This window comes from Actinocorallia herbida (assembly GCF_003751225.1).
In the GTDB taxonomy this organism is placed as follows: Bacteria; Actinomycetota; Actinomycetes; order Streptosporangiales; family Streptosporangiaceae; genus Actinocorallia; species Actinocorallia herbida.
In genome coordinates this window covers 161454-274840 of record NZ_RJKE01000001.1, presented here as the reverse complement: position 1 = coordinate 274840, position 113387 = coordinate 161454, and the positions used below count along the sequence as shown (strand labels likewise).

Annotated in this window: 106 protein-coding genes (2 of these 106 cut by a window edge); 55 read left to right on the top strand and 51 right to left on the bottom strand. The window is 71.6% G+C overall.

The features are described 5' to 3' along the window. Positions 1-534, top strand: partial view of an FtsX-like permease family protein gene (locus tag EDD29_RS01535; RefSeq protein WP_123661802.1) — the end only. Its footprint begins 798 nt before the window's first position; only the last 534 of its 1332 coding nucleotides appear in the window; the start codon falls outside the window, past its left edge; its stop codon occupies positions 532-534. A gap of 188 nt (positions 535-722) precedes the next feature. On the opposite strand, the gene ychF is transcribed toward EDD29_RS01535, so the two are convergent. Together ychF and EDD29_RS01525 are read right to left on the bottom strand one after the other, a co-directional pair. Further along, entirely contained in the window at positions 723-1802 is a 1080-nt protein-coding gene (ychF, locus tag EDD29_RS01530; protein ID WP_123661801.1) for a redox-regulated ATPase YchF, read from the bottom strand. Between the two features lie 18 nt (positions 1803-1820). After that, entirely contained in the window at positions 1821-2762 is a 942-nt protein-coding gene (locus EDD29_RS01525) for an alpha/beta hydrolase fold domain-containing protein (protein WP_123661800.1), read from the bottom strand. A 136-nt stretch (positions 2763-2898) separates the two neighbouring features. On the opposite strand from EDD29_RS01525, the gene EDD29_RS01520 reads away from it, so the two are divergent. Further along, positions 2899-4149 (top strand): DNA recombination protein RmuC, encoded by a 1251-nt coding sequence (locus tag EDD29_RS01520; RefSeq protein ID WP_123661799.1) that lies wholly within the window; start codon positions 2899-2901, stop codon positions 4147-4149. Further along, positions 4146-4700: a DUF6542 domain-containing protein gene (locus EDD29_RS01515; protein WP_123661798.1), complete on the top strand. Its 555-nt coding sequence runs from the start codon at positions 4146-4148 to the stop codon at positions 4698-4700. The genes EDD29_RS01520 and EDD29_RS01515 overlap by 4 nt, the downstream gene beginning before the upstream one ends. Positions 4701-4702: 2 nt before the next feature. On the opposite strand, the gene EDD29_RS01510 is transcribed toward EDD29_RS01515, so the two are convergent. After that, a complete protein-coding gene (locus EDD29_RS01510) occupies positions 4703-5692 on the bottom strand; it encodes a 4-hydroxy-3-methylbut-2-enyl diphosphate reductase (RefSeq protein ID WP_123661797.1) in 990 nt (329 codons plus the stop codon). Positions 5693-5887: 195 nt separating this feature from the next. Here EDD29_RS01510 and EDD29_RS01505 point away from each other — a divergent pair, with 195 nt between their 5' ends. Both EDD29_RS01505 and EDD29_RS01500 read left to right on the top strand, forming a co-directional pair. Continuing rightward, positions 5888-6589: a hypothetical protein gene (locus tag EDD29_RS01505; RefSeq protein ID WP_123661796.1), complete on the top strand. Its 702-nt coding sequence runs from the start codon at positions 5888-5890 to the stop codon at positions 6587-6589. Positions 6590-6653: 64 nt separating this feature from the next. Next, complete coding sequence (locus tag EDD29_RS01500) at positions 6654-7262, top strand: DUF1707 SHOCT-like domain-containing protein (RefSeq protein ID WP_123661795.1); 609 nt, start codon at positions 6654-6656, stop codon at positions 7260-7262. A 117-nt stretch (positions 7263-7379) separates the two neighbouring features. Here EDD29_RS01500 and glpX read toward each other — a convergent pair whose 3' ends face one another. Further along, positions 7380-8402: a class II fructose-bisphosphatase gene (gene glpX, locus EDD29_RS01495; protein ID WP_123661794.1), complete on the bottom strand. Its 1023-nt coding sequence runs from the start codon at positions 8400-8402 to the stop codon at positions 7380-7382. Between the two features lie 130 nt (positions 8403-8532). Between glpX and EDD29_RS01490 the strand changes: the two genes are divergently transcribed. Both EDD29_RS01490 and EDD29_RS01485 read left to right on the top strand, forming a co-directional pair. Beyond that, complete coding sequence (locus EDD29_RS01490) at positions 8533-9141, top strand: TetR/AcrR family transcriptional regulator (RefSeq protein WP_123661793.1); 609 nt, start codon at positions 8533-8535, stop codon at positions 9139-9141. Beyond that, positions 9138-9758 carry a DUF4245 domain-containing protein gene (locus tag EDD29_RS01485; protein ID WP_123661792.1) on the top strand — a complete coding sequence of 207 codons (621 nt, stop codon included), beginning with the start codon at positions 9138-9140 and terminating at the stop codon, positions 9756-9758. The genes EDD29_RS01490 and EDD29_RS01485 overlap by 4 nt, the downstream gene beginning before the upstream one ends. Positions 9759-9765: 7 nt before the next feature. Here the strand turns inward: EDD29_RS01485 and EDD29_RS01480 are convergent, their stop codons facing one another. Further along, positions 9766-9984 (bottom strand): exodeoxyribonuclease VII small subunit, encoded by a 219-nt coding sequence (locus EDD29_RS01480; protein WP_123661791.1) that lies wholly within the window; start codon positions 9982-9984, stop codon positions 9766-9768. A 54-nt stretch (positions 9985-10038) separates the two neighbouring features. On the opposite strand from EDD29_RS01480, the gene xseA reads away from it, so the two are divergent. Both xseA and EDD29_RS01470 read left to right on the top strand, forming a co-directional pair. Next, on the top strand, positions 10039-11259 hold the full coding sequence (gene xseA, locus EDD29_RS01475; RefSeq protein WP_123661790.1) for an exodeoxyribonuclease VII large subunit: 1221 nt from the start codon (positions 10039-10041) through the stop codon (positions 11257-11259). A 39-nt stretch (positions 11260-11298) separates the two neighbouring features. Next, positions 11299-12492 carry an MFS transporter gene (locus EDD29_RS01470; protein ID WP_123661789.1) on the top strand — a complete coding sequence of 398 codons (1194 nt, stop codon included), beginning with the start codon at positions 11299-11301 and terminating at the stop codon, positions 12490-12492. A gap of 9 nt (positions 12493-12501) precedes the next feature. Here the strand turns inward: EDD29_RS01470 and pdxR are convergent, their stop codons facing one another. Beyond that, complete coding sequence (pdxR, locus tag EDD29_RS01465) at positions 12502-13827, bottom strand: MocR-like pyridoxine biosynthesis transcription factor PdxR (protein ID WP_123661788.1); 1326 nt, start codon at positions 13825-13827, stop codon at positions 12502-12504. A 97-nt stretch (positions 13828-13924) separates the two neighbouring features. On the opposite strand from pdxR, the gene EDD29_RS01460 reads away from it, so the two are divergent. The 5 genes from EDD29_RS01460 (at position 13925) to EDD29_RS01440 (ending at position 20852) form a co-directional block, all read left to right on the top strand. Next, positions 13925-14902, top strand: coding sequence for a DMT family transporter (locus tag EDD29_RS01460; RefSeq protein WP_123661787.1), 978 nt, complete (start codon positions 13925-13927; stop codon positions 14900-14902). After that, positions 14833-16476, top strand: a complete 1644-nt coding sequence (locus EDD29_RS01455) for a fumarate hydratase (protein ID WP_123661786.1) — start codon at positions 14833-14835, stop codon at positions 16474-16476. Before EDD29_RS01460 ends, EDD29_RS01455 begins: the two co-directional genes overlap by 70 nt. A gap of 188 nt (positions 16477-16664) precedes the next feature. Beyond that, positions 16665-17987: a serine/threonine-protein kinase gene (locus EDD29_RS01450; protein ID WP_170201249.1), complete on the top strand. Its 1323-nt coding sequence runs from the start codon at positions 16665-16667 to the stop codon at positions 17985-17987. Positions 17988-18118: 131 nt separating this feature from the next. Continuing rightward, the gene (locus EDD29_RS01445) at positions 18119-19510 is read left to right on the top strand and encodes a class II fumarate hydratase (RefSeq protein WP_123661784.1); all 1392 of its coding nucleotides are present in this window, start codon (positions 18119-18121) and stop codon (positions 19508-19510) included. A gap of 301 nt (positions 19511-19811) precedes the next feature. Further along, the gene (locus EDD29_RS01440) at positions 19812-20852 is read left to right on the top strand and encodes a hypothetical protein (RefSeq protein ID WP_148085835.1); all 1041 of its coding nucleotides are present in this window, start codon (positions 19812-19814) and stop codon (positions 20850-20852) included. A gap of 727 nt (positions 20853-21579) precedes the next feature. Here the strand turns inward: EDD29_RS01440 and EDD29_RS01435 are convergent. The 5 genes from EDD29_RS01435 to EDD29_RS01415 all read right to left on the bottom strand — a co-directional run bounded on the left by EDD29_RS01435 (position 21580) and on the right by EDD29_RS01415 (position 26233). Further along, on the bottom strand, positions 21580-22101 hold the full coding sequence (locus tag EDD29_RS01435; RefSeq protein ID WP_123661782.1) for an aggregation-promoting factor C-terminal-like domain-containing protein: 522 nt from the start codon (positions 22099-22101) through the stop codon (positions 21580-21582). Between the two features lie 248 nt (positions 22102-22349). Beyond that, positions 22350-23102 (bottom strand): aggregation-promoting factor C-terminal-like domain-containing protein, encoded by a 753-nt coding sequence (locus EDD29_RS01430; RefSeq protein WP_123661781.1) that lies wholly within the window; start codon positions 23100-23102, stop codon positions 22350-22352. A gap of 310 nt (positions 23103-23412) precedes the next feature. After that, complete coding sequence (gene phoH2 / locus EDD29_RS01425) at positions 23413-24732, bottom strand: RNA 5'-3' helicase PhoH2 (RefSeq protein WP_246052450.1); 1320 nt, start codon at positions 24730-24732, stop codon at positions 23413-23415. Between the two features lie 150 nt (positions 24733-24882). After that, positions 24883-25695 carry an isoprenyl transferase gene (locus EDD29_RS01420; RefSeq protein WP_211359519.1) on the bottom strand — a complete coding sequence of 271 codons (813 nt, stop codon included), beginning with the start codon at positions 25693-25695 and terminating at the stop codon, positions 24883-24885. Positions 25696-25750: 55 nt separating this feature from the next. Further along, positions 25751-26233, bottom strand: coding sequence for a hypothetical protein (locus EDD29_RS01415; RefSeq protein ID WP_211359518.1), 483 nt, complete (start codon positions 26231-26233; stop codon positions 25751-25753). Positions 26234-26421: 188 nt separating this feature from the next. Here EDD29_RS01415 and EDD29_RS01410 point away from each other — a divergent pair, with 188 nt between their 5' ends. Both EDD29_RS01410 and EDD29_RS01405 read left to right on the top strand, forming a co-directional pair. Then, positions 26422-27846, top strand: a complete 1425-nt coding sequence (locus tag EDD29_RS01410) for an MFS transporter (protein WP_123661779.1) — start codon at positions 26422-26424, stop codon at positions 27844-27846. Further along, positions 27824-28444 carry an acyl-CoA-like ligand-binding transcription factor gene (locus EDD29_RS01405; RefSeq protein ID WP_123661778.1) on the top strand — a complete coding sequence of 207 codons (621 nt, stop codon included), beginning with the start codon at positions 27824-27826 and terminating at the stop codon, positions 28442-28444. The genes EDD29_RS01410 and EDD29_RS01405 overlap by 23 nt, the downstream gene beginning before the upstream one ends. Here EDD29_RS01405 and EDD29_RS01400 read toward each other — a convergent pair. The 5 genes from EDD29_RS01400 to mca all read right to left on the bottom strand — a co-directional run bounded on the left by EDD29_RS01400 (position 28428) and on the right by mca (position 33954). Further along, positions 28428-29597: a C40 family peptidase gene (locus EDD29_RS01400; protein WP_123661777.1), complete on the bottom strand. Its 1170-nt coding sequence runs from the start codon at positions 29595-29597 to the stop codon at positions 28428-28430. The two genes, EDD29_RS01405 and EDD29_RS01400, sit on opposite strands and share 17 nt — an antisense overlap. Positions 29598-29866: 269 nt before the next feature. After that, entirely contained in the window at positions 29867-31828 is a 1962-nt protein-coding gene (locus tag EDD29_RS01395; protein WP_123661776.1) for a thioredoxin domain-containing protein, read from the bottom strand. Between the two features lie 134 nt (positions 31829-31962). Next, the gene (locus tag EDD29_RS01390; protein ID WP_123661775.1) at positions 31963-32793 is read right to left on the bottom strand and encodes a glycoside hydrolase family 16 protein; all 831 of its coding nucleotides are present in this window, start codon (positions 32791-32793) and stop codon (positions 31963-31965) included. Between the two features lie 64 nt (positions 32794-32857). Further along, positions 32858-33073 (bottom strand): hypothetical protein, encoded by a 216-nt coding sequence (locus EDD29_RS01385; protein WP_123661774.1) that lies wholly within the window; start codon positions 33071-33073, stop codon positions 32858-32860. Continuing rightward, positions 33073-33954, bottom strand: a complete 882-nt coding sequence (gene mca, locus EDD29_RS01380; protein WP_123661773.1) for a mycothiol conjugate amidase Mca — start codon at positions 33952-33954, stop codon at positions 33073-33075. Before mca ends, EDD29_RS01385 begins: the two co-directional genes overlap by 1 nt. A gap of 131 nt (positions 33955-34085) precedes the next feature. Here mca and EDD29_RS01375 point away from each other — a divergent pair, with 131 nt between their 5' ends. From EDD29_RS01375 to EDD29_RS01345, 7 genes are all read left to right on the top strand, one after another. Next, positions 34086-34457, top strand: a complete 372-nt coding sequence (locus tag EDD29_RS01375) for a DUF4307 domain-containing protein (RefSeq protein ID WP_170201247.1) — start codon at positions 34086-34088, stop codon at positions 34455-34457. A gap of 137 nt (positions 34458-34594) precedes the next feature. Next, the gene (gene greA, locus EDD29_RS01370; protein ID WP_123661771.1) at positions 34595-35098 is read left to right on the top strand and encodes a transcription elongation factor GreA; all 504 of its coding nucleotides are present in this window, start codon (positions 34595-34597) and stop codon (positions 35096-35098) included. A 123-nt stretch (positions 35099-35221) separates the two neighbouring features. Next, complete coding sequence (locus tag EDD29_RS01365; RefSeq protein ID WP_170201246.1) at positions 35222-35545, top strand: DUF4190 domain-containing protein; 324 nt, start codon at positions 35222-35224, stop codon at positions 35543-35545. A gap of 90 nt (positions 35546-35635) precedes the next feature. Beyond that, positions 35636-36676 (top strand): RDD family protein, encoded by a 1041-nt coding sequence (locus EDD29_RS01360; RefSeq protein ID WP_123661769.1) that lies wholly within the window; start codon positions 35636-35638, stop codon positions 36674-36676. Positions 36677-36736: 60 nt separating this feature from the next. Continuing rightward, a complete protein-coding gene (locus tag EDD29_RS01355; protein ID WP_246052449.1) occupies positions 36737-38224 on the top strand; it encodes a M1 family metallopeptidase in 1488 nt (495 codons plus the stop codon). Between the two features lie 88 nt (positions 38225-38312). Beyond that, on the top strand, positions 38313-39692 hold the full coding sequence (locus EDD29_RS01350; protein ID WP_246052448.1) for a M1 family metallopeptidase: 1380 nt from the start codon (positions 38313-38315) through the stop codon (positions 39690-39692). Between the two features lie 67 nt (positions 39693-39759). Further along, positions 39760-41157, top strand: a complete 1398-nt coding sequence (locus tag EDD29_RS01345) for a M1 family metallopeptidase (RefSeq protein ID WP_123661768.1) — start codon at positions 39760-39762, stop codon at positions 41155-41157. 4 nt (positions 41158-41161) lie between these two features. On the opposite strand, the gene ilvA is transcribed toward EDD29_RS01345, so the two are convergent. The 3 genes from ilvA to EDD29_RS01330 form a co-directional block, all read right to left on the bottom strand. Beyond that, positions 41162-42373, bottom strand: a complete 1212-nt coding sequence (gene ilvA / locus EDD29_RS01340) for a threonine ammonia-lyase (protein WP_123661767.1) — start codon at positions 42371-42373, stop codon at positions 41162-41164. A 24-nt stretch (positions 42374-42397) separates the two neighbouring features. Next, positions 42398-42880, bottom strand: coding sequence for a hypothetical protein (locus EDD29_RS01335; protein WP_123661766.1), 483 nt, complete (start codon positions 42878-42880; stop codon positions 42398-42400). A gap of 119 nt (positions 42881-42999) precedes the next feature. Beyond that, positions 43000-43536, bottom strand: a complete 537-nt coding sequence (locus EDD29_RS01330) for a Dps family protein (protein ID WP_246053349.1) — start codon at positions 43534-43536, stop codon at positions 43000-43002. 334 nt (positions 43537-43870) lie between these two features. Between EDD29_RS01330 and EDD29_RS01325 the strand changes: the two genes are divergently transcribed. The 5 genes from EDD29_RS01325 to EDD29_RS01305 are packed head-to-tail and all read left to right on the top strand — an operon-like array spanning position 43871 to position 47503. Next, positions 43871-44368 (top strand): hypothetical protein, encoded by a 498-nt coding sequence (locus EDD29_RS01325; RefSeq protein ID WP_123661765.1) that lies wholly within the window; start codon positions 43871-43873, stop codon positions 44366-44368. A gap of 37 nt (positions 44369-44405) precedes the next feature. Next, positions 44406-45857, top strand: a complete 1452-nt coding sequence (locus tag EDD29_RS01320; protein WP_123661764.1) for a catalase — start codon at positions 44406-44408, stop codon at positions 45855-45857. A gap of 4 nt (positions 45858-45861) precedes the next feature. After that, the gene (locus tag EDD29_RS01315) at positions 45862-46473 is read left to right on the top strand and encodes a sulfite oxidase-like oxidoreductase (RefSeq protein ID WP_123661763.1); all 612 of its coding nucleotides are present in this window, start codon (positions 45862-45864) and stop codon (positions 46471-46473) included. Next, the gene (locus EDD29_RS01310; RefSeq protein ID WP_123661762.1) at positions 46473-47231 is read left to right on the top strand and encodes an FAD-binding oxidoreductase; all 759 of its coding nucleotides are present in this window, start codon (positions 46473-46475) and stop codon (positions 47229-47231) included. The genes EDD29_RS01315 and EDD29_RS01310 overlap by 1 nt, the downstream gene beginning before the upstream one ends. A 2-nt stretch (positions 47232-47233) precedes the next feature. Next, positions 47234-47503: a DUF6510 family protein gene (locus EDD29_RS01305; RefSeq protein WP_123661761.1), complete on the top strand. Its 270-nt coding sequence runs from the start codon at positions 47234-47236 to the stop codon at positions 47501-47503. A gap of 4 nt (positions 47504-47507) precedes the next feature. Here EDD29_RS01305 and EDD29_RS01300 read toward each other — a convergent pair whose 3' ends face one another. From EDD29_RS01300 to EDD29_RS01285, 4 genes are all read right to left on the bottom strand, one after another. Continuing rightward, positions 47508-49454: a vWA domain-containing protein gene (locus EDD29_RS01300; protein WP_123661760.1), complete on the bottom strand. Its 1947-nt coding sequence runs from the start codon at positions 49452-49454 to the stop codon at positions 47508-47510. An 8-nt stretch (positions 49455-49462) separates the two neighbouring features. Further along, complete coding sequence (gene tnpB / locus EDD29_RS01295) at positions 49463-50851, bottom strand: IS607 family element RNA-guided endonuclease TnpB (protein ID WP_123661759.1); 1389 nt, start codon at positions 50849-50851, stop codon at positions 49463-49465. Next, positions 50848-51426: an IS607 family transposase gene (locus tag EDD29_RS01290; protein ID WP_123661758.1), complete on the bottom strand. Its 579-nt coding sequence runs from the start codon at positions 51424-51426 to the stop codon at positions 50848-50850. Before EDD29_RS01290 ends, tnpB begins: the two co-directional genes overlap by 4 nt. A 115-nt stretch (positions 51427-51541) precedes the next feature. Further along, positions 51542-52930 carry a sigma 54-interacting transcriptional regulator gene (locus tag EDD29_RS01285; protein WP_123661757.1) on the bottom strand — a complete coding sequence of 463 codons (1389 nt, stop codon included), beginning with the start codon at positions 52928-52930 and terminating at the stop codon, positions 51542-51544. Between the two features lie 88 nt (positions 52931-53018). Between EDD29_RS01285 and EDD29_RS01280 the strand changes: the two genes are divergently transcribed. Beyond that, positions 53019-54209, top strand: a complete 1191-nt coding sequence (locus EDD29_RS01280; protein ID WP_123661756.1) for an FIST signal transduction protein — start codon at positions 53019-53021, stop codon at positions 54207-54209. 18 nt (positions 54210-54227) lie between these two features. Next, positions 54228-55163 (top strand): ROK family protein, encoded by a 936-nt coding sequence (locus EDD29_RS01275; protein WP_123661755.1) that lies wholly within the window; start codon positions 54228-54230, stop codon positions 55161-55163. A 445-nt stretch (positions 55164-55608) separates the two neighbouring features. Here the strand turns inward: EDD29_RS01275 and EDD29_RS01270 are convergent, their stop codons facing one another. Next, entirely contained in the window at positions 55609-56760 is a 1152-nt protein-coding gene (locus EDD29_RS01270) for a cystathionine gamma-synthase (protein ID WP_123661754.1), read from the bottom strand. 262 nt (positions 56761-57022) lie between these two features. On the opposite strand from EDD29_RS01270, the gene EDD29_RS01265 reads away from it, so the two are divergent. Further along, positions 57023-59173 (top strand): MMPL family transporter, encoded by a 2151-nt coding sequence (locus tag EDD29_RS01265; protein WP_123661753.1) that lies wholly within the window; start codon positions 57023-57025, stop codon positions 59171-59173. A gap of 99 nt (positions 59174-59272) precedes the next feature. On the opposite strand, the gene EDD29_RS01260 is transcribed toward EDD29_RS01265, so the two are convergent. Beyond that, entirely contained in the window at positions 59273-59710 is a 438-nt protein-coding gene (locus EDD29_RS01260; RefSeq protein WP_123661752.1) for an NUDIX domain-containing protein, read from the bottom strand. Between the two features lie 78 nt (positions 59711-59788). Beyond that, on the bottom strand, positions 59789-61156 hold the full coding sequence (locus tag EDD29_RS01255; protein ID WP_123661751.1) for a cystathionine beta-synthase: 1368 nt from the start codon (positions 61154-61156) through the stop codon (positions 59789-59791). A gap of 193 nt (positions 61157-61349) precedes the next feature. Here EDD29_RS01255 and EDD29_RS01250 point away from each other — a divergent pair, with 193 nt between their 5' ends. The 3 genes from EDD29_RS01250 (at position 61350) to EDD29_RS01240 (ending at position 65125) form a co-directional block, all read left to right on the top strand. Next, positions 61350-62342 carry an SGNH/GDSL hydrolase family protein gene (locus EDD29_RS01250; protein WP_123661750.1) on the top strand — a complete coding sequence of 331 codons (993 nt, stop codon included), beginning with the start codon at positions 61350-61352 and terminating at the stop codon, positions 62340-62342. Between the two features lie 38 nt (positions 62343-62380). Beyond that, on the top strand, positions 62381-63781 hold the full coding sequence (locus EDD29_RS01245; RefSeq protein ID WP_123661749.1) for an outer membrane protein assembly factor BamB family protein: 1401 nt from the start codon (positions 62381-62383) through the stop codon (positions 63779-63781). 126 nt (positions 63782-63907) lie between these two features. Further along, complete coding sequence (locus EDD29_RS01240) at positions 63908-65125, top strand: acetyl-CoA C-acetyltransferase (protein WP_123661748.1); 1218 nt, start codon at positions 63908-63910, stop codon at positions 65123-65125. Positions 65126-65198: 73 nt separating this feature from the next. Here the strand turns inward: EDD29_RS01240 and EDD29_RS01235 are convergent, their stop codons facing one another. The 7 genes from EDD29_RS01235 to eno all read right to left on the bottom strand — a co-directional run bounded on the left by EDD29_RS01235 (position 65199) and on the right by eno (position 71426). Next, positions 65199-65975: a Bax inhibitor-1/YccA family protein gene (locus EDD29_RS01235; RefSeq protein ID WP_123661747.1), complete on the bottom strand. Its 777-nt coding sequence runs from the start codon at positions 65973-65975 to the stop codon at positions 65199-65201. A 92-nt stretch (positions 65976-66067) separates the two neighbouring features. Further along, on the bottom strand, positions 66068-67177 hold the full coding sequence (locus EDD29_RS01230) for a class I SAM-dependent methyltransferase (protein ID WP_123661746.1): 1110 nt from the start codon (positions 67175-67177) through the stop codon (positions 66068-66070). 252 nt (positions 67178-67429) lie between these two features. After that, positions 67430-68125: a uracil-DNA glycosylase gene (locus EDD29_RS01225; RefSeq protein WP_246052447.1), complete on the bottom strand. Its 696-nt coding sequence runs from the start codon at positions 68123-68125 to the stop codon at positions 67430-67432. Positions 68126-68220: 95 nt separating this feature from the next. Further along, complete coding sequence (locus EDD29_RS01220) at positions 68221-69138, bottom strand: Ppx/GppA phosphatase family protein (RefSeq protein ID WP_123661745.1); 918 nt, start codon at positions 69136-69138, stop codon at positions 68221-68223. A 30-nt stretch (positions 69139-69168) separates the two neighbouring features. Next, positions 69169-69684: a DUF501 domain-containing protein gene (locus tag EDD29_RS01215; protein ID WP_123661744.1), complete on the bottom strand. Its 516-nt coding sequence runs from the start codon at positions 69682-69684 to the stop codon at positions 69169-69171. A 32-nt stretch (positions 69685-69716) separates the two neighbouring features. Next, positions 69717-70052: an FtsB family cell division protein gene (locus tag EDD29_RS01210; RefSeq protein WP_246052446.1), complete on the bottom strand. Its 336-nt coding sequence runs from the start codon at positions 70050-70052 to the stop codon at positions 69717-69719. Between the two features lie 90 nt (positions 70053-70142). Further along, positions 70143-71426: a phosphopyruvate hydratase gene (eno, locus tag EDD29_RS01205; RefSeq protein WP_123661742.1), complete on the bottom strand. Its 1284-nt coding sequence runs from the start codon at positions 71424-71426 to the stop codon at positions 70143-70145. Between the two features lie 235 nt (positions 71427-71661). Here eno and EDD29_RS01200 point away from each other — a divergent pair, with 235 nt between their 5' ends. The 4 genes from EDD29_RS01200 to EDD29_RS01185 all read left to right on the top strand — a co-directional run bounded on the left by EDD29_RS01200 (position 71662) and on the right by EDD29_RS01185 (position 74899). Continuing rightward, positions 71662-72735 (top strand): ABC transporter substrate-binding protein, encoded by a 1074-nt coding sequence (locus EDD29_RS01200; protein ID WP_246052445.1) that lies wholly within the window; start codon positions 71662-71664, stop codon positions 72733-72735. Continuing rightward, positions 72732-73532, top strand: a complete 801-nt coding sequence (locus tag EDD29_RS01195; protein ID WP_123661740.1) for an ABC transporter ATP-binding protein — start codon at positions 72732-72734, stop codon at positions 73530-73532. Before EDD29_RS01200 ends, EDD29_RS01195 begins: the two co-directional genes overlap by 4 nt. After that, positions 73522-74406, top strand: coding sequence for an ABC transporter permease (locus tag EDD29_RS01190; RefSeq protein WP_123661739.1), 885 nt, complete (start codon positions 73522-73524; stop codon positions 74404-74406). The genes EDD29_RS01195 and EDD29_RS01190 overlap by 11 nt, the downstream gene beginning before the upstream one ends. Before the next feature lie 82 nt (positions 74407-74488). Further along, positions 74489-74899 carry an Rrf2 family transcriptional regulator gene (locus tag EDD29_RS01185; protein ID WP_170201245.1) on the top strand — a complete coding sequence of 137 codons (411 nt, stop codon included), beginning with the start codon at positions 74489-74491 and terminating at the stop codon, positions 74897-74899. Positions 74900-74920: 21 nt separating this feature from the next. On the opposite strand, the gene EDD29_RS01180 is transcribed toward EDD29_RS01185, so the two are convergent. The 4 genes from EDD29_RS01180 to mfd all read right to left on the bottom strand — a co-directional run bounded on the left by EDD29_RS01180 (position 74921) and on the right by mfd (position 82372). After that, positions 74921-77290 (bottom strand): transglycosylase domain-containing protein, encoded by a 2370-nt coding sequence (locus EDD29_RS01180; RefSeq protein WP_123661737.1) that lies wholly within the window; start codon positions 77288-77290, stop codon positions 74921-74923. A gap of 67 nt (positions 77291-77357) precedes the next feature. Further along, positions 77358-78260, bottom strand: a complete 903-nt coding sequence (locus tag EDD29_RS01175) for a nucleoside triphosphate pyrophosphohydrolase (RefSeq protein WP_123661736.1) — start codon at positions 78258-78260, stop codon at positions 77358-77360. Beyond that, on the bottom strand, positions 78257-78862 hold the full coding sequence (locus EDD29_RS01170) for a SurA N-terminal domain-containing protein (protein WP_123661735.1): 606 nt from the start codon (positions 78860-78862) through the stop codon (positions 78257-78259). Before EDD29_RS01170 ends, EDD29_RS01175 begins: the two co-directional genes overlap by 4 nt. Before the next feature lie 18 nt (positions 78863-78880). Further along, the gene (gene mfd, locus EDD29_RS01165) at positions 78881-82372 is read right to left on the bottom strand and encodes a transcription-repair coupling factor (protein WP_123670198.1); all 3492 of its coding nucleotides are present in this window, start codon (positions 82370-82372) and stop codon (positions 78881-78883) included. Positions 82373-82542: 170 nt separating this feature from the next. Here mfd and EDD29_RS01160 point away from each other — a divergent pair, with 170 nt between their 5' ends. From EDD29_RS01160 to EDD29_RS01135, 6 genes are all read left to right on the top strand, one after another. Then, positions 82543-83280 (top strand): class I SAM-dependent methyltransferase, encoded by a 738-nt coding sequence (locus tag EDD29_RS01160; protein ID WP_123661734.1) that lies wholly within the window; start codon positions 82543-82545, stop codon positions 83278-83280. 61 nt (positions 83281-83341) lie between these two features. Beyond that, complete coding sequence (gene cysC / locus EDD29_RS01155; protein ID WP_123661733.1) at positions 83342-84817, top strand: adenylyl-sulfate kinase; 1476 nt, start codon at positions 83342-83344, stop codon at positions 84815-84817. 152 nt (positions 84818-84969) lie between these two features. Then, positions 84970-85902, top strand: a complete 933-nt coding sequence (locus EDD29_RS01150; protein WP_123661732.1) for a sulfite exporter TauE/SafE family protein — start codon at positions 84970-84972, stop codon at positions 85900-85902. Between the two features lie 123 nt (positions 85903-86025). Beyond that, positions 86026-86241: a hypothetical protein gene (locus EDD29_RS01145; RefSeq protein WP_123661731.1), complete on the top strand. Its 216-nt coding sequence runs from the start codon at positions 86026-86028 to the stop codon at positions 86239-86241. Between the two features lie 11 nt (positions 86242-86252). Beyond that, the gene (gene rfbD / locus EDD29_RS01140; protein WP_123661730.1) at positions 86253-87092 is read left to right on the top strand and encodes a dTDP-4-dehydrorhamnose reductase; all 840 of its coding nucleotides are present in this window, start codon (positions 86253-86255) and stop codon (positions 87090-87092) included. 77 nt (positions 87093-87169) lie between these two features. Continuing rightward, positions 87170-87757 carry a class I SAM-dependent methyltransferase gene (locus EDD29_RS01135; RefSeq protein WP_123661729.1) on the top strand — a complete coding sequence of 196 codons (588 nt, stop codon included), beginning with the start codon at positions 87170-87172 and terminating at the stop codon, positions 87755-87757. Between the two features lie 12 nt (positions 87758-87769). Here the strand turns inward: EDD29_RS01135 and EDD29_RS01130 are convergent, their stop codons facing one another. Both EDD29_RS01130 and EDD29_RS01120 read right to left on the bottom strand, forming a co-directional pair. Next, positions 87770-88822 (bottom strand): hypothetical protein, encoded by a 1053-nt coding sequence (locus tag EDD29_RS01130; protein WP_148085833.1) that lies wholly within the window; start codon positions 88820-88822, stop codon positions 87770-87772. A 2-nt stretch (positions 88823-88824) separates the two neighbouring features. After that, positions 88825-90279 (bottom strand): sugar transferase, encoded by a 1455-nt coding sequence (locus tag EDD29_RS01120; RefSeq protein WP_123661726.1) that lies wholly within the window; start codon positions 90277-90279, stop codon positions 88825-88827. 377 nt (positions 90280-90656) lie between these two features. Here EDD29_RS01120 and EDD29_RS01115 point away from each other — a divergent pair, with 377 nt between their 5' ends. The 5 genes from EDD29_RS01115 to EDD29_RS01095 are packed head-to-tail and all read left to right on the top strand — an operon-like array spanning position 90657 to position 95818. After that, positions 90657-91328 carry a polysaccharide deacetylase family protein gene (locus EDD29_RS01115; RefSeq protein WP_246052444.1) on the top strand — a complete coding sequence of 224 codons (672 nt, stop codon included), beginning with the start codon at positions 90657-90659 and terminating at the stop codon, positions 91326-91328. After that, positions 91325-92248, top strand: a complete 924-nt coding sequence (locus EDD29_RS01110) for a glycosyltransferase family 2 protein (protein WP_123661725.1) — start codon at positions 91325-91327, stop codon at positions 92246-92248. Before EDD29_RS01115 ends, EDD29_RS01110 begins: the two co-directional genes overlap by 4 nt. Further along, a complete protein-coding gene (locus EDD29_RS01105) occupies positions 92245-93270 on the top strand; it encodes a GNAT family N-acetyltransferase (protein WP_123661724.1) in 1026 nt (341 codons plus the stop codon). Before EDD29_RS01110 ends, EDD29_RS01105 begins: the two co-directional genes overlap by 4 nt. 2 nt (positions 93271-93272) lie before the next feature. Next, entirely contained in the window at positions 93273-94592 is a 1320-nt protein-coding gene (locus tag EDD29_RS01100) for a nucleotide sugar dehydrogenase (protein WP_123661723.1), read from the top strand. Continuing rightward, positions 94589-95818 carry a glycosyltransferase family 4 protein gene (locus EDD29_RS01095; protein WP_211359517.1) on the top strand — a complete coding sequence of 410 codons (1230 nt, stop codon included), beginning with the start codon at positions 94589-94591 and terminating at the stop codon, positions 95816-95818. The genes EDD29_RS01100 and EDD29_RS01095 overlap by 4 nt, the downstream gene beginning before the upstream one ends. On the opposite strand, the gene EDD29_RS01090 is transcribed toward EDD29_RS01095, so the two are convergent. Further along, complete coding sequence (locus EDD29_RS01090; protein ID WP_170201243.1) at positions 95761-96579, bottom strand: glycosyltransferase; 819 nt, start codon at positions 96577-96579, stop codon at positions 95761-95763. The two genes, EDD29_RS01095 and EDD29_RS01090, sit on opposite strands and share 58 nt — an antisense overlap. A gap of 20 nt (positions 96580-96599) precedes the next feature. Here EDD29_RS01090 and EDD29_RS01085 point away from each other — a divergent pair, with 20 nt between their 5' ends. Next, a complete protein-coding gene (locus tag EDD29_RS01085) occupies positions 96600-97142 on the top strand; it encodes a dTDP-4-dehydrorhamnose 3,5-epimerase family protein (RefSeq protein WP_123661721.1) in 543 nt (180 codons plus the stop codon). Here EDD29_RS01085 and EDD29_RS01080 read toward each other — a convergent pair. After that, complete coding sequence (locus tag EDD29_RS01080) at positions 97084-98028, bottom strand: phosphatase PAP2 family protein (protein ID WP_123661720.1); 945 nt, start codon at positions 98026-98028, stop codon at positions 97084-97086. The genes EDD29_RS01085 and EDD29_RS01080 overlap by 59 nt on opposite strands. Positions 98029-98145: 117 nt before the next feature. Between EDD29_RS01080 and EDD29_RS01075 the strand changes: the two genes are divergently transcribed. Genes EDD29_RS01075 through EDD29_RS01065 form a run of 4 tightly spaced genes read left to right on the top strand, consistent with a single transcriptional unit; the run spans position 98146 to position 102399 of the window. Beyond that, the gene (locus tag EDD29_RS01075) at positions 98146-99135 is read left to right on the top strand and encodes a hypothetical protein (RefSeq protein ID WP_123661719.1); all 990 of its coding nucleotides are present in this window, start codon (positions 98146-98148) and stop codon (positions 99133-99135) included. A 17-nt stretch (positions 99136-99152) separates the two neighbouring features. Further along, complete coding sequence (locus tag EDD29_RS45215; RefSeq protein ID WP_170201242.1) at positions 99153-99806, top strand: YveK family protein; 654 nt, start codon at positions 99153-99155, stop codon at positions 99804-99806. Next, positions 99803-101176: an O-antigen ligase family protein gene (locus tag EDD29_RS01070; protein WP_170201241.1), complete on the top strand. Its 1374-nt coding sequence runs from the start codon at positions 99803-99805 to the stop codon at positions 101174-101176. The genes EDD29_RS45215 and EDD29_RS01070 overlap by 4 nt, the downstream gene beginning before the upstream one ends. Continuing rightward, positions 101173-102399, top strand: coding sequence for an acyltransferase family protein (locus EDD29_RS01065; protein WP_211359516.1), 1227 nt, complete (start codon positions 101173-101175; stop codon positions 102397-102399). The genes EDD29_RS01070 and EDD29_RS01065 overlap by 4 nt, the downstream gene beginning before the upstream one ends. Here the strand turns inward: EDD29_RS01065 and EDD29_RS01060 are convergent. From EDD29_RS01060 to EDD29_RS01015, 10 genes are all read right to left on the bottom strand, one after another. Then, complete coding sequence (locus tag EDD29_RS01060) at positions 102334-103194, bottom strand: glycosyltransferase family 2 protein (RefSeq protein ID WP_123661717.1); 861 nt, start codon at positions 103192-103194, stop codon at positions 102334-102336. The two genes, EDD29_RS01065 and EDD29_RS01060, sit on opposite strands and share 66 nt — an antisense overlap. Next, on the bottom strand, positions 103191-104648 hold the full coding sequence (locus EDD29_RS01055; RefSeq protein WP_123661716.1) for an oligosaccharide flippase family protein: 1458 nt from the start codon (positions 104646-104648) through the stop codon (positions 103191-103193). Before EDD29_RS01055 ends, EDD29_RS01060 begins: the two co-directional genes overlap by 4 nt. Beyond that, on the bottom strand, positions 104635-105606 hold the full coding sequence (locus EDD29_RS01050) for a hypothetical protein (protein ID WP_123661715.1): 972 nt from the start codon (positions 105604-105606) through the stop codon (positions 104635-104637). Before EDD29_RS01050 ends, EDD29_RS01055 begins: the two co-directional genes overlap by 14 nt. Next, positions 105603-106850 carry a DUF4910 domain-containing protein gene (locus EDD29_RS01045; RefSeq protein WP_246052443.1) on the bottom strand — a complete coding sequence of 416 codons (1248 nt, stop codon included), beginning with the start codon at positions 106848-106850 and terminating at the stop codon, positions 105603-105605. The genes EDD29_RS01050 and EDD29_RS01045 overlap by 4 nt, the downstream gene beginning before the upstream one ends. Continuing rightward, positions 106847-107857 carry an NAD-dependent epimerase/dehydratase family protein gene (locus tag EDD29_RS01040; protein ID WP_246053347.1) on the bottom strand — a complete coding sequence of 337 codons (1011 nt, stop codon included), beginning with the start codon at positions 107855-107857 and terminating at the stop codon, positions 106847-106849. The genes EDD29_RS01045 and EDD29_RS01040 overlap by 4 nt, the downstream gene beginning before the upstream one ends. A gap of 35 nt (positions 107858-107892) precedes the next feature. After that, positions 107893-108501: a PIG-L deacetylase family protein gene (locus EDD29_RS01035; RefSeq protein WP_281281012.1), complete on the bottom strand. Its 609-nt coding sequence runs from the start codon at positions 108499-108501 to the stop codon at positions 107893-107895. 168 nt (positions 108502-108669) lie between these two features. Next, the gene (locus EDD29_RS01030; protein WP_123661712.1) at positions 108670-109545 is read right to left on the bottom strand and encodes a phytanoyl-CoA dioxygenase family protein; all 876 of its coding nucleotides are present in this window, start codon (positions 109543-109545) and stop codon (positions 108670-108672) included. Positions 109546-109683: 138 nt separating this feature from the next. Continuing rightward, complete coding sequence (locus tag EDD29_RS01025) at positions 109684-110460, bottom strand: SDR family NAD(P)-dependent oxidoreductase (protein ID WP_123661711.1); 777 nt, start codon at positions 110458-110460, stop codon at positions 109684-109686. Positions 110461-110510: 50 nt separating this feature from the next. Then, positions 110511-111284 carry a sugar phosphate nucleotidyltransferase gene (locus EDD29_RS01020; RefSeq protein WP_123661710.1) on the bottom strand — a complete coding sequence of 258 codons (774 nt, stop codon included), beginning with the start codon at positions 111282-111284 and terminating at the stop codon, positions 110511-110513. Next, a complete protein-coding gene (locus EDD29_RS01015; protein ID WP_123661709.1) occupies positions 111281-112483 on the bottom strand; it encodes a class I SAM-dependent methyltransferase in 1203 nt (400 codons plus the stop codon). The genes EDD29_RS01020 and EDD29_RS01015 overlap by 4 nt, the downstream gene beginning before the upstream one ends. A 252-nt stretch (positions 112484-112735) precedes the next feature. Between EDD29_RS01015 and EDD29_RS01010 the strand changes: the two genes are divergently transcribed. Then, a protein-coding gene (locus EDD29_RS01010; protein WP_123661708.1) for a glucose-1-phosphate thymidylyltransferase crosses the window boundary here: on the top strand, positions 112736-113387 show its 5' portion. Its footprint extends 413 nt past the window's final position; the window shows 652 of its 1065 coding nt (coding positions 1-652); the start codon lies at positions 112736-112738; the stop codon falls past the right edge of the window.

The window sequence follows — 113387 nt, the reverse complement described above, 5'->3', positions numbered from 1 at the left end:
GGCAACCTGCGGGCCCGCTCCGGCCACCTCTCCTCGGCGCTCGCCCCGGTCGTGCTGTTCCTCGGCATGGCCGTCGGCACCCTGGTCCTCCAGGACGTCGACGCGAGGTTCCACGCGGGCATGCTCCCCGAGGAGGGCGCGGAACTGGTCAAGACGCTCAACTACGTCATCACCGGCATGGTCGGCGCCTTCCTCTGCATCCTGCTCGTCAACACCCTCGCCACCTCCACCGCCGCCCGCCGCCGCGAGTTCGCCATGCTCCGCCTGGCCGGCGCCACCCCCGGACAGCTCCTCCGCATGGTCGCCCTGGAGTCCTCGGCCCTCGCCCTCGCCGGAACCGCCCTGGGCCTCCTGGCCGCCTCCGCGACCGTCCTCCCCTTCTCCTACGCCCGCACCGACACCTGGCTCCCCCACTTCTCCCCCGCCTTCCCCCTCCTCGCCACAGCCCTCACCCTCACCGTCACCCTCGCCACCCCCCTCCTCATCACCCGCCACCTCCTCCGCCGGCCCCCCATCACCGCCACCTCCCTCTGACCCCGCCGCCGCCACACCCACCCGGCCCCTGACACCGAAGCCCGGGGCCACGACCATCCCCGAAACCCGAGCAGATCAGCCCGAACCTGCACGAAGCCAGCACCACAGAACGCAGAACGGCCCGGATCGCTCCGAAGAGCGTCCGGGCCGAAAGCGCACCGCCCTGCGCATACGCAGCTCGCGGGCGGTCAGACGTTGAAGCGGAATTCGACCACGTCGCCGTCTTGCATGATGTAGTCCTTGCCCTCCATGCGGGCTTTGCCCGCGGCGCGGGCGGCGGGGATGGAGCCTTCGGTGATGAGGTCGGCGAAGGAGACGATCTCGGCCTTGATGAAGCCGCGCTGGAAGTCGGTGTGGATGACGCCGGCGGCTTCGGGGGCGGTGGCGCCCTTCTTGATGGTCCAGGCGCGGGTCTCCTTGGGGCCTGCCGTGAGGTAGGTCTGGAGGCCCAGGGTGTCGAAGCCGACGCGGACGAGCTGGGCGAGGCCGGACTCTTCCTGGCCCATGGACTGGAGGAGTTCCAGGGCTTCGTCGTCGGGGAGTTCGATCAGCTCGGACTCGATCTTGGCGCTGAGGAAGATGGCCTCGGCGGGGGCGACCATGCCGCTGAGCTTGTCCTTGAGCGAGTCGTCGCCGAGCTCGTCGTCATCGAGGTTGAAGACGTAGAGGAAGGGCTTGGCCGTCAGCAGGTGCAGCTCGCGCAGGAGGGCGCGGTCGACGCCGGAGGCGAAGGCGGTGACGCCCTCGTTCAGCTTGGCCTCGACGGCCTTGACGGCCTCCAGGACGACCGGGGCGTCCTTGTCCTTCTTGAGCTTGACCTCCTTCTCGAGCCGGGGCAGCGCCCGCTCGATGGTCTGGAGGTCGGCGATGATCAGCTCGGTGTTGATCGTCTCGATGTCGCGCAGCGGGTTGGTGTCGCCGTCGACGTGCGTGACGTCGGGGTCGTTGAAGGCCCGGATCACCTGGCAGATCGCGTCGGTGTCGCGGATGTTGGCCAGGAACTTGTTGCCCAGGCCCTGCCCCTCCGACGCGCCCTTGACGATGCCGGCGATGTCGACGAACTCGATGGTCGCAGGAAGGATCTTGGCGGAGCCGAAGACCTCGGCGAGCTTGCCGAGCCGGGAGTCGGGCACGCCGACGACGCCCACGTTCGGCTCGATGGTGGCGAACGGATAGTTCGCGGCCAGCGCGTCGTTCTTGGTCAGGGCGTTGAACAGCGTGGACTTGCCGACGTTGGGCAGTCCGACGATCCCGATCGAAAGGCTCACATCGCGAAAGTCTAGTGCTCAGCGCGACCGCAGGAACTCGCCGATGTCCGCGATGGCCGCCTTGCCCTCCGGGATGTAATCGGCGAAGACGGGGAAGACATGGGCCTGGCCGGTCCACTCCCGGTGCACGACCTCGACCCCTGCCTCCTTGGCCCGGGACGCGACGGTGTGGGCGTCATCACGCAGGATCTCGGTCGTGCTGGAGATCAGCAGCAGGGGCGGGAAGCCCGTGTAGTCCCCGTGAACGGGGTCGAAGAGCGGGTCGCCCGAGGCCGCGGCCTCGCAGAACCGCTCGCCCAGCCACTTGAGCTTGACGGCCGGGATGACGTGGTCGCTGGCGGCGTTGGCCGTGTGCGAGTCCGCGGTGCACAGCAGGTCCACCCACGGCGAGATCGCCACGACGGTCCCGGGCAGCTCGCTCCCGCGGCGCTTGAGCGCGTGCAGCAGGGAGAGCGCAAGGTGACCTCCCGCCGAGTCCCCTCCTACCGTGACGTCTTGGGGCGCGTGGCCCATCGCGATGAGGGCGTCGTAAGCGGTGAGGGCGTCTTCGAGCGCGTCCGACGGGGTGTGCTCCGGCGCGAGCCTGTAGTCGAGCACCAGCACGGGGCGCTTCGCGGCCGCGGAGAGCCGCCAGGAGAGGCCCCGGTACATGGTGGGCCCGCCGAAGAAGTACCCGCCTCCATGGAGGTAGAGGACGACCTTGCTCTCGTCGACCTCCCCGGCCCGCACCCACTCCGCGGAGAAGGCGGGGAACTCATGGGGGCTGATCCGGACCCCCTTCGGGGCCCGCGTGCGCAGCGCCGAGTTGATCTTCCGGAAGCGGATCAGGCCGGCGTCCGTCGAGGCCGACGCGGCCCACAGGCGCCGCCCCGAGTTGCGGATGATCGTGTTGAAGATCCGCGCCTGACGGCTCGGAGGCGCGTCGGGGCTCAGCGCGAGGTCGTGCCGAAAGGTGGTCATGTCCGGATTCTTACGGTGGATGCGCCGGGCCACAACCGTCCGGGACGCATCCGGGGCGGGCGCACAGCCGACACCCGGGGGAACTCGCCCTGCGTCGTGGAGAACGATTCGCCCGCGTCCGTGCAACGATCAGGTCATGAGTGCGGGACTCCTGGCCGGGCTGGTGATCGGCGTCATCGTGGGCTTCGCGCTCGCCACCGCCCGTCAGGCCGCGCTGATCGCCCGCGCCAAGGTCGCCGAGGACAAGCTCGACTACGCGGAGCGCGGTATGGCCGAGCGCTTCGAGGCCCTGTCGGCCCGCGCCCTGGACGCCTCCAACCAGCGTTTCCTGGAGCTCGCCGACACCCGCCTGCGGGCCGCCGGCGTGGAGGCCGCGGGCGAGCTGGAGCGGCGCAAGCAGGCCGTGGAGCATCTCGTGGCGCCGCTGCGCGAGACGCTGGGCCGGGTCCAGGAGCAGCTGACCGAGCTCGAGGCGAGCCGCCGCGAGTCGCACGCGATGCTGGCCAAGCAGGTCGACTTCGTGCGCCAGACGTCCGAGCAGCTGCGCGGCGAGACCCGGACGCTCGTGCGGGCGCTCCAGCGGCCCGAGGCGCGCGGCAGATGGGGCGAGCTGCAGCTGCGCCGGGTGGTGGAGCTGGCCGGGATGACGCCGCACTGCGACTTCTCCGAGCAGGCCTCCGCGACGACCGCCGACGGGACGGTCCGGCCCGACCTCGTCGTCAGGCTCACCGGGGAGCGGACGATCATCGTCGACTCCAAGGTCTCCCTCGCCGCCTACCTCGAGGCCGCCGAGGGCAAGGAGAACCGCCTCGACGCCCACGCGAGGCACCTCAAGGACCATGTGGACCGTCTTTCGGCGAAGGCGTACTGGCAGGCCTTCTCGCCGACGCCCGAGTTCGTCGTCTTGTTCGTCCCCGGCGAGGCGTTCCTTGCGCCCGCTCTGGACCGCGACCCCTCGCTGCTGGAGTACGCGATGGCCCGCCGGGTCCACATCGCCACCCCGACGACCCTGATCAGCATGCTCCGCACCGCCGCCTACACCTGGCAGCAGGCCGCCCTCTCCCGCAACGCGCGCCAGGTCTTCGACCTCGGCCGGGAGCTGTACGAGCGGCTGGGCACCCTCGGCGGCCACCTCGACGAGCTGGGCCGCGGCCTCACCGGAGCGGTGCGCGCCTACAACAGGACGGTCGGCTCGCTGGAGAACAGGGTCCTGGTCAGCGCCCGCAAGCTGAACGATCTCGGCGTCACCGACGCCGTCCTGGACGGGCCGAGGCCCGTCGAGGAGTCCCCCCGCGCGCTGTCGGCCGCCGAGCTGCTGCCCGAGGCCGTGCCGCATGTCCCCGATCCCGTCCACCACGCCGGTTCGCGTCCGGAGGATGCCCGATGAGCAGCACGGAGACCCAGAAGAACCCGGAGACCCGGGAGAAGAAGCCGGGCGGGAAGAACCGGCGCAAGCCGGACGCGGCCCGCCCCGCGCCGGGCAAACGGCAAGGCCCCGCGGTCTCGCTGACCGCGCGCGGAGCCGTCGCGGTGGTCCTCGCGGGAACGTTCGCGGGCGCGCTCGCGGACTGGTCGATCCTGCCGGGCGCGGTGTTCGTGGCGGTGTGCGCGCTGGCGGCGCTGACGGTCCGGCCGGACGACCTGCCGGTCATGGTCGTCGCGCCACCGGTGCTCTACCTGCTCGGCACGCTGCTCGCCGAGGCGGTGGCCATGTTCGGCGGGCGCTCGTTCGTGCAGAGCCTGCTGGTGGCGCTGCCGCTCGACCTCGCCGTCCGGGCGCCCTGGCTGCTGGCGGGCACGCTGCTCACCGCGATGATCGCGGTGCGCCGCGGCCTGCTGACGGCCTGGCGGGAGCTGTCGCTCAAGGCGGACGGCTTCCGGCTGACCCGGGAGCGCTACGCGGAGGAGGACCCGGTCCGGTGGGACGAGCGGACGTGAGGTCAGGCGCGCAGGTCCTTGCGCAGCTCATGAGGCAGCGCGAAGACCATGTGCTCCTTGACCGACTCGATCTCCTCGACGTCGTCGTAGCCGTGCGCGGCGAGGAAGTCCAGGACGCCGCGGACCAGGATGTCCGGGGCCGACGCGCCGCTGGAGACGCCGACGGTCTCGACGCCCTCCAGCCAGGCCGGGTCGATCTCCTCGGCGTAGTCGACGAGGCGGCCGTCCTTCGCGCCGTAGTCCTTGGCGACCTCGACGAGCCGGACGGAGTTGGAGGAGTTGCGCGATCCGACGACGATCACCAGGTCGGCGCGGGCCGCGATCTCCCGGATCGCGGTCTGCCGGTTCTGGGTGGCGTAGCAGATGTCGTCCGACGGGGGGCTCTGGAGCGAGGGGAACCGCTCGCGGAGCGCGTCGACCGTCTCGTTGGTCTCGTCGACCGACAGGGTGGTCTGGGAGAGCCAGACGATCTTGTCGGGGTCGCGGACCGTGACGTTGGAGACGTCGGCGGGGCCGTCGACGAGCTGGATGTGGGCGGGGGCCTCGCCGGAGGTGCCGATCACCTCGGGGTGGCCCTGGTGCCCGATGAGCAGGATGTCGAAGTCGTCCTTCGCGAAGCGGACCGCCTCGCGGTGCACCTTGGTGACCAGCGGGCAGGTCGCGTCGATCGTCTTGAGGTTCCGCTCGGCCGCCTTGTCGTGGACGACCGGGGCGACGCCGTGCGCGGAGAAGATCACGATCGCGCCTTCCGGCACGTCGTCGGTCTCGTCGACGAAGATCGCGCCGAGCCCTTCGAGGGTCTTCACGACGTGCTTGTTGTGCACGATCTGCTTGCGCACGTAGACGGGGGCGCCGTAGAGCTCCAGCGCCTTCTCCACCGTCTGGACCGCGCGGTCGACCCCCGCGCAGTATCCGCGGGGCTTGGCGAGGAGGACCTTGCCTCCCTTGGCCGTGCCCTGCTCGCCCGTCTCACGCGTGCCTGTAGCGGTCATGCCCACACTTTACGTTCCGCGACCCCGCGACCGATACCCGCGCGAGGCATGTGACCCAATGCACGCACCGCCCCGCGATATTTCCGTTTACCGGTGGTGACCGGAAACCCACGATTACGGCACAGTTGGACAGAACACTTCCCCCGTAGTGCCCAAAATACGGTGTGTTCTCGGATGAGCAGGGAGCAGAGAAAGATGTCGCGTAACCCGCGAGAAGTCGGCAAGCAGGTACAGGATTCCCTGAACGAGCAGGTCAGGGACCTGCCGATCCACGCGGCACGGCTCGCCATGTTCGGTGTGGGCCGCGCCCTCCTGCTCACCGACCGGGTCACCAAGGATGTCCGGAGCGTCCGGGAACGTGACTTCGGTCCCGTCCTGGACAGGCTGCTCGCGGACGCCGAGAAGCTGACCGCCAGGCTGGAGGGCACGCCGGTCGGCAAGGTCCTCGAATTCGTCGTCCCCAAGCCCGCGCCCGTGCCCGCCGAGGAATCGGCGCCGACCCCGGTGGCCACGCCGCCGTCGGAGATCTCCGTGGGCAAGCCCGCCGCCAAGCCCGCCAAGGCGCCCGTCCACCTGGAAGAGGAACTCGATCACGTCCCGGGCGTCGAGGCCGGGCCGGCGTCGGAGACCGTCGAACTGGACGAGGTCGAGAACGCGCCGGACGAGGCCGTGGAGGGGCTGTCCGCCACGATCGCCGAGGCCGCCACGGTCACCATGACCGACCTTCCGGTCCCCGACTACGACGCCCTCACTCACGCCTCACTCCGCGCCCGCCTGCGCAAGCTGACGGCCGCCGAGGTGGCGCTCCTGCTGGACTACGAGGCCGCGCACGAGGCGCGCCCGGAGATCGTCAAGATGTACGAGAACAGGCTGGCCAAGCTGGCCGCCCAGCCCTGACGGCCCCGAGCAGAAGACCCCGTCGCGAGGTTCCGCGGCGGGGTCTTTGGCTTAGGGTCGAGGTGTGGACTCCGACCGCTCAGTTCCGGCACGTGACCTGCGCGCCTCCGACGCCGACCGCGACAGGGTGGCCGATCTGCTGCGGGACGCCGTCGAGGACGGCAGGCTGACGCCGGACGAGCACGCCGAGCGCGTCGAGGGCGTGTTCGCCGCCCGCACGCTGGGCGAGCTGACGATGTTCACCAAGGATCTGCTGCCCCAGAACGAGCAGCCCTTCCAGGTGGACGCGCGGCAGATGGTCGCCCTGTTCGGGTCGCACCGCCAGGACGGCCGGTGGGTGGTGCCCGCCCGCCTCCCGGTCGCCGCGGTGTTCGGCAAGGTCGAGATCGACCTCCGGGAGGCGATCCTGCGGCACCGGCACGTGGTGCTCGACCTCAGCTCGCTGTTCGGCCGGATCCGCCTGCACGTGCCGGGCGAGGTCGTGGTGCGGTTCACCGGCCGCTCGATGGCGGGCTCGGTGAAGGAGGCCGTGCCGGCCTGGCCCCCCACCGACGGCGAGGCCCCGGTCGTCGAGCTGACCGGGACCCTTCTGCTCGGCGCCGTCGAAGTGATCAGACCCAAGCGCCCGAAACCCCCCAGGCGTTCTTTCTGGGCCGGCCGGTCGGGCGCTTGAGAACCCGGCTCCGCCGGGGCGCCCGACCACCCGACCGATGCCGCAGGCGCTCCTTCTGGGCCGGCCGGTCGGGCGCCTGAGAACCCGGCTCCGCCGGGGCACCCGACCATCCTGTCGCTAGGCGGGCGCGTCGAAGTTGATCGCCGAGTAGGCGCGCAGCTTGTTCAGGCGGTGCTCTCCGTCGACGCGGCGGACGGTGCCGCTGCGGCCTCGCATGACCAGGGAGTGGGTGGTCGCCACGCCCTTGACGTACCGGACGCCCTTGACGAGCTCGCCGTCGGTGATGCCGGTGGCGGCGAAGAAGACGTCGTCGGAGCTGACGAGGTCGTCGGTGGTGAGGACCCGGCCGAGGTCGTGGCCCGCGTCGATCGCGCGCCGGCGCTCCGCCTCGTCCTGCGGCCACAGCCGGGACTGGATGACGCCGCCGAGGCACTTCATCGCACAGGCGGCGATGATGCCCTCGGGGGTGCCGCCGATGCCGAGCAGCAGGTCGACGCCGGTGCCCTCGCGGGCCGCCATGATCGCGCCCGCCACGTCGCCGTCGCGGATGAACTGGATGCGGGCGCCCGCCTCGCGGATCTCCTTGACGATCGCCTCGTGCCGCGGCCGGTCGAGGATCACCACGGTGACGTCCTCGGGCGTGGAGCCCTTGGCGCGGGCGACGGCGCGGATGTTGTCGCCGATGGGCCGTTCGATGTCGACGACGTCGGCGGCCTCGGCGCCGGTGACCAGCTTCTCCATGTAGAACACCGCGGACGGGTCGTACATGGAGTGGCGGGGCGCGACCGCGATGACGGCGATGGCGTTGGGCATGCCGAGCGCGTTCAGCGTGGTGCCGTCGATCGGGTCCACGGCCACGTCGCATTCCGCGCCGGTGCCGTCACCCACTTCCTCGCCGTTGAAGAGCATCGGGGCGTTGTCCTTCTCCCCTTCGCCGATCACCACCACGCCCTGCATGGAGACGGTGTTGATCAGCTGACGCATGGCGTTGACGGCGGCACCGTCGGCGCCCAGCTTGTCGCCCCGGCCCACCCAGCGGGCGGCGGCGAGCGCAGCGGCCTCGGTGACCCGGACGAGTTCCAGGGCGAGGTTGCGGTCGGGCGCCTCCGGCGCGGCGGCCAAAGGTGAGGTTTCAGACATTGCGGACCCTTCGGTCGAAGACGGGTTCCCAGTGATTCTCTGATTTCGCAAGCCGTTCTCACAAATTGGACCAGACCAGGGAGCCGGGCCGAGAACCGACCTGCCCTACGGTGGCGTAATCTCAGTGCCCATGAGCAGCGAGATCGAGGAGACCTCCACCAGGGTCTCCGAGCGGGGCCAGGCCACCCGGGGCGCCCTCCTTCGGGCCGCCCGCGAGGTGTTCTCCCAGGAGGGCTTCGCCCAGGCCGCCGTCACCGACATCGTGGCCAAGGCCGGGGCGAGCGTCGGCAGCCTTTACCACCACTTCAACGGCAAGGCCGACCTCTACCTCACGCTGTTCGAGGAGTTCCAGGCACGCCAGCAGGACCGCACCCGGGAGGCGATCTACCGCGCCCGCGACGAGGGCGAGCGCGACCCGCAGCGGTTGTTCCTCGCGGGCGCCGCCGCCTACCTCGCCGGTTCGGTCGAGGAGCAGAAGCTGTCCCGGCTGTTCCTGTCCGGGGACGGTCCGCCCGGATTCGACCGGATCATGCGCGAACGCCTGCGCAAGTGGGCCCGCCGCAACGCGGCCCTGTTCCAGGCCGAGGACAGCCGCTTCAACGAGCCGCTGGCGATCGTGCTCACCGGCTCGATGCTGGGCGCGGTGTCCGAGGTCTCCTTCGTCGACGACAAGGAGCGGGCGGCCCAGCTGTCGGCGTCCATCATCCGCGTCCTCGAGACCGTCAAGGGCGACCAGTGAGCGCACCGACGCCGCGCACCGAGACGCGGGTGGTCTCCGAAGGCTTCCTCAAGCGCTACCTGGCGGGTCCCGGCCAGTTCTGGATCGCGATCGTCGCGTGCTTCGCCTTCGCCTCGGCCGCGTTCCTGCTCACCCCCGGTGACGCCGACGACGCCGAGCCGAGGACCGTCGAGTACTCCTTCGACGCCAAGGGCTTCGCGCGCGAGGCCGACTTCGCCGCCTATGTCCCGGAGGGCCTGCCCGCCGGATGGCACGCCACCGCGAGCCGGGTCACCGGTCTGGGCGAGAAGGACAAGGACCTCACCTGGCACCTCGGCTTCGCCACCCCCGCGGGGGCGCACGCCGCGGTCGTGCAGAGCGACGAGAAGCCCGACGGCGACAAGGGCTTCGTGCGCCGGATGACCAACGTGCCGAGGTCCGGGCCCGACCAGGCCACCGGCACCCGTGACATCGGCGGGATCGCGTGGGCCGAGTACTTCCAGAAGGACAAGAGGCAGAGCTCGCTCGTGCTGCGGCTGCCCGCGAGCACGGTCGTGGTGACGGGCACCGCGTCCTTCGCCGAGCTCGCCGTCCTCGCCGGCTCCCTGAAGGCCCAGCCCATCGGCGGCGAAGGCTGACCCGCCGTTAGAAGGGGGCGTCCTCGTCGGCCTTCGGCACCATCGCCGCGGCGAGCCTTGCGCGGGCGCCTTCCAGCCACTCCTCGCACACCGAGGCGAGCCGTTCCCCCCGCTCCCACAGCGCCAGGGACTCCTCCAGGGTGAGGCCCCCGGTCTCCAGGCGCTTCACCACCTCCGCGAGCTCGTCGCGGGCCTTCTCATACGAGAGCGTCTCCTCCTGGGCCATGCGACCAGCCTAGCCCTCGCCCCTGACGGGGGTGCCGCCCTCTAGGCTCCCCTCATGGCTCTGGATACCTCCGCGGACAACCCGATCCCCGTCAGGACGGTGCTCAACCTCGTCGGCGGGTGGATCGGACGGCTCGGCCGCGTCTGGGTCGAGGGCCAGATCACCGAGCTGAACCGGCGCGGCGGCACCGTCTTCCTGACGCTGCGGGACCCTGCGGCGAACATCTCCGTCCGGGTCGTGGGGGCGCGCGGGATCTTCGAGAACCCCGCGGTCGTCGACGGCGCCCGGGTCGTCATCCACGCCAAGCCGGACTTCTACGTGAACCGCGGGTCGTTCTCGCTCACCGCGATCGAGGTGCGCGCGGTCGGCGTCGGGGAACTGCTCGCCCGGCTGGAGCAGCTCAAGCGGGTGCTCTCCGCCGAAGGGCTGTTCCGGCCCGAGCGCAAGCGCCCGCTGCCGTTCCTGCCCGGCACGATCGGCCTGGTCTGCGGCCGGGACTCCGCGGCCGAGCGCGACGTGCTGGAGAACGCCCGCAGGCGCTGGCCCGCGGTCGCGTTCCGGGTCGAGACCGTCGCCGTGCAGGGCTCGCACGCGGTCGGCGAGGTGGTGGAGGCGCTGCGGAGACTCGACGCCGACCCCGCCGTCGAGGTGATCATCATCACCCGGGGCGGTGGCTCCCTGGAAGACCTGCTGCCGTTCTCCGACGAGACCATGGTCCGCGCGGTCGCGGCGGCGCGCACGCCCGTCGTCTCGGCGATCGGCCATGAGCAGGACGCGCCGCTGCTCGACCTCGTCGCCGACCACCGGGCGTCCACCCCGACCGACGCCGCCAAACGGGTCGTGCCCGACGTGCGCGAGCAGCAGGCGATGATCCGGCAGCTCAGGGACCGGGGCCGCCGGTCGGTGACGGGCCGGATCGAACGCGAGCTGACCTGGCTGAACGGGGTGCGGTCGCGGCCCGCGCTGGCCGATCCGGTCCGGGAGGTCGAGCGCAAGCACGAGCAGGTGCTCGCCACCCGTGACAGGGCGCGCAGGGCGCTCGCGGTGGCGCTCGACAGGGCCGAGGACAGGCTGACGCATACGCGTGCCCGCCTTACCGCGCTGTCCCCGGCGGCCACCTTGGCCCGCGGGTACGCGATCGTCCAGCGGCCCGACGGGACCGTGCTGCGCGCGGCGGAGGACCTGGAGACCGGGGAGACGCTCTGGGTCCGGCTGCCCGATGGCCGCAGGTCCGTGACCGTCGACCCACTTGACCCGGATTCAGGCGGTCTCTAGCCTTTCCCGAACTTATCTCACCTTTTCGGGGGGCGTCCGATGCGGGACCGCCAGGCCAGACTCGCCACCTTCGGCGCGTTCGGCATCCAAGGACTGTGCTTCGCCTCACTGGTCACGCGGGTGCCCCAGATCCAGGACGCGCACGGGCTCAGCGACGCCGACCTGGCGATCGTGCTCCTGCTCGTCCCGGTGATCGCCGGAGTCGGCAGCACCCTGTCGGGCCTGCTCTTCACCCGCTACGGCAGCGCCGTCGTCCTGCGCGTCGCCCAGCCCGCGGTGTGCGTCGCCGCGGTCCTCATCGGGCTCACCGGCGGCGAACTCCTCCCGCTGTACGGGGCGGTCGCGCTGTTCGGCCTCTTCGTCGGCGCGGTCGACGCCTCGATGAACGCCCAGGCCGTCGCCGTCGAACGGCACGAGCAGCGGAGCGTCATCTCCGGCTTCTACGCCGTGTGGAGCGTCGCGGGCATCGCGGGCGGGCTGTGGGCGTCGTTCGCCAACAGCCAGGACATGTCGCTGTTCACGGGCTTCGTCATCCCCTCGGCCCTCGGCGTCGCCGGGGCGCTCGCCCTCGGGCCGTTCCTCTACCGGCGTCGGGAAGAGGCCGGAGGCCCCTCGGCGGAGGAGATCAAGGCGGCGGCCAAGCGGGTGCCGTGGCGGCCGATCCTCCTCGTGGGCATCGCGATGGGCTCCTTCTACATCGCCGACGCGGCGATCTCGAACTACAGCGCCAAGTACCTCGAAGACGAACTCGCCGCCAGCGCGACCGTCGCGCCGCTCGCCTACGTCGCCTACCAGGTGGCGATGGTGCTCAGCCGGAGCATCGCCGACTTCGGCGTCCGCAGCTTCGGGCCGGTCCTGGTCGTCCGGATCGGGGCCGTCGTCGGGTTCCTCGGCATGCTCGGCGTGATCATCGCCCCGAACGCGCTCCTCGCCATCGCCGCGGTGACGGTCATGGGCCTCGGCGTCTGCGTCGTCGCGCCGATCGCGTTCTCCGCGGCCGACCGGGTCGACGGCACCGGCCTCGGCATCGCGGTGTCCCGGGTCAACCTGTTCAACTACGTCGGGTTCGTCCTGGGCGCGGGGATCATCGGCGCGTTCGCCTCCGCCGACGGCGACAGCAACCTCCGCCTGGCCTTCACCATCCCGGCCGGGCTGATCCTCCTGATCGTCCTGCTCGCGCCCTCGTTCTCCCCCAAGACCCCCGCGGGCGCCGCCGAGCCGTCCCCGGCCTGAGCGGCGCGCTCACGCCAGCGCGGCGGCGAGCCGAGCGACCGCCCCGGGGATCCGCCGCGCCGGAACGCCCCCGTAGCCCAGAACGAGCCCTGAGCCGCAGCGCTCGACCGCGACTCCGCGCCGGGCCGCCCGCGCTGCGGCGTCCGCCGGCAGCCCGGGGATCTCGACGTACAGGTGCAGGCCCGCGCTGACCCCGCCGACCCTGGCCGCGGGCAGCTCCCGCGCCAGCGCCTCGACCAGGGCGTCACGGCGCGCCCGGTAGACCCGGCGGGCCCGGCGCACCTGCCGGTCGTGCGCGCCCGAGGCGAGGAAGTGCGCGAGCGCGTGCTGCTCGACGACCGGGCCGCCGAGGTCGGTGAGCGCGCGGTGCCCGGCCACCGCGGCGGCGAGCCCGGCCGGCGCGGCGAGCCATCCCAGCCGCAGGCCCGGCGCCAGCGCCTTGCTCACCGAGCCGAGCAGCACGGTCCGGTCCGGGGCCAGCCCCTGGACGCAGCCGACGGGATCGCGGTCATAGCGGAACTCGGCGTCGTAGTCGTCCTCGATGACGGTGCCTCCGGTGGCGCGCGCCCAGGCCACCAGGGCCGCCCGCCGCGCCGGGGACAGCACGACGCCCGTCGGGAACTGGTGGGCCGGGGTGACGAGCACGGCCCGCGCTGCCGAGCGGGCGAGGGCCGCCACGTCGAGGCCCTCGGCGTCGACCGGCACCCGGACGAGCGGCGCCCCCGCCTCGGCCAGCAGCGGGATCTGCCGCTCCGACGTGGGGTCCTCCACCGCCAGGGGCCCGCCGAGCAGCCTCGTGACCATGGACAGCCCGTGCGCGACGCCGGAGGTGACCACGATCCGCTCCGGTGTCACATCGGCGGCGCGCACCCTGCCGAGGTACCCCGCGAGCTCTTCCCGCAGCAGCGGGACTCCCGCGGGGTCCGGGTAGGCGAAGTCGTCGTGGGCCATCGTCTCCAGCGCGTGCTTGTGGGCCGCCGCCCAGCGCGCGCGGGGGAACTGCGAAAGGTCCGGCCGCCCCGGGCGGAAGTCGAACTCGGGGGCTTCGGCACGCCCCGGGGCACCGACCGCCTCGGCCACCGGACGGCCCGCCGCGGGGGCCACCCGGGTCCCGTCGCCCGTGCGGGCCAGGAGGAACCCCTCGGCGACGAGCTGCTCATAGGCGGCCACCACGACGCCCCGCGAGATCCCCAGGTCGGCGGCGAGGCCCCGGGTGGAGGGCAGCCGTGCCCCGCCCGCCAGCCTGCCGTCCCTGACCGCGGCCCGCAGGCCCGCCGCGAGCTGGACCGCGAGCCTCCCCGCCGCACGGTCCACCGCGATGTGCAGATCCGGCATGCCGCCCGCCTCCTCCCCGAGCCCGGGGCAATGGTCCTGAATTCACCGGGTGAATTGGCTCTCATTCTGGGACCGATCGCTCCCTAGCGTCGTCCGCATGCGAAGGAACACGGACCTCGGCGCGGGCGCCGGGGCGGCGACCGGGATGACCCTGGTCGGGACGATGGCCGCGGTGTCGGCGACGGTGACGGCCTATCCCGTCCTCATCGGGCAGGCGCTCCGGTACGGCGTCGCGGCGGCCGTCCTGCTGCCGCTCGCCGCGCGGGCCGCGGGCGCGCCGCCCAAGGGGGCGCGGGAGTGGGCCCTGCTGGTCGCGCTCGCCGCCTCCGGGCTCGCGGGATTCAACTACTGCCTGGTGGAGGCGGTCCGGACGGCGTCGCCCGCGACCGTGGGCGCGGTACTCGGCTGCGCCCCTTTGGTGATCTCCGTCGCGGGGCCGCTCGTCCAGGGGCGCAGGCCGTCACGGCGGCTCGTGGGCGCGGCCCTGACGGTCAGCGCGGGCGCGGCGCTGGCGAGCGGGTTCGGCGGCGGCGGCCTACGGGGCCTCGCCTACGCCGTGGGCGCCCTGACCGGGGAGGTGCTCTTCTCCCTTCTGGCGGTCCCGCTCCTGCCCAGGCTCGGGGCGGTAAGGCTGTCCGCGTACTCGGTGGCCCTCGCCGTCCCCCTGCTCGCCGCCGCGGCGCTCGTCTCCGGCGAGTCCTTCCGCGCGCCCACCCCCGCCGAAGGCGCCGCGCTGGCCTACATCGGCCTGGTGATCACCGTCGTCGCGTTCCTGCTCTGGTACCGCGCGCTAGGCAGGCTGGGCGCCGACCGAGCCGCCCCCTACGGCGGGCTCATCGCCGTCTCGGCCGCGGCGACCACCGCCGTCATCGGCGCCGGGGTCCCCTCGGCCGCCGAGATCGCGGGATGTCTCCTGGTCGCGGTGGGCGTGACCTGCGCGGCGATCCCGCCAGGGGGACCCTTTACCCTTAGACGGCCTGCCGAACGAGATGTGCGAGGGATGAGATGGCCGATTTCGTACACACCGAGCTGCTTCCGCTGGGGAAGGACACCGAGACGGAATACCGGCTCCTGACCACCGAGGGTGTGTCGACGGTCGAGGCCGCCGGCCGCACGTTCCTCCAGGTCGAGCCCGAGGCCATCCGGCTGCTCACCGAGACCGCCATCCACGACATCCAGCACCTGCTGCGCCCGGCGCACCTCGCCCAGCTCCGCAAGATCCTGGACGACCCCGAGGCCTCCCCCAACGACAGGTTCGTCGCCCTCGACCTGCTGAAGAACGCCGGCATCGCCTCCGGCGGCATCCTTCCGATGTGCCAGGACACCGGCACCGCGATCATCATGGGCAAGCGCGGCCAGCACGTGCTGACCGACGGCGACGACGAGGCGCACCTTTCGCGGGGCGTCTACGACGCGTACACGCGGCTCAACCTGCGCTACTCCCAGATGGCCCCGCTGACGATGTGGGACGAGAAGAACACGGGCACCAACCTGCCCGCGCAGATCGACCTGTACGCCACCGACGGCGACGCCTACAAGTTCCTGTTCATGGCCAAGGGCGGCGGCAGCGCCAACAAGTCCTACCTGTACCAGGAGACCAAGGCCGTCCTGAACCCCAAGCGGATGATGTCCTTCCTCGAGGAGAAGATCCGCAGCCTGGGCACGGCCGCCTGCCCGCCGTACCACCTGGCGATCGTCGTCGGCGGCACCTCGGCGGAGACCGCGCTGAAGACCGCCAAGTACGCCAGCGCCCACTACCTCGACCACATGCCCACCGAGGGCTCGATCGGCGGCCACGGCTTCCGCGACCTGGAGTTGGAGCAGCAGGTCTTCGAGCTCACCCAGCGGCTCGGCATCGGCGCCCAGTTCGGCGGCAAGTACTTCTGCCACGACGTCCGCGTGATCCGGTTGCCCCGGCATGGCGCGTCCTGCCCCGTGGCGATCGCGGTGTCCTGCTCGGCCGACCGCCAGGCCCTGGCGAAGATCACCGCCGAGGGCGTCTTCCTGGAGAAGCTGGAGACCGACCCGGCCCGCTTCCTGCCCGAGACCACCGACGACCACCTCGACGACCAGGTCGTCAGGATCGACCTCAACCGGCCGATGGCGGAGATCCGCGAAGAGCTGTCCCGTTATCCGGTCAAGACCCGCCTGTCCCTTTCCGGCCCGCTCGTCGTGGCGCGCGACATCGCCCACGCCAAGATCAAGGAGCGGCTCGACGCGGGCGAGGGCATGCCGCAGTACCTCAAGGACCACGCCGTCTACTACGCCGGCCCGGCCAAGACCCCCGAGGGCTACGCGTCCGGCTCGTTCGGCCCGACGACGGCCGGGCGCATGGACTCCTACGTCGAGGAGTTCCAGGCGGCGGGCGGCTCTCTGGTGATGCTCGCCAAGGGCAACCGCTCCCAGGCCGTCACCAACGCGTGCAAGGCCCACGGCGGCTTCTACCTGGGCTCGATCGGCGGCCCCGCCGCGCGTCTGGCGCAGGACTGCATCCGCAAGGTCGAGGTGCTGGAGTACCCGGAACTCGGCATGGAGGCGGTCTGGAAGATCGAGGTCGAGGACTTCCCCGCCTTCATCGTCGTGGACGACAAGGGCGAGGACTTCTTCGCCGACACCACCGGGCCCGTGCTCTCCATCGGGCGCCGCTGACCGTGCCTTTTCGGTCTGGCGGCCGGGCGCCTTTCGCTCCCGGCGCCGTCCCTCCGGCGCTTCGGGCCTCCAGGGCGGCACCGGGGGCGCCCGGCCGTCAGACCGGGTCCGAGCGCCGTCTCAAACCGAATCCTGCGGTCATTGCATACGGTGTCTGACAAGGCGGACGCTCCTGTATGTTGTCCGGCATGACTGAGACGGTGGACTTCGTATTGGCGAAGCGCTACCGCCTGCTCCAGGCTCTCGGACACGGGGCGATGGGCACGGTGTGGCGAGCCCACGACGAGCTCCTCGAACGCGATGTGGCCATCAAGGAGATCCGGTTCCCCTCCGAGCTGGACGAGGCCGACCGCGTCGTGTTCTACCGCCGGACGCTGCGCGAGGCCAGGGCGCCCGCGCGCGTCCGGCACAAGTCGATCATCGAGGTGTACGACGTCGTGCAGGAGCACGCGCGGCCCTGGATCGTCATGGAGCTCATCGAGGCGCCCACCCTCGAGCAGCACATCAAGGAGCACGGCCCGCTGCGGCCCGACGAGACCGCGGCGATCGGCCGCCAGCTCGTCGCCGCGCTCGCCGAGGCGCACGCCTCCGGGGTGCTGCACCGCGACATCAAGCCGTCGAACGTGCTGCTCGCGCCGGGCCGGGTCGTGCTCACCGACTTCGGCCTCGCCATCACCAACGGCTCCTCGACCATCACCAAGGTCGGCACGTTCGTGGGCTCTCCTGCCTACGTCGCGCCGGAGGTGGCCCGCGGAGAGAAGGCGACGCCCGAGTCCGACCTCTGGTCCCTCGGCGCGACCCTGTACTGCGCGGTGGAGGGACGCCCCCCCTTCGACCACGAGAGCGTCATGGCGACGCTGTCGGCGGTCCTCACCGAGGACCCGAACCCGACGCACCGCTCGGGCGAGCTGGGTCCGATCATCAACGGGCTGCTCCAGCGCAACCCCCGGCGCAGGCTCACGCACGCGCGCCTCGCCGAGCGGCTCGACCGCGCCGCGACGCCCAAGCGCAGCGCCGGCCAGTCCCCAGGGGAGAGCATGGTGAACGCCCTGTCGTCCGCCGGGATGCCGAGCCGACGGAGCGGCGCGCACCGGGCCAAGCAGAACCGGCCCAACACCACCCGGCCGTACCTGTTCGCCGGGCTCGGCCTGCTGGGCGTCGGCGCGGTCATCGCCGCGATCATCGGCCTGTCCGGCGGCGACCCCACCGCGACCCCGGGCACCGAACCGAAGGGCGAGGTCGGCACCAACGTCAGCGCCACCCCCGACGTCCTCGTCGTCGAGGCCAAGGGCGGCGACTGCGGGCTGACGATCCTGGCGGGCGGCGCGGGCGGCGCGGCGGCCTCCGACGTGCAGAACACCACGATCCCCGACGGGACGCTCTTCCGCGCCAACAAGGTCCCCATGGACGTGACCGTCAGCGACGGCAAGATCTGCAAGGTGACCGTCAACGGCGAGGTCAAGCCCTCCGTCGCGGGCGAACAGACCTACGTCGACATCGATCGCGAGTAGGGCGCCTCGATCCGGACGAGGAATCACCCGGAGTGATCGGGTGCCGGGATCCCGCGCGCCCGATCACCGCGGTGCCGGAGGCGCGGCGATCGCATCGGAATAATGCGGGCTCCGGGGGTGTCTGATCTTGCATGGGCGACTTTCGGGTTGAGCATGATTCGATGGGCGAGGTCAGGGTTCCCGCGGACGCCAAGTGGCGGGCGCAGACCCAGCGCGCGGTGGAGAACTTCCCTATTTCCGGGAGGCCCCTGTCGGGGCCGCACATCCGGGCGCTGGCGCTGATCAAGTCGGCGGCGGCGCGGGTCAACGCGGAGCTGGGGGTGCTGCCCGAGGACGTCGCCGCGGCGATCGCGGCGGCGGCCGACGAGGTCGCCGAAGGCCGCTGGGACGGCGAGTTCCCCGTGGACGTCTTCCAGACGGGCTCGGGCACCTCCTCGAACATGAACGCCAATGAGGTGATCGCGACCCTCGCCGAGGAACGGCTGGGGCGTCCCGTCCACCCCAACGACCATGTGAACGCCTCCCAGTCGTCCAACGACGTCTTCCCCTCCTCCCTCCACCTGGCGGCCACCGAGGCCGTCGTGACGGCTCTGGTGCCCGCGCTGGGGCATCTCGCGGACGTGCTGGAGGCGAAGGCCGCGGAGTTCGCGGACCTCGTCAAGTCCGGGCGGACCCATCTGATGGACGCCACGCCCGTCACCCTTGGCCAGGAGTTCGGGGGATATGCCGCTCAGGTCCGGTACGGCATAGAACGGCTGGAGTCGGCGCTGCCCCGGCTCGGCGAGCTCGCGCTCGGCGGGACCGCGGTCGGCACCGGGATCAACACGCCGGAAGGCTTCGCGCCCAAGGTGATCGCGCTGCTCGCCGACCGGACGGGACTGCCGATCCGGGAGGCGCGTGACCACTTCGAGGCACAGAGCGCCCAGGACGCGGTCGTCGAGACGAGCGGGGCGCTCCGGACCGTCGCGGTGAGCCTCACCAAGATCGCCAACGATCTGCGCTGGATGGGTTCGGGACCGCGCGCCGGACTCGCCGAGATCCGGCTGCCGGACCTCCAGCCCGGGTCGTCGATCATGCCGGGCAAGGTGAACCCCGTCCTGCCCGAGGCGGTCGCGATGGTCGCGGCCCAGGTCATCGGGAACGACGCGGCGATCGCCTTCGGCGGCGCCGCGGGCACCTTCGAGCTGAACGTGCAGCTCCCGATGCTCGCCCGCAACCTCCTCGAGTCGGTCTCCCTCCTCGCCAACGTGGTCCGCCTCTTCGCCGACCGCTGCGTCACCGGCATCGAGCCGAACGTCGACCGCCTCGCCGAGTACGCCGAAGGCTCCCCCTCGATCGTCACCCCCCTCAACCGCCACATCGGCTACGAGGAAGCCGCGAAGGTCGCCAAACAGGCGCTCGCCGAACGCAAGACCATCCGTCAGGTGGTCCTGGAGCGCGGCTACGTCGAAGCCGGAAAGCTCACCCTCGACGACCTCGACGAGGCCCTCGACGTCCTCCGCATGACCGGCCGCAGACCCTGATCCCGACGTGCACGGGAAAGGCCCAGGGCGAGGAACACCCTGGGCCTTCTTCCGTCCGGACGAGCGAGCAGAGCTAATGCCAGTTGTGGGTTCCGAAGCCGGGCCAGGCGGCGCAGGAGCTGCCGTGGTGTGACTTGATGTGCTTCATCCCATGTGACCAGGGGCTGCGCAGGCACGGCCCTTCGTGGTCGCCGTCCCAGCCGTACCCGTCGGCCGTGTGCCAGCCGAGCTGCCTGTTCTCGTGACCTCGGCCGTGCTTTCCGTGGCTTCGGCCCTTCTTCTCGTGGCCGTTGTGCCGGCCATGACCGTCCCGGTCCCCGTCGCGACCGTCGCGCCCATTGCCGTCCCGGCCCTCGTGGTCGCGGCCCTCGTCGTGGCGACCCTCGTCGCCGCCGTCGTGGTCACGGCCCTCATGGTCGCGACCTTCGTGCTCGCGACCCTCGTCGTCGCGGCCATCATGGTCACGGCCCTCGTCGTGACGGCCTTCGTGGTCACGACCTTCGTTATCGCCGTCGTGGTCACGGCCCTCGTCGTGACGGCCTTCGTGGTCACGCCCCTCGTTGTCACCTTCGTGGTCGCGCCCCTCTTCGTGACGCCCCTCGTCGTCGCCGTCGTGGTCACGGCCCGCTTCGTCGCGGTCGTAGCTGCGGACGTAGCCGTCGTGGTCACGGCCCTCGTGGTCACGGCCTTCGTGGTCGCGCCCCTCGTCGTGGCGACCCTCGTCGCCGCCGTCGTGGTCACGGCCCTCGTCGTGACGGCCTTCGTGGTCACGCCCCTCGTTGTCGCGCCCCTCGTCGTGACGCCCCTCGTCGTGCCGACCCTCTTCGCCTCCTTCGTGGTCGCGGCCCTCATGGTCGCGGCCCTCGTCGTTGTGGTCGCGGCCCTCGCCGTCGCGACCCTCGTGGTCGTTGTGGTCGCGGCCCTCGTGGTCGCGACCCTCGTGGTCGTTGTGGTCGCGGCCCTCGTGGTCGCGGCCTTCCTCGTGGTCGCGACCCTCGTCCCGCACTTCGGCGGGGCGTGGCTCGGGACGCTCGTAGCCGACCTGGCTCGGCGGGGACTCCGCCGCGACGGCGGGCAGCGCGGGCACCAGCAGCGCCGCGGACGCGGCAAGTGTGATGGTCACGCGCCTGATGCGAGCGCGGGCGGGACCCTGGGACATGTGCGGGCGTTCGTTCACGGACGGTTCCTTTTTCGGTCGCGGCACCGGCCGGCCCGCGAATGGTTCCCACCCCGTGCGACGCGCCCGAAACACGGGCCTGCCGGACGTCGCTGCATGAGACCCTGCGGGCCTCCGGGGCGCTGGCGGAGCACGGGGATTCCCCGTACTCCGCTCACCGTGTGAGGTGACACGTTGATGTCCATCACCGCCCAGGCGCCCTGCTGATCATGGTGACGGCCCATCGGAACCGATCCATGGATGATCATCGGCGTGTCATGACCCGCGCCCCGCGCCCATGACCCACCCGGACCGCGCCATTGACCCCGGCAGAGATCTTTTCGGACCCTCCACCCGACCCCGCCCTCACACCACTTTCGGCACTAAACCCACCAAATCGACCACTGCCCAGAACCCCCACCACTCATCTCCGCCCCGACCACCCCGACCCACGACGACCCGAACAAGAAACCCCACCCGGATTCCAGCTGGCCACCGGCACAACCCAGGACAAAAGACACCCGCGGGCTCTCCAGTCCCGCCCAGAACAGGCACCCGACCGCCGCACTTCAGCCCGGCCATTCGGGCCCGCCCCAGCGCCAGGAACGCCCTCACAGCCTTTTCCAGCCCACCCACCAGGCACGGGCAGGCACGGCTCAGAACCACGAACGCCCCGGGCCTTACAGCCCGGAGCCACGAACACCCCCGAGCCGTTCCAGCCGGCCCAGGACGCGGCATCACACCTGTGTGATCGAGAACCCCTGCGCCCGCCCCGGAGGTCCGTGAACCGCTAGGCGAGCAGACCGGAGGGGGCAGGCGCAGGGATCCAAAGCGCCCGATCACCGCCCGCAGCGGAGCCGCGGGCGAACAAGCAGAGCCCGATCACCGCCGCGGCGGAGCCGCGGCAGGGAACTCAGTACCAGCCGGTCGCGCCCGAGTGGGACCAGGCTGAGCAGGGAGTCCCGTAACGGGACTTGATGTATTTGAGGCCCCACTTGATCTGGGTCGCGGGGTTGCTGCGCCAGTCCTTGCCCGAGGTGGCCATCTTCGACGCGGGCAGCGCCTGCGGGATGCCGCCCGCGCCCGACGACGGGTTATAGGCGCGGTGGTTCCAGTTGCTCTCCTTGTCCCACAGCTTGACGAGGCAGCGGAACTGGGTCCTGGACCAGCCGCGCTTGGCCACCTGCTGCTTCGCGATGGCCTGGTTGCGCTGCTTGCGGGTGAGCTTCCTGTCGGCCGTCGGCGCCTTCGCGACGGCGACGGTGTCCGTCTGGCGGGAGGTGACGACCTTCTGCGCGGAGGCCGCGTGCGCGGGGAGCGCCGAGCCGAGTCCGAAAACCAGCCCGGAGGCCGTAACGACCGCGATCTTGCGGACGATACCCCGGTGAACGGTACGTCCGTTCTGGGGGGCCTGGGGGGAGGTGTGCCCGGACATAGGGGTTTCCTTTCGTCAGCCGGACGCCGATCGCATCGCAGGCAGAGGCCACCCCAGGCAGAACCGTCACGCACGGGGCATGACGAACCGGGTTCCGGGAAGAGTGCGCGCGGCAGCGCGCGGGCGCGGACCGAGAGGTCCGCTCATCCGGGGTGGGCGCGACGGGAGAGGCGCTCGTGCCTCATGGGGGCCCGCCGCTTATGGGGTTGTGAAGTACGGCCCCGGGGTCGGGCCCGGGACGTGCGCGCCTAGTACCAGTGGTTGGCGAGGAAGTGCGACCATGCGCCGCACGGGGTGCTGTAGCGCCCCTTGATGTAGCCGAAGCCCCACTTGATCTGGGTCGCCGCGTCGGTCTGCCACTTCGGGCCGGCCGAAGCCATCTTGGTGCCGGGGTTGGCCTGCGGAATGCCGTACGGGCCGTTGACGCTACCGGCGGTGGTACGCCAGCCGCTTTCCTTGTTCCACAGGTTGTACAGGCACCCGAACTGGGTCTTGGGGTCCCAGCCGTAGCCCTTGAGCATGCCCTTGGCGATCGCCTGTGCCGTACCCGGCGACACCGCGGGTCCAGCCCCTGCGGTGGCCTCTGCGGGGTCGGTCGGCTCGGGCGTCGGCACCGTCTTGGTCTTCAGCGACGGAACGGTGTCCTCGGCCGCGGCGGCGATCGCGCGGTCCTTGAGCGCTTTCTTCTGTTCCTCGGCCGACAGCGGCGTCGACTCGGGGGCCACCTCGTCCTTCGGCGCCAGCGTGGCCACCGCGGTGGTGCCGTCGGCGTCGTCAAGACCCACGATGACCGCCGCGGCCACCACGGCCGCGACGAGGGCGGCGACGACGCCGCCCGCGATCAGGAGCTTGTTCTTGCCACCCTTGCGGTCGCGGATGACCAGATCGAGGGGTTCTCCCTCAGGGTCGGTCAGCGGCGTGCCGGCCACCTTCACGTCGGGGTGCGGGGTCTCGGGACCGGCCGGGTCCCAGGCCGTCGGAGGCGGCGCCTGCGTCGTCATCGTCGGGCTCCCTTCCCCAGCGTGCGGTCAAGTGGCGGTCATCCGGAGCCCAAGCGCTCCAGGGACACACCCTGCCGCAGGAGCGGGGGTGCTCCGCAAGCGGAACGGCGTGTTCGGACGTGTCCGCACAGCTGTCAGCATGCCGGAAAAACCCCGCAAACACCGGTGGAGCTGGGATTCCGGGTTTCGGGCGGAAGTTGTGTGATTGTCGTCACATAACACAGGACAGAGAGGTCGATGTGACCCTGAGCACCCAAAAATGTGACCGCCCGTGCCATGGCACGGGCGGTCGGTGATCGGGAAACTTGCGTTACGCCCCCATGTCGTTGAGCAGATCGGTCACCAGCGCCGCGATCGGCGACCGCTCGGACCTGCTCAGCGTGACGTGCGCGAACAGCGGGTGGCCCTTCAACCGTTCCACCACCGCCGCGACGCCGTCGTGCCGGCCGACCCGCAGGTTGTCGCGCTGCGCAACGTCGTGGGTGAGCACGACCCGCGAGTTCTGCCCGATCCGGGACAGCACCGTGAGCAGGACGCCCCGCTCCAGCGACTGCGCCTCGTCGACGATCACGAACGAGTCGTGCAGCGACCGGCCCCGGATGTGGGTGAGGGGCAGGACCTCGAGCATGCCCCGGTCCTGGACCTCCTCGATCACCTCGGGGGTCGTCACGGCCGACAGCGTGTCGTAGACGGCCTGCGCCCACGGCGACATCTTGTCGTTCTCCGAGCCGGGCAGGTAGCCGAGTTCCTGTCCGCCGACCGCGTACAGCGGACGGAAGACCACCACCTTGCGGTGCTGGCGGCGCTCCAGGACGGCCTCCAGGCCCGCGCAGAGGGCGAGCGCGGACTTGCCGGTGCCCGCCCTGCCGCCGAGCGAGACGATGCCGACCTCGTCGTCCAGCAGGAGGTCGAGCGCGACCCGCTGCTCGGCCGAGCGGCCGCGCAGGCCGAACGCCTCGCGCTCGCCGCGCACCAGCCTGACGGACTTGTCGGGCAGCACCCGGCCGAGCGCCGAGCCGCGCGCCGACAGCAGCCGCAGACCGGTGTGGACGGGCAGTTCCCGGGCCGCCTCGAGCTCGAGGCGCTGGGTGTCGAAGAGCTCGTCGACCTGCTCCGCGGCCACCTCGAGCTCGCGCATCCCGGTCCAGCCGGTCTCCACGACCATCTCGGCCCGGTACTCCTCGGCCGTGAGGCCGACGGCCGACGCCTTGACGCGCAGCGGCAGGTCCTTGGAGACCAGGACGACGTTCTTGCCCTCCTTGGACAGCCAGCGGGCCACCGAGAGGATGCGCGTGTCGTTGTCGCCCAGGCGGAACCCGTCCGGAAGGACGCTGGGATCGGAGTGGTTGAGCTCCACGCGCAGTGTGCCGCCGAAGTCGCCCAGCGGCAGCTCGTCATCCAGCCGGCCGTGTTCGACCCGGAGATCGTCCAGCGAACGGAGTGCCTGACGGGCGAAGTACCCCAGTTCCGGGTGGTCCCGCTTGGCCTCCAGCTCGGTGATCACGACGATCGGGATGACGACCTCATGCTCGGCGAACCGCGTTATCGCGGCCGGGTCGGAGATGAGGACGCTCGTGTCGAGGACGTAGGTGCGCCGCACGGATGCGGAACGCGTGGAGGGTGTGCCCACTCGCTCTCCTTCGGACGCTGGGGAAGCGCCCTTACCTGGGGGTTTGCTACCTCGGCTCCTGAAAGCGAACATCCCCGCCATGACAGGAGCATGACGGGGATGTGAACACGCAGTTCGAACCTGTTCGGCCCGACCCTGCGCGCGAAGCTGTCAGGCGCCGAAGCGACGGTGCCGCGCGGCGTAGGAACGCAGCGCCCGGAGGAAGTCGACCTTGCGGAAGTCCGGCCAGTGGACCTCGCAGAAGTGGAACTCCGAATGGGCGCTCTGCCAGAGCATGAAGCCGGAAAGCCGCTGCTCCCCCGAGGTCCTGATGACGAGATCGGGATCGGGCTGGCCGCGCGTGTAGAGATGCTCGGCGATGTGCTCAACATCGAGGCGCTCCGCCAGCTCCTCGATGCTGGTGCCTTGAGCCGCCCCCTCCAGAAGCAGGGAGCGGACCGCATCAGCGATCTCACGTCTACCTCCATACCCAACGGCGACGTTCACAATCAGTCCGTCCCTGTTGGATGTGGATTCCCCTGCATTTTTAAGGACACGAGCGGTGTTATCGGGCAGCAGGTCGAGGGCGCCGACGGCCTGGACGTGCCATCCGGCCGCCACGAGCCCCTCGACGGTCTCCTCGATGATCCGCAGCAGCGGGTCGAGTTCCCGGGCGGGCCGCGACAGGTTGTCGGTGGACAGCAGCCAGAGAGTGACGACCTCCACACCCGCCTCGGTGGACCACCGCAGCAGCTCGGAGATCTTGTCGGCACCGACCCGGTGCCCGGAGTTCACGTCCGCGAGGCCCATCTCGCGCGCCCACCGCCGGTTTCCGTCGAGGATCACCCCGATGTGCCGGGGCACCTCGTCGCGGGGCAGGTGCTTCTCCACGCGCCCCTCGTACATCCGGTAGGCGAGGTCGCGGACGGCCCAGTAGAAGCGGCTGCTCTTGATCCGCGCCTTCATGTTCCGTCGGACTGCCATCGCGCGGACTTCCCCCTCACTCGACCCGTCACGGGCCGATAACTCATTATCGCCGTTAATTACGGGATGTCTCCAAGTTCCTACGATCCACCCGGGATGTCATTGGTTCGAGCCCGGTGCGTCCGGCCTCGGCGAGGACCGTCCGCACGAAGTCGGTGATCTCCGCGGAGGTCAGCACCGCTCTGACCCCGCGACCTCCCCCGTCCCACGCCTCCACGACGGCCCGGCGGACCACGCGCCAGTCTCCCCTGCCGGAGGGGTCGCCTTCCGGCACCCATTCGGGCGCGTCGCGGACCACGCACAGGAATTCGCCCGCGCCGCGGCTCCGCTGGTCCCGGCGGAACGCGAACAGCTCTCCTGCGGGCAGCAGACCCTCCGGATCGGGTCCGTCGCCCTCGGCCCTGGCCCTGGCGAGCCGTTCCGCGGCCCGGTCGAGGAAGTAGGCGCAGCCGGGCCCGACGGCCGCGAAGGGGCTGCCGTCCCTGTGCAGTTCGAGGCGGATCTCGAACGGGTGCCCGCGTCTGTCGCACGCCGCCACCGGGCGGACTGTGAGCGACGTTCCATCCACGCAGCGCAATGATCCCATGACGTTCGGTTACCCACGACTGTGGGCGAACCCACACCCACCGGCCGACTCTCCGGGGTTGCCACCGGCAAAATTTGAGAGCTACTGTCAAAATCAATCGACTGTCAAATAGTAGCTACTTCCTGATTGGAGAGACTTCCATGAACCTCCTCGGTGAACGGCGCAGGTGGTGGGTGCTCGGCGCCCTCGTCCTCGCCCAGATCGTCGTCGCCCTCGACCTCACCGCCCTGAACATCGCCCTGCCCGTCCTCGCCCGCGACCTCGGCGCGGGCACCGGGGGCCTGCAATGGATCATCGACTCCTACACGCTGGTCTCGGCGACCCTCCTCATCCCGGCGGGGCTCGCCAGCGACCGCTACGGCCGCAAGAAGATGCTGGCCGCCGGGCTCGCCGTGTTCCTCGGCGGCTCGCTGATGGCGGCGCTCTCCTCGGCCACCGGCACGCTCATCGCCGCGCGGACGCTCATGGGCGTCGGCTCCGCGGTGATCATCCCGATGTCGCTGACCGTCCTGCTCGTGGTGTTCCCCGCCGCTGAACGGGCCAAGGCGCAGGCCGCCTACGCCGCCGCGTCCTTCCTCGGCCTCCCCCTGGGCCCCCTCGTCGGCGGCTGGCTGCTCGACCGGTTCTGGTGGGGGTCGGTCTTCGTGATCAACATCCCGATCGCGCTGCTCGCCCTCGTCGCCGTCCTCGCCCTCGTCCCCGAGTCCCGCTCGACCGACGCGCCCCGGCTCGACGCGGCGGGCGTCCTGCTGTCCACCGGTGGCCTCGCCGCGCTCATCTACGGGTTCATCGAGCAGCCCGTCCACGGCTGGGCGGCACCGCAGTTCTGGGGCCCCGTCCTGGCAGGGGCCGCCGCGCTCGCGCTGTTCTGGACCCGCACCCGCCGGTCGGCCGACCCCCTGGTGGACCTGACGCTGTTCCGCGACCGGGCCTTCGCCGCCGGGACGATCGCCGCGACCGCGCTCACCTTCGTCCTGTTCGGCGTGCTCTTCGTCGTCCCGCAGTACTTCCAGGGCGTCCTCGGCGCAGGCACCCTCGGCAGCGGGCTGCGGCTGCTCCCGATGATCGGCGGGCTCGTCGTGGCGGCGCGGCTGGGCACCAAGGTCGCAGAGAAGGCCGGAGAGCGCGCCGCGCTGACCTCCGGGCTCGCGATCATCGCCCTCGCCATGGCCGCGGGCACGCTCTCGGACTCGGGCTACGGCCTCACCGCCGCCTGGCTCACCCTCTTCGGCCTCGGCAGCGGGCTCGTCCTGCCCACCGCGATGAGCCTCGCGCTGTCCGCGCTCGACGTCGACCGGGCGGGTGCGGGCTCCGGGCTGCTGATGACCGTCCGGATGGTCGGCGGGGCGTTCGGCGCGGCGATCCTCGGCAGCGTCCTGGCCGCCGCGTCCGGCGGCGTCGACCCCTCGGCCGTCGCCGCGGATCCCGCGGGCTTCCTGGACGGCATGGACGCCGTCCTGTGGACGTGCTGCGCGGTCGCCGTCTCCGCGCTCGCCGCGACCGCCGCCGTCGCCCGCGGCACTTCTGCGGGAGAATCGGACCATGGAACAGTCCTTCTCGCTTGACCGGCTGCCGCTGCGCGAACGCAAGAAGCTCAAGACCCGGATCGCGATCCAGGAGCACGCGCTGCGGCTGTTCACCGAGCAGGGCTACGACGCGACGACGGTGGAGCAGATCGCGGAGGCGGCGGAGGTCTCCCCCAGCACCTTCTTCCGCTACTTCCCCACCAAAGAGGACGCGGTTCTCTCCGACGAGTACGACCCCCTGATCGCCGACGCGTTCCGCGCCCTGCCCACGGACACCGACCCCGTGGCGGGGCTGCGGACCGTCTTCGACGACTTCCTGAGCGGGATGGACGAGAACGACAAGGAGCGGATGCTGGCCAGGCTCAAGCTCACCCACTCCGTCCCGGCGCTGCGGGCGAGGTCATGGGACGCCGGCCCGGCCGGCACCGCCGGGATCATCCGCGAGGTGCTCGCCGAACGGCTCGGGCGCGACACCGACGACTTCGAGATCGAGGTGTTCACCGGCGCCCTCCTGGGCGCCGTGCAGGGCGTCCTCGCCGAATGGCTGCGCGACGGCGGGACCCGGGACATCGCGGCGCAGGTCCGCCGGATGTTCGACTTCCTCCAGGCCGGGATGCCGCTCAGCCCGCGGCCTTAGCCGCCGCCTGGCGGTTGATCCGGACGGCGCCGCGGAACCCGTTGAAGTAGACGGTCTGGATCTTGATGACGTCGCCGGTGCGCGGGGCGACGAGCATCTTGTCGCCGCCGAGGTAGAGGGCGATGTGCGAGATGCGGCCCGGCGCGGTCGGATCGTTGGCCCAGATGAGCAGGTCGCCGACGCGGGCCTGGTCGAACGGCACGACGGGGCCGGTGCGCGCCTGGTCGGCGGCCACCCGCGGCAACCGGATGCCCGCCTGCGCGAACGCCCACTGGAGGAGGCCCGAGCAGTCGTAGCCGCCCTCCGCGTCGGACTCCCCGCCCCACACGTACGGCACGCCGAGCTTGGTCATCCCGGCGTCGATCGCGGTCTTGATCTCCCTGGCCGAGAGGTAGCCGCCGCCGGACGCCTCGCCCTTGAAGTCGAAGGACGGGTTGATCGTCCGGACCGTCCCGGTCTTGGCGCCGACGAGGCGGCGGACCGCCTTGGCGAGCTTCTCCCGGTCCTTGTCGGCCCCGGCGACGATGAGAACGTTGTCCTCGACCATGCCGAGCCGCTTCGCCGTCGTCTTGGACACGACGGCGTCGATGTCGCCGATGCCCATGGTGGCGACCGCGCCGACCCTGACCTTGTCGATCTCGGCGGCCCCGGCGACCGGGACGCGGCTGTCGAGCTCGACGCCGCCGTCGCTACCCAGGACGAACGACACCGCGACGTCCCCGGCCGCGATGTTCCGCCACAGGCCGTCGTGCTCGGCCGTCGGGGCGGGGGTGAAGTTGCGGAAGCCGGACGGGTCGACGCCGAAGATGCCGACCTCCTTGCCGGCGAGCTTCGCGCGGGCCCCGTCGGCCGCCGCGACGCCGGTGACGCCCTTGAGCTTCGCCACCTTGGCGGCGAGATCGCCGGGCAGCGCGGCGCGGCCCTTGGCGATCACCATGATCTGCGGCTCGACCCGCTTGGCGAGCGGCGCGACGGAGTCGGTCCCGGTCCCGTCGGCCGCCGCGACGAGCTGGCCGGGCGCCGCCGTGGTGACGGACGGCGTCTCTGCGGGCCGCAGCGAGCGCTCGACGAGCATCGCGGTGTTCGCGGCGAGGGTGGTCGCGATGGCCACGCCGATGGCCATCGGCACCGCCCGGGGGCCAGGCTTGCGCACGCTGTTTCCTCACGGGGCTCGGGGGCTTGGGGCTTGGAGCCGGATCTCTGACGGGATGGAAACACCGTATCGATAGGGGAAACCCTCTAACAATACGGCGCAACCGACACTAAACGAGCAAGGCCGAAGTGCCAACGGCCCGGTGACGGGTTCCCCGGCGAAGCCGGGTTCTCCAAGAGCCCGTCACCGGGCCCGCGGGTACGGCCTGTTCCCGAATCTCAGGCGGCGTTCGGCTCGGACGGCCGGAACGCCGGGGAGGTTAGGGACGTTCAGGAGGCCGCGATCTGCCGGGACAGCTCGCCCGCGGTCCCGACCGGCATCCGGCAGGCGAAGTCCCGGCACACGTAGGCCGCCGGCGCCCCGTCGAGCAGATCCCGGCCGCCCAGCAGCGGGACCGGCCCGTCCAGCGGGGCTCCCGGCGCGCCCACCGTGACGACCGCGCCCGGCGACGTGCTCATCAGCGCGGTCCGGTGCAGCTCGCGAGTCCGCTTGTCCGCCGGATCACCGACGACCGCGACCTCCACCGGGCCGCGCGCCGCCGCCGCGGCGACCGCCAGGCCCCAGCCCGCGAACCGCGCGTGCCGGTCGGCCAGCGCGGCGGCCGGGCCGAGCGCGGCGAGGGCCGCGTCCCGGTGCCGGACCGACCCGGTGAGCGCCGCGTACGTCAGCAGCGCGCCCGCGGCGGCCGACTGACCGGACGGGACCGCGTTGTCCGTCGGGTCCTTCGGCCGGCGGAACAGGGCTTCGGCGTCGTCGGCGGTGTCGTAGAAGCCGCCCTCACCGTCGCCGAACCTGTCGAGCACGGCGTCGAGGAGGACGCCCGCGCGGGTCACGTACTCCGGGTCGCCCGTCACCGAATGCAGCGCGAGCAGGCCCTCGGCCACATCGGCGTAGTCCTCGAGGACGCCCGCGTTCGTGCCCGCGACGCCGTCGCGCGAGGTGCGCAGCAGCCTGCCGTCGCGCAGGTGCAGGCGGTCGAGCAGGTCGGCGATCCCGCGCGCGGCCTCGATCAGGTCGGGCCGGTCGAACAGCGCCCCGCACTCGGCGAGCGCCGCGACGGCCAGCCCGTTCCAGGCCGCCACCACCTTGTCGTCACGCGCCGGGCGGACCCGTGCGGCCCGCGCCTCGAGCAGCCGCGCCCGCAGGTCCTCGGGCAGGTCGCCCTCCAGCTGGAGGGTGGACGAGCCGTGCTCGAACGTGCCCTGTTCGGTCACCCTGAAGGCGTGGGCCGCCTTCGCGCCGTCCTCTTCCCCGAGCACCTCGATGAGCTGGGCGGGCGTCCACGCGTAGAACTTGCCTTCGACGCCCTCGCTGTCGGCGTCCAGGGCGGAGGCGAGGCCGCCCTCCGCCGTGCCGAGCTCGCGCAGCATCCAGTCGCACGTCTCCAGCGCGACGCGGCGGGCCAGCGGCGCGCCGTCCTTGCGCCACCAGTGGGCGTAGACGCGGGCGAGCAGCGCGTTGTCGTAAAGCATCTTCTCGAAGTGCGGCACGACCCACGCCGCGTCGACGCTGTAGCGCGCGAAGCCGCCGCCGAGCTGGTCGTAGATCCCGCCGCGGGCCATCGCCTCGAGCGTCCGCGCGGCCATCTTTCCGGTGTCGCCGCGCCGCAGCAGGAACTCCAGCACCATCGACGGCGGGAACTTCGGCGCCCCGCCGAACCCCGCGTACTTGTCGTCGAACCCGCGCGCGAGCACCTGCACGGCCCTCTCCAGCGCCGCGTCGTCCGGCGCGCCCGTGCCCGAGGGCCCGTTCTCCTGCCCGCCCAGCGCGTCGACGATCTGCCGCCCCTGGGCGACGAGATCGGTCCGCTGCTCCCGCCACGCCGCCGACACGGCCCGCAGCAGCCCCTGGAACCGCTCCCGCGGAAAGTACGTCCCGCAGTAGAACGGGTGCCCGTCCGGCGTCATGAACACCGTCATGGGCCAGCCGCCCTGCCCCGTCAGCGCCTGCACCGCCTCCATGTAGACGGCGTCCACGTCCGGCCGCTCTTCACGGTCCACCTTCACGCTCACGAACCCCTCGTTCATGAGCCCCGCCGTGGCCGCGTCCTCGAAACTCTCGTGCGCCATCACATGACACCAGTGACACGCCGCGTAACCGACGCTCAACAGCACGGGCACGTCCCGCCGCCTGGCCTCGGCGAACGCCTCCTCCCCCCACGGAAACCACGCCACAGGGTTATCGGCATGCTGCAACAAATAAGGACTAGTCGCATCCCCAAGCCGGTTCATCCCCCCACCCTAATCCGCCACCCCCTGACCCGTCAGAGTGCCGTCCCGCCGGGGGACGGCGATCAGGCCGGTCACGCGGCCGCCGGGGGCGCCACCGACGATCACGGGGCCGAGGCCGGGTGAACGGGCCCCGGTCAGGTGGGGACCTGCCAGGCTCGGGCCCAGTCGATGTGCATGGTGACTCGGGAGGGGGTGGTGCGGGAGCGGCACTGGACTTTGGAGTAACAGACGACATCGTTCTGGAGGGCCAGGTGCATGTCGGATTTCTGGGGGATGAGGGGGCCGGTGTAGTTCCAGACCCGGCGGCCGTCGATGGCGTAGGTGAGGCGGTTGGGGAGCCATTCGAGGGTGAAGACGTGCCATTCGGTGAAGTCGCGGTAGAGCATGCGGCCGGCGACCTTTTCCGGCTTGCCCTTGTGGACGAAGAGGCCGGTGGAAAGGCGGGTGGGGTCGGGCAGTTCGGCGAAGTTGAGCTCGGCCCATTCGGGGTCGCCCTGGGTCGTCGGCCACAGGAGCAGGACCGGGGCGAAGCCCGCGCCGCGCTCGGCGCGCATGCGGACCTCGAAGCGGCCGTAGGTGAAGGCGGCCTTGGAGGCGATGCCTCCGGACAGGATCTTGCCGTCGTACTCGGCGCCGGTCAGGCGGAGCTCACCGCCTGAGACGCGGGTGGCCTCGCGGGTCCGCGGGTTCTCGCCCTTCCGGTCGTCGTAGACGATCCATCGGGCGGGGTCGACGCGGCTGCCGGAGAAGGTCTCGGTGAAGGTCGGCCGGCCCCAGGCGCGCGGGACGGGGTAGGACTGGGCGAGCGGGGGCTGCCTGCGCTGCTGGGCCGCGGCGCCGACGCCCGGGCGACCTGCGGCCTGCCCGGGCTTGGTCTCGACGTTCGCCGCGTTCTCCATCACGGGCTTGCACCCGAAGGCGGCGAGCAGCAGCGCGGTCCCGGCGATCGTTGCGAGCGGCTTCATGACATGCCATGCAACCGACTCACCGCCGAGGCGCCAGGCGACCGCCCGGGAGAAGCCCGATCCTTTACCCCTCGTGGGCCGCCTTTTCAGCCTCGGCGGCCTCCCACTCCGCCTGCGCGAGGTCCTCTTCGCGCGGCAGGTGGTCGATGTTGCGCATCCGCCGGTTCATCGAGCGGATGAGCAGCACGGTCGCGACGATCAGCGCCGCGAACATGAGGGTGCCGACCAGACCCGGCGAGACCGTGTCGTTGTTCAACTCGAACGCCTCGGCCAAGATCATCACGTGCCCACTTTCTCCCGGATTCCGGCGAACAGGTCGTCCTCCGGCAGCTCCGTGTCCACCAAGGACCTGGCCAGATGGTAATCCTCGGTCGGCCATGCCTCGCGCTGGAGGTCGGGCGGGCACGCGAACCAGAAGCCGTTGGGGTCGATCTGGGTGGCGTGGGCGATCAGCGCGGCGTCGCGGACCTCGAAGAAGTCGCCGCACGGGACCCGGGTCGTCACAGGCCAGCGGGGGCCTTCCCCCCGCGGGGAGCGCTCGGCCAGCCAGTCCAGATACGGGGACTCCTTGCCGTGCGCGAGCAGGATGTCGTGCATCGCCTCGAAGCGCTCACGGTGGAAGGTGACGAAGTAATACATCTTCAGCGGCTGCCAGGGCTCGCCCGCTTCGGGGTATCTGTCTGGGTCACCCGCCGCGTCGAACGCCGCGGCGGAGATCTCGTAGGTCTTGATGTGGTCGGGGTGCGGGTAGCCGCCGTTCTCGTCGTAAGTGAGGATCACGTGCGGCCGGAACTTGCGGATCTGCTCCACCAGCGGGCCCGTCGCCTCCTCCAGGGGCACGAGGGCGAAGCAGCCCTCGGGCAGCGGAGGCAGCGGGTCGCCTTCCGGCAGCCCGGAGTCGACGAACCCCAGCCATTCCTGGCGGACGCCCAGGATCTCGCGGGCGGCCTCCATCTCGGCCTGCCGGACCGCTGGGAGGTTCGCCAGGACCTCGGGGCGGTCCATCGCGGGGTTGAGGATGTCGCCGCGCTCGCCCCCGGTACAGGTGACCACCAGCACCTCCACGCCGTCGGCCACGTACCTGGCCATCGTCGCGGCGCCCTTGCTCGACTCGTCGTCGGGGTGGGCGTGGACGGCCATGAGCCGCAAGGTCTCGGCCACTGAGGGCTCTCCCTATCCTTAGTGAGATGGTGGTGCGGCCCGGGTCCGAGCCGGAGGCTCGAACGGGACCCGGTGCGTGCGCGCTATTAAAGATTGTTGCAAACAACGCCGACAGAACCGCGAGGATTCCCATGGCCGAACGCTCCGCCCGCACCATCCTCGGCTATGGCGTGATCGGTCTGGTCTGCGCGGCGTGCGCCGGCGGCTTCGGTGTGATCATGCTGAACGCGGGAGACGGCGCCGACGGTCTACGCGGCATCGACCCCAAGGTCATCTCCTACAAGGTCGAGGACGCCGGGTCCACGAGGCTGACCGTGCAGATCCTCAAGCCGGCCGACGCCACGGTGACGTGCACCGCGCAGGCGCAGCGCAAGGACGGCCTCGTCGTCGGCTCGGAGCAGATCACCGCGGCCAAGGGCAAAACGTCCTCGACGCAGCTCATCGTGCTCAAGACCTCGGACCTCGCCCACACCGCCGATGTCCTGGACTGCAACGCCTCCTGACCGTCGATTGGCAGGTTGCAGATCGCAACCGGTGGGAACCTTTACTCTCATCGACCGGATAGGCTTGAGGTTTCCGTTCGGTCCCGACAAAGGGTTCCGAGACACCCCGGCCACATCGCGTGCAAATAGGAGTACCCGTGACCGAGACCCGTTCAGACAACGTCACCTGGCTCACCCAGGAGGCGTACGACCGCCTCAAGGGCGAGTTCGACTACCTCTCGGGTCCTGGCCGTAAAGAGATCGCCGCGAAGATCGAGGCAGCCCGCGAGGAGGGCGACCTCAAGGAGAACGGCGGGTATCACGCGGCCAAGGAGGAGCAGGGCAAGATGGAGGGCCGTATCCTCCAGCTCCGCGCCATCATCGACAACGCCCGAGTCGGCGAGGCTCCGGTGAGCGCCGACGGCGAGGTCTCCCCGGGGATGACCGTGACGGTCTCCTTCGAGGGCGACGACGAGGAGGTCACCTTCCTTCTCGCCTCCCGTGAGGAGCAGGGCTCCCCGATCGACGTCTACTCCCCCAAGTCGCCGCTCGGCGCCGCGATCAACGGCAAGAAGATCGGCCAGAAGGCGTCGTACACGCTGCCCAACGGCCGGGCGATGACCGTCGAGATCATCGACGCGGTGCCCTACGCCGGAGCCTGATCCGGGAACGTGCCCATGGGCCCGGTGAGCGCCGCCTCCGGGCGGCGCCCCAGACCCTCCCTTGGCGGGTCCTGCGGCTTCCGTTGAGATTGGTCCGCCCTCCTGGCGGCCATGATCGCTGACATGGGACCGCCAGCATCGCCGCGCGGGCCGGGCCGTCCACCCGGTCCGCGGTCCGCGCCCGGTGTGCCCGCTCCGGGCGCCGAGACCGTCCCTCTCGCGGTGATCGCGCTGCTCAGCGCGCTGCTGTGCTGGCCGGTCGGCAGTCTCGCGGGGGTGCTGCTGGGCCATCTGGCGCTGCACCGCATCAGGCGGACGGGCGAGCCCGGCCGCCGTTTCGCCGTCTCCGGGCTCGTTCTCGGCTACGTGGGGCTGCTGTGCGCGCTGGCCGCCGTGCTGCTCCTCGTCCTCGCGACGGGCGCGCCGCGCGCCGGGACGGCCGGGTGAGGGCGTCCCACGGACCAAGCGACGGCCAAATGACGGCCAATCCCGGACGTCCCGCGATTCACCCGCCCCCGGTCAGGCGATCTTGCGGTTATGACGCAACCGCCAGAGGAACCGCGAGAGGGCGCATCGGAGGGCCAGAGCGGCCCCGAGGGCGGCCCGTCGTTCGCCAAGGAGCAACCCGGCCAGTACCAGGGCGGCGGCCCTTACGGGGCCTCGTCCGAGGGTTCGGCGGGGGCTCCGGCTGACCAGCCGTTCGGCCAGGGTCCGGGCAACCAGTACGGCGCCTACGGCCAACCGGGGCAACCGGGACAGTACGGCCAGCCGGGACAGTACGGCCAACCGGGACAGCCAGAGCAGTACGGCGGGGACCGCGGCCAGTACGGGCAGTACAGCCAGCCCGGACAATACGGTCGGCAGCCGGGCGCCTATGGCCAGACCCCGTACGGGCAGGCCGCGCAGGACCCCGGGCAGTACGGCGGCTACGGCCAGCCGGGGCAACCCGGCCAACCCGGGCAGCCGGGCCAGCCGGGCCAGTACGGGCAGGGCGGCTACGGCCAGGACCCGGGCCAGTACGGCGGGTACGGCGCCCCGCCGCCCGGTTACGGGGCGGGCGGCCCGTACGGCGCGGCGCCGATGATCGCGGGCAGGCTCAAGCGCTTCCTCGGCATCCTCATCGACTACATCATCTTCACGGTCATCGCGTGCTGCCTCACCCTGCCGTTCGGCCGGGGGAACAGGGACATGACGAACCCGGACGGCAGCGTCGACTGGGACGACGTCTACTCTCCGGGCCAGTTCATCGCCAGCCTGGTCGTCGCGGTGCTGGCGTTCCTGTACTTCTGGCTGCTCACCACCAAGTGGCACGGCCAGACCCTCGGCAAGAAGGCCGTCGGGACGCGGGTCGTGCGGGAGGACACCGGCGGCGCGATCGACTCGGGGCAGGGCGCGATCCGGGCGCTGGTGTTCGTGCTCCTCGCCTACATCTGCGGCATCGGCGTGCTGATCGACGCGATCTGGATCTTTACCAATCCGAAGAACCAGACACTGCACGACAAGGCGGCCAAGACCGTCGTGGTCGACGCGACAGGGCCTGATCCGTACCAGCCGGGCGCCGCCCCGCAGCCTTACTGATCCTTGTCCGGTGCCTCCACCGGTTGCCCAGCCCGCCCTTTACCGGGCAGGCTGGGCACCGTGCCCTTCCCTCGCGCCTCTCGGCGTGCCGCAGCCGTCGTCACGCTGACCGCCCTCACCGCGGCGTCGGCCTGCCAGTTGCCGGGCGGCGACCCCCCGCCCCCCGCGCCCCCGACCGGCGCGTCGACCGCGCCGGCGGCCGGGCCCATCGCGGGCAACGGCCCGAACCAGGAGCCGCTCCAGGCGACGCGGGACGGCGCGGGCGACCCCTACGTCCCCACCGACGGCAACGGCGGCTACGACGTCCAGAACTACGCCCTCGACCTCACCGTCGATCCGGGCAAGCCCGCCAAGACCCTCGACGCGGTCGCGACGATCCGGGCCCGCGCGACCCAGGACATGGTCGAGTTCAATCTCGATCTGACGGGCCTCGACGTGTCCTCGGTGAAGGTGGACGGCAAGGACTCGAAGTTCGTCCGGGCCGGTAGCGAACTCACCGTGAGCCCGGCCGCGACGATCGCGGGAGGACGCGACTTCACCGTCCGGGTCGCCTATTCGGGCACCCCGCAGGCCGTGAACGACCCGATCCTCGGCCAGTACGGCTGGATCAAGACCCCGGACGGCGTGTCCGCGGCGTGCCAGCCGAGCGGGGCGCACACCTGGTTCCCCGGCAACGACCACCCGGGCGACAAGGCGACGTTCGCGATCACGTTGACGGTGCCGAAGGGGCTGACCGCGATCTCCAACGGGGAGCGCGGCAAGGTCACCGACAAGGGCGGGTTCTCCACGGTGACGTGGAAGGCGGACCAGCCGATGGCCACCTACCTGGCGATGATCTCGGTCGGGAAGTTCAAGGTGAAGGAGGGTCTCACCAAGGGCGGCATCCCGATCCTCGTCGCGGTGGACGACACGGTGCGCTCGCCGTCGGTCGACGAGTTCTACCGGATGAAGGCCGACATCACGGACGCCTGGGCGAAGATCTTCGGCCCCTACCCGTTCGGCTCGACGGGCGGCGTCATCGACAACGCGGCGGTCGGGTTCGCGCTGGAGAGCCAGACCCGGTCGATCTACGGCGACTTCGCGCCCGGTGAGTCGATCATCGCGCACGAGCTCGCGCACCAGTGGTTCGGCGACAGCGTGGGCGTCACCCGGTGGCAGGACATCTGGCTGAACGAGGGCTTCGCCAGCTACGCGGAGTGGATCTGGAGCGAGCAGCAGGGCGGGATGACCGCCGAGGAGTTCTTCACCACGCGCTACAACGAGCCGGAGAACAGCCAGTCGTGGCTGGTCCCGACGGGCGACCCCGGCCGGGAGCGGATGTTCGACGGGTTCGGCGTCTACGAGCGCGGCGCGATGACGCTGCACGCGCTGCGCAAGCGGATCGGCGACGACAGGTTCTTCACCCTGCTGCGCACCTGGGCGGCCGACCACCAGTACGGCAACGCGACGACCGAGGAGTTCGTCGAGCTGGCCGAGCGGATCTCGCAGACCGAGCTGACCGAATTCTTCAACGCCTGGCTGTACGGCACGGTTCGTCCCGCCCTCTAGCCGAAGATGTCGGCCAACGCTCGGCAAAGAACGGGGCGGAACCGACCGGACGCGCTCTTGATCGCGCAGTGTGGTCCTCGTGCACGGCATGCGGACAGCCGGGATGGCTGCGGCGGCGTTGGCCGCGACGGTGACGGTCGGGGCGGTGTCGGCCGCCGCCGACGTCGCGGGTTCGTCCGGTGTGGGCGACTCCTACTTTCCCGAGAGCGGCAACGGCGGTTACAACGCCACCCACTACGACGTGGTCCTGAGGTTCACGCCGAAGGGCCACCAGGTCACCGCGACCGTCACGATGACGGCGAAGGCGACCGAGGCACTGCGCTCGTTCAACCTCGACTTCCGCGGCCCGCAGATCACCTCGGTCACGGTCGACGGCAAGCGGGCGGGGCACACCCGGGACGGCGACGAGCTCATCGTCACCCCGGCGGCCCCGCTCGCCGAAGGCGCCGAGTTCAAGGCGGCGGTGTCGTACGCGGGCACGCCGGGCGCCCAGCAGAACGGCACGCTGGGCACGTACGGCTGGGTGAAGACCCGCGACGGCGCGGTCGTCCTGGCCGAGCCGGACGGGGCGGCGAACTGGCTGCCGGTCAACGACCACCCGGTCGACAAGGCCGCCTACGACTTCACCATCACCGTCCCGAAGCGGCTGAAGGCCCTCGCGAACGGCGAGCCCCTGGCCCCGGTGACGCGCGGGAACCAGACGACGTACCGGTGGCACCAGTCCGAGCCGATGGCGTCGTATCTGGCGTCGGTGGCCATCGGGAGGTTCGAGATGACCTACGGCAAGGTCGGCGGCATCACCGTCATCACCGCGGTGGACCCGAAGTTCAAGAAGGACCTGACCAAGGTGCACCGCAGGACGGTCCGGGCGCTGCGCTGGGGCCGCAGGACCTTCGGCCCGTACCCGTTCAAGACGTCCGGCGGCATCGTGGACGACCCGCGCCTGGACTACGCGCTGGAGACGCAGGACCGCCCGGTGTACGGCGGTTTCGTGCCGAGCGAGGACTTCATCGTGCACGAGCTGGCGCACCAGTGGTTCGGCAACAGCGTCACCGTCCGGCGGTGGAAGGACATCTGGCTGAACGAGGGCTTCGCGACCTACGCCGAGTGGATGTGGCGCGAGCACAGATCCAAGCGCGACGGCACCGCCAAGACGTTCAAGAGCTACTACCGGCAGCCCCCGGGCTCGCCGATCTTCGCCTCGCCGCCGGGCGCGCCCGGTCGGGAGCAGATGTTCGGGTTCCCGGTCTACGTGCGCGGCGCGATGACCCTGCACGTGCTGCGCAAGCGCGTCGGCGAGGAGAAGTTCTCGCGCATCCTGAAGACGTGGACGGCCGAGCAGGGCGGCGGGCACGGGACGACCGAGCAGTTCATCGCGCTGTCCGAGCGGATCTCGGGCAAGGAACTGGACAGGCTGTTCGACGTCTGGCTGTATCGCAAGGGCAAGCCCAAGCGTGGTTCCTGGTGAGCCCCGGACGGTACGGTGTGATCTGATCGAGTCCCGCGTGAGGGACTCCGGTGACAGGAGATGCCGGATGGCCGCCCCCCGCCTCTTCGCAGCCGCGGCCGTCAGCGCCGCGCTCGTCCTGGTTCCCGTGTCCGCCGGAGCCGCCCCCTTCGGGCCGGGCGCCGCGGGCTCTGGCGAGAAGTACTTCCCCGGCATGGGCAACGGCGGCTACGACGTCGCGCACTACGGGATCAAGCTGGACTACGACCCGGTGTCCCTGGCCCTCACCGGCCGGGTGAAGATCACCGCGACGGCCAAGCAGGGTCTGTCCCGGTTCAACCTCGACCTGCGCGGCCTCCTGGTCCGGTCGGTGGCCGTCGACGGCAAGGCCGCGAAGTGGAAGCGGACCGGCGCCCAGGAGCTCGTCATCACCCCGGCCAAGGGCATCCCGGACGGGCGGCGGTTCACCGTCGTCGTCGCCTACGACGGCAAGCCCGCGCAGATCAACGACGACCCGCTGGGCTCGTCCGGCTGGATCGCCACGAGCGACGGGGCGGTCGCGCTGAACCAGCCGTTCGGCGCGGCGACGTGGTTCCCGGTGAACGACACGCCGAAGGACAAGGCGTCCTACGACTTCGCCATCACCGTCCCGCAGGGGCTCACCGCGATCGCCAACGGCGACTTCCTGGGCCGCAAGACGGCCAAGGGCAAGTCCGTCTACCGGTGGCGGATGAAGCAGCCGATGTCGAGCGAGCTGTCGATGGTCGCGATCGGCAAGTACAAGGTGCTGCGCACGAACACCGGCGGCCTGGAGAGCTACACCGCGATCGACTCGGCGCTCGCGGAGTCCGGGCAGCTCAAGAAGTACGACAAGAAGACCAGGTCGGTGCTGCGCTGGCTGTCGGGCAGGTTCGGGGCCTACCCGTTCACCTCGACGGGCGGGATCCTCGACGAGGTGAACGTCGGCTACTCGCTGGAGACCCAGGGCCGTCCGGTGCACGACTGGAACATGAAGGGCAAGAACCCGCCCGACGACCTCATCGTGCACGAACTCGCCCACCAGTGGTTCGGCGACAGCGTCACCCCGGCGAAGTGGAAGGACATCTGGCTCAACGAGGGCTTCGCGACCTACGCCGAGTGGATGTGGACCGAGAAGAACGGCGGGGCGACCGCGGCCCAGCAGTTCAAGCAGGCCTACTCGGCGGGCCCGAACGCCGATGTGTGGAAGGGCGTGCTGGCCGAGCCGGGCCGCGACCACATCTTCGACAACTTCGTCTACCAGCGCGGCGCGATGACCGCGCACCGGCTGCGCGTCGCGCTGGGCGACAAGGTGTTCTTCGGCCTGCTGAAGTCCTGGCTGGCGACCGGCAAGGGCGGGACGGTCAGCACCAAGGAGTTCCAGGCGTTCGCCGAGCGGTACTCGGGCAAGCAGCTCGACGCCCTGTTCGCCAAGTGGGTCTACAAGGCCGGCAAGCCGAAGCTCTGAGGGCTCAGCTGAACTTCACCGTGTAGGCCTGGCGGCGCAGCCGGGACAGCACCTCCTGGGTGTGCTCAGGCCCGCGCGTCTCCAGGTGCAGCACCACCTCGGCGTCCTCCAGGTGCAGCCGGGCCGCGACGCGCTCGTGGGTGACGTCGAGGACGTTCACGCCGACCTCGGCGAGTTCCGACAGCAGCCTGACGAGCGCGCCGGGCCGGTCGGTGAGCCGGACCCGGACGACGAGGTAGCGCCCTGCCGTCACCAGCCCGTGCCGGACGACCTTGGCCAGCAGCACCGGGTCGATGTTGCCGCCGGACAGTACCGCGACGATGGGCGGGCGCATCGCGTAGGTGTGCTCGAGGATCGCGGCGATGGACGCGGCCCCGGCGGGCTCCACGACCTGCTTCGCGCGCTCCAGGCTGAGCAGCATCGCCCGGGACAGGGACTCCTCGGAGACGGTGACGACGGAGTCCACGAAGTGGGAGACCAGCTCGTAGGTGAGATCCCCGGGGCGTCCGACGGCGATGCCGTCCGCCATGGTCGGGCTGATCGCGACGCTGACGGGCCGGCCCGCGGCCAGGGAGGCGGGGAAGGCCGCCGCGCGCTTGGCCTGGACGCCCAGGAGGGTCCCATCCCAGCCGGAGCCCTTGAGGGCGACGCCGAGCCCGGAGGCGAGCCCGCCCCCGCCGACCGCCGCGACGACGGTCTTGGCGTCCGGGCACTCCTCCAGCAGCTCCAGGCCGAGGGTGCCCTGGCCCGCGACGATGTCGGGGTGGTCGAACGGGTGGATGAAGACCGCGCCGCGCTCGTCGGCGTGGGCGCGGGCGGAGGAGAGGCAGGCGTCGACGGTCTCGCCGCCGAAGACGATGTCGGCCCCGTAGGCCCGGGTCGCCTCGACCTTGGGCAGGGGGGCGCCCTGCGGCATGAAGATGGTGGCCTTGCAGCCGAGCAGGGACGCCGCGAGCGCGACCCCCTGCGCGTGGTTGCCCGCGCTGGCCGCGACGACGCCCCGGGCCCGCTCCTCCTCGGTGAGCCGGGAGATCCGGGTGAACGCGCCGCGGATCTTGTAGGAGCCGGTGCGCTGGACGTTCTCGCACTTGAGGTACACCGGCCCGCCGACCAGTTCGGACAGGTGGCGCGAGTGCAGCAGGGGGGTGCGGACGAGGACGGGGCGGAGGGCCTCGGCGGCCGCGCGGACATCGTCGACGGAGACGGACTGGGTCATCCCCCCATCCTCCCTCTCAGGGGGTCACTGCCAGACCATGAGCACCAGGATGACGATCCAGATCAGCGCGATGATCCCCGACAGCGCGGCGATGCGGCCCTGCTCGGCCTTGGTGTCGACGATCCGGCCCGCGGAGCGCTCGGCGGCCGCGGCCTTCTCCGCGCCGGGCGCGGTGACCCCCGCGCCCGCCCCCGTCAGCACCGACAGGGACTTGCGCTGGTCCCGCTCGACGACGAGGAGCAGCAGCCATCCGACGATGAAGAGGGTCATCGAGACCGAGATCCACATCTCGGCGAACCTGCCCCGGGCGAGGATCATGCCGATCACGAAGATGCCGAGCGCGCCGATCCCGTAGAGGCGCGTGGTCCGATTCAGAAACCGCACGACCGTGGTGTTGCCCGCGCGGATGAACCGCGGGGTCGACATGATCGCCGCGGTCAGCGGACCCAGGGTGAAGATCGCGAACCCGATGTGCAGGATCAGCAGCAGCCGGTCACCAGTGGACATGATCCGACGATAACGCCTGGTCAGGCGGCTGCGGGTGATGAACGCCCCCGGAACACGCCAAGCGCCCGCGTCCCGTGCGGGACGCGGACGTCGGGGCGGCGCGGGCGGCGCGCGCCCGCTCAGTGGGTGCGGAAGTGCTCGGGCGACTCGATGAGCGGCGTGTCGACCAGGTGCTCGATGAGGAACCAGGTCTGGAGCTCGCCGGTGCGGATGACGTCGGAGACCAGGATGTCGTTGGTCCCGTCATCGCCCATCTCCTGGCACCGGTCGGCGGCGTCGTGCGCGGCGACCAGGATGGTCTCGTGCGCCTCGATGAGGCGGGTGAGCATGGCCGGCACCTCTTCGGCGCCGTCCGGGGGCCGCGGGATGACGGTGATCTCCGCGACGTGCCTGGGGTCGCCGACGGCCACGCCGCCGAGGGTCTGGACGCGTTCCGCGATGGTGTCGACGAGCTTGATCTGCTCTTCGGCGTGCTTGTCCAGCAGCAGGTGCAGCTGGTAGAACGTCGGGCCGCGCATGAGCCAGTGGTGCTTCTTGTAGAGGCCGTAGAGGATCTGGGTGTCGGCGAGGATCTGGTTGAGCCGCTGGCAGGAGTACATCCGGGCGTCGGCCGAGAGGCCGAGCGGGAACATCCGGATCGTGCCGAACTCCTGGATCTCCTGGCCGTGGAAGTCCGGGAAGGGCTGGCTCTCGCCCTTGCCCTTGCGGCTTGTCGCGGCGCTGCTGCTGGTTCGCTTGGTGGCCAAGGTGTCCGCTCCTGATCGTCAGGGGTCGTCGAGGGGTCACGGGCTGGACCCGTTAATGCGGTACCCGGACGAACTCCACCAAGCCTCCCCGGTCCCCCAACTCCATCCCCCAAACGCTTTACCTTTGACCCCGTTTATGGCTTTTGAAGGTTATGACGGGATGAGCCGGGCAACGGTAGCCGTTGGGGACTCGTCCGCGATACCGGCGAGGCGCCCCGTGTCCGAGCGAGGGGGGAGACACAAGATGACGACGGGCGGCCCACCCGACCCCGACGACGCCGACTTCGCCGACGGGTCCGAGGACCGGGACTTCGACGAGCCCGTGCCGGACAAGTCCGAGCAGCTCGACGTCGAGGACCCGGCGTACTCCCTCATGGACGACGACCTCTCCGCCGACCCGCTCGACCAGGGCATCGACGCCCCCGACGGGTGGTCGGCGGCCGAGAACTACGGCACCACCGACGAGGAGGAGCGGGAGGGCGAGTCGCTCGACCAGCAACTCTCGGCCGAGGTGCCCGACCCCGTCCTGGAGGAGATCAACGGCGACGCGCCCCGGCGGCGGCGCAGCCGGGAAGGCGACCAGCCCGCCGAGCGGGCCGCGGTCACCGTGGTCGACGAGGACACCGACCGCGCCGCGGTCATGCACGACGGCACCCCGGAGGAGACCCTCCAGGAGGCCGAGCAGGCGGTCGAGGAGGACATGGCGGCGGAAGCCGGGGAGACCCGGGCCGACGAGCGGTAGACGAGCGGTAAACGATCACATCGGGGGAGACGGTTCCATGGCCAAGGCCACCACCACCAACAGCGGCATCCCGGTCGGCAGCGACGAGAACTCGCTCAGTGTCGGCCGTGACGGGCCCCTGGTCCTGCACGACTTCTACCTCATCGAGAAGATGGCGCAGTTCAACCGGGAACGGGTTCCCGAACGCGTCGTCCACGCCAAGGGCGGCGGCGCGTACGGGGTGTTCGAGGTGACCCAGGACGTCAGCCGGTACACCAAGGCCGACCTCTTCCAGCCGGGCCGCAAGACGCCCATGCTGGCGCGCTACTCGACCGTCGCCGGGGACCTCGGGACGCCCGACTCCTGGCGCGACCCGCGCGGCTACGCCCTCAAGTTCTACACGCAAGAGGGCAACTACGACATGGTCGGCAACAACACCCCGGTGTTCTTCATGCGCGACCCCTCGAAATTCCAGGACTTCATCCGCTCGCAGAAGCGCCACCCCGTCACCCACCTGCGCGACAACGACATGCAGTGGGACTACTGGACGCTCTCGCCCGAGTCGTCCCACCAGGTGACGTGGCTGATGGGCGACCGCGGCATCCCGCGCGACTGGCGCCACATGGACGGGTTCAGCTCGCACACCTACATGTGGATCAACGCCGCGGGCAAGCGCTTCTGGGTGAAGTACCACTTCCTCACCGACCAGGGCAACGAGTTCTTCACCCAGGCCGAGGGCGACGCGATGGCGGGCGAGGACCCCGACCACAACATCCGCGACCTCTACGACGCGATCAAGCGCCGCGACTTCCCGTCCTGGACGCTGAAGATGCAGATCATGGAGTTCGAGGACGCCGCGGACTACCGGTTCAACCCGTTCGACCTCACCAAGGTCTGGCCGCACGCCGACTACCCGCTGATCGAGGTCGGCAGGTACCACCTCAACGAGGTGCCGGAGAACTATCACGTGCACATCGAGCAGGCCGCGTTCGAGCCGTCGAACCTGGTGCCCGGCATCGGGCCGTCGCCGGACAAGATGCTGCTCGGGCGGCTGTTCTCCTACCCCGACACGCACCGGTACCGGATCGGGGTGAACTACAACGAGCTGCCGCCGAACCGGCCGCGGAACGCCGAGGTCGCGTCGTACGCCAAGGACGGCCCGATGCGGCAGTTCCCGGCGAACGTGGCGGCGCCGTACCACCCGAACTCCAAGGGCGGGCCGGACGCCGCGAGCCAGTCCGGCCGCGACGTCTCGGGCTGGATGGTGGAGAACGCCGACCTCGTCCGGGAGGCGGCCACCCTGCACCGCGACGACGACGACTTCGTCCAGCCGAGGGCCCTCATCAACGACGTCATGGACGACGCGGCCCGGGGCCGGCTCGTCGACAATGTCGTCGGGCACCTCAAGAACGGCGTCTCCGACCCCGTGCTGGAGCGCGCCGTCCAGTATTGGCGCAACATCGACAAGACCGTAGGCGACCGCATCGCCTCGGGTGTAGGAAAGGGCTGATCTATTGAGCGGGCTGTCTCCCGGCTTCCACCGGCGTGCCTCGTCCGACGGCGGGAGCCGGGCGGACAGGCTGCCACCCGGGCAGTACCTCACGGAGGATTTCCCCGTCCTGTCGGCCGGTCCGACGCCGCGCGTCGACCCCGACTTCTGGCGGTTCACCGTGCGGACCGAGACCGGCGAGGAGCGGAGCTGGACCTGGCGGGACTTCCTGGCGCTGCCGCAGGAGGAGCCGACGTTCGACATCCACTGCGTCACCCGGTGGTCGAAGTTCGACACCCGCTGGAAGGGCGTCTCGATCGACACCCTCCTGGCCGGGCTGGAGACCTCCGCGACGTACGCCGTCGCCGAGTGCCACGGCGGCTACACCACCAATGTGCCGCTGGCCGAGCTCACGGGCGGCAAGGCGTGGGTCATGCACGGCTACGACGGCGGTCCGCTGCCCGCCGCGCACGGCGGGCCGGCGCGGCTCGTGGTGCCGCACCTGTACTTCTGGAAGTCGGCCAAATGGGTGAAGGGCCTGCGCCTGCTCACCCATGACGAGCCCGGTTTCTGGGAGCGGGCCGGGTACCACAACCACGGCGATCCCTGGCGTGAGCAGCGGTACGGGGCCTTCTGATGACCGACGCCGCGGCGGCTCCCGCCGTCTCCGAGAAGGCGCCCGCCTGGCGGCGGGCCACGCTCGTCGCCGAGCGGCGGGAGAACGCCAGCGCGCGGACCCTCGTGTTCGACGTGCCGGGCTGGCCCGGCCATCTGCCGGGCCAGCACGTGGACGTCAGGCTCACCGCCGACGACGGCTATCAGGCCACCCGCAGCTACTCGGTCGCCGCGCCCGCGCGCGGCGACCGGGTCGAGCTGACGGTCCAGCGCGTCGCCGACGGCGAGGTCTCCCCCTACCTGGTGGACGACCTGCCGATCGGCGCGGACGTGGAGCTGCTGGGCCCGGTCGGCGGCTGGTTCGTCCGCCGCCCCGGCGCCCCGGAGCCCGCGATCCTCATCGGGGGCGGATCCGGGATCGTCCCGCTGCGCGCGATGCTGCTCACCCAGGTGCACGGCTCCGCGTCGCTGCGCGTGCTCTACTCGCTGCGCTCGCCCGCCGAGCTGTACTTCGCCGCCGACCTGACCGCCGCGCCCGACGGCCTGGACCGCGAGGTCTTCCTCGCCTACACCCGCCGCGCGCCCGACGGCGATCCGCGGCCGCCCGCCCGGCTCACCGCGGCCGACCTCGCCGAGCACGGCCTCCCCGCGTCACTGGCCCCGGCCGTCTACGTCTGCGGCCCCACGGGCTTCGTGGAGGCCGTCACCGGCCTCCTCCTGCACGCGGGCCACGACCCGTCCAAGATCCGCACCGAGCGCTTCGGCCCATCCGGAGGTTAGCCATGTCCTTCCCCGACGCCCGCCTCGACGGCAACGCCCTGGCCGCGGCCCTCAGCCGCGTCTTCGTCCCCGACATGACCCTGGCCACCGGCCTCTGTGGCTCCTGCCACCACCCGTCGCCCCTCGCCGAGGCCGCCGTCTACCTCCAGGCGCCGGGCTCGGTGATGCGCTGCCCGTCCTGCGGCGAGCCCACGCTCATCCTCAGCGCGACACCCGCCCACACTCTCCTCACCCTCCCCCACGACACGACGTTCCGCCTGCCGGGGGTCTGACGCCTCAGCGGCGGGAGCGGCGGGGGGTGCGGGTGGAGAGGTAGTCGCTGACCACCTCGACGCTCAGGGAGTCGGCGTCGGTGGTGAAGACCCGGCCTCCGTTGCGGTGGGCGATCTCGTCGACGAAGGCGATGAGGCGGGGTTCGTCGGCGAGCATGAAGACGTTGAGGGTGGCGCCCCGGCGGGTCATCTTGTCGACCTCGGCGAAGGTGAGGACGAGGGTCTCCGGGGACGGCGGGTAGTCGAAGAGGTAGCGGCCGTCGGGGCGGACGTGGGCGGTCGGCTCGCCGTCGGTGACGATCATGACGATCGGGTCGAAGTCGGGGTGCGCGTCCAGGTGGCGGCCCGCGAGGAGCAGGGCATGGTGCAGGTTGGTGCCCTGGACCATGTCCCAGTCGAGCGAGGTCATCTGCTCGGGCGTCAGCGGGCGGGCGTAGTTGCTGAACCCGACGATCTGGACGGCGTCGCGCGGGAACCTCGACTTCACCAGGGTGTGCAGGGCCAGCGCCGTCTGCTTCGCGGCGGCCCAGGTGCCGTTGGAGACCATCGAGTAGGAGAGGTCGACCAGGAGGCAGACCGCCGCGGCGGTGCGGTTCTCGGTCTCGTGGACCGCGAAGTCGTCGGGCGTCAGCGCGATGTGCGACGGGTCGCGCAGCACCGCGTTGGTGACCGTGCGGACCACGTCGAGGGGCTGCTCGTCGCCGAACCTCCACGGGCGTGAGGTACCGGTCAGTTCGCCCGCCTGGCCCGCGTCGCGCTGCGCGTGGTCGCCGCGCGGCCCTCCGGCGAGCTGGGAGAACGCCCGGCGCAGAGCCGTGTCGCCGAGGCGGCGGACCGCCTTGGGCGTCAGTTCGAGGCGGCCCTTGTCCTGGGAGAGGTAGCCCTGGCGCTGGAGCTCGTTCTCGATCCTGCGCAGCTCGGCGAGGTCGTCGACGGCGTTGCGGCCCAGCGCTCGGCGGACGGCCTCCTCGTCCACGTCGGTGAGGCTCGCGCCCGGGTAGTCCTGGCGCATCGCCGCTTCGAGGTCGGCGAGGTCCGCGAGGTCGGCCAGCGCGCTCGTCGCGTCGCCGAGGCCGAGGGGGTCCTCGCCGGTCATCCTTTCGCCGCCCGTCCAGTCGAGGTCGGGGCGGCGGCCGCGCAACGCGTCGCCGAGCCTGGCCATCTCGGCCTCCAGGCCGGCGTCCTGGAGCGACTCGGCCATCAGCTGGGCGAGCTCGTCGCGCTGCTCGGGGCTGAGGGAGTTCATCAGCCGGTTCATCGCGGCGCTGCGCCGGGCCAGGGAGTCGACGAGCTCTTCGAGGGTCTGCGGGGTGTCGGGGAAGAACTCGCCGTACTCCGCCATGAAGGCGTCGAAGTCCTCCTGGCGGTGCTCGCCGCGCGCGTCGGCGTCCAGCATGGCGTTGAGCGCGGCCATCATGTCCCTGACCCGTTCCATCTGGGCCGGGTCGCCGCCCTGGAGCGCCTGCTTGAGGCCCTGGAACTGAGCGTCGAGTACGTCGTCGCGGAGCATGTCCTTGAGCCGCTGGAACGTCTGGCGGGCGGCGTCGGAGCGCCACTCGTAGTCGCGCAGCGCCCGGACGGCCGCGGCGGTGTCGGACGGCACCTGATCGAGTTCTGCCTCGCGCAGCCGGGCCTCGTCCGACGGGTCGGGGAACAGTTCGGCGCGTTCCTGCCCGATCGCGGTGTCGAGCAGCGCCCTCGCCTCTTCCAGGACGCCGTCGAGCCTTCCGCGCTCGCGCAGCTCCCTGCGCCGTGCGCGGACCTCGCGGAGCAGGTCGTCCAGGCCCCGCCGGTCCTCCCCCGCGCCCCTGCGCATGAGGCGGCGGAGCGCGTCGGAGACGCTAGAGCCGTTCATGACGTCGTCGCCCACCGCGTCCAGGGCCTCCCGGACGTCGAAGGGCGGGGCCAGCGGGTCGGGCCCCTCGCGGTACGGGCCGTAGCGGTATCTCAACGTTCCCGTTACCTTTCAGTGCGCTCTGGTGAGCGCACACGGTCGGTAGTCCTGCCTTGCGGTAGGACGGTCCCGGTCTGATCGACTGGTGTCGTGCCGGGTTCACGCTTCACGGCCACCTGCCCGCGTTGGCGGGTCTTCCGGTCGGCTCCACGTGCTGCCACCGGGCCACTCCCGGCGGTGTCGAACTCAGCCGCCAGGGCGGCCAGGTTCAGAGCGGCATTGCGGTCTCGGTCGATGACCAGACCGCATGCCGGGCAGGTGAACTCGCGCTCGGACAGGGCCAGCTTGGTTTTCACCGCGCCGCAGCCCGAGCAGGTCTTGCTGGACGGGTACCAGCGGTCGGCGACCAGCAGCAGTCCGCCGTTCCAGGTGGTCTTGTAGGCGAGCCGGCGGCGGATCTCGGCGAACCCGGCGTCGGCGATGTGCCGGGCCAGACGCCGGTTCTGCAGCATGCCGGAGACATTCAGGTCCTCGATCACCACCGTGCCGTACTCGCGGGCGAGTCGGGTGGTGAGCTTGTGCAGCCCATCGCGGCGCAGGTTCGCCACCCGGGCGTGCGCGCGGCCGAGCCGGGCGCACGCCCGCTCCCAGCGCTTCGACCCCCGGCGGCCGGTACGCCGGTCCGGGCCGGTCTTACGCGACAGGGCCCGGCCGAGTGTCCGCATGCGGCGGCGTGCGGCCACCAGGTGACGCGGGTTGTCGACCAACTCTCCCGTCGACAGCACCGCGAGATGCTTGATCCCGACGTCGACACCGACCACCGAGTCCGGTCGGGCCGGTGCGCGTTCGGCCCGCTCGACTTCGACGGTGAACGACACATGCCACCGGCCGCCGTCACGGCGCACCGTCGCGGACATGATCCGCGCCGTTCCGTTGTCCAGGCGGCGGGCCAGTTTGCGGGCGGACTCGTGCAGCTTCAACCGGCCCAGCCGGGGCAGCACGGCGTGCATCCGGTCGGGCTCGACTCTGATCGCGCCGGTGGTGAACCGCACCGACGGGGTGGTGCGCCGACGGGACTTGAACCGGGGGAAGCCGACCGGCCGTCCGGCCCGCATGCTCTTGCGGGAGTCGGCCCAGTTCTTCAAGCTGCGGGCGACCGCGTCAAGACCGGTGTTGAACGCCTCTTTCGACACCTCGGCCCACCACGGCGCGACCTCGGACTTGACCGCGTTCCACGCCCTGCGCAACCCGGCAAGCGACCACGATGGCGACGGCGTCAGATGCTCCTCCGGCACGCCGTAGGAGCGTTCGCAGGACCGCTGGTCCATCACGGCCTTGACCTTCGCCAGCGCCCAGTTGTGCGCGACCCGGGCAGCCCCGGCGTGCGCGAGAACGTCGCGTTCCTGTCCAGGGGTGAGGTCGAGCGCGAACCGGTAAGCCCGAATCGTCTTCACGCCGGTCCCCCGATCACGGCTTCGACCGCGCTGCGAGCACGGTCCGCCGCAGCACGACGGCCATAGAGGCTCGCGCACAGCGACGTCAGGATCTCGGTGACATCGCCGACCAGGTCGTCATCGACCCCGACCGGGTCGACCACTAGCAGGTGGCGGCCCTGCGCGGCAAGAGCAGCCTCAACGTACTCAACACCAAACCGGGTGAACCGATCCCGATGCTCGACCACTATCGTCGTCACGGCCGGGTCACGGAGCAGGTCAAGGAACTTCTCACACCGCCCGCTGACCACGGAGCCGACCTCGGTCACCACCCGGTCCACACCCAGCTTCCGGCCGGTGGCCCATGTTGCGAGCCGGGCAACCTGCCGATCCAGGTCCGCCTTCTGATCGGCGGACGGCACCCGGGCGTACACCACCGTCTGGCCCGTCCCGGCCGCCGGACCGGTCACCGGTTCACCGATCATGATCAAGCGACCGAGCCGGTAGGTCGGAACGGGCAGTGTCCCAGCCGCGTACTGCCGACGAGCGGTGATATATGCGATGCCGGTTGATGCCGCCCATTCCTTCAAGTTCATACGAGCACCATAGTTGCTTTGAGAGCGCCAAAGATGCCTGACGGGCATTAGTTCGCACCCCTCGCGATCCCACACGGCCGCGGGGCACGGGACCCGCGGCATACAGACAAAGCGGTCACAGCCGGTAGGTCGCGCCTTCGCCGGAGGCGTCCTTGGACAGCCGCCGGGTCAGGTACAGGCCCTCCAGCGCGAACTCGACCGCGGCGGCGGCCTGGCCCGGCGAGTCCCCGGCCAGGTCGAGCGCGGACATGATCTTGGCGAGGCCGCGCACCGGGCCGAGCCTGGTCAGCAGGTCGCCCGCGCCGACGAGTTCGCCGACCTCGACGGTCTCGCCCTCGTCGAACCTGTCGAGCAGGCCGGAGAGGTCGGCGCCGCCGATCCTGCGCCGGAAGGTCTCGGCGATGGCGCGGCGCAGCAGGTGCTCCATGACCTCCTGCTCGCGGCCCTCCTCGCTGACCTCGAACTCGACCTTGCCCATGAGGCTCGGCACGATCGCGGGCAGGTCGGCGACGCGCGCGACCGCGGTCTCCTCTCCGGTGATCGCGGCGCGCCGGGCGGCGCCCGCCGCGACGGTCTCGGCGGCGGCGATCGCGAACCGCGCGGACACACCGGACCTGGCGTCCACCGCCTTGGACTCCCGGACGTTCCGGGTGAACCTGGCGAGGATCTCCAGCAGGTGCCGGGGCACCTCGGCGACGAGTTCGGCCTCCTGTCCGATCAGGTCGACCTCGGTCTCCAAAGACAGGGGGTAGTGGGTGCGGATCTCCGCGCCGAACCTGTCCTTGAGCGGGGTGATGATCCGGCCGCGGTTGGTGTAGTCCTCGGGGTTGGCCGAGGCGATGAGCAGGACGTCGAGCGGAAGCCGCAGGGCGTACCCGCGGATCTGCACGTCGCGCTCCTCCAGCACGTTGAGGAGGGCCACCTGGATGCGCTCGGCGAGGTCGGGCAGCTCGTTGACGGCGAAGATGCCCCGGTTCGTTCGGGGCACGAGGCCGTAGTGGACGGTCTCGGGGTCGCCGAGGGTGCGGCCCTGCGCGACCTTGATCGGGTCGACGTCGCCGATGAGGTCGCCGACGGACGTGTCGGGCGTCGCGAGTTTCTCGGCGTAGCGCTCGTCCCGATGGCGCCACACGACGGGGAGGTCGTTCCCCGCCTCTCCCGCGAGCCTGATGCACCTCGTGCACACGGGCTCGTACGGGTGGTCGTTGATCTCGCAACCTTCGATCGCGGGAGTCCACTCGTCAAGAAGGCCGGAAATGGTCCGGATCAAACGCGTTTTGCCTTGCCCGCGCTCTCCCAGGAGCACCAGGTCGTGCCCGGCGAGCAGTGCCCGTTCCACATGGGGCAGAACCGTCTCATCGAAACCGACGATTCCCGGAAAACGCGATTCACCGGATTTCAATCGTGACAAGAGGTTCGTCCGTAGCTCGGCCTTGACCGAGCGATGAACATGTCCGGAGTCGAGTAGTGCGCCGAGAGCGGCCTCACGCGGTTGAGAAGACACCTAAACGAGACTACGTCCCCGATGTCCCGTCCGCACTGTTTACATGGGAGTGGTTTCGAAAAGACGTGGCGCCCGGTTGAATCGGTACATGACTCGTTTCGGGGACGGACTCGCGACGGGGCTGGACCTCGCCGCCGCGGCGGAGGAAGCCGTCCGGCAGGCGACCCGGTCCCTCGACGGACGGGCCGATCTGCTCTGCGTGTTCGTCAGCGGATCGGATCCCGCCGAGATCGAACAGGCCGCCCGCAGGGCCATGGCCGTCAGCGACGCCAAGACCGTCCTCGGATGCAGCGCCCAGGGCGTCATCGGCGGCGGCCGCGGCGTCGAACGGGAGACCAAGGACATCGGCGAGGTCGGCGCGGTCGCCGCATGGGCGGCGATCCTGCCCGGCGCCCGGCTCATCCCGTTCGAACTCGAGACCCTGCGCGCCGAGGACCGCCTCGTGGTGGTCGGCATGCCCGAGGCCGCCCCCGACGACGTCGTCGGCATCCTCCTCGCCGACCCGCACTCCTTTCCGGTGGACGCCTTCGTCGAACGGTCGGAAGAGGTCCTGCCAGGGCTGCCCCTCGTAGGCGGCCTCGCCGGAGGCGGCGAAGGCGAGTCGCGGCTCTTCGTGGACGACAAGATCATCGAGTCCGGCGCCGTGGGCGTCGTCATCGGAGGACCCGTGGAGGCGACGACCCTGCTCAGCCAGGGCGCTCGACCCATCGGGCCGCTCATGACCGTCACCAGCGCCGAACAGAACATCCTCTTCGAACTGGCGGGCTCCCCCGCCCTCGACAAGCTCGAAGAGGTGGTGGCGGGCCTCACCGGGTCGGAACGGGAACTCGCCGCCGAAGGCCTGCTCATCGGGGTCGCCATGGACGAGTACGCCGACGAGCACGAGCAGGGCGACTTCCTCGTCCGCGGCGTCGTCGGCGTCGACCCCGACACCGGCGCCCTCGCCGTCGGCGACGTCGTGCAGACCGGGCAGACCGTCCGGTTCCAGGTCCGCGACGCGGGCGCGGCGGACCACGACCTCGCCAGCCTCGTGCGAGGGTTCGACGTGGGACCCGTGGAGGGCGCGCTGCTGTTCTCCTGCAACGGGCGGGGCAGGGCCATGTTCGAAAGCTCCGACCACGACATCCGGGCCTTGGACGGGTTCGGATCCGTCGGCGGATTCTTCGCCGACGGGGAGATAGGGCCGGTCGCCGGCCGCAATCACGTGCACGGTTTCACCGCCTCGATCCTCGCCTTCGGAGCCCGGCGGGAGGCCGGAGCCGGCGCACGGCAAACCTAAAAAACGGAAGGACAGCGCATGGGCGATGAGCGCGTTCTAGCCATAGACATCGGCGGCACGAAGATGGCCGTGGGAATCGTCGACCCCGGAGGAAGGGTCGAGTCCTATGAGCGGGCCGAGACCCCCAAGGTCGACGCCGAAGGCCTGTGGCGCCTCGTCGAGGCCCTCCTCGACAAACTCCCCGAAACCAACCTCGTCGGCGTCGGCGTCGGCTGCGGCGGCCCGATGCAGTGGCCCGCCGGAGAGGTCTCCCCCCTGAACATGCCCGGCTGGCGGAACTTCCCCCTGCGCGCGCGCCTGCGTGAGCGGTACCCGTCACTGCCCGTCCGGGTCCACAACGACGCGGTCACCGTCGCCGTCGCCGAACACTGGCGCGGCGCGGGCAAGGGCTCGGACAACGTGCTGGGGATGGTCGTGTCGACCGGTGTCGGCGGCGGACTCATCCTCGGCGGCAGACTCATCGACGGGGCCAGCGGCAACGCCGGCCACATCGGGCACATCGTCGTCGACCCCGGCGGCATGCCGTGCGCGTGCGGCGGCCGCGGCTGCCTCGAGGCCATCGCACGCGGCCCCGCGCTCGCGGCCTGGGCGCAGGCCGAAGGCTGGCGGGCCGAACAGGACCTCGCCAGCGCCACCGCCCGCGACCTCGCCGCCGACGCGGCACGCGGCCACCCCATCGCCGTCGCCGCCATGCGGCGCGCCGGCCGCGCGCTCGGCATCGGCATCGCCTCCGCCACCCACCTGTGCGACCTGGACGTCGTCGCCATCGGCGGCGGACTCGCCCAGGCCGGACCCCTCCTCTTCAACCCCATCGAAGCCACCTTCCGCGCACACGCCCGCATGGAATTCGCACGCCACGTCCGAGTCGTCCCCGCCGCACTCGGCCAGACCGCGGGCCTCGTCGGCGCCGCAGCCCTGGTCTTCGAGGGCGACTCGTATTGGCACGCGGGCTGATTTACTGGCCCGACCTCCGGCCCTGGGGGCCTGCGGTCGGGCTGGTGATCGGGCGCTTTCGCGCCCTGGGCCGCCCCTTCGGCCCTTGGGGGCCTACGGGGCGGCCCAGGGGCGCCCGATCACGTGCGGGGCCGCGCCTGGCGGCGCTCCCTGGAACGATTGCGCGAGACACCGCGCCTGACGGCGCTCCCAGGAAGGCCCGACCGACCAGGCTCCGCACCCGGCGGCGCTCCCCGGAAGGCCGGACCCAGTGCCGCGCCTAGCGGCGCTCCCAGGAATGCCGACCAGGTGCCGCGCCTGGCGGTGAGCCCGGGGAGGGGCGTGAGTATCGCGCCTTCGGGTCTCGAGGAAGGCCGGGGCGCGCTCTGGAAAGGGCTGCGTCCGTGCCTTCTGGAGAGGGTGGGCGGGGTTCGGGGCCCCTTGGTGCGGGGTGTCGGTGGTCGGGTCAGGCGAGGGCCTGTTCCAGGTCGGCCAGTAGGTCTTCGGCGGCTTCGATGCCTACGGAGAGGCGGACCAGGTCGGCGGGGACTTCCAGGGGAGAGCCCGCGGCAGAGGCGTGGGTCATGCGGGCGGGGTGCTCGATCAGGGACTCGACGCCGCCCAGGGACTCGCCCAGGATGAACAGCTCGGTCGACTCGCAGACCTTGACGGCCTCGGCCTCGGTCGACATCCGGAACGACACCATGCCGCCGAAGCCCTTCATCTGCCGTGCCGCCGTCGCGTGGCCGGGGTGCGAGGCCAGGCCCGGGTAGAGGACCTGCGACACCTTCGGGTGGCGGGAGAGCAGGTCGGCGACCTGCTCGGCGTTGGCGCAGTGCCGGTCCATCCGCACCCCGAGCGTCTTGATGCCGCGCAGCGTCAGCCAGGAGTCGAACGGTCCGGCGACCGCGCCCATCGCGTTCTGGTGGTAGGCGAAGCGCGCGCCCAGCTCCTCGTCGGCGGTGACGAGGGCGCCCCCGACGACGTCGGAGTGGCCGCCCATGTACTTCGTCGTGGAGTGCACGACGACGTCGGCGCCGAGCGCGAGCGGCTGCTGGAGGTAGGGGCTGGCGAAGGTGTTGTCGACGACGAGCAGCGCGCCCGCCGCGTGCGCGATCTCGGCGAGCGCGGCGATGTCGGCGATGCCGAGCAGCGGGTTGGTCGGCGTCTCCGCCCAGACCGCGACGGTCTCCGGCCGGATCGCGGCGCGCACCTTGGCCGGGTCGCCGAGCGCGACCGGCGTGAACTCCACACCCCATTGCGCGTAGACCTTCGCGAACAGCCGGTACGTGCCGCCGTACGCGTCGCCGGGGATGACGACATGGGAGCCGGGGCGGCAGACCGTCCGGAGGAGCGCGTCCTCGGCGGCGAGGCCGGAGGCGAAGGCGAGTCCGCGTACGCCGCCCTCCAGCGCGGCAAGGCATTCCTCAAGTGCGGTGCGGGTGGGGTTGGCGCTGCGGCTGTACTCGTAGCCGCCGCGCAGGCCGCCGATCCCGTCCTGCTTGAAGGTGGAGACCTGGTGGATAGGCGGGACTACCGCCCCCGTCACCGGGTCCGGCTCCTGCCCCGCGTGGATCGCGAGTGTCTCGAAGCCCCGTGTGTTTCCCCGTGCGTTCATGCCCGCAAGGCTACGGCTCCTCCTCCTTCAGAAGGTGGAGCTCCGCCCAAGGTAGGGCTCCGCATCTCCGCACTAAGCACGTTGTGTCGCCGCAGGCCCACGGACTAGGCTGGTCGTCAACCTTGGGTTGACGCCCTCCCGGGCCCGTCTCCCGTTATCCACAGGCAGCGACCGGGGCTGTGGATAACTTCCTCGTCACTTCGCCCCCCGCCGCCGGCTTGAGGTCAAGCAGAGCGGCTTTTTACGAGAGAGGCCCTTCAACATGTTCGGACGGCTGGGGAACGCCGTCGTCAGGCATCCGTGGTGGACGATCGCCGCGTGGCTGCTCACGGCGGTTCTCATCATTGTCTTCTCCCCCAAACTGACCACCCAGGCCGACCAGGCCGACTTCCTTCCCGACAAGTACGAGTCGCTCCAGGCCCTGCAGGTCGCCGCCGAGGCGTTCCCGCAGCAGGAGGCGACCACGACCATCATCGTCGTGAAGCGCTCCGATGGAGCCGCCCTGACGGACGCCGATGTGGCCAAGGTCACCGCGGTGGCGGCGGCGCTGCCGAAGCCGGAGACGGTCATGACGGTCGCCACCGGGCCGGAGATGGTCTCGCCCAACAAGAAGATCCAGGTGATCCAGGTGCCGATGGAGGGCACCGACCTGGACGCCCAGGAGGCGCAGTCCGACGCCGTCGTCAAGCTGCGCGAGGCGCTGCCGGGCCAGCTGACCGGCACGGGGCTCGAGGCGAAGGTCGGCGGCGACATCGCGAGCTTCGTCGACAACGAGGACTCCTTCAACAAGACGCTGGAGATCGTCGGCGTCGCCACGTTCGTACTGATCATCGTGCTGATCCTGGCGATCTTCCGGGCGCCCTTGGCGGCGATCCTGCCCCTCCTCGCCATCACGTTCACGATGAGCGTGTCCATGGGGCTCATCGGCATCGCCGCGAAGGTGTTCGGCTTCGCCGCCGACCAGTCGCTCCAGACGATCATCCTGATCGTGCTCTTCGGCATCGGCGCCGACTACTACCTGTTCCTCATGTTCCGCTACCGCGAGCGGCTGCGTGAGGGTGACGATCCCAAGACCGCGATGATCGCCGCGGTGGAACGGGTCGGCGAGGTCATCTCCTCGGCGGCCGCCGCGGTCGCCGTCGCGTTCCTCGTGCTGCTGCTCGCCGCGTTCGGCGTGTTCAGCGCGTGGGGCCCGTCGCTGGCCATCGCCGTCATCACCATGGCGATCACGTCGCTGACGCTCATCCCGGCCGTCGTCTCGCTGCTGGGCACCGCGGTGTTCTGGCCGTCGAAGTCGTGGAAGTCCAAGCCGGAGGGCAGCACCGCCCGCAAGCTCGGCGCCTTCGTCGGCCGGCGGCCCCTGGTCGCCGCGCTCGGCTCGGGTGCGCTGCTGCTCGTGCTGGCCGGTGGCTCGCTCGGCTTCAAGGCCGACTACGACTTCCAGGCCGGGTTCCCGCAGGACACCGAGTCGGCCAAGGCCGTCGAGGACATGTCGACCGGGTTCCCGCCCGGCCTGACCACGCCCGTCCAGGTGTTCCTGAAGAGCGAGAACGGCGCCGACCTCACGCAGCAGCAGCTCGACGGCTTCGCCGCGTCGGCCAAGGGCCTTCCCGGTGTCGCGCAGGTGCTGCCACCGGCGCCGGGGCAGAGCACCAAGGCGATCGCGCGGGTGGATCTCCTGCTCAAGGAGAACCCGCTGGACAACGCGTCGATCTCGCTGCTCAAGGACGAGCTGCGCCCGGCCGTGCACAAGGCGGTGCCGGACGGGGTGCGCGCCTACGTCGGCGGCCAGACCGCGATCTTCTCCGACATCAACGCGGTCAACAACCGCGACCTGTCGGTCATCCTGCCGGTGGCGGCGATCCTGATCGCGCTGATCCTCGCGCTCCAGCTCCGCAGCCTCGTGGCACCGCTCTATCTGGTGCCCGCGGTCCTGCTCGGCTTCGCCGCGACGATCGGGTCCGCGGTGTACGCGTTCCAGTACGCCCTGGACAAGCCGGGCCTCACGTTCCAGCTGCCGATCATCCTGTACCTGTTCGTCCTGGCGATCGGCACCGACTACAACATCCTGATGACCGCCCGCCTCCGCGAGGAGGCCAAGGAGGGCCACGAGCCACGCAAGGCCGCGGCCCTGGCCGTCGAGCACGGCGGCCCCACGGTCATGGCCGCCGGCCTCATCCTCGCCGGCACCTTCGCCGTCATGATGCTGGCCCCCGTCGCGATGATGCAGCAGATGGGCTTCGGCGTGGCCATCGGCATCATGCTCTCCGCCTTCGTCATGTCCGTGTTCCTGGTCCCCGGCATCACCGCCCTGCTGGGCCACGCCGCCTGGTGGCCGGGCCACGCCGACAAGCCCAAGCCCCTCCCCGACCCGACCCCCCGTCCCTCCGAATCCGAGCTCACCGGCAGCTGACCCCCTCCCCGGCCGGGCGCACGGCCTCCCCGCCACGCGCCCGGCCGGGACCCCTCGGCAGACCCGACGCGGTTCGCGCGGCGCCCTATCGAGGACGGGTCAAAGCCCGATGGCGCTTTTGGGGCCCATATAGGAGCCCGCATCGGGGAAGCCGGACTGGGCGAGCGCGGTGAAGAGGGGTGTGAAGCCGAGGGAGGGGAGGTCGGTGAGTTCGACCATTTTGACTTGGCGGATCGGGCGGGTGTCGGGGGCGGGCGGAATGTCGCCCAGAGTCCCGCCGATGCGGTGGACTTCGAAGGTGATGTGGAGGATGTGGGTGGCGGGGGTCTGGATGTGGTCGCAGAGGTAAAGGAGGCGGCCGGGGGCCGTGGCCAGGCCGGTCTCCTCTTTGAGTTCGCGGACCAGGGCTTGGGTGAGGGTTTCGCCGGGGGTCACCTTTCCGCCGGGGAGGGACCAGGTGCGAGAGGTGTCGGTGTCCTGGTCCAGGAGAAGGATCTCGTCGTTTTCGATGAGGATTCCGGTGACGCGGATGTTCATGGGCGGGTGTGAGATTTCGTGATCGGCTCGCCGTCCGTCGCGGGCCCGGCGGAAGGGCGGGCCCGCGACGGAGGCGGGTCAGGAGGCCAGGTAGGTGAGGAGGTCCTGGCGGGTGAGCATGCCCTTGGGCTTGCCGTCGACCAGGACGACCGCCGCGCCGTTGCGCTCCAGGACCTCGACGGCGCGGGCCATGGAGTCGCCGGAGCCCAGGGTCGGGAGCGGCGCGGACATGTGCCGGGAGAGCGGGTCCTCGGGACGGGCCTTGCCCGCGACGAGGAGGGACAGCAGATCCTTCTCGCTGATGGACCCGACGACCTCGGCGGCCATGACGGGAGGCTCTTCCTTCATGACCGGAATATGCGAGACCTCGTATTCGCGCATCAGCTCGATGACGGAATGGACCGTCTCGTGCGGGTGCGCGTGCACGAATTCGGGGAGTTCATCACCCTTGGTCGCCAGCACGTCACCCACGGTCGCCTCGTCGCTCGTCGCGCTGAGGAAACCGTAGTCCCGCATCCAGTCGTCGTTGAAGATCTTCGAGAGGTAGCCGCGGCCGCCGTCCGGCAGCAGCACGACGATCACCGCGTCGGGGCCCGCCTTCTCGGCCACCCGCAGCGCGGCGACGACGGCCATGCCGCACGATCCGCCGACGAGCAGGCCCTCCTCTCGGGCGAGGCGGCGGGTCATCGCGAAGCTGTCCTTGTCGGAGACCGCGATGATCTCGTCGCAGACCTTCCGGTCATAGGTGTCCGGCCAGATGTCCTCGCCGACGCCCTCGACGAGGTAGGGCCGCCCGCTCCCGCCCGAGTAGACCGAGCCTTCGGGGTCCGCGCCGACGACCTGGACCCGCCCGTCGGAGATCTCCTTGAGGTACCGGCCCGCGCCCGAGATGGTGCCTCCGGTGCCGATCCCCGCGACGAAGTGGGTGACGCGCCCGTCGGTCTGCGCCCAGATCTCCGGCCCCGTCGACTCATAGTGCGACGCGGGGTTGCCGGGGTTGGCGTACTGATCGGGCTTCCAGGCCCCGGGGATCTCCGCGGCCAGCCGGTCGGACACCGAGTAGTACGAGTCCGGATGGTCGGGCGCGACCGCCGTCGGGCAGACGACGACCTCGGCGCCGTAGGCCCGCAGCACGTTCACCTTGTCCGAGGCGACCTTGTCGGGCACCACGAAGACGCAGCGGTACCCGCGCTCCTGCGCGACAAGGGCGAGGCCGACGCCCGTGTTGCCCGAGGTCGGCTCCACGATGACGCCGCCGGGCCGCAGCGCGCCGGACGTCTCGGCCGCGTCGATCATCTTGACCGCGATCCGGTCCTTCACCGAACCTCCGGGGTTCAGGTACTCGACCTTGGCGATCACCTGCCCGGACAGCCCCTCGGTGACGTTGCGCAACCGGACGAGCGGGGTGTCGCCGATGAGGGAGACGAGCGAGTCATGCACCTGCACTTGACGTCCTTGTCTGTGCGCGAGGCCACAGACCACTCCCGGGCCCCATTGGTTAATGTCTGAAATGACCGATTAGAGGGAATGATTTCAGTGTTTCCACACCGTTTCGTCCGGCAAGGGAGCCTCCGAGCCCCCGGACGTCTCGGATAGATTCCAAACGACACTAACGCGTTCTCCGGGGGTGAGCGAGCACATGCTGAGAGCGCTGACGACCCGCAGGATCGTGACGGCCGCGGCATTCGGCAGCGGCGGCCTGACCGTTCTGGGCGGGCTGACCTTCGGGCTGCTCGTGGCCGAGGCCAAGGCGGCCAGGAAGATCATCCAGGGCTCGGCGGCCCAAGCCCCACCCGTCACCGACGGCCTCTACGGCGCGCACCTGCCGGGCGAGCCGCTGTCCTTCACCATGCTCGGCGACTCCACCGCGGCGGGCATCGGCGTCGTCGCCCCGGATGAGACGGCCGCGGGCCTCCTCGCCGCGGGCCTGTCGGCGAGCGCGGGCCGCCCGGTCCGGCTGACGAACGTCGCGGTGTCCGGGTCGCGGTCGGCGGCCCTGGAGGAGCAGACCACCAAGGCGCTCTCCGAAGCACCCGACATCGCGGTCATCATGATCGGCGCGAACGACGTGACCGCGCGGGTCCCCGCCGGAGAGTCGGTCCGGCATCTGGAACGGGCCGTCTCCCGGCTCGTCGAGGCGGGCGCGCGCGTCGTCGTCGGGACCTGCCCCGACCTCGGCTCGGTCGAGCCGCTGCTCCAGCCGCTGCGCTGGATCGCGCAGCGGACCAGCCGCCAGCTCGCCGCCGCGCAGACCGTCGTGGTGGTCCGCGCCGGGGGGCGCTCGGTGTCGCTCGGCGACCTCCTCGGCCGCGACTTCGCCATCGAGCCCGGGGAGTTCTTCTCGGCCGATCGCTACCATCCGTCCGCGCGAGGTTACGGTGCGGCGGCCGCCGCCCTGCTACCGTCGGTGACGGCCGCGCTGGACCTCGAACCCGAGGACCGGTTCGCCGAGGGAGTCCTGCCCATCTACCTCGCCGCGGCCTCGGCCGCCGAGAAGCCGGGCACCGAGGTCGCCGCGCGCGGCGAAGGCGCACCCCGCTGGGTCACGCTGCTGCGCCGCAGGGGGGCGGCTCCCGCTCGTCCCCGCCCCTCCGGCCCGAGCCTGCCGGAGGTCGCGCCAGGAATGGCCTGAGTCCCTCTCGGGCCCCGCACCTCATCGGAGTACCCGACATGGCCTCCCGCGCCCAACGACCGACACCCTCCGCCACATACCGGGCACCCCAGGTAGCGGGGCGGGCCGCCTTCCCCGTCCGCCGGGCGCTGTGCGTCCTGTCCGCGGGGGCGCTCCTGGCGGGCTGCTCGGCGGCCAAGGAGGGCGGCGACGACATCCCCCGCGTGACGCGCTGGGCGGACACCACGGTGAACGTGGTGAGCCGTCCGATGACGGCCGAAGGCGTCACCGCGGCCACCGCGCTCGGCGAGCGGGGCGCGCTGCGGACCGTCGTGCACGACGTGGCCACCGGCGCCCCGCTCTGGGCGGAGCGGGCCACCATGGCGGGGCGGCCGAACTCGATGGGCGTGCAGCCTCCGGCGATCGTCGGCGGGATGGTCGTCGCGGTGGAACCGCGGCCGAACGGCAAGAAGGCGATCGTGGCGCGGGAGGCGCGCGAGGGCCTGGAGCGGTGGGTCCGGCCCGTCACCGCGACCTACGGGCCGACGGCGTGCGGGGCCAACGTGTGCCTCACCGAGCTCGCGGGCGGCGCGAAGACGCGCTTCACCGTGCTGGAGGGGGCGACCGGACGGCCGCTGTGGCGGGTCCCCGGCATCGCGGAGGTGCAGCACGCCGACGCCGACCGCCTCGTGCTGCTGCGCCGCACCCCGCGTCCCGCGGTGGCCGCATACGGGCCCGCCACGGGCGTGCGCGAGTGGACGTACCCGCTGGCCGCCGCGGTGGGCTCCGACGCCGACCTCGACGGCGGGTGGGCGGCCGGCGTCGCCGACGGGATGCTGCTGGGGTATGTCGGGCCGAACCGGAAGGGCTCCCGGCTGACGTCCTTCGGGTACTTCGCCCTGCGGCTCACCGACGGCCGCCGTGTCTGGTCGCGGCCCGGCCTGCTACGCGTCCACCCGAGCGCGAGCCCGGCGGTCGCGATCGTCGGCCGCGAACTCGGCAAGCGCGGCGCGTACGGCGGCTTCACCCGGCTCGACCGGGCGACCGGCGCGAAGGGCCCGATCGTCCCGGCGACGGCGCTGCCGCAGGACACCCCGTGGTGGCTGTCGTTCTCCGACGACCTCGCCAACGTTGGCTTCCTCGCCGGACGCCGCGCAGGGACCGCCTACTCTCTGGCCCGGGGCAACGCCGTCACCGCCGACGGGATGCGCACCTGGGGGTTCTGCACCGTCACACCCGCCGCGCTGAAATTGAAGGGCGGCCTCAAGGGCTTCTACCCGACGGCCTCGCTGTGCCCGTACGACCTCGCCGGAGGCCGCAGGGCCGACGACCAGACCATCGCGCCGCCGTCCTGGTACACCGGCGCGACCGACGGCTGGCGCGTCTGGCGCGACGAGAAGGGGGCGCTGCACGGCGTCAATGACGGCGCGGGCACAATTCCAGGTATGTACGGGCGCTGACCCGCACACCGTTCTCTGGATCGGCGCCTGGAGACGGACTACAAACTGACGGGTAGGTAACTTGAGGGCGACGGGTTCCGCGTCCCCAAGCGGCCCCACCCGTCCCGGTCCGAGGAAAGAGGCATCATGCCCGAGGCTGTCATCGTCGCCACCGCTCGATCCCCGATCGGCCGCGCGTTCAAAGGCTCTTTGAAGGACCTGCGCGCGGACGACCTGGCCGCGTCCATGGTCAAGGCCGCGCTGGACAAGGTCCCCCAGCTCGACCCGAACACCATCGACGACCTCCTGCTCGGCTGCGGCCTGCCCGGTGGCCGACAGGGCTACAACATGGGCCGGGTCGTCGCCGTGCTGCTCGGCCTCGACGCCGTGCCCGGCGCGACCGTCACCCGGTACTGCTCGTCATCGCTCCAGACGACCCGGATGGCGTTGCACGCGATCCGGGCCGGGGAGGCCGACGTCATCGTCTCCGCGGGCGTCGAGCACGTCTCGGGGTTCGCGTTCGGCTCGTCCGACGGTCCGAAGGGCACCACCAACCCGCTCTTCGGCGACGCCGAGGCGCGCACCGCGGTGCTGGCCGAGGGCGGCAAGGACTGGACCGACCCGCGCGCGGACGGCGCCCTGCCCGACGTGTACATCGCGATGGGCCAGACCGCAGAGAACGTCGCCCGGCTCAAGGGCGTGTCCCGGCAGCGGCAGGACGAGTTCGGCGTCCGCTCGCAGAACCTGACCGAGAAGGGCATCGCGAACGGCTTCTGGGCGACCGACATCACCCCCGTCACGCTGCCCGACGGCACCGTCGCGGCCACCGACGACGGACCGCGCGCGGGCACCACCTACGAGGCGGTCTCGCAGCTCAAGCCGGTGTTCCGTCCCGATGGCACGGTCACCGCGGGCAACTGCTGCCCGCTGAACGACGGGGCCGCGGCCCTGGTCATCATGAGCGACACCAGGGCGGCCGAGCTCGGCATCACCCCGCTGGCCCGGGTCGTCAGCACCGGCGTCAGCGGGCTGTCGCCGGAGATCATGGGCCTCGGCCCGATCGAGGCCAGCAAGAAGGCCCTCGCCCTCGCGGGCCTGACGATCGACGACATCGACCTGGTCGAGATCAACGAGGCGTTCGCGGCGCAGGTCCTGCCGTCGGCCGACGAGCTCGGCGTCGACTACGACAGGCTCAACGTCAACGGCGGCGCCATCGCCATCGGCCACCCCTTCGGCATGACCGGCGCCCGCATCACCAGCACCCTCATCAACAGCCTCAAGTTCCACGACAAGCAGTTCGGTCTTGAGACGATGTGCGTCGGCGGCGGCCAGGGCATGGCCATGGTCCTGGAGCGCCTCAGCTAGGCGGCTCCCGCAGGACGGCGAAGGCCCCGGCGCGGGAAGCGCCGGGGCCTTCTTCATGGCCGCAGGACCGGGGTCAGTCGTTGCCCTGGAGGATCGCCAGGAGGCGCAGGATCTCCAGGTAGATCCAGACGAGCGTGCTGGTCAGCGCGAAGGCGCAGGCCCAGGCGTACTTCGCGGGCAGCTGCTGCTGGACGCCGCGCTCGATCATGTCGAAGTCGAGCATCAGGAAGAAGCAGCCGACCAGGATCGCCACGACGCTGAACGCGATGCCGAGGAAACCGTACTCGCGGATGCCGATGCCGGTGTCGTTGAACAGGCCGACGACCAGGTTGACCAGCATCAGCGCGACGAGGCCGAAGCCCGCGGCGACCACGAAGCGGGTGAACTTCGGCGTCACCCGGATGATCCGCAGCGCGTAGACGGTGAGGACCGCGCCGAACGCGAGTGCGGTGCCGAGGATCGCCTGGAAGACGATGCCGTTGTACAGGTCGTTGTACAGGTGGCTGATCGCGCCGACCGCGATGCCGTAAAGCGCCGAGTAGGTGAGCGTCAGGGCGGCGCTGGACTTGCCGCTGAAGCTCAGGTACAGGCCGATGCCGAACGCGGCGAGGACCGCCACGAGAGCGATGCCCATGTTGAGGTTGAGCACCCAGGCGACGGTGCCGGTGACGGCCAGCACACCGAGGCTCGCGAACCCCTTGACGACGACATCGTCGATCGTCATCGCGCGCTCGGCGGGGGGCGCGTAGGCCGGCTGGTCGTACATGCCCTGAAGCTCGGCGGGAGTGGGGGTATGCCCCATCCGCGCCTGCTCCCCGACCTTGCGGAACACGGGGTTCCTGCTCTCCATCACTGCCTCCAGCAGTTGTACTTCTTCATCTCATAGACGGACGGCGTCCGATTATGGTTCCGTTCAGGGCGATCATTCTCGGCCGATGACGCTCAACGGAGCACCGCTTCGACCTCGTACACGCCGATTCTGCCGTTCTCGCACGCGAGCGCGGTAGTGGCGAGGTGCAGCGACCAGACCCGCGCGATCCCGTCGCCGGGCGCGGGGGCGGCGAGATGGCCCGCCCAAGCACGCAGGGTCAGCGCGTACTCATCGCGCAGGGCGCGCACTCCGCGCACCTCGAGGCCGACGGCGTCCATGAGGCTGATGAACTCGCCGAGGGTGGGGGTGTCTCCACCTTTACCGTAGACGTAGTCGCTGGTGAAGGGCCGGGGCAGGGCGTCCGGCCGGTGGACGGTCTGCCGGACCAGGAGCCTGCCGCCCGGCCGCAGCACCCCGACGAGACGGTCGAGATCGCGGTGCACGGGGGTGGTCCCGGCCAGCGAGACGACGGCGTCGTAGCTGCGGTCGTCGAAGGCGCCGCCCGGAAGCTCGGGCTCCAGGAAGACGCCGGGGGGCGCCTGCTCGGGAAACGGGGTGACGGCCGTCACGTCGGCCCCGGGGCACTGGGCGGCGAGCAGCCGGGAGAACGCGGCGAATCCGGCGTTCACCTCGAGGACCGACTCGCCGAGGCGGGGGGCGAGCCGGGCCGCGACGTCCCGGGCGTCGGCGTCCTGCGCCTCTTCGAGGGTCAGGGCGTCCGCCCATCTGCCGACGCCCGTGCCGCGGCCCTCTCCCGTCATCCGGGCGTACAGCCCGGCGGACGTCTCGGCCATCAGGCCCGCGCCGTCCTCCTCCGGGGGAGCCTTCGGCTCCGGGCCCACCGCGCCGAGCATCACCGCGGTCCGCACGATCTCCCGCTTGTCCTCGGCGCTCAGCGCGATCGGCTCGTCGCCGCGGCGCAGCACCCGCTGGAGCGCGCCGAGCGCGGCGCAGACGTCGCCCTCGATGTCGAGCTCCCCGGCGACGAACGCGCGCACGAGGCCGACCTCGCCCGGCTTCCACAGCAACCGCCGCAGCGCCCTGCGGTCCCGGAGGACGAACGCGGGCGCGTCCTTCGGGCCGGTCTCGCTGCCGTCCCAGGCGCGGACCCGGACCGGCGGCTCCGGGCCCAGCAGCCGGACCAGCAAGGGCTCCAGCCGTCCCGCGACCCCGTCCGCCATCGTCAGTCCCCCTCCAGCCGTCGGCGCACCGCCGATCTTAGGCAGTACGGGGCCTACCCCAAGCCCCGCCGGTCAGATGTGCCACGCGCCACGCCCGTGCCGACCGGATCGGGACGGGAAAAATTCCGCCGAAACCGCAAACCCATGGGGCCTACGGGGCATCTCACTCTTCGGGGAAGGGACAGGGCCCTACGGGGGCGTTCAGCGGCCCGCCGCTGAGCCCGGTCCTGTCCCGCCCCCCGATTCCCCTGATCACCGCCCGGCCAGCGCCCTCGCGCGGCGGAAGACGGTGTCCAGCATCTCCTCGGTGACCCGCCCGGTGAACGTGTTCTGCTGCGACGGGTGGTAGCAGCCGAGGACGACGGCGTCGCCCACCGCCGCCTCCACTCCGTGTCCGAAACGGGGTCGGGGACGCGGCACGGGCAGGCCCGCGGCGGCCAGCGAAGGCCACAGCGCCTGCCACGCGAACCCGCCGAGCACCACGATCACCTTCGGCCGCGTCAGCTCCAGCTCCCGCACCAGCCACGGACGGCAGGCGTCGCGCTCGACCGGAAGCGGCTTGTTGTCCGGGGGCGCGCACAGCACCGTCGCGACGACCCGGGTGTGCAGCAGCCGCTGGCCGTCGCCCGCGTGCGTGCTGGTGTCCTTGGCGGCGAGGCCGCACCGGTGCAGCGAGGCGAACAGCCAGTCGCCGGAGCGGTCGCCCGTGAAGATCCGGCCGGTCCGGTTGCCGCCGTGCGCGGCGGGGGCGAGCCCGACCAGCAGGATCGGCGCGTCCTCGGCGCCCCAGGAGGGCACCGGCCGGCCCCAGTACCGCTCGTCGCGGAACGCCCTTCGCCGCTCGACCGCCACCGACTCCCGCCAGTCCACCAGCCGGGGGCAGGCCCGGCACACCGACTGCCGTGCGGCCAGCTCCGCGTGGTCCCCTGCGCCCGCGGCGAGCCGCACGACGGCCTCGGCATCGGCCGCGACGGGGGTCTCCGGCGTGGCCGGGTCCTCCGGCCAGCCGGTGCCGGGCGGGACGAACGGGGGGTTCCCGCCGCTCAGGCGAGGCTCCAGGCGATGCCGTCGAGGATGTCGTGCTCGCTGACGACGACCGAGCCGAACCCGTACTCGCGCATGATGCGGTCCAGGATCAGGGAGCCGGCGCCGATCACGTCGACCCTGCCCGGGTGCATGACGCCCATCGCGGCCCGCTCGTCGTGCGTCATCTTCAGCAGGCGGCGGGTGATGTCGTGGACCTGCGCCGCGGTGATCCGGGACAGGTGGATGCGGTCCGAGTCGTACGCGTCGAGGCCGAGGTTGATCGCCGAGACCGTGGTGACCGAGCCCGCGAGCCCCACCAGGGTGCGCGCCTCGCCTACCGGGACCTCCGCGCGGACCGCCGCGAGCTGCGCGTCGATGTCGGCGACGGCGCCCGCGATCTGCTGGGGCGAGGGCGGGTTGGCGCCCTTGAAGTGCCGCTCGGTCATCCGGACGCAGCCGATGTTCACCGACTTGGCGGCCTGCACGTCGCCCGCGCCGACGACGAACTCGGTGGAGCCGCCGCCGATGTCGACCACGAGGTAGGGGCGGAGCGGGCGGAGCACGGCGAGGTCGCGGGTGGCGCCGGTGAAGGACAGCGCGGCCTCCTCCTCGCCGGAGACGACCTCGGGCTCGACCCCGAAGATCTCCACGACTCCGGCGACGAAATCGGCCCGGTTGCGGGCGTCGCGGGTGGCGCTGGTCGCCACCACCCTGACCTTCTCCGCCCCGTGCCGCTCGATCAGCGCCGCGTAGCCGCGCATCTCCTTGAAGGTGCGCTCCAGCGCCTCGGGCGCCAGCTCTCCGGTCTGGTCGACCCCCTGGCCGAGGCGCACGATGCGCATCTCGCGCTCGATGTCCTTGAGCTCGGTGTCGACGTCGGCGACGAGGAGCCGGACCGAGTTGGTCCCGCAGTCGATCGCGGCAACCCGCGTCATGTAACGCCCTCCCGGAACCGGCTGCGCCCGTTAGGGCAGTTCTCCGTCCATCATGACATCGACGCACGGGCCCGAGCGCCACCATTCCGGGAGTTCGTCGAGGGCCTCGCGACCGAACGGGTTGGTGCCGGGCGCCGCGAGCTCATGCCCGACGAGGGCGTGCAGGCACTTGACGCGCTCGGGCATGCCGCCCGCGGTCTGCATGCCCTCGGGCAGCAGAGGCATCCCGGCGGCTTCCGCGGCCTTGTCGCGGCGCGCCTTGTAGTCCTCGTGGGCGGCCAGGTAGCGGGCGGCCAGCTCGGGGTCCTCGGCGAGCCGCTCCTGCATCCGGCGCATCTCGCCGCGCTCCTCCAGCGTGCCGATGGCCGAGGCGGCCTTGGGGCAGGTGAGGTAGTACAGGGTGGGGAACGGCGACCCGTCCTCCAGGTAGGGCGCGGTCTCGATCACGTCCGGCAGTCCGCACGGGCAGCGGTGCGCGACCTCCGCCGCGCCGCGGATCTCCCGGCCGAGCTGCGCCTGGACGGCGGCGACGTCACGCTCTTCCACTGCGGGCCTTTCTCATCGAACTCGAACGGGGGCTACGGCTGCTCGTCGGCGGCCTCGACGGACCCCCAGAGCGTCTCGTACCAGGGCGGCGCCTTGCGCTGCTCCTGCGCGCCCCCACCGTACTGCGACGCGCCGCCCTCCCCGTCCAGGACGACGAAGCACTGCTCACCGGGGTCGCAGTAGTGCAGCCGCCTGCGCGCCTCGCCCTTGATGTAGTCGGGGTCGCCCAGCCGCCCCTTCTGGGCGGTGAGGTCCTCGACCTCCTGCCGCGCGGCGGCCTCCCGCTTCTGCAGCTGGGAGATCTGGGTGCGCTGGGCGATGTACTCCCGGACGGGATAGGCGAGGCTCAGCGCGATCGCGCAGAGCACGACCGCGAGGATCGCGGCCCGCGACGTCAGATGCGACCGGCCCCCCGCGCTGTCGCGGGGGGCTGGCGCACCGGAGCGCGGGGCGCTGATCTAGCCCTCCCAGCCGAACCGGGGGAAGGCCGCGGCGCCGGCGTAGCGGGCCGCGTCGTCGAGCAGTTCCTCGATGCGCAGGAGCTGGTTGTACTTGGCGACCCGGTCGCTGCGGGCGGGGGCGCCGGTCTTGATCTGGCCGCAGTTGGTGGCGACGGCGAGGTCGGCGATCGTGGTGTCCTCGGTCTCGCCGGACCGGTGGCTCATCATGCACTTGAAGCCGTTGGTCTGGGCGAGGGTGACCGCGTCCAGGGTCTCGGTGAGCGTGCCGATCTGGTTGACCTTGACCAGCAGCGAGTTGGCGGTCGAGGTCTTGACGCCGCGGGCGAGGCGCTCGGGGTTGGTGACGAACAGGTCGTCGCCGACGAGCTGGACCTTGCTCCCGATCGCGTCGGTGAGAGCCTTCCAGCCGTCCCAGTCGTTCTCGTCCAGCGGGTCCTCGATGGAGACCAGCGGGTAGTCGGCGACGAGGGAGGCGTAGTACTGCGCCATCTCTTCGGCGGACCGGGCCGAGGCCTCGAAGGTGTAGGCGCCGTTCGCGTGGAACTCGGTGGCGGCGACGTCCAGGGCGAGGGCGACGTCGCGGCCGGCGGTCAGGCCGGCCTTCTCGATCGCGACGAGGATGAGGTCGAGCGCCTCGCGGTTGGAGGGCAGGTCGGGGGCGAAGCCGCCCTCGTCGCCGAGGCCGGTGTTCAGGCCCTTGGCCTTCAGCACGGACTTGAGCGCGTGGTAGACCTCGACGCCCCAGCGCAGGCCCTCGGAGAAGGTGGCCGCGCCGAGCGGCGCGATCATGAACTCCTGGATGTCGACGTTGGTGTCGGCGTGCGCGCCGCCGTTGAGGATGTTCATCATCGGCACCGGCAGCACGTGCGCGTTCGGCCCGCCGACGTAGCGGAACAGCGGGAGGTCGGCGGAGTCCGCGGCGGCCTTGGCGACGGCGAGGCTGACGCCGAGGATGGCGTTCGCGCCGAGCTTGGCCTTGTTCGGGGTGCCGTCCAGGTCGATCATGACCTGGTCGATGATCCGCTGGTCGTCGGCGTCGTAGCCGACGATCTCCTTGCCGATCGTGTCGTTCACGGCGGCGACGGCCTGCTGGACGCCCTTGCCGTTGTAGCGGTCGCCGCCGTCGCGCAGCTCGACCGCCTCGAACTGGCCCGTGGAGGCGCCGGACGGCACCGCGGCCTGCGCCTGCGTGCCGTCTTCCAGGAGGATCTCGACCTCAACTGTGGGGTTGCCGCGGGAGTCGAGGATCTCCCGGGCGTGTACGGCCTCGATCGCGGACACGTGCGCACTCCTTGTTCAGCATCACGGGGGTTGCCCTCAGACCCTATCGAAGCCCCCTCGCGCCCCCGCGCGAGGCTCGCCGCCCGCCCGAGTCCGACCCGTTACCCAACCGTCCCCACTATTCCTACCGATCGGGTTGACTTGATGGGCATCCCCTGGTCTACTTTTCGCATCAAACCAGTCGGAAATATCCATCCGGCTCGCACGACTCATCCCCCCTTAGACAGTCGGAAAGATGGAGTGGAGCGCGATGAAGCTCAGCAGGAGAAAAGCCCTCGCAGCGACGGCGGCGCTGGTGATCGGTCTCCCGGCGCTCGCAGCCTGCGGCGGTGAGGACTCCGGCTCCGGCGGAGGCGACGAGAAGGTCACCGTCAACCTCGGCTTCTTCCCCAACATCACGCACGCCACCGCGCTCGTGGGCCTGGAGAAGGGCATCTTCGCCGAGAAGCTGGGCTCGAACGTCACGCTGTCGAGCAAGGCCTTCAACGCCGGCCCCGCCGCCATCGAGGCCCTGTTCGCCAAGGGCGTCGACGCGACCTTCGTCGGACCGAACCCGGCCATCAACGCCTGGTCGCAGTCCAAGGGACAGGCCATCAAGATCATCTCGGGTGCCGCGTCCGGCGGCGTCTCCCTCGTGGTGAACCCCAAGAAGGTCAAGAGCCTGGACGACCTCAAGGGCAAGAAGATCGCCACCCCGCAGCTGGGCAACACCCAGGACGTGGCGATCCGCTACTACCTCAAGGAAAAGGGCCTCACCGCCAACCAGGACGGCACCGGCGACGTCTCGGTCGTCCCGCAGGAGAACTCCCAGACGATCGAGACCTTCAAGCAGGGCGAGATCGACGGCGCCTGGGTGCCCGAGCCCTTCGCCTCCCGCCTCATCCTCGAGAGCGGCGCCAAGAAGCTGATCGACGAGAAGACCCTGTGGCCCGACGGCAAGTTCGTCATCACCCACCTGATCGTCCGGCAGGACTTCGCCAAGGAGCACCCGGACCTCGTCCAGAAGCTCGTCGAGGCGACCGTCGCCTCCAACGACTTCATCGCCTCCAACCTGGAGGAGGCCAAGACCGCGGCCAACGCCCAGCTGGAGAAGCTGACGACCAAGCCGCTGTCGAAGGAAGTCCTGGACTCGGCCTTCAAGGAGATCGAGTTCACCAACGACCCGATCGCCGCGTCGCTGACCGGAGGAGCCGAGCACGCCCAGGCCGTCGGCCTGCTCGACCCGGTCGACCTCAAGGGGATCTACGACCTGTCCTACCTGAACACGGTGCTGAAGGCGGCCGGAAAGCCGGAGGTCGCGACCCCATGACCAAGGCCCCCGAGGCCGCCGAGAGCCGGACCGCCGCCGCGGTCCGGCTCGCCGGTGTCTCCAAAGCGTTCGGATCCGGGAGCTCGGCGCTGCTCGCGCTCGACAACGTCTCCCTGGACGTCAAGCCCGGAGAGTTCGTCTGCCTGCTCGGCGCGTCCGGCTGCGGCAAGTCCACTCTCCTCAACCTCGTCGCCGACCTCGACAAGACCAGCTCCGGCACCATCGACGTGGGCAACGCCCGCGTCGCCCTGATGTTCCAGGAGCCGGCGCTGTTCCCGTGGCTGACCGTCGGCGGCAACCTGGAGCTGGCGCTGCGCCAGCGCGGGCTGCCCCGCAAGGACCGCCCCGGGCGCGCGGCCGAGCTGCTGGAGTCGGTCCACCTGGGCGGCTTCGCCAAGAAGCGCCCGCACCAGCTGTCCGGCGGCATGCGCCAGCGCGTCGCCCTCGCCCGCGCCCTCGCGCTCACCGAGTCCTACCAGGGCCGCCGCTCGACGCTGCTGCTCATGGACGAGCCGTTCGGCGCCCTCGACGCGATGACCCGCGACCTGCTCCACGACGAGCTGGAGCGGATCTGGCGGGAGCGCGAGCTCACCGTCCTGTTCGTCACGCACAACGTGCGCGAGGCGGTCCGGCTCGGCGACCGCGTCGTGCTGCTGTCCAGCCGGCCCGGCCGGGTCATCCAGGAGTTCCCCGTCGAGTTCGCGCGGCCGCGCCGCATCGACGCTCCCGAGGTCTCCTCCCTCGCCGCCGAGATCACCGACCGGCTCAAGGAGGAAGTCAGCCGCCATGGTGCTTGAGAAGACGAGCGACAGCGCTCCCAAGCCCGGAGTCAACCGGGAGCTCGCCGGGCTCGACGCCCTGGAGCTGACCGCGGGGACCAGGAAGAACCCGCTGATCCGCGTCTACTCGGCGCTGTGGCCGATCGTGACCGCGCTGGCGATCTTCCTGTTCGCCTGGCAGTGCGTGGTCTGGTCGGGCTGGCGCGACCCGTGGGTGCTGCCCGGCCCGGCGGAGGTCCTCCCGGTCTTCTGGGACACCGTGACCTCGGGCAAGACCTGGGACGCGGTCGGCCTGACGATGCAGCGCGCGGTCGTGGGCTTCGCCCTCGCCGTCCTCATCGGCGGCGCCGTCGGCGCGCTGGTGTCGCAGTCGTGGGTGCTGCGCCGGGCCTTCGGCTCGCTCATCACCGGCCTCCAGACGATGCCGTCGATCGCCTGGTTCCCCCTCGCGATCCTGCTGTTCAAGCTCAGCGAGGGCGCGATCCTCTTCGTGGTGGTCCTCGGCGCCGCGCCGTCGATCGCCAACGGGCTCATCTCCGGTGTCGACTACACGTCGCCGATCCTGCTGCGCGCGGGCAAGGTGATGGGGCTCAAGGGCTTCGGCCGCTACCGGCACCTGGTCATCCCCGCCTCGCTGCCCTCGTTCGTCGCGGGGCTCAAGCAGGGCTGGGCGTTCGCCTGGCGCTCCCTGATGGCCGGCGAACTGCTGGTGATCATCGGCGTGCAGTCGCTGGGCACCCTGCTCACCTTCAGCCGCGAGCTCAACCAGACGTCCGAGATGATCTCGGTGATGTTCATCATCCTGATCATCGGCGTGGTGGTCGACCAGCTCTTCGGCCTCGCCGACCGGTCGCTCCGCAACCGCTGGGGGCTGGACGACTCCAACAGATAAGTCCGGAAAGTGCCGCATCGTAAGGTGTGGCACTTTTTGGGACGTCTATCCAACTTAACGAGTCGAAATAATCGGGGAGCCCGTGCAGATCACCGCCCGAGTGGAGTACGCACTCCGCGCCCTGCTGGCCCTGGCCTCCGCCGAGCCCGCCCCCCTCACCGCCGCGGCACTCGCCGAATCCCACGCGCTGCCCCTGACGTTCCTCCAGGCCATCCTCGGCGACCTCAGACGCGCCGACCTCGTGCTGAACCAGCGGCTGCCCGACCCGGGCTACCGGCTGTCCCGGCCCGCCGCCGCCATCACCGTCGGCCAGGTCCTGCGCGCCATCGACGGCAGGCCCGCCGGACGCCGCGCCGAACCCCCCGCGAACGGCGCGGCCCAGGACGTCGTCCGCAGCCTCGACCGCCTCTGGGCGGCCGCCGACAGCGCCCTCCTGGGCGTCATCGACACCGTCACCCTCGCCGATCTACGCGACGGCAGACTGCCGAGCTGAATGGCGCCCCGGGGGATCCCGTCAGGGGATCTCCCAGGGGGCTCCTTCTTCCTGGGGCTCCGGCCAGCCGGGGTCGGGGAGTTCGGGGAGGGCCGTGGGGTCCTTGCCCTTGGAGACGGTGAGGACGACGGTGAGCCCCGAGTCGCCCGGGTCGATGAGGGCGCCGGGAGACGGGTCCGTCGCGACGATCTGGTCCTCGTCGTACTTGTCGCTGTACTCGTGCGAGCCGACCTTGAAGTCCAGGCCCATCGCGCCGAGCTTCTGCATCGCCGCGTCGAGGGACATGCCGCGAAGGTCGGGCATCTTGACCTCGTCCTCGCCCGAGCCCTTGCGGAAGAAGAACGACGGCGGGCGCTGGAACCGCCCCGCCTCGACCCCGCTCAGCGCCTCGGCCATGGTGTCCTGCCAGATCGGGCCGGGGATCGTCGCGCCGTAGACCGGGCCGCCGCAGTGCGTCGGCAGGCAGGTGTTCGTCATCGGGTACTTGTAGCCACCGCGCGGGTCGCCCACCCAGACGGCCGAGGCGAGCTGCGGGGTGTACCCGGCGAACCAGGCGGCCGAGTAGTTGTCCACGGTGCCGGTCTTGCCCGCGGCCGGCCTGCCGATGCCGAGCCCCCGGCCCGTCCCCCGGGTCAGGACGCCCGACAGCACATAATTGACGGCGTCGGCGACGCCCTTGTCGATCACCTGCTCGCATCCGGCCTTCGGCACCGGGATGCTCTTGCCGTCCGAGGTGTTGATCCGCTTGATCGCGATCGGCTCGCAGTACTTGCCGCGGGCGCCGAACGCCGCGTAGGCGGCGGCCACCCTGAGCGGCGAGACGTCGTTGAAGCCGAGGGTGAAGGACGCGAACTCCTGGAGCGGCTTGCCGTCGGCGCGCTTGATGCCCAGCTTCTTGGCGATCTTCACCGTGTCGCACAGGCCGACCTTCTTCTCCAGCAGCAGGAAGAAGGTGTTCACCGAGTGCCAGGAGCCGGTCAGCAGGCTGAAGCTGCGGCCGCCCTCGCCGTCGGAGGAGTTGGTGAGGACCTTGGTGTCACTGACGTCCTTGCCCTTGCAGTCCTTGAAGCCGGTCGGGGCGTAGCCCCTCGGCGCGGTGATCCGGTCGCCGATCGCCATGCCCTGGTCGAAGGCGGCGGCCAGGGTGAACGCCTTGAAGGTCGAGCCCGCGGCCATGCCGATGCTGGTGCCGTGGTCGGCGTCGGCGGCGAAGTTGATCCAGGTCTTGCCGCGCTGCTCGTTCGGGCCGAGCTCCCGGCCGACGTCCATGCCCTTGATCTCGCCCGTGCCGGGCTCCACCAGGACCTGAGCGGCGGCCTTGCCCTCGTCGTTCTTGGCCGGGACGTGCCGGAGCAGCGCCTTGTGGGCGGCCTTCTGGGTCTTCCAGTCCAGGGTGGTGCGGATCGTCAGGCCGCCGATCCACAGCAGCCGCTCCCGCTCCTCGGGGGTCTTGCCGAAGATCTTGTTGGTGAGGATCTCGCGCTGAACGTAGTCGCAGAAGAACGCGGCCCTGCTTTCGGTGCAGCCGTTCTTGGTCTCGGTGATCTTGATCTTGAGCGGCTTGTCCTTCTCCGCCTTCGCCGTCGCGGTGTCGATGACGCCCAGCTCCGCCATCCGGTCCAGGACCGTGTTGCGCCGGTTGACCGCGCCCTCCGGGTTCAGCCGGAGGTTGTATTGGTTGCCGTTCTTGAGCGCGCCGGCGAGGGTGGCCGCCTGGCCGAGGGACAGCTTCGCGGCCGGGATGGAGAAGTACCGCCGGGACGCGGCCTCTATGCCGTAGGCGCCGTCGCCGAAGTAGGCGACGTTCAGGTACTTCTCCAGGATCTCGTCCTTGCCGAACCGCTCCTCGACCGCGATCGCGTAGCGCAGCTCCCGAATCTTGCGGCCGGGCGTCGTCTCGACCGCGTCCTGCCGCTCGGCGTCGGTCTCCGCGTTCACGTACAGAAGGTTCTTCACGTACTGCTGGGTGATGCCGGAACCGCCCTGGGGCGCGGAGGCGCCCGAACCGTCGAGGTTGGAGGCCAGTGCCCGCATCGTGCCCTTGAGGTCGAGCGCGCCGTGCTCGTAGAACCTGGCGTCCTCGATCGCGACGACCGCCTTGGCGGCGATGGGCGCGACCTTCTCCAGCGGGACGTCGACCCGGTTCTGCCGGTAGAAGGTGGCGATGGACGAACCGTCCGCGGCGAGGATGGTGGAACGCTGCGGCGTCGTGAGGTCGCCGAGGTCCACGGGCTCGGTGAGGAGCCACTCCGCCGAGTCGCGGGCGCCCACCCCCGCGACGCAGGCGAGCGGCAGCACCAGGAGCGCGCTCAGCAGGCCCGCGAGGGCGCTGTAACCCGCCAGACGCCTGACGGCACCGGCCTTCCCGCGCCCACGGGCGTCCGAGTCCATGGCGCACACCATAGACCGGACGTATGTCACAAAACCAGCAGCCCCCCGAGGCCAGACCATGTACCGGTCATCCCCGCGAGCGGCCTTCCCATGCCTCCACGAGCGACCGGAACTCGCCAGACCACGCCTTCAGCTCCGCGTTCGCGATACGCGCCGCTTCCGCACGGGCCTCGTAGCCCGCGAACAGCCCCTCGGGCACCCCGGCCTTACGGGCCTTGCGCACGAGGTCCTCGGCCTCCGGCACGGCGGGCATCGACCGGGGCACTCCCCCCAGGAGGGGACGGCCCGCCTTCTCGGCCTTCTTGATCTCGTCCCAGTTGGCCACGACCTCGTCGGCGCCGGACACGGTCACGTCCGCGAAGACGTGCGGATGCCTGCGGACGAGCTTGTCGACGATCCCCGCGGCGACGTCGTCGATGGTGAAGCCGTCTTCTCTCTCGGCCGCGACCGCGGCGTGGAAGGCCACCTGGAACAGGACGTCGCCGAGTTCCTCGCACAGCTCGTCCTGGTCGCCCGAGGCGATCGCGTCGACCGCCTCGTAGGTCTCCTCGATGAGGTACGGCACCAGGGAGGCGTGGGTCTGCGCGCGGTCCCAGGGGCAGTCCCTGCGCAGCCGCCGCATCACCTCGACCACGTCGAGCAGCCGGGCGCCCGGCAGGTCATAGGAGCCGTGCACGACCTCGACGTCCAGCGGATCGGCCACGACGAGCTCGCCGACCCGCGCCGCGAAGGACGCGTCGCCATCGGGGGCGGCCAGCCAGACGACGGCCTCCTCCCGGGCGGCGGCCACCACCGCACGGGCGTCGGGCGCGACCTCCTCGACGACGACGCCCGCGTCACGCAGATAGGGGAGCTGGGGGTGGTCCGGGGAGGCGGTGCGCACCCTTCCGTCGCGCAGGGCCGACCAGGCCCGCCACGTCAGGAGGCCGGGGGCGACCCGGTGCGAGGTCGCCAGCAGGACGAGGCTCACCGGCCCGTGCCCGTCGCGGGCAGCGACAGGTGCTGGACCGGCGGGTACAGCATGCCGAGGCTCACGCCGGAGGCGTAGGCGTCGCCGTACCGCGGATTCACCTTGATGCCCATCCCGCGCGCCGACGCCGCGAACGCGTCGCCGACCTGGCGGACCGCGGCGTCCTCGTCGGCGGCGCCCTGGGAGAGCCGGTCGGTGATGAGCAGCATCCTGGCGAAGCGGCGGCTGTGCGACGGCGCCACCCCGAACCGCATCGCGACCTGGTCGAACCGGGCGGTCTGGCCGCCGGTCAGCTGGGCGATGAACTGGTCGACCTGGGCGTCGGTCACCTCGATGCCGCGGTCCTCGGCGGTCTGGTCGGCGACCCGCATGCCGATCAGCCCCGCGAGGATGCTGCCCTGGAGCGAATCGGCCTTCGGCAGCAGGAGGATGCTGCGGTCCAGGGGGTGCTTCGCGTAGTAGGTCTGCCATTCCTCGGCTGCCGTGCCGAGGTCGGCCTGACTGATGCGCGGCTCGTCGGCGAAGGTCGCCGCCGCGCCCATCCGCACCTGGCCGCCGCAGGCCGTGGCCGACAGGGCGAGGGCCACGACCGCGAGCGTCATTCTGATCACCCGGTTACCTTACTGACGGGTGATCTGTTCCAGGAAGAGCGCATCGACGGCGTCCGTCGCCCAGCGCAGCATGTCGCCGTCCCGCAGCGGCCTTCCCCCGATGGGACTGGTCTTCGGCGTGGGCACGAGCAGGTGCCCCGGCTTCATCAGGCTCTTGGGGTACAGGCGCTGCATCCGCAGGTACCGCGACTCGGGCAGCAGGTCGCCCTCGTGGCCGGCCTTGGCGAACCTGACGTAGTTGCCCTGGAGCACGATCTCGGTGAGGCCGGCCTTGCGCGCCTTGGCCCGGAACCTGGCGACCTCCATCAGATTGAGCACGGCGAGCGGGGGCGCGCCGAAGCGGTCCTTCAGCTCCTCCAGCACCCCGGGGATCTCGTCGGGCGAGGTGATGCCCGCGATCCGGCGGTAGGCCTCCAGCCGCAGCCGCTCCCCCGGCACGTACTCGTGCGGGATGTGCGCGTCCACCGGCAGTTCGACCTTGGTCTCCAACGGCGGCGCGGCCTCCTGGCCGGTCTCCTTCAGGTCCCGGACCGCCTCGCCGACCATCCGGACGTACAGGTCGAAGCCGACGCCCGCGACGTGGCCGGACTGCTCCCCGCCCAGGATGTTGCCCGCGCCGCGGATCTCCAGGTCCTTCATCGCCACGAACATGCCCGCGCCGATCTCGGTGTGCTGCGCGATGGTCGCGAGGCGCTCGTGCGCGGTCTCGCTCAGCGGCGTCTCCGGCGGGTACAGGAAGTAGGAGTAGGCGCGCTCCCGGCCTCGGCCGACCCGGCCGCGCAGCTGGTGCAGCTGGGACAGGCCGTACATGTCGGCCCTGTCCACGATGAGGGTGTTGGCATTGGGGATGTCCAGGCCGGACTCGACGATGGTCGTGGCGACCAGGACGTCGTAGTTCTTCTCCCAGAAGTCGACCATCACCTTTTCGAGCTGCTGCTCGTTCATCTGGCCGTGCGCGGTGGCGATCCGCGCCTCGGGCACCAGCTCCTTGAGGGTGGCCGCGACCTTGTTGATGGTCTTCACCCGGTTGTGCACGAAGAAGACCTGGCCCTCGCGCAGCAGCTCGCGCCGGATCGCCGCGCCGATCTGCTTGGTGTCGTAGGGGCCGACGAAGGTGAGGACGGGGTGCCGCTCTTCCGGCGGGGTGAGGATGGTGGACATCTCCCGGATCCCGGTGAGTCCCATCTCCAGGGTGCGCGGGATCGGCGTGGCCGACATCGCCAGGACGTCGACCTGGGTGCGCAGCCGCTTGAGCTCCTCCTTGTGCTCGACGCCGAAGCGCTGCTCCTCGTCGATGATCACCAGGCCGAGGTTCTTGAACCTCGTCGACGGGCTGAGCAGCCGGTGCGTGCCGACCACGAGGTCCACGGTGCCGTCGGCGACCCCGCGCAGGGTCTCGGTGACGTCGGCGTCGGACTGGAACCGGGAGATCGGCTTCACCACGACGGGGAAGGTGCTGAACCGCTCGGAGAACGTCGAGAGGTGCTGCTGGACGAGCAGGGTCGTCGGCACGAGGACGGCGACCTGCTTGCCGTCCTGGACCGCCTTGAACGCCGCCCGTACCGCGATCTCGGTCTTGCCGTAGCCGACGTCGCCGCAGATCAGCCGGTCCATCGGGACGGGCCTCTCCATGTCGCCCTTGACCTCGTCGATCGCGGCGAGCTGGTCGGGCGTCTCGGCGTAGGGGAAGGCGTCCTCCAGCTCCCGCTGCCAGACGGTGTCGGGGCCGAACGCATGGCCGGGGCTCGCCATTCGGGCGGAGTACAGCCGGATCAGCTCGCCCGCGATCTGCTTGACCGCCTTCTTCGCGCGGGACTTGGCCTTCTGCCAGTCCGCGCCGCCCAGCCGGTGCAGCGAGGGGGCCTCGCCGCCGACGTACCGGGTCAGCTCCTCCAGCTGGTCGGTCGGCACGAACAGGCGGTCGCCCTTCGCGTACTCCAGGATCAGGTACTCGCGGGTCGCGCCCTGGACCGTCCGGGAGACCATCTCGACATAGCGGCCGACGCCGTGCTGCTCGTGCACCACGTAGTCGCCCGCCGAGAGCCGCAGCGGGTCGATGCCGCCCCGCCGCCGCGACGGCATGCGCCGCATGTCCTTGGTGGAGGACTTCTGGCCGGACAGGTCGGTCTCGGTGAGCACGACGAGCTTGACGTTCGCGTCCCAGATGAAGCCGTGCTCCAGGCGGGCGGTGGTCACCCAGACGGTGCCCTCGACCTGGGCGCGCTGCGCGGGCACGCCCGCGTCCTTCAGCACCTCGGTGTAGCGCTCGGCCGGGCCCGCGCCCTCGCTGGTGAGGACGACCTGCCAGCCCGCCTCGTGCCAGCCGCGCACGTCGGCGACGACCTTCTCCCGGTCGCCCCGGTAGGCGTCGGCGGCCTGCACGCCCAGCACGACGTCGTCCTCGCCCGCCGCGAGCGGGCTGGTGCTCCACCACGGGACGTCGAGTTCCGCCGCGCGGTCCTGGACCTCGTCCAGCGTGCGGTAGGCCGCGCCGCCGAGGTCGATCGGGGCCTCGCCGCCCGAGGCGGCGTTGACCCAGGACGCCTCGAGGAACTCCTGGCTGGTCGAGACGAGGTCGACGGCACGGCCGCGGATGCGCTCTGGGTCGCACACCAGGACCCGGCTGCCCTTGGGCAGGAGGTCGACCAGCAGCTCCATCTCGCCCGCGAGGACCGGGGAGAACGCCTCCATGCCCTCGACGGCCTCGCCCTCGGCCATCCGGGTGAGCACGTCGGCGAGCGCGGGGTACTCCACCGCGAGTTCGGCGGCCTTCGCGCGCACCGCGTCGGTGAGCGGCAGCTCTCGGCACGGCGGCGCCCACAGACCGTCCTGGGCGACCTCCAGCGAGCGCTGGTCGGCGGCCTTGAAGTAGCGGATCTCCTCGACCTGGTCGCCCCAGAACTCCACCCGCAGCGGGTGCTGCTCGGCGGCGGGGAAGACATCGAGGATGCCGCCGCGCACCGCGATCTCGCCGCGCTTCTCCACCAGGTCGACCCGGTCGTACCCGGCGGTGACGAGGCGCGTGACGACCTCGTCCATGTCCATCTCGTCGCCCTGGCGCAACCGGACCGGCTCCAGGTCGCCCAGGCCCGCCACGATCGGCTGGAGCACCGCGCGCACGGGCGCGACCACGACCTTCAGCGGGCCGCTCGCCGGGTCGGCGGGCTCGGGGTGGGCGAGCCGGCGCAGCACCGCGAGCCGCTGGCCGACGGTGTCGCTGCGCGGCGAGAGCTTCTCGTGCGGCAGCGTCTCCCACGACGGGAAGTGCGCGACCGTGACCGGGTCGAGCAGGCTCGTCAGCGCCGACGCCAGGTCCTCGGCCTCCCGGCCCGTCGCGGTGACGGCCAGCACCGCGGCGCCGTCGACGGCGGTCCGCGACAGGGCGGCGGCCAGGACCGGGCGCAAGGACGGCGGCCCCACCAGGGGGTGCTGCGGCGACTCGAGGCCGGCGCGCAGCCGGGCATCGGTGAGAAGGAGATCAAGCAGAGGCGAGAGAGACATCATCGACCTTGGGGTAGGCGGGCAGCCCGAAGATCCCGAAATCATCAGTTGACTCCGGGCAGCTTCCAGGGTACGCGCCACCGCGGCCGGTTCCGGGGGCGAGGACACGTTTACCGCGAGAAAGCGCGAATACCGAAAGACGCCCGCGACCATGGTTACGCTGCGGAACCATGACCGAGCTATCTGTGCGGGACCGGCCGGTCTCGGGCCCGGCCCCAGACGCCGACCTCTTCGCCGAGCGGGTCAGGCTGCACGCCCTGGACAAGGGACTGGCGAAGATCCACGTGCTGGAGGCGGGCTGTGGCAGGGGATCCGGGCTGACGCTGCCCGAGGGCCTGGCCCGGCACGTCACCGGCATCGACCTCGACGCTCCGGCGCTGCGCGCCCGCACCATGGCGCGCCTCGACCTGGACGCCTACCACCTGGGCGATCTGCGCAGCGCCCCGCTGCCGCCGCGCTCGTTCGACGTGGTGCACGCCGACGCGCTGATCGAGCGGATCGCGCACGCCGAACTGGTGATGGACCGGATGGTGGCGGCGCTCAAGCCGGGCGGGCTGTTCCTGGTCCGTTTCACCGACCGCGACAGCGCCCAGGGCCTGCTGCGCCGGGCGCTCCCGCGCCGGGTGCTCGGCGCGCTGGGGGTCGCCGGATCGCGCGGGGAGCCGCCGCGGGAGAGCCCGGCGCCGGTGTTCGAGCCGGTCAGCTCGCTCGCCGGATTCCGGAGCTGGTGCCTGATGCGCGGGCTGGTGATCGCCGAGGCGCATGTGCACCGGGCGCCGGTGAGCACGCCGGTCCGGGTGCTGGCCCGGCTCATCGCGATCTTCACGCACGGCCGCTTCACCTCCGGCCACGCCGAACTGTCCCTGGTCATCCGCAAACCCGAGAACCGGTTCGCCCGGATCCTCTGATCGCTGCCCGTACCGTCCGGTCGTGCCGGGAGTGGCGCGGCCGGACGGTATTTTTGCCCGCGTGAGCAACGCACTGTCAGAGGACCTTCACGGGCTTGCCTCGACGACCCCCGCCCCGGCCGAACTCGCCGATCTGGAACAGCTCCTGGCGGGGGCCTTCCGGCCCCTCGCGGGGTTCCTCGGCCCGCTGGACGCCGCCGCGGTCGACGCGGGCGGGCGTCTGCGCGACGGCACCCCGTGGCCCTCGCCCGTCCTGCTGACGGTGCCCGAGGCGCTGGCCGGGGAGAAGCGGATCATCCTCCAGGACCCCGAGACGGTGCCGCTGGCGGTCCTCGACGTCACCGAGGCGTGGAGCGACCCCTCGGCGCCCGCCGGGCACTTCCGCCTCGCCGGGACCCTGACCGCCCTGCGCGAGCCGTCCTACGGGGCGTTCCGCAGGCTGCGCCGCCGCCCCCCCGCGCCCGGCGCCGAGACCCCCGCGGTGCTGGCCGTCACCACCCGGGAGCCGCTGCACCGGGCCCGCCTCGGCCAGATCAAGCAGACCGCCGAGCGGCTCGGCCTGCCCGTCCTGGTGCTCGCGCTGCTGTCGGGCGCGCACGAGCAGGAGCTGGTCAGGGCGCTGCTCGCGGTTCAGCGGGACCTGCCGGAGGGCAGCGAGATCGTCACCGTGAACCTCGCGCCGCGCGCCGACGCGCTGCGCGACCAGGCGCTCGCCGCGCACGTCGCCGCGGCCTACGGGGCCACCCACCTGCTGAGTGACGCGCCCCTCACCGAGGTCCCGCTGACCGTCGTCGCGCCCGAGCCGTGGGCCTATGACACCGAGCACGAGGTGTGGCGGCCGCTCGCGCGGATCGCCGAGCAGCGGGCCCGCGCCGAGCTGACCGCCGACGAGCTGGGCGGCCTGCTGGACCGGGGCGAGGCGGTCCCCGAGTGGTTCACCCCGCCCGCGGTCGCCGCCGAGCTGCGCCGGGCCCGGCCTCCGCGGCACGAGCGGGGCGTCACCGTGTTCTTCACCGGTCTTTCCGGCTCAGGCAAGTCCACGGTCGCGCGCGCGCTCGGCGACGCGCTGATCGAGGGCGGCGAGCGGACGGTCTCCCTGCTCGACGGCGACGTCGTGCGGCAGATGCTCTCGTCCGGGCTGACCTTCTCCAAGGCCGACCGCGATCTCAACATCCGCCGGATCGGGTTCGTCGCGGCCGAGATCACCCGGCACGGCGGTCTGGCGATCTGCGCCCCGATCGCGCCGTACGCGGCGACCCGGGCCGAGGTCCGCCGGATGGTGGAGGCGGTCGGCGACTTCGTGCTGATCCACGTCGCGACCCCGCTGGAGGAGTGCGAGCGGCGGGACCGCAAGGGCCTGTACGCCAAGGCGCGGGCGGGCCTGATCCCGGAGTTCACCGGCATCTCCGACCCGTACGAGACGCCCTCGGACGCCGAACTTGTGATCGACACCACAGGACGTTCTGTTTCCGAGTGTGTCGACGAGGTCGTGAAGCACCTCACCGGGGGCGGCTGGCTGCGCTCCCAGCCCGCCTGACGGGTCCGCGACACCCCGGCGCCGAACGGCGTTTCCGCACGTCAAAGGCACGTACTGTAAGGGGTCGCCCACCTTCCGCGACTTGCTCGCGCGGTGGGCGGCCCTTATAGTTTGTGACGAAATATTTCCTAGTATTTCCATGGGATATACCGATGCACTTTGACGTGACGATGGCCATCGGATCGTTCCTCGTGGCGATCGTCGTCGGGCTGACCGGCATGGGCGGCGGCGCCCTCATGACGCCGATGCTCGTGACGTTCTTCGGTGTCCCGCCCCTCACCGCGGTCTCCAGCGACCTCGTCGCCTCGGCCGTGATGAAGCCCGTCGGCAGCTTCGTGCACCTGCGCCGCGGCACCGTGCACCTCAAGCTCGTCGGCTGGCTGTGCCTCGGCTCCGTGCCCGCCGCGTTCTGCGGCGTGCTCATCGCCCGCGCCCTCGGCGACGGCGAGGCGACCCAGGACTTCATCGAGAAGGCCATGGGCGTCGCCCTGCTGATCGCGGCCTTCGGCATCGTGTACCGCCTCTACCAGGGTATGCGCGACAAGAAGGCCGGCGCCCAGGCCGCGACCGAACCCGCCGAGCCCCTCAAGATGCGCCCGCTGCCGACCGTGCTCACCGGGGCCGTCGGCGGGGTCGTGGTCGGCATCACCTCGGTCGGCTCCGGCTCGCTGATCATCGTCGCGCTGCTCGCGCTCTACCCCATGCTCAAGGCCAACCAGCTCGTCGGCACCGACCTCGTCCAGGCGGTCCCGCTGGTCGCCGCGGCCGCGCTCGGCCACATCCTCTTCGGCGACTTCCAGCTCGCGGTCACCGCGCCCCTGCTCGTCGGCTCCATCCCCGGCGTCTACATCGGCGCGCGGATCTCCGCGCACGCCCCCGGCGACCTCATCCGCCGCGCCCTCGCCGTCGTCCTGGTCGCCAGCGCGCTCAAGATGTTCGGCGTCCCGGTCACCGCGCTCGCCTGGATCATCGCCTCCTTCGTCGTCGCCGCCGCGGCCGCCTGGATCATCCTGCGCCTTCGCCGCGAGGCCGCCCCGCCCGCCACCGCGAAGGCGGAAGTGGCCGCCGGGTCCAGAGAGGGCTGACGGGCTCCCGGGACCCTGCCCACCTCCGGAAATCCCAAAGAATCATCGCAGGTCCGCGCGGTCGGGCCCCGCCTCCGGCGACGATGGAGGAGCGCCCCTCCCTCAGCCGCGTTAAGGCCGCCCATGGACCCCGAGCAGATCCCCGACCGCCTCTTCTCCGCGGACGGGCTCGGCCGCGCCCAGCGCAGCGGCGGCGCGTGCGCCTCGTGCGGCAAACGCTGGCCGCGGCCCCGCCTGCCCATCGGACGACTGGTCGACGGGGCGGTCCTCTATGTCTGCGATGACTGCACGCCGGGCTGGGAGATCATCGAAGATGGTCCCGATCCGTCGCCGACGTGAGGAGCGCGCAGATGGCCGACGCCTGGCTCGTGACCGGGGCGGGCGGCATGCTCGGCACGGAGCTGACCGCCCTGCTGCGGACGGCGGGGCGGCCGGTGACCGCCGCCGGGCGGACCGATCTCGACCTCACCGACGCCCGGGCCGTCGCCGCCGCGGTCCGGGGCCACCGCACCGTGGTCAACTGCGCGGCCTGGACCGCCGTGGACGACGCCGAGCGGGCCGAGGAGGCCGCGCTCGCGGTGAACGGCACCGCCGTCGGCCCCCTGGCCCGAGCCTGCGCCGCCGAGGGCACGACCCTGATCCAGATCTCCACCGACTACGTCCTGCCCGGCACCGACCCGGCGCCCGCCCCCGAGGACGCGCCCACGGGGCCCGTCAACGCCTACGGGCGCACCAAGCTGGCCGGCGAGCGGGCGGCGCTGGCGCACGGCGGCCTCGTCGTCCGGACGGCCTGGCTGTACGGGGCGCACGGGCCCAACTTCGTCACGACCATGGCCCGGCTGGCCCGGGAGCGGGAGACCGTCGACGTGGTCGCCGACCAGCACGGGCAGCCCACCTGGACGGCCGACCTCGCCGCCCGGATCGTCGCGCTCGCCGGCTCCGGCGCGCCCTCCGGCGTCTACCACGGCACCAACGCCGGGCGGACGACCTGGCACGGGCTGGCCCGCGCCGTCTTCGCCGGGCTGGGCCACGACCCCGACCGGGTGCGGCCGACGACCACCGGGGCGTTCCCGCGCCCCGCGCGCCGCCCGGCCTCCAGCGTGCTCGGCCACGACGGCTGGGCGGCGGCGGGCCTGCCTCCGCTGCGCGGCTGGGAATCCGCGCTGGCCGAGTACCTGGCGGCCGGGTAGGCGCCGAGGCCGGTTCCAGCCACCGGGTTTTCCGCGGCGGCGCCGCGCCGGGCCCTCGGCTCGGTTTGAATGAGGGCATGCAGCGCCTCACTACACGGCTGGGGAACCTCTGGTGGGAGCGGCGCCTGGGCGTCTCGACCCGGGGGATCGTGGCGGCCGACCATCCCGACGCCACGCACTACGCGACGATGTCCTACACGGCGGTCCGGCGGATCCTCGCCGCCCTGGAGCTCGGCCGGGACGACGTCTTCGGCGATCTCGGCAGCGGTCTGGGCCGGGTGCTGTGCTGTGCGGCCAGGCTGCCGGTCAAGGAGGCCGTCGGCTTCGAGGTCAACGACACGCTGACCGAGGCCGCGCTGGCCAACGCGGCCCGGCTGCGGGCCCGCAAGGCCGAGGTGTCGGTGCGCCGCGGCCCCTGTGAGGAGGCCGATTTCACGGGGATCACGGCGTTCTTCCTGTTCGATCCCTTCGGCGAGCGCACCCTGCGCGCGGTCCTCGACCGGATCGAGAAGCGGGAGCCGCGGACGCCGCTCCGCTTCGCCTACGCCAACCCGGTCCACGCCCGGGTGTTCGCCGAGTGCCCCTGGCTGGAGGAGGTCGCCTTCTGGGACGCCGCGGCCACCGGCCTTGAGCACTCGGTGCGGTTCTACCGGACGGTCCCGTGAGCCCCGGTCCGGTCAGCCGCAAGGGACGGTGCGGACCGTCCCGGTGACGCGGTAGTCCGTGTCCATGGTGACCACGGTGTTGTCCTGCCAGGTCCCGATACGGGCGCAGGAACCGGTCTCCTCGACGGTGAAAGGGCCGTAGACCCAGGTCCGGTCGACCACCTTGTTGCCCCGCAGCACCCACGTGCCGCCCGCGGGGGCCACCCAGATGCCGTACAGGCCGCCGACCACCAGGTTGTCGATGAGGGTGACGTCGGTGGAGCCCTTCTCGCCGGGACGGGACGGCCTGCTGAAGATGAACACGCCGCCGTTCATGCCGGGATAGGCGCCGGAGTCGCAGGCCGGCCTGCTCCGGTCCGTCGCCCAGCCGTTGCACATGTCGAACGTGGTCCGCCGGACGACCAGGCGCTGGGCGCCCGGATAGTCCTGGAGGCCGTCGCCGTGGCTCTCCGGATTGGTGCCGCAGGTCCGGACGAAGGAGTCCGCGATGGTGATGTCCGGCCCGCCGGTGCGGAAGCCGTCGTCGTGGCCTTGCAGGAGGACCCTGGTCGCCGTGTAGTTCCCGGTGTCGTAGCCGGTGTCGATCGCGGGGCTGACCAGGCAGGCGTCGGGCGAGCCGATGGTGCTGTCGACGAGGGTGAGCCTCGCGCCGTCCTTGTCGTTCTTGGAGACCCCGCCGTCGATCCTGGTGTCGCGCACCGTGACGCCGTCGGCGTAGGTGATGAGCTGCCCGGTGATGTGCCAGCCGTCGATGACCTCCCCCGGCGTGCGCGCCTCGTAGTCGCCCTGCACGGTCCGCCGCACCTTGGTCTTCGGCGGCACCCCCGTGCAGGCGGGCGTCGGATGCGCCGAGGCCGGGCAGCCACGTCCCGGCGCGGTGGGGGTGGGCCGCGGGGTCGACGGCGAGCCGGTGGACGGCGGCGGCGTCCCGGGCGGTGTGGCCGACGGCGGCGCGGTGGACGGCGACGCGGTCGGCGGCGGGACCGGGGTCGGCTCAGCGGTCCCGGTCCGGCAGGCGGCCAGGGTCAGCGCGAGCATCGCCGCGGCGGCGGATCGCCGGATCATCTTCAGTACGCTCCCGAGCCGCGCAGGACGGCGCCCGCCGTCTTCCAGAGGATCTGCAGGTCCATCATCAGCGACCAGTTCTCGACATAGAGGAGATCGAGGCGGACCGCCTCGTCCCAGGGCAGGTCGCTGCGCCCGCTGACCTGCCAGAGGCCCGTGATGCCCGGCTTGACGACGAGCCTGCGGCGCACGTCGCGACCGTAGACGGCGACCTCCTCCGGGAGCGGCGGCCGCGGCCCCACCAGCGACATGTCGCCGCGCAGCACATTGACCAACTGCGGCAGCTCGTCGAGCGAGTACCTGCGCAGCACGCCGCCGACCGCGGTGATCCGCCAGTCGTTCCTGAGCTTGAACATCACCCCGTTGGTGGGCGCCATCTCCGCGCGGTGCCGGTGCGCGTCCGGGATCATCGTGCGGAACTTGAGCATCCGGAACTCCCGCCCGTCCCGGCCGATCCTGGTCTGGGCGTAGAAGATCCGGCCGCGGTCGCCGATCTTGACCAGCGCGGCGATGAGGAGCAGCAGCGGCGCCAGCAGCGCCAGCGCCCCGGCCGCGCCAGCGAGGTCGAAGGCGCGCTTGAACAGCCGCCGCGGCCCGTCGAGGTCGGGGTGGTCCACGTGGATCAGCGGCAGGCCCGCGATCGGCCGGATGGTGGTCCGCGCCCCGGCGACCTCCAGCAGCGCGGGCGCCACGAAGATCTCCGTCCGGTCCTTCTCCAGCGCCCACGCCAGACGCCGCAGCGCGTGCCCGTCGAGTTCCGGGCAGGCGAGCACGGCGACGCTGTCGGCCCCCTCCTCGCCGACCGTCTGGATCACCTCGTCGAGGTCGCCGCGCACGGGCACCCCGCCCGGCAGGCCGGCCCTGCCCGTCAGCGCCGCGCGGCCCGGTGTGCAGGCCGCGACGACCTGCATGCCGTGGTACGGAGAACGGTTCAGCTCCGCGACGAGCGCGCTCACCCCCGCGGGATGGCCGACGGCCACGACCCGGCGCATCCAGGAGCCGTGCGCCCTGCGCCGGTGCAGCCACTTGCGCACCCGCCAGCGGGCGAGCACTCCGAAGACGGTGAGCGCGGGCAGTGCCACCACCACGAACCCGCGGGCGACCTCCGCCTTGGTGGCGTACGAGGCGATCGCGACCGCCGCGGTCAGCCCGACCCCCGCGTGGACGACCCTGCGGTACTCGTCCGAGCCCACCCCGTAAAGCCGCCCGTCGTAGGCGCCGGAGAACCTCAGCCACGGCAGCCACAGCAGCGGAAGCGCCAGCGCCACCGCGAGGTTGGCGCCGACCGGTCCCTCGCGGCCGCCGAACCGCACGAGAAAGCCGAGCGCCCCCGCCGCGGCGGCGCACACCACGTCGCATCCGATGATCAGTACCGTGTACTTCCTGACCCAATTACCGGCGCCCGCGACGACTGCCCCGCCCGTCGCAGAGACGCCGGTACCGTCGATGACGGTCACCGTGGACCCTCCATGCTCCCCGTACGCACGTCCTTTACAGCGCCCGGGACGTGCACCGCCGCATCCGCCTGGTGCGGCGAACGATCAGCGGTCAGCAATAACAGGTCTAACGCGCCCATCGGGGGCACATCCAGCGGTGACGACGGCCGGATCAGGTCAGAAAATCTCCGAATACTACCCTTAGAGGTAATAAGAACCACGTACCCGGACTATCCACACGAACTCACAACGGCCTTCCCCAAGGCCGACGACGCTCTCGGGAAATAGCCGAAAGGGTAATTCCCACCAGCATTTTATATGTCCGGAACAGGCCACAAGCGACCCATGCTGAACTCTTTCCCAATACGCGCGACACGTCACAGAATGATCAGCCGGGGGTGGCTGATCTGTCCGCACAGTTCAATCTCACGGTTCATGGCATCGGGGTGCCGCAGCGGGTGCTCGACCCTGGCGAGGACGGCACCTGGATCGGGGTTCCGGAGTTCGAGACGGTCCTCGACGCCGTCGCCGGGCGCTCCGACGTACACCTGACCTTCGACGACGGGAACTCCTCCGACCTGGAGATCGCGCTCCCCCGGCTCAGGGAACGCGGCATCACCGCGGCCTTCTACGTGCTGGCGGGCGAACTCGGAAGACCCGGAAGGCTGACCGCGGACGGCGTCCGCGCACTCGTCACCGCCGGCATGGCCGTCGGCTCGCACGGCTGGGCCCACCGGGACTGGCGCAGGCTGCGTCCCGGCGAGGCCGAGGAGGAGTTCGACAGGGCGCCCCGGGTGCTCGCCGACCTCGTCGGCGGGCCCGTCACCGAGGTCGCCATCCCGTTCGGCTCCTATGACCGGCACGTCCTGCGCGCGCTGCGCCGCACCGGCGTCACCCGCGCGCACACCAGCGACGGCGGCCCCGCCGAACCCGGCGGGTGGCTCCAGGCCAGGACCAGCGTGCGAGGCGGGCTCACCGCCGAGACGCTCGCCGCCGCCCTGCGCCGTCCGGCGCTCCCCCGTCGCGCCCGCCAGCTCGGCGCCCGCGCCGCCAAGCGGGTGCGCGGATGAGCGCCCCCCGCGTCGGCGTCGTCATCGTCTCCTACAACAGCGCCGACGTGCTGCCGGACTGCCTCGCCTCGCTGGCCGGCCAGGACGTCGTGCTGACCCGGGTCGTCGTCGCCGACAACGCCTCGGCCGACGAGTCCCTCGCCGTCGCCGAAACCGCGGGGGCGAGCGCGGAGGCCGACGTCAAGGTGCTCGCCACCGGCCGGAACGGCGGCTACGCGGCAGGGTTCAACGCGGGGCTCCGCGAACTGGACCTCACCGCCCTCGACGCGGTGTGCGTGCTCAACCCGGACTGCCGGCTGCGCCCCGGCGCCCTCGGCGTCCTCGCCGCGGCCCTGCTGAGGCCCGGGATCGGGATCGCCGCGCCCCGGCTCGTCAACCCCGACGGCACACTCCAGCCGACCCTGCGCCGGATGCCGACCGTCGGCCGGGCGCTGGCCGAGGCGGTCCTGGGCGGCACGTTCACCGGCCGCCACGGCACGCTCGGCGAGCTGATCACCACGCCGGGCCCGCACGAGCGCGAGGGCCGCCACGCCTGGGCCACCGGCGCCGCGCTGCTGATGTCGGCCGAGGCGCTGCGCGCCGTTGGGGAATGGGACGAGTCGTTCCTGCTGTACAGCGAGGAGACCGAGTTCATCCTGCGCGCCGCCGACCGCGGCTTCGGCCTCTGGTACTGCCCGGACTCGGTGGTCGAGCACATCGGCGCGGCCTCCGGGACCAGCCCCGCGCTCGCCGCGCTCAGCGTCGTCAACCGGGTCCTGCTGTTCCGCAGGATCCGCTCGCGCTCCGCCGCGTTCTGCTACTTCCTCGCCGTCGCGCTCGGGCAGGGGCTGCGCGCCCTCGCCGGGCACCCCGACGCCCGCGCCGCGTTCGTCGCGCTGGTCCGGCCGTCGCGCAGGCCGACCAGGCTGGCGGGCGGATGACGCCCCGCACCCGCGAACGCAAGCCGTTCGACGCGCTGAGCACCGCAGAACTCGCGGCCTGGACCGCGCTCCGGGCCGCCGACCCCCTGCGGGACAGCCCCTACTTCCATCCGGAGTTCGCCGCCGCCGTGCACCGCAGCGGCACGCCCGTCCACGTCGTCGTCGAGCGGGCCGGAGCCGAGGTCACCGCGCTGCTCGCGCTCCAGATCACCGGATCGGTGGCCAGGCCCGTCGGCTGGCCCGGCGCGGACTTCCAGGGGCCGATCGGCGCGGGGCTCTCCCCCCGGACGCTGCTCACCGGAGGGGTTCGGACCTTCGAGTTCGACCATCTCGTCCAGGGATCTGTGGAGTTCGAGCCCTATATCCAGAGCCGCCGCGTCTCGCCGTTCCTGGACGTCACCGGGGGGCTCGACGGCTACCTCGGCCGGGCCTCGCGCAGCGGCCGCGACAACATGGGCCAGGCCCGGCGCAGACTGCGGCAGGCCGAGCGGGAGGGGCCCGTCCGGTTCACCGCCGATGACCCGGACCCGGCCGCCCTCGACGAGCTGATCGACCAGAAGCGCGGCCAGTACCGGGCCACCGGGGCCCGCGACTACTTCGCCGACCCCCGGCACCGCGACCTGGCGCACGCCCTGCTCAAGACCCGGCACGCCGACTTCGGCGGCGTCCTGTCCACGCTCCGCGCGGGCGACCGGCTGCTGGCCGCCCACTTCGGCCTGCGCTCCGGCCCGGTCCTGCACTGGTGGTTCCCCGTCTACGACCCGGCCTTCTCGCGGCTCGCCCCCGGCTGGATGCTGCTGCGCGAACTCGTGTCGGACGCGCCCGCGCTCGGCGTCGGCAGGATCGACCTCGGCCGCGGCGAGGACGAGTACAAGCGGCGCGCCAAGACCGGGGAGACCGAGGTCTGCCAGGGCCTCGCCAGCCGCGACCCGCTCCGGCTGGCCCGCCGCCGCGCGCTCGACGCCCTCCGCCGCTCCCCGTTCGCCCCCGGTCTGCGCCGGCTCGCTCGGAAGGTCAGATGAACATGCGCGTCAGCGTCTTCGGGCTGGGCTACGTCGGCTGCGTCTCCGCGGCCTGCCTGGCCAAGCTGGGCCACGACGTCATCGGCGTCGACGTCAACCCCGGCAAGCTCGACCTGCTGGCGCGGGGGGTCGCGCCGCTGGTCGAGGCCGACATCGGCGCGCTGACCGAGGAGGTCGTCGGCGCCGGGCGGCTCACCGTCACCGCGGACGCCGCGGCGGCCGTCGCCGCCTCCGATGTCTCGCTGATCTGCGTGGGCACCCCGTCGGCCCCCAACGGGAGCCTGTCGACGGAGTTCCTGGAGCGGGTCGCCGAGCAGATCGGCGCCGCGCTCGCCGACCGCGCCGGGCCCCGGCACACCGTGGTCATCCGCAGCACGATGCTGCCCGGCACCTGCGAGCGGTTGCTGGTACCGCTGCTGGAGAAGCACTCGGGACGTGTCGCGGGAACCGACTTCGGGGTCGCGGTGAACCCCGAGTTCCTGCGCGAGGGCAGCAGCGTCCGCGACTTCTTCGCCCCGCCCAAGACCGTGGTCGGCGAACTCGACCCGGCCAGCGGCGACGTGGTCGCCGCGCTGTACGAGGGCCTGCCCGGCGAGGTGTTCCGGGTGCCGGTCACGGTCGCCGAGATGACCAAATACGCCGACAACTCCTTCCACGCGCTGAAGATCGCCTTCGCCAACGAGCTCGGCGCGGTCTGCCGGGCCCTGGGCGTCGACTCCGGGCCGGTGATGGACGTGTTCGTCAGCGACCGCAAGCTCAACATCAGCCCCGCCTACCTGCGGCCGGGCTTCGCGTTCGGCGGGTCCTGCCTGCCCAAGGACGTGCGCGGCCTGGTCTACGCCGCGCGCCGGGCCGACGTGTCGGTGCCGCTCCTGGACCATCTGCTGCCCGCCAACGAGGAGCATCTGGCCCGCGCCGTCCGGCTGGTCGAGGAGACCGGCCGCCGCAGAATCGGGGTGTTCGGCCTGTCGTTCAAACCGGGCACCGACGACCTGCGGGAGAGCCCGCTGGTCGAACTCGCCGAACGCCTCCTCGGCAAGGGGTACGACCTGCGCATCTACGACGCCAACGTCTCGCTGTCGCGGCTGATGGGCGCCAACCGCGACTACATGCGGGCCCGCCTCCCCCACCTGGGCGAGCTGCTCAGCAGTGACCCGGTCGAGGTGCTGGACCACGCCGAGGTCTGCGTGATCGGCTGCGCCGACCCCGCGGTGGTGGCCGCCCTGGAGAACGCGGGCGACCGCGTGCTCGTCGACCTCGTCCGGCTCCCGGACGCCGCGACGCGGCGCGGCGTCCCCGGCTACCTGGGACTCGCCTGGTGAACGCGGAGAACGCGGGGGCGAAGCGCACCCTGATCATCGTGGAGAACCTCTCCGTCCCGTTCGACCGGCGGGTCTGGCAGGAATGCCAGGCGCTGCGCGAGGCAGGGTGGGAGGTGGACGTCATCTGCCCGCAGGGCACGTCGCGGGACACCGAGCCCGAGGCGGTGATCGACGGCGTCCGGATCCACCGGTACCCGTTGAAGGCCGCCGAAGGCGGGCCCGCGGGCTACCTGAAGGAGTACGGCACCGCGCTCTGGCACACCTGGCGGCTCGCCCGCAAGGTGGGGCCGGTCGACGTGGTCCACGCCTGCAACCCGCCCGACCTCTTCTTCCCGCTGGCTCGGCGGATGCGGCGGCGCGGCGCCCGGTTCGTCTTCGACCAGCACGACCTGGTGCCCGAGCTCTACCTGTCGCGGTTCGCCGGGCGCGGCAGGGACCTGCTCTACCGGGCGGTCGAGCGGATGGAGCTGGCCACCTACCGGGCCGCCGACATCGTCATCGCCACGAACGAGAGCTACCGGGACGCGGCCGTCCGGCGGGGCGGCAAACGGCCCGAGGAGGTGTTCGTGGTCCGCAGCGCCCCGGTCGTCGAACGGTTCCACGAGGTGGCCGCGGAGCCCGAGCTCAAGCACGGCAAGCCCTACCTGCTGTGCTACCTGGGCGTCATGGGGCCGCAGGACGGCGTCGACTACGCGCTGCGCGCCCTCGCGGAGCTGCGCGCGACCCGCGACGACTGGCACGCCACGTTCATCGGCGCGGGCGACACCTTCGCGGCGATGCGGGAGCTGTCGGCCGAGCTGGGCCTCGCGGAGCACGTCGACTTCACAGGGCGGATCCCCGATGAGGACCTGCTGCGCTACCTGTCGACCGCCGACGTGTGCCTGTCCCCCGACCCGCACAACCCGCTGAACGACGTCTCCACGATGAACAAGGTCATGGAGTACATGGCGATGGGCCGCCCGATCGTGTCGTTCGAGCTGCGGGAGGCCCGGGTCTCGGCGGGCGAGGCCGCGCTGTACGCCCCGGACGACGACGAGGCGGTGTTCGCCGCGCTGGTCTCGCGGCTGCTCGACGATCCGGCCGGGCGCCGCCGGATGGGCGAGCTGGGCCGGGCACGGGTGGCCGGCCCGCTGTCGTGGGCGCACTCCAAGAAGGCGCTCATCGCCGCCTACGAGGCGGCCCTGGACGTCCGGTCCGCGCCCCAGCCGGAGCCGCCGGGCCAATGAGCCGACGCCTTGTCCAGCAGCATGACCGCGGCGTAGCAGGCGACGTCGAGCGGCCCCGCCCCGCCGCGGCGGGCCAGGCCGAGCAGGTCGCCCGCGCCCAGGGGACGCGCGGACGCCGGCCTGCCGAGCGCGGCGAGCTGGCGGTTGCCGCGCCGCACCCGCGCGCGGCGGCGCAGATGCGCCCGGACCGTCCGGGTCTGGCGGACCACCGTGACGGCCTCGGGCACCGCCGTGCGCTCCGGTCCGGTGAAGGCCGCGTGGACCCAGCCGTCGTCGGCGAGCAGCCCGTCGGGCAGCGGGAACACCCGGCGGTGGCCCTCCTCGCTCAGCAGGTAGGCACCCGCCCCGGCGAGCACCCGGGTCGGCGCGATGAGCCTGTCGTGGGTGCGGTGGACGCGCCGGACGACGGGTCCGCAGCCGGTCAGGTCCCAGTGCGGGACCGGCGCGCAGGCCAGCACCCCCGGACGGGCGATCGCCTCCAGCAGGGCGCGCAGCCCCGTCAGGGCGACGTCGGCGTCGAGGTACAGGCGGGGGAACACGGCGCACGCCGCGTCGCCCAGGTGCAGGGCGTGGTGCTTGCCCGGCACCTCGGTCTCGATCACCCGGACGCCCGCCGCCCTGGCCGCCTCGGCCGTCCGGTCCGTGCAGGCGTTGGCCACCACGATCACCTCGACCTCGCCGGGCCGGGTCCCCGCGAGCAGCCGCCGCAGACCGTCCCCGATCACCGCCTCCTCGTTGTGGGCGGGCACCACGACACTCACCACCGGAAGGGTCACAGCACATGAGGGTAGAGCGCACCGCCCTGCCGGGGGTACTGCTGTTCCGACCGGTCCCGGTCCACGACGACCGGGGCTTCTTCACCCGGACCTTCGACACCGCGCTCGCCGCGGCGCACGGGCTCGACCCCGCGGGGTTCGTCCAGGACAGCCAGTCGCGTTCCCGGGCGGGCACGATCCGCGGGATGCACGGCAGGTCGGGCCGGGGCGAGGCCAAGCTGGTGCGGTGCGCCCGCGGCGCGGTCCTCGACGTGGTGGTGGACGTCCGGCCCGGCTCCGCGACGTTCGGGGAGCGCCTGGAGACCACGCTCGACGACGCCGAGTGCGCCACCCTGTACGTCCCGCCCGGCCTGCTGCACGGCTTCCAGGCGCTGACCGACGCCGACGTCTGCTACCGGATCGACCGGGAGCACGACCCGGCCGAGGATCTGGCGGTCCGCTACGACGACCCCGAACTGAAGATCGACTGGCCCCGTGCGGTCACCGCGATCAGCGCACGCGACCTGTCCGCCGGATCCTGGCGGGACCTCTCGTCCCGCCTGGGCTGACCGTCTCGAGCCCGCGCATCATGGCGAGCAGCCCCAGCACCGCGCCGACCGAGCCGAGCAGCGCCGCGGCCTGCCCCGCCCAGAACGCCGGCAGGAGCACCGTCTCCTCCGGCGCCGGGCTGCTCCGCAGCGCCTGCGCCGCGATCAGGCCGCCCGCCAGCACGCCTCCCGCGAGCAGCCAGGCGAGCGCGGTGAGGACCCCGGCGGTCCACCGTTCGCCGCGGCCGTCCACCGGGGCGGGCGCCCGGGGATCGGGCTGCGGAACCACCTGGCGCAGGGCGCCCCGGTGGGCCAGGAACGCCAGCACGACGGCCGTCCAGCACAGCACCACGAGATCGCTGCCGAGGGTGTCGGACGGCCGGTGCCAGCCCACCGCGACCGTCGCCGCGCCCGCGAGGGCGCAGGGCAGGGCGGCCAGCAGCACGGGAGTCCGCAGCCGGTACGGCGCGACGAGGGCGACGGCGCACAGCGCCGCCATGCCGACCGCGGTGTGGCCGCTGGGAAAGCCCTGGTCCTCCCGGCGGATGCCGTGCGCCAGCAGCAGCGGTCTGGGCAGCACCGACTGGAGCAGCTCCACCGTCAGCAGCGGCCCGGCGATCACCACGACCGCCGCGAAAGCCAGCGGCAGCCCGCCCCGGCGCCTGCCCGTCTCGAACACGACGGCCAGCGCGGCGGCCACCGACCAGACCGAGACGAGCCCGAGCAACCGCTCGGCCAGACGCGCGGCCAAAGGGTCGGCGTGGCCGTTATCCGCCACGCGCAGCACCGCGTCCTCCAGCAGCTGGCCCGGGGGCGACGCCACTGCCAGGAGATACAAAGCGCACAGCGCGAGGCCGCAGCCGACGGCGACCTTTCCCGCTTTGCGCCCCACGACAACGATTGACATGCGCGTCCCCGATCGGTCTAGTGCCCAACCTACTGATCGCGTAGCTTCGGAAACGCGGATCACACGGAAACGGGCACGACCACGGGGCAGAGACGTTTAGGCGGTGTGACGGGGCGGATGAAACTCTGGCCGACATTTCTCGGGCTCCTGAGGCGTCCGATCTTCACCATTCCGGTCCTGGTGCTCGCGGTCGCGGCGGGAGTCCTCACCTATCGGCAGGTGCCGGTCCGGTACCAGGTGTCCGCGACGATGATCCTCACCGCGCCCACCTCCGGGGGCTCCCAGAAGGCCGAGACCGGCGCGGAGGATGACGGGGACACCTCCTACAATCCGCTGCTCCAGTTCAACGAGAGCCTCCAGACGACCGCGGCGCTGCTGATCCTCGCGGCCAACACCGAGGACGTGAAGGCGGGGGTGGGCGCGCCGCTCAACGGCGACACCCGGCTCCAGGTCGACGACGGCCGCTCCAACGCCGACCTGCTCGCCGCCACCCAGACGGGGCCGTTCATCTACATCACGGCCGAGAGCCCCACCGCCGCGAAGGCCGAGGCGGTCGTCACCGCGGTGCGCGAGTACATCCGCGGTGACCTCAAGCGCCTCCAGGAGTCGCTGAAAGCCCCCGGGTCGACCTACATCTCGGTGTCGAACGTCTCGACCGACCCGTTGAAGACCGTCCAGAAGACCCGGCTCGTGGCCACCGCGGGCGCGCCCGCAGCCGTGATCGTCGCGGCGTTCCTGCTGGCCTACCCGTTCGTCCGGCGGGCCCAGCGCCGTCACGCGATGTCGGTGGGGTGGCGGGCCCCGGCCGGGTACGCCGTGCCGGCCCAGCGGACGCTGCCCGGCGAGGCCGAGCCCGTCACCGCGGACCGCGCGGTCCCGCCCGGCCCCGCGCCCGCGCTGGACGCCGCCGACACCGCGGACGGGAGCGCCGAGGGCACAGGCCCCGGCGCGGAGCCGGACCCGGAGGACGACCCGGACGACGCCGACGAGCTCTCCGTCCCGCAGGCCCCCGACGGCAGGGAGGACACCGTGGTGTTCGGCGCCATCAGGTTCGACGACGAACCCGCCGACGCGCGCCATGACGACGAGATCCGCCGGCTGGCCTGAGCTCCGAAGGAAAACCGATGGACTTCTGGGGCACGGTGCTCGTCCTGTTCCGGCGCTGGTACATCACCGGCACCGCGTTCGCGCTGGCGATCGCGGGCATGGCGCTGGCCTATGTCTCGATCCCGACGGAGTACGTGTCGGGCGCGACCCTCATCATCACCAAGCCCACGAGCCCGGCGGAGGGCAACCCGCTGCTGGACTTCGACAAGGGCCTGAACCTCACCGCGTCGATCCTCGTCGCCGCGCTCCAGACGCCCGAGTCCCTCGCGGAACTGGGCGTCTCCCCCGACGAGGACCCGACCTTCACCATCAACAACGGGTCGCCCAATCCCGAGCTGCTGGTGCAGACGCCCTTCCTGTTCATCACCGGCACCAGCACCCGGCCCGCCGAGGCCACCGCGATGGTGCGCCGGGTGGCCGACAAGGTGGTCCGCGAGCTGGTCCGGCAGCAGCAGCTGGTCAAGGCGCCCAGGGCCAGCTATCTGACGATCAGCGTGATCGCGCCGCCCAGCGCGCCCCTGCCGGAGAAGGCGGGCAAGTCGCGCGCCGCGGTGATCACGCTGGCGGTCGGCGGGATCGCCGGGGTGTTCGCGGGGTTCGCCGCCGAGAGCCTCGCGGTGGCCAGACGGACCCGCAGGCTGCGCAAGGTCGACGTGGCGAGCGCCGCGTGAGCGCGACCGGGACGTCGACCGGCGCCCCTCCGGTGGACGGCGCCGCCCCGGTCCGGCGGCCCACAGTCGACGGCGCGTCACTCGCCATCGTCTACGTGCTGCTCCTCACGGTGATCCCGGCGCGGCTGGTCCTGGCGGGCCTGCCCATCTCCCTGTCGCCGTCCGACATCGTCGCCCTCGGCACCGCGCTGACCTGGCTGTGCGCCACCTGCACCATGACGCTCGGGGTGGCCAAGGGGCGCAGCCCCGTGCGGACCGCGCTGTTCGCCTTCGCGGTCGCCTGCCTGCTCAGCTACGGCCTGGCGGCCATGCGGTACACGCCGGGCGACGAGTTGAAGCTCGCCGACCGGACCCTGCTGATCATGCTGGGCCTGACGGGGTTCGCGATCGCGGTCTGCGACGGCGTCCGCACCGGGGAACGGCTGGAACGGCTGCTCAAGGCCGCGGTGGTCGGCGGCGCGATCATGGGCGTGTTCGGTGCCCTCCAGTTCCTCTTCGCCTACGACGCGACCCGGCTGCTGAACCTGCCGCTGCTGCGCGCGGCCACCGAGGGCGGGGTGGTGCTGGACCGGGGCGGCCTGCCCCGGGTCGCGTCGACCACGGGGCATCCCATCGAGTTCGGCGTCGTGTGCGCGATGCTGCTGCCGCTGGCCGCCCACTTCGCGTTCGCCGCGCGGGACCGGGGGGAGCCGCAGCGCGTCTGGTGGGCGTGCACCGGGCTCATCGCCTCGGGGCTGCTGTTCTCGGTGTCCCGCTCGCCGATCCTCGGCGTGGCCGTGGCGTTCCTCGTGCTGCTCGTGGGCTGGCCCGCGCGGCGGATGGCCAGGATCGTCGCGGGGTCGGCCGGGGCGCTCGCCGTCCTCGCCGTCGTCTACCCGAAGATCCTCCGGACGATCTACGGGCTGTTCGCGAACTTCGGGGCCGACTCCAGCGTGGAGTACCGCAGGCACCGCTACGAGATCGCCCAGACGGAGTTCGCCAAGCATCCGCTGTTCGGCCGCGGCATCGGCACCTGGTACGTCCCCAAGTACATCGCCTTCGACAATCAGTGGATCATGACGGCGCTGGACGCGGGCGCGGTCGGCGTGCTGACCCTCGCCGGAATCCTGCTCGCCGGGATCTACGCCTGCGCGCGGGTGCGGTGGGCGGCGGAGTGCGACGCCCGGACCCGGAGCCTCGCGGTGGCCCTCGCCGCCGCGATCGCCGTCCCGGTGATCGGCGCGCTCACCTTCGACCTGCTCGCCTTCCACATCGCGACCGGGCTGATGTTCCTGTCCGTCGGCGCGGCGGGCGCGCTGCTGCGCGTCCACCGGGAGCGGACGCGACCACCCGTCGCGGCCTTCGAGCCCGCCGCGGAGAGAAGCCGGTGACCGGGCCGGTGACCGGATCCGCGCCCGGCCCCGCGGCGTCCGGAAGGATCGCCGGGCTCGACGGGCTGCGCGGCGTCGCCGCCCTGTTCGTGGTCCTGCACCACTGCCTCCTCACCGCGTACGCGGGCTTTCCTCAGACGAGCGGGCCCGCCGGGCTCGCCGTGCTGCGGTACGGGCATTTCGCGGTGGTGCTGTTCATCGCGCTCTCCGGGTTCTCGCTGGCCGCCTCGCCCGCCCGCCGCGGTTGGCGGCTCGGCGGGATCGGCAGGTTCGCCCAGCGGCGGGCCTGGCGGATCCTCCCGCCGTACTGGGCGGCGCTGACGTTCGCGCTGGCGGTCGCCTGGCTCGTCGTGCCGCAGCCCGGCGAGGGCGCGCCGAACGCCGCGTCCGTCGTCGTGTACGGGCTGCTGATCCAGGACGTGGCCGACGCGCCGAGCCCCAACGGGGCGTTCTGGTCGATCGCGATCGAGGCCCAGCTGTACGCGGTCTTCCCCCTGCTGCTCCTCCTGGTGCGCCGCTGGGGCACCGCCGCGATGCTCGCCTCGGCCACCGCCGTGGTCGGCGCGATCGGGCTGCTCGCCCCCCACTCCGGCCAGGTGGCCCGGCTGATGCACCTGGGCCCGCAGTTCGCCGTCCTGTTCGCGGCGGGCGCGGTCGCGGCCGGGATCCTCACGGCACCGCGCACCGGAAAGGCCGCGAAGGCGCTGCCGTGGCTCGCCGCGGCGGCGGTGCTGCCGGTCTGCGCGGTCATCGCGGCGCGGGGCACACCGTGGACCGTGGCGCACTTCTTCTGGGTGGACCTGGCGCTGGCCCCCGCCGCGGGCCTGCTGCTCGCCGCCCTCGCGGCGGGACGGCCCGGTCCGCTCGTCCGGCTGCTCGACTCCCGTCCGCTGCGGTCACTCGGGTCCTACTCCTACAGCCTCTACCTGATGCACGCGCCGATCGTGGTGGCCGTCGGCGCACAGGTCGTGAACCCGATCCTCCCCGAGGGGCTCGCCAGGTTCGCCGTGCTCCTGCTGGTGGCCGTGCCGGTGAGCCTCGCCGTCTCCCGGCTGTTCGCGGCGGCGTTCGAGGCCCCGTTCGTCCGCCACCGCAGCTGGACCGCGCTGCGGGCCGCCGCGGCGGCCCGGGTCCGCGCCGCGCTCGGGCGCGGGACGTCAGCGCCGCACGGTCCGGCCGAGCCTGCGGAGGCGGCGGGCGAAGGCCCCGCGCTGCCTGCCTAGGAACAGCCCGGCGACCGCGGCACGGGCGCGGAGCGCCGCGGCGGGGGGCAGCTCCGCCTCGGGCAGGCGGCGCAGCAGCTCCAGGCATTCCAGCGTGGTGGCGCAGTACGCCTGCCAGGCCGGCACCCCCAGCCGCCGGGCGACCTGCCGGGTGCTCTCCGAGCGCCAGTTCCGGTGGCCGAGCACCTCGGGCACATGCGCCCACGGCCCGGCGAGCGCGAGCCGGGCGGCGAACACCTCGTCCTCGCGCAGCAGGTTGCGGCGCGGCAGCCGCAGCAGCACGTCGCGCCGGATCAGCCCGTACAGGGGGTCGATCAGCAGATGGCTCTCGTTCAGCAGCCTGAGCCACGCGGTGAACCGGGTGACGGCATCGACCGCGCCGAGGCTTCCCCCCGTGTACTCGGCGGTGGCCGTGACACCGTCGGTGGTGTAGCTGATCCCGGTCGTCACCAGCACCAGTCTGTCGTCCTTCGCGAACTCCGCGACGCCCCGGGAGACGCTGCCCGGCTCCAGCCTGTCGTCGTCGCTGATCCACCGCAGGAGTTCCCCGCGGGCCAGCGGCGGGGCCGAGCCGAAGTTGCCGAGGATCCCCAGATTCTCCGGATGGCGGTGGTAGCGGACCCGGGGATCGGCGTCCGCGAGATCCCGGCAGTACTCCTCGGTGCCGTCCGTCGAGGCGTTGTCGAGGATGAGGAGTTCGAGGTCAGGGTGGTCCTGCGCCAGAACCGAGGCCACGGCGGACTCCATCCTGCCGATCCCGTCGCGGGTCGGCAGCGCCACGGTGACGAGCGTCATTTCCTCAGCTCCCTCAGCAGGGGAAGGACGAGCACGATGTACAGGGCGGTGCCCGCGCCTCCGGCGACGCCGAGCTCCACCACCGCGGGGGCGTCCAGCAGGCGGTCCGCCCCGGCGATCACCAGGCCCGCGGCGAGCGCCGCGAGCAGCGGCCTGGCCAGCGGCCGCGCCAGTGCCGCCACCCGCACGCCGACGCGGGACAGCGCCCACGCCGCCAGCGGCAGTGTCACGCCGAGGCCGACGACGGCCTGGGCCGCCGCGGCCGCACCGAGGCCGTGGCCCGCGCCCACGAGCAGCGCGGGCACGAGGGCGAGGCACCAGCCGGCGTTCAGCACGACGGTCCAGCGGGTGGCGCCGAGCGCGGTGAGGATGTCGAACGCCAGCGGCAGCAGCAGCCGCACCAGCATCACCGCGGCGAGGAAGCGCAGCGCCTGCCCGGCGGGCTCCCAGCGCTCCCCGTAGAGCACGGTCACGGCCTGCGGCGCGAGCAACCCCAGCACCAGCATGACGGGCAGCGCGAACGCGGTCACGGTCACCACCGCGGTGCGCACTCCTGCGGCGACGGCCGCCTCGCCCTCCTCAGCGAGCCGGGAGAAGCTGGGCAGCGCCACCCACCGGATCGCGGTGCCGATCAGTCCGGGCACCCACGACGACACGTTGAAGGCGATCAGGTAGAAGCCGAGGACCACCGCGCCCAGCCGGGACCCGATGACCATCTTGTCGACGTTGAGGATGAGGCCCTCCAGGCCGAGGCTGAGCGCCAGCGGCAGCCCGAACACCACGAGGTGGCGGACGGCCGACCTGTCGAGCCGCACCGAGAACGGCATCCGCCCGAACCACAGGACGCACGCGCCGGTGACGATCGCGCCCGACAACTGCCCCCAGGCGAAGCTGTAGGCGCCCGCCCCGGCCAGCGCGAGCCCGATGGTGAGGGCCGCGGTGACGACGAACCCGGCGAGGTTGGCGACGATCAGCCGGTCCTGCCGGAACTCGCGCAGCAGCCGGGCGGCCCGGACCGCGGTGATCCCGTCGACCAGGATCGTCGCGGTGAGGATGCGGACCACGCCGGTGGCGCCCGCGTCGCCCGAGGTCGCCGCGTACCAGGGGGCCGCGGCGAAGAACAGCAGGTAGATCCCGGTGCTGCTGAGGAAGGCCAGCACGGTGGCGGTCGGGGCCAGGTCCGCCAGCCGTCCCCGCCACTGAACGATCGCGGCGATGATCCCCGCGTCGTTGACGTGCATGAGGAACTGGCTCGCCGCGAACGCGATGGCGAACTCGCCGTAGTCCTGGGGCAGCAGGATCCGGGCGAGGACCAGGCCGACCACGAAGGTGCCCGCCCGGTTCACCAGGTTGCCCAGCAGGCTCCACCGCAGGCCGCGGGCCGCGCCCCGGCCCACCTCGGCGGTGCGCTCTTCCCCCTCGGCGGTGCGCGCCTCCCCCTCAGCTCGGGTCATCGACCCGGTCGAGCCAGATCTCCCGCCAGAACGGGACATAGGCGCGGGGGCAGTTGGCGCCGTACGCGCCCTCGCAGAACAGGCCCTCGAGGATCACCGCGGGCGTCTTCATCTCCATCATCTGGCCGGTGCGCTCGTCGAGGCAGCGGGCGACCCGGGACCGAACGCGGGCGGTCCTGCCGCAGAAGCGGGACATCTCCTCGTCGAAACCCATGCCGCGGTTGAGCTTGCCCGCGTTGAGCGTCGCGTTGATCTCCTCGATGGTCTTGACCCGGACCAGCTCGCCGGGCTTGAGATCGAGGGTCGCGACGGGGGTGGTGCGGCCCGCCCTGCCGTCGACCCAGCCCCACTCCAGGCCGCCGCGGATCCGCAGGGCGCGCGGCAGCCTGCGGCTGAGCTTCTGCCAGCGGTTGAACAGCCCGAAGAACAGGGCGCGGAGCACCGCGAACGCCCCCGCGTTACCGGTCCGGACATCGCGGACGTATTGGTCGAGATCCTTCAGCTTGACGTGCCCTGGGGCCGCACGGAGGATCTCGGTGGCCTGGCAGCGGTAGCGGGTCCCGTCGGGCGTCTCCCGGACCGTGGCGCCGATCCCGACGATCGGCAGCGTCACCGGCTCCGGCGGCACGGGGTCCGCGGCGGCGGGATCGACGGGGCGGAGCCACGCCGACCGCCAGAACAGGGTGCAGGCCGTCTCGCAGCCGCCGTGCGCCGAGCCGTCACACCGGGCGCCGGTGAGGATGTAGGCGTCGTCGAGACGGCGCAGCCCGGTCTGCTCGATCACGTCGCAGATCTTGTGCGCGACCTTCTGCACGGTCATCCGCCGCCCGCAGAACCGCAGCATCTCCGGCATGAACGGCATGCTGTCGAGTTCACCGGCCGCGTCGAGCGTGGCCATGATCTCGGCGACGGGGCGGACCTCCACCCGGTCGCCGGCCCGGAACGTCGCGTCCGTCATCGGTCCCCCTTGAGCAGGCCGGCCGCCTCGAGCCGGCCGGCGGCGTCCGCCACCGTCTCGAACGGCAGCCCGGACCGTTCGGCGATGGCGAGCAGATCGTGGTCACCGTCGGCGAGGTTCAGCACCCAGAGCATGGCCATCTGCGCCCGTTCGGCGTCGCTGCGCCCGCCCAGCGACCCGTACAGGCCGCGGCGGCCGAGCTGCGGCTCCCCGAACGGGCTGAGGTTGACGTACCTGCGGTCGGCCTCCAGGGCCGACATCACCCGGGTCAGCGCGGCGAGCGTGCCGGACATCGCCTCGGCCGAGACGAAATCCGGGTCGTCGCCGGAGGTGTGGTACTCGGGATAGCCCGCGTAGGGAGTGCGGGTGAGACTGCCGACCGGCAGGTTGAAACCCGGCGAGCAGTACTGGCGCTCGTCGTACCCGTACGGCGTGAAGTCCAGCACCTCGGCGTCGGTGAGCAGCGCGAACGCCCGGTCGATCGCGGTATCTCCGCGGCGGCTGCGCTTGTAGTGCAGAACGCCGGGGTCGCCCGCGCAGGCGAGGGTGAGGCCGTGCCGGATCCGGCCCGGGTCGTTGCGGGCCAGCCAGGTGATCGCGCCGATGGTGCCGGGCGCGAACACGAACCGGTAGGTGAACCGCGGGTTCTCGAGACGCTGCGCGAACGCGACCGCGACCGCGATCCCGGCGAGGTTGTCGTTGGCCAGCGACGGGTGGCAGACATGGCAGGAGATCAGCACCTCCTCCTCGGTCCGGCCGGGGACGACGTGCTCGGCGTAGGTGAGGTGGCCGTCGGCGAGCGTCGAGTCGATCAGCACCTCGTACTCGCCCTCGGGCAGCCCGTCCAGCACCCGCTGGGCCAGGCAGAAGCCCCAGGTCTCCGTGTAGTAGGACGTCCGGTACGGCACGAGGTCCGGCTGGTCGGGCAGCGTGTGCAGGTGCGCGCGGAGCTCCGCGAGCGGCATCCTCCGGTGCACCGGGACGCTGTAGCCCACGACGTGGAGGTTGAGGTCGGCGAAGTCGACGACCTTCCGGCCGGACGGGTCCCTGATCCAGGCCGCACGGATGTTCCACTCGCGCGGCACCGTCCAGTCCAGGACCGGCGTGCCGGTGGGCACCTCGTGCCGGTCCAGCGCCACCTGCTCGGCGATGACGTCGAGGGTGGCGCGGACCCCGTCGCCGGTGATGCTCCGGCAGAGCGGGTAGAGGCGGCGCACGAGATCGTGCATGCCCTCGGGGGTCACGGGCGGAAGTCCTCCTCGAGGGTGCCGGCGGCGCGCCGGTCGGCGAGGCGGGCCAGGCGGGTGAAGCTCCGGTCGAAGGCCCGCTGGGTGAGGCGGTGCGCGTGGTAGGCGGCGGCGAGCTCGGCGGCGCCCGCGGGGACCGTCCAGTCGCAGTCGAAGCCGGGCAGCGCGGCGCGGATCCGGGAGAAGTCGACGCGGTAGGAGCGGGGGTCTCCGCCGGTCTCCCCGGTGACGCGGAGCGCCGAGCCGGGCACCGCCTCGGCGACGTGCTCGGCGATCTCCGCGACGCGCAGGTTGTTGCGCTCGGTGCCGACGTTGAACGCACGGGCGTGGATGTTCGCGCGCGGCGCCTCCAGCGTGGCGAGGAACGCCTTGGCGATGTCGGCGGCGTGCACGAGCGGCCGCCACGGGGTGCCGTCCGACATGACCTTGACGACCCCGGTGAGCAGGGCGTGGCCGACGAGGTTGTTGACGACGATGTCGGCCCGCAGCCGGGGCGAGAACCCGAACGCGGTGGCGTTGCGGAGCGCGACCGGGCTGAACTCCCCGTCAGCGAGGGCGAAGATGTCCTCCTCTACCCTGACCTTCGACTCGGCGTACGGGGTGACGGGCCGCAGCGGGGCGTCCTCGTCGACGAGGCCGTCGCCGCTCGCGCCGTACACCGAGCACGTCGAGGCGTACAGGAACCGCCGCACCCCCGCGTCGCGGGCCAGCCGCGCCAGTCGGCTCGCCGCGTGGTGGTTGATGTCGTAGGTGAGGTCGGGCTTGAGCGAGCCGAGCGGGTCGTTCGACAGGGCGGCCAGGTGGATGACCGCGTCGATCCCGGCGAGATGCTCGGGCCCGGCGTCGCGCACGTCGACGGCGAAGCCCCGGGGGTCGGCGACCGGCGGGCCGAGCACGCAGTCGGCGTACAGCCCGGAGTCGAGGCCGACGACCTCGTGGCCCGCGGCGGCGAGGACGGGGGCCATCACCGTGCCGAGATAGCCCTGGTGTCCGGTGAGCAGCACGCGCAAGAAGGGCTCCTTCGGTAAGGGGGTCTCGTTCAGAGGGTGAGCGTCGCCTTGGCGGCGTGGAACGCCTCGGCGTAGCGGGAGTTGCACTGGACGCCGCGGATCCGGGCCAGCCCGCGGAAGGTCTCCTCGTCGAACCAGGTCCTGCCGTGCTGCGACGGGTAGCAGGCGTGGAGCAGCTCGACCTTCTCCGCGACGGTCTCGGCCGCGAGCGGCACGAAGAACCCGGGCTGGGCGAGGTCGGACTCCCACTTGACGATCTCGTAGCCGAGGCTCTGATGGCTGCGGAAGGCGGTGGGCATCAGGGCGGCCAGACCCCGGTGGTCCTGGTGGGCGTCGTGCGGCGACGGGCCGAGCACCAGATCGGGCGCGGTGCGGCGGCGGACCTCCTCCAGCGCCTCCTTGGCCCGCTCCCAGTGGGCGGGCAGCCGCCCGTCGGGCAGGTCGAGCACCGTCACGTCGAGGTCGGCTCCCGGGCAGAACGCGGCGAGCGCCTTGCGCTCCTCCTCTTCCCGCGCGGTCCCCCCACCGGACAGCACCAACGCGGTCACCCGCACCCCCGGCCGCGCACGGCACAGCTCGAGCAGCAGTCCCCCCGCCCCGATGGGCACATCATCACAATGCGCCGCCAACAACAGCACCTCGGAGGCACTGAGCCGAATCACCCCCGCACCCCCCGCCGACCCACGCCCGCCACCCCGCGACTCATCGCAGTGGGCTCCGTCCTGCACGTGCCCGGGGCGGGCGCCTTCTCCGGGCAGGCCGAACAGCGCGGCCCACGGTTCATCGCGCTCATCTCCGGTGCGTGCTCACTTCTCGTACTCGGCGGCGAGGTCCTCGGGCATCGGCGCAAGGTCGCCGGCCCGGACGAAGTCCCGCAGGGTGGTACCGGTGCAGGCGGCGTCGACGTTGGGGGCGCCGCGGTGCGCGCGGACGTCGTCGATGTGGACGGTGCGGAAGTCGATGCTGAACCGGGTCCGGCCGGAGGTGTTGGGCACGGTCGAGTGGAGCTGGGCGCCGGAGAACAGCAGGACGCCGCCCGGGTCGGGCACGATCCGGATCTGCGGGTCGAGGTCGACCGGCTCCTCGGGCCTGGGCTGCTCGCGGGTGTCGGAGCGCACATGCCGGGCCGCGCTCTTGCGGCTCGTCCTGTTCCACTCCGCGTAGTCGTAGCGGGCGCTTCCGTTGCGCACCGGCCGGTCGAAGTAGCCGGGATGAAAGGCCATCACATTGTCGGTGGCCACGGGGAACACCGGAATCCACCAGTTGAGCTGGGAGAAGGGCGCCGAATACCAGCAGTCGCGGTGCGGATGGAAGGCATAGGAAATACCCGAGGTGAGGTACTGGCCGGATGTGGACGTGCGCAGCCGCGGCACATCGAAATAGGTCTTCGCCGGATCTGCGCCCAGCTCTGAAATGATCTTCGGCAGCAGCTCCTTGCATGTCGGGTGGTGGATGAACCTGGGCTTGAGCTCCGCCAGCAGGCCCGCGAAGTCCTCCACCTCCATCACGAACTGCGCGTGCTCGGGATCGCGCCCGCCGAACGCCTCGGCCACCAATTCCCTGGCGAATGCGGCAAGCTCGGCCGACGCCGGAGTCGGCCCGTACGTGAACAACTCCCCGCTGTAGAGCAGCCTTCTGCGCTCCTCATCACCGATGCCCGAATCGGTGAAAATCGCGGTCATCCCGCCTCCCCGGTATTCACCCCTGCCCCATACCCCCTACGAGTTATACGCCGGACCCGCGAGAATGAATAGCCTCGAGCCGGAAACGGTCGGCGCACGGAGTCACCACGAAGGCGCGACCGGCCATAAGCCGAATGCTCAGGGATAGAAGCGCCGGTCGGTTGGCCGATCCTGGCCGCCGTCGACACAGATGTTCGCGCCGTTGAACCCCGAGCCCCGTGGCGACAGGACAAAGCACGCGGCGTCGGCCACTTCGTCCAACTCGACCAGCCTTCCCGAGGGGAGTTGGAACCTGGCGAACTCCGCGTACGCCGCCGGCTGCTCCTCCCGCAGCCGCCCCCACCGGCCGCCCTCGAACTCGACCGAACCCGGGCTCAGCGCATTGACCCTGATCCCCCGGGGCGCCAGTTCCTCGGCCAGCGACCGGGCCAGCTGGATCTCCGCCGCCTTCGCGATCGAGTACGAGGTCCGGCTGCCCGGCTTCCAGCCGCTGATCGACGCGACGACCAGGACGGACGCCGCGGGGCTCGCCTCCAGGTGTGGCAGCGCGGCCCGCACCGCCTGCGCGGCGTGGCCCGCGTTCAGCGCGAACGTCTCCGTCCACTCCGCCGCGGTCGACTCGGCGAGATCGCCGCCGACCGAGCCACCCGCGTTGGCCACCACGAGGTCGAGCCCGCCGAACTCCGCCGCCGCGGCCTCCACCGCCGCCGTGAGCCGCCCGGGATCCGTCACGTCCGCCACCGTGCCGTGGGCCCCCGGGCCCAGCTCCGCGACGGCCTTCGCCAGCCGTTCCCCGTCCCGCGCGCACACCGAGACCCGGGCGCCCTCGCGCAGCAGCGCGCGGGCGATGGCCAGTCCGATACCGCGCGTCCCACCCGTCACCAGGGCCCGCAGCCCCTTGAGTCCAAGATCCATGACCCCAGGCTAGGACGCCGGACCGCGGGCCGTATCCCTCGCGCGAGGGATCACCGCTCCCAGAGCGCCCAGGGCCGTTCGCCGCGCGAGTACGCCTCGTCGAGGGCCATCCGCTCCTTCACCGTGTCGGTCGGCTTCCAGTAGCCGCGGTAGGGATAGGCGAGGAGGCGTCCGGCCTTGGCCAGCCCGGCACAACCGTCGGCGACCAGATCGCCGCCCTCGGGGATGTGGTCGAAGACCTCCTGCCGCAGCACGAAGTAGCCGCCGTTGACCCACAGCGGCATCTCCGAGACCGGGATGATCCCGCCGACGCGCGAGCCCTCGCCCAGTTCTATGCAGTGAAAGGTCTCGGCGGGCGGCACCACCATCATCGACGCGCCCGCGTCGCTCGCCGCGAAGTTCTCGATCAGCGCCGGAAGCGGGGCGTCGGTGAGCACGTCCGCGTAGTTGGCCAGGAACATCTCGTCGCCGTCCAGGTGGTCGCGCACCCGCCGCAGCCGCTCGCCGATGGGCGACTCGAGGCCGGTCTGGATGAAGGAGATCGACCAGTCGCTGATGTCGGTGGACATCAGCTCGACCTTCCCTCCGCGCAGGACGAAATCGTTGGAGGTGGTCTCCTGGTAGTTGAGGAAGAAGTCCTTGAGGTGATGGGCGCCGAAGCCCAGGCAGAGGATGAAGTCGGTGTGCCCGAAATGCGCGTAGTAGCGCATGACGTGCCAGATGAGCGGGCGCGGGCCGACGAGCTGCATCGGCTTGGGGGCGTCGCCGGGGGTGCCGGTGCGCATGCGGGTGCCGAACCCGCCGCAGAACAGGACGACCTTCACACGATCTCCAGGGAGGGTATGGGGAACACCAGACGGCCGCCCCACCCGCGCACGTAGGCGAGCTGCTCCGTCAGCTCCTCGCGCAGGTTCCACGGCAGGACCAGGACATAGTCGGGCCGGTCGGCCGCGATCCGCTCGGGCGGCAGCACCGGGATCCGGGTGCCCGGCGTGTAGCGGCCGTGCTTGTAGGGGTTGCGGTCGACGGTGTAGGCCAGCAGGTCGGGGCGGATTCCGCAATGGTTGAGCAGGGTGTTTCCCTTGCCGGGCGCCCCGTACCCGACCACGGTCTTGCCCTCGTCGGCGGCCTGGACGAGGAAGCGCAGCAGGTCGCGGCGCACCCGGGCGACCCGTTCGGCGAACGCGGTGTACCCGGCGAGCTCGTGCAGCCCCGCCGCCTTCTCCCGCGCCAGCACCTCCGCGACGCGCGGCCCCGGCTCGCCCTCCGGCCTGGCCCACAACCGGAGCGAGCCGCCGTGCGTGGGCAGCAGCTCGACGTCCACGAGGACGAGCCCGCCCGACGCCAGGGCCCGCTGCGCGGACGCGACGGTGTAGTACTGGAAGTGCTCGTGATAGATCGTGTCGTACTGGTTGAGCTCGATGAGCGTGAGCAGGTGCTGCACCTCGATCGACACCCATCCGTCGTCGGCGACCAGGGCGCGCAGCCCCTTGGTGAAGCCGATGACGTCCGGGATGTGCGCGTAGACGTTGTTGGCGACGACCAGTCCGGCGGGCCCGTGCCCGGCGCGGACCGCCCGGCCCGTCTCCTCGGTGAGGAACTCCGTCACGGTCGGCACGCCCTTGTCCCGAGCTGCCTGGCCGACGTTGGCCGACGGCTCCACGCCCAGGCACCGCACCCCCCGGGCGACGGCGTGCTGGAGCAGGTATCCGTCGTTGCTGGCGACCTCCACCACGAAGTCCGCCCCCGTGCGCGCCAGCGCCTCGTCCACGAACCTCCGCGCGTGCGCCACCCACGAGGTGGAGAACGAGGAGAAGTAGGCGTACTCGGTGAACGTCTCCTCGGGGGTGATGAGGGGCGGGATCTGCGCGAGCAGGCACTCGGCGCACAGGCGCAGGTGCAGGGGGTAGGTCGGTTCCGGCGCGTCGAGCGCCTCGCGGGTGAGGAACAGCTCGCAGGGCGGCGTGGCGCCCAGGTCGACCACGCTCTCCAGCCGGGAGGATCCGCACAGGCGGCAGTTCACGTCGCGTACTCCAGGGCCGGGTCCATGGGTGCCGGGTCGTCCGCGCGCGCGAAGTCACGGCGCGCGGAAAGAATAAGGGAATTGCGAGAAGTCAAGGATTGGCCGAAAATGGCCATGCATGAGATATAGGTAAAGATCATCACCAAATCAGGAACCTCCCCTGGTTTGCCCCCTGTGAAGTACCTACAGGAGTTATACGCTGGCCGCCGGAAAATAAATAGTCTTGGTGCTATTCGCACGCAGGGGGGCGGATTGAAGGCACTTGTCCTTGCCGGGGGGTCGGGGTCCCGGCTACGGCCCATCACCCACACCTCCGCCAAGCAGCTCGTGCCCGTCGCCAACAAGCCGGTCCTCTTCTACGGGCTCGAGGCGATCGCGGCGGCGGGGATCACCGAGACGGGCATCATCGTCGGCGAGACCGCCGCGGAGATCGAGGACGCCGTCGGCGACGGCTCCGCGTTCGGCCTCCGGGTCACCTACCTGCGGCAGGAGGCTCCGCTCGGGCTCGCGCACGCGGTGCTCATCGCGCGCGGCTACCTCGGCGGCGACGACTTCGTCATGTACCTCGGCGACAACTTCGTCGTCGGAGGGATCGACGGCCTGATCGAGCGGTTCCGGCAGGAGCGCCCGGCCGCCCAGGTGATGCTCACCAAGGTCGCCGACCCGTCGGCCTTCGGGGTGGCCGAACTCGACGCCTCGGGCCGGCTGATCCGGCTGGAGGAGAAGCCCGCCAGGCCGCGCAGCGACCTCGCACTCGTCGGCGTGTACCTGTTCAGCCCCGCCGTGCACGACGTGGTCGCGGCGCTCAAGCCGTCGGCGCGCGGCGAACTGGAGATCACCGACGCGCTCCAGGGCCTGATCGACGCGGGCCTGCCGGTCGGCGCGGAGCTCGTCTCCGGCTACT

Bases quoted from the DNA above. Each gene is read 5' to 3' on its own strand.
- EDD29_RS01110 (WP_123661725.1), top strand. From the start codon at position 91,325: ATGAGCGCCCCCCGCGTCGGCGTCGTCATCGTCTCCTACAACAGCGCC.
- EDD29_RS01135 (WP_123661729.1), top strand. From the start codon at position 87,170: ATGCAGCGCCTCACTACACGGCTGGGGAACCTCTGGTGGGAGCGGCGC.
- EDD29_RS01305 (WP_123661761.1), top strand. From the start codon at position 47,234: ATGTCCTTCCCCGACGCCCGCCTCGACGGCAACGCCCTGGCCGCGGCC.
- EDD29_RS01235 (WP_123661747.1), bottom strand. From the start codon at position 65,975: ATGGAGAGCAGGAACCCCGTGTTCCGCAAGGTCGGGGAGCAGGCGCGG.
- EDD29_RS01240 (WP_123661748.1), top strand. From the start codon at position 63,908: ATGCCCGAGGCTGTCATCGTCGCCACCGCTCGATCCCCGATCGGCCGC.
- EDD29_RS45215 (WP_170201242.1), top strand. From the start codon at position 99,153: ATGGACTTCTGGGGCACGGTGCTCGTCCTGTTCCGGCGCTGGTACATC.
- EDD29_RS01080 (WP_123661720.1), bottom strand. From the start codon at position 98,028: ATGTCAATCGTTGTCGTGGGGCGCAAAGCGGGAAAGGTCGCCGTCGGC.
- EDD29_RS01195 (WP_123661740.1), top strand. From the start codon at position 72,732: ATGACCAAGGCCCCCGAGGCCGCCGAGAGCCGGACCGCCGCCGCGGTC.
- EDD29_RS01220 (WP_123661745.1), bottom strand. From the start codon at position 69,138: ATGACGCGGGTTGCCGCGATCGACTGCGGGACCAACTCGGTCCGGCTC.
- EDD29_RS01395 (WP_123661776.1), bottom strand. From the start codon at position 31,828: ATGAACCGGCTTGGGGATGCGACTAGTCCTTATTTGTTGCAGCATGCC.
- EDD29_RS01455 (WP_123661786.1), top strand. From the start codon at position 14,833: ATGGCCGATTTCGTACACACCGAGCTGCTTCCGCTGGGGAAGGACACC.
- ilvA (WP_123661767.1), bottom strand. From the start codon at position 42,373: ATGACCCAGTCCGTCTCCGTCGACGATGTCCGCGCGGCCGCCGAGGCC.
- EDD29_RS01270 (WP_123661754.1), bottom strand. From the start codon at position 56,760: ATGAACGCACGGGGAAACACACGGGGCTTCGAGACACTCGCGATCCAC.
- EDD29_RS01180 (WP_123661737.1), bottom strand. From the start codon at position 77,290: ATGGACTCGGACGCCCGTGGGCGCGGGAAGGCCGGTGCCGTCAGGCGT.
- EDD29_RS01470 (WP_123661789.1), top strand. From the start codon at position 11,299: ATGCGGGACCGCCAGGCCAGACTCGCCACCTTCGGCGCGTTCGGCATC.
- EDD29_RS01335 (WP_123661766.1), bottom strand. From the start codon at position 42,880: ATGTCCACTGGTGACCGGCTGCTGCTGATCCTGCACATCGGGTTCGCG.
- EDD29_RS01515 (WP_123661798.1), top strand. From the start codon at position 4,146: ATGAGCAGCACGGAGACCCAGAAGAACCCGGAGACCCGGGAGAAGAAG.
- EDD29_RS01405 (WP_123661778.1), top strand. From the start codon at position 27,824: ATGGAACAGTCCTTCTCGCTTGACCGGCTGCCGCTGCGCGAACGCAAG.
- EDD29_RS01200 (WP_246052445.1), top strand. From the start codon at position 71,662: ATGGAGTGGAGCGCGATGAAGCTCAGCAGGAGAAAAGCCCTCGCAGCG.
- EDD29_RS01525 (WP_123661800.1), bottom strand. From the start codon at position 2,762: ATGACCACCTTTCGGCACGACCTCGCGCTGAGCCCCGACGCGCCTCCG.
- EDD29_RS01290 (WP_123661758.1), bottom strand. From the start codon at position 51,426: ATGAACTTGAAGGAATGGGCGGCATCAACCGGCATCGCATATATCACC.
- EDD29_RS01050 (WP_123661715.1), bottom strand. From the start codon at position 105,606: ATGACGGACGCGACGTTCCGGGCCGGCGACCGGGTGGAGGTCCGCCCC.
- EDD29_RS01420 (WP_211359519.1), bottom strand. From the start codon at position 25,695: ATGGCAGTCCGACGGAACATGAAGGCGCGGATCAAGAGCAGCCGCTTC.
- EDD29_RS01365 (WP_170201246.1), top strand. From the start codon at position 35,222: ATGGGACCGCCAGCATCGCCGCGCGGGCCGGGCCGTCCACCCGGTCCG.
- EDD29_RS01325 (WP_123661765.1), top strand. From the start codon at position 43,871: ATGACGACGGGCGGCCCACCCGACCCCGACGACGCCGACTTCGCCGAC.
- EDD29_RS01450 (WP_170201249.1), top strand. From the start codon at position 16,665: ATGACTGAGACGGTGGACTTCGTATTGGCGAAGCGCTACCGCCTGCTC.
- EDD29_RS01145 (WP_123661731.1), top strand. From the start codon at position 86,026: ATGGACCCCGAGCAGATCCCCGACCGCCTCTTCTCCGCGGACGGGCTC.
- EDD29_RS01105 (WP_123661724.1), top strand. From the start codon at position 92,245: ATGACGCCCCGCACCCGCGAACGCAAGCCGTTCGACGCGCTGAGCACC.
- EDD29_RS01060 (WP_123661717.1), bottom strand. From the start codon at position 103,194: ATGACGCTCGTCACCGTGGCGCTGCCGACCCGCGACGGGATCGGCAGG.
- EDD29_RS01490 (WP_123661793.1), top strand. From the start codon at position 8,533: ATGAGCAGCGAGATCGAGGAGACCTCCACCAGGGTCTCCGAGCGGGGC.
- EDD29_RS01055 (WP_123661716.1), bottom strand. From the start codon at position 104,648: ATGACCCGAGCTGAGGGGGAGGCGCGCACCGCCGAGGGGGAAGAGCGC.
- EDD29_RS01360 (WP_123661769.1), top strand. From the start codon at position 35,636: ATGACGCAACCGCCAGAGGAACCGCGAGAGGGCGCATCGGAGGGCCAG.
- pdxR (WP_123661788.1), bottom strand. From the start codon at position 13,827: ATGCCGGATCTGCACATCGCGGTGGACCGTGCGGCGGGGAGGCTCGCG.
- EDD29_RS01505 (WP_123661796.1), top strand. From the start codon at position 5,888: ATGTCGCGTAACCCGCGAGAAGTCGGCAAGCAGGTACAGGATTCCCTG.
- EDD29_RS01435 (WP_123661782.1), bottom strand. From the start codon at position 22,101: ATGTCCGGGCACACCTCCCCCCAGGCCCCCCAGAACGGACGTACCGTT.
- EDD29_RS01130 (WP_148085833.1), bottom strand. From the start codon at position 88,822: ATGATCCGGCGATCCGCCGCCGCGGCGATGCTCGCGCTGACCCTGGCC.
- EDD29_RS01075 (WP_123661719.1), top strand. From the start codon at position 98,146: ATGAAACTCTGGCCGACATTTCTCGGGCTCCTGAGGCGTCCGATCTTC.
- EDD29_RS01510 (WP_123661797.1), bottom strand. From the start codon at position 5,692: ATGACCGCTACAGGCACGCGTGAGACGGGCGAGCAGGGCACGGCCAAG.
- EDD29_RS01445 (WP_123661784.1), top strand. From the start codon at position 18,119: ATGGGCGACTTTCGGGTTGAGCATGATTCGATGGGCGAGGTCAGGGTT.
- glpX (WP_123661794.1), bottom strand. From the start codon at position 8,402: ATGTCTGAAACCTCACCTTTGGCCGCCGCGCCGGAGGCGCCCGACCGC.
- EDD29_RS01480 (WP_123661791.1), bottom strand. From the start codon at position 9,984: ATGGCCCAGGAGGAGACGCTCTCGTATGAGAAGGCCCGCGACGAGCTC.
- EDD29_RS01310 (WP_123661762.1), top strand. From the start codon at position 46,473: ATGACCGACGCCGCGGCGGCTCCCGCCGTCTCCGAGAAGGCGCCCGCC.
- EDD29_RS01320 (WP_123661764.1), top strand. From the start codon at position 44,406: ATGGCCAAGGCCACCACCACCAACAGCGGCATCCCGGTCGGCAGCGAC.
- xseA (WP_123661790.1), top strand. From the start codon at position 10,039: ATGGCTCTGGATACCTCCGCGGACAACCCGATCCCCGTCAGGACGGTG.
- EDD29_RS01245 (WP_123661749.1), top strand. From the start codon at position 62,381: ATGGCCTCCCGCGCCCAACGACCGACACCCTCCGCCACATACCGGGCA.
- EDD29_RS01430 (WP_123661781.1), bottom strand. From the start codon at position 23,102: ATGACGACGCAGGCGCCGCCTCCGACGGCCTGGGACCCGGCCGGTCCC.
- EDD29_RS01350 (WP_246052448.1), top strand. From the start codon at position 38,313: ATGCGGACAGCCGGGATGGCTGCGGCGGCGTTGGCCGCGACGGTGACG.
- EDD29_RS01265 (WP_123661753.1), top strand. From the start codon at position 57,023: ATGTTCGGACGGCTGGGGAACGCCGTCGTCAGGCATCCGTGGTGGACG.
- EDD29_RS01440 (WP_148085835.1), top strand. From the start codon at position 19,812: ATGACCGTCCCGGTCCCCGTCGCGACCGTCGCGCCCATTGCCGTCCCG.
- EDD29_RS01410 (WP_123661779.1), top strand. From the start codon at position 26,422: ATGAACCTCCTCGGTGAACGGCGCAGGTGGTGGGTGCTCGGCGCCCTC.
- EDD29_RS01085 (WP_123661721.1), top strand. From the start codon at position 96,600: ATGAGGGTAGAGCGCACCGCCCTGCCGGGGGTACTGCTGTTCCGACCG.
- EDD29_RS01250 (WP_123661750.1), top strand. From the start codon at position 61,350: ATGCTGAGAGCGCTGACGACCCGCAGGATCGTGACGGCCGCGGCATTC.
- EDD29_RS01385 (WP_123661774.1), bottom strand. From the start codon at position 33,073: ATGATCTTGGCCGAGGCGTTCGAGTTGAACAACGACACGGTCTCGCCG.
- EDD29_RS01460 (WP_123661787.1), top strand. From the start codon at position 13,925: ATGCGAAGGAACACGGACCTCGGCGCGGGCGCCGGGGCGGCGACCGGG.
- EDD29_RS01390 (WP_123661775.1), bottom strand. From the start codon at position 32,793: ATGAAGCCGCTCGCAACGATCGCCGGGACCGCGCTGCTGCTCGCCGCC.
- EDD29_RS01280 (WP_123661756.1), top strand. From the start codon at position 53,019: ATGACTCGTTTCGGGGACGGACTCGCGACGGGGCTGGACCTCGCCGCC.
- EDD29_RS01190 (WP_123661739.1), top strand. From the start codon at position 73,522: ATGGTGCTTGAGAAGACGAGCGACAGCGCTCCCAAGCCCGGAGTCAAC.
- EDD29_RS01275 (WP_123661755.1), top strand. From the start codon at position 54,228: ATGGGCGATGAGCGCGTTCTAGCCATAGACATCGGCGGCACGAAGATG.
- EDD29_RS01170 (WP_123661735.1), bottom strand. From the start codon at position 78,862: ATGACGCTCGCGGTCGTGGCCCTCGCCCTGTCGGCCACGGCCTGCGGC.
- EDD29_RS01375 (WP_170201247.1), top strand. From the start codon at position 34,086: ATGGCCGAACGCTCCGCCCGCACCATCCTCGGCTATGGCGTGATCGGT.
- EDD29_RS01520 (WP_123661799.1), top strand. From the start codon at position 2,899: ATGAGTGCGGGACTCCTGGCCGGGCTGGTGATCGGCGTCATCGTGGGC.
- EDD29_RS01030 (WP_123661712.1), bottom strand. From the start codon at position 109,545: ATGACCGCGATTTTCACCGATTCGGGCATCGGTGATGAGGAGCGCAGA.
- EDD29_RS01260 (WP_123661752.1), bottom strand. From the start codon at position 59,710: ATGAACATCCGCGTCACCGGAATCCTCATCGAAAACGACGAGATCCTT.
- EDD29_RS01160 (WP_123661734.1), top strand. From the start codon at position 82,543: ATGACCGAGCTATCTGTGCGGGACCGGCCGGTCTCGGGCCCGGCCCCA.
- EDD29_RS01025 (WP_123661711.1), bottom strand. From the start codon at position 110,460: ATGGATCTTGGACTCAAGGGGCTGCGGGCCCTGGTGACGGGTGGGACG.
- EDD29_RS01150 (WP_123661732.1), top strand. From the start codon at position 84,970: ATGCACTTTGACGTGACGATGGCCATCGGATCGTTCCTCGTGGCGATC.
- EDD29_RS01345 (WP_123661768.1), top strand. From the start codon at position 39,760: ATGGCCGCCCCCCGCCTCTTCGCAGCCGCGGCCGTCAGCGCCGCGCTC.
- mfd (WP_123670198.1), bottom strand. From the start codon at position 82,372: ATGTCTCTCTCGCCTCTGCTTGATCTCCTTCTCACCGATGCCCGGCTG.
- rfbD (WP_123661730.1), top strand. From the start codon at position 86,253: ATGGCCGACGCCTGGCTCGTGACCGGGGCGGGCGGCATGCTCGGCACG.
- EDD29_RS01100 (WP_123661723.1), top strand. From the start codon at position 93,273: ATGCGCGTCAGCGTCTTCGGGCTGGGCTACGTCGGCTGCGTCTCCGCG.
- EDD29_RS01230 (WP_123661746.1), bottom strand. From the start codon at position 67,177: ATGGCGGACGGGGTCGCGGGACGGCTGGAGCCCTTGCTGGTCCGGCTG.